This window comes from Pseudomonas sp. AL03 (assembly GCF_029960815.1).
GTDB lineage: Bacteria > Pseudomonadota > Gammaproteobacteria > Pseudomonadales > Pseudomonadaceae > Aquipseudomonas.
Map to the genome: position 1 here is coordinate 1 of NZ_JASBRE010000012.1, position 111811 is coordinate 111811.

Consider the following 111811-nt stretch of genomic DNA (forward strand, 5'->3'; position numbering starts at 1 on the left):
GAAAACCCGGTTTCCAGTAGACCGTAAGGCTGCTCCGCTTAAGTGAACAGCATTAGGCTTGTAAGGCCGGGCTTTTCGTTGAGTACCGCGGTAAAGCTACTCATTCATGCAGCGCGGTTTTCGATCAGACGATCCGAACCACCTTCAGCCACACGATGAAGGTGACTATCGACGCCCGCAATGGAGGTGCCTCACGCCCAGGTTTGCCCGAGCGTCGCCAGATCGGCCTTTTGCAGATCCTGCGCGCTCAGCACAATACGGAACTTGCAGTTGGCGTTGAAGTTGAGAAAAAAGGGCTCTGCAAAAGCGGGTATGTCGGATGGGTCTTTTACGTCGACCAGAAAGATCCCGCCGCGCATGCCATCCTGCTCAGTAAAGTACGCCGCCTCCGGCTTGATGCTGACCAGAATGCGCTCAATGACCTCGCCCACTTTTCCGGCTTTGACAAGGGAATTGAAGGGTTCATTAGGGCACTCGACCATCAGTAACATCTTCATCATTCAATCCTCTGCTCAACTTGCAACCCTGTAGCCAGACCTTTGCGTCTGGCGCTCATGCCGCAGGCCATTCATTCAACAGTCCTCGCGGTTTGTGTCATCAAGAATAGCGAAGCGTGAGCCAGCCCTCGTGCACGGGTTACGGGCGGTCATGAAGCCTTATTTCAAGGATTGAGAAAGTCCTGATAGTTGCGGATGCGGTAGTCGGTCATGGCTTGGCAGGGGACATCGAGGGGGGGCTTGGGTGTTGATGGGAAGAAATGGAACCAACATCGTCAATAGCGTCTAAATTTCATTGAGATATCCCTCCACGCTGAAGGAACGACTCATGCTCAGATCTCGCTCGTTGATTGCAGCTGTTACATGCCTTGCGCTGGTCTGCGGCTCAGCAACTGCGTTAGCCGATCCCGGTAATGGAAAGGGTCAAGGAAACGCCAAGGGAAATCCGCAAAACAGCCAAGTTCATGGCAGTCAGGGTGGACAGGGAAGCAAAGGCAAAAATTCCGGGGGCGGCGATTGGGATAATGGCCCAATCATCAGTCGCGCAAGCGTACTTGGGATTGTTGGTGGGTATCGAGACTACTGGAGCCCCGGACCTGCATTGCCACCCGGCATTCAAAAGAACCTCGCGCGAGGTAAGCCGCTTCCACCAGGGATTGCCAAAAAACTGGACGGTCGGTTAATCGGCAGGCTGCCTCATTATGATGGATATGAATGGCAGCAAGCTGGCACCGACTTGATATTGGTTGCGCTGGCAACCGGGCTCATCTACGAAGTGCTCAACGGTGCTTTTGATTAATGCTTGAGTGGCGCGGGCAATGGGCATGATCCGTATGCCCATTTGAAGGGTGTTCTGAGGCGGTTGCCTATGACATTGCCGTTACCTTGCTACGCTATTCGTCCACGCTGATGCCCGATCCCCCTAATTCGTTGGGGACATCCTTTAGCTTGGGCAATCCATCCTTGATGCGCAGCACAGTCTCCTGATAGTGCACGTGAACGCCTGGCGAGTATGCGAGATCCGGGATGACCGCGGCATACACGTCGATGAGCCCCATCCCCGGGTGTTCAGTAAAGATGTGTCCGCCGCACGTCTTGCACCACTTGCGGTAACTGCGCGGTGTCTTGTTGTAGGTGCCGATGTTGTCAGCACCCCGAGTCACTTGCACCGCCTCGGGTTTCCACAGCGTGAAGGCATTGACCGGTCCTGCTGACCAATGCCGACACGACTCGCAATGGCAATAGCCCATTCCGACCGGCTCGCCGCTGACTGTGAACTCGACTGCGCCGCAAAAACAATTGCCCTTGTAAGACCGTTCAATGCTCATGGCATGACTCCTTGATTAATTGCCAGGCGATACCGCCGGACATGGCATGGACCGCCTGAACGTTGCCTGCCTTCACCCGTCGATGTAGCGCACCGCTGTGGCCGGCGTGCGCCGCACCTGCAGTTCGAAAATGTCAGGGCGCGCGTAATGCCCGGTGACGTCGAGCGCCCGCCGCGCTGGCGCCACGAGTGAGACGTCGATGTCCGCATACAAAATGCCTGCCTCTCGGTGTAATGGACCGGCCACGATCCGGCCTTGAGGGTTGACCACCACCGAGTCGCCGTCGTTGATCCATTCGTCCGGATCGGGAAACAGTTGCGTACGCGCCGGGAAGTCATCGGGGATATCGCTGCCGCGCAGCGCGGTGCCACTGCCGAGCACCCAGCAGCGGCCTTCAAGTGCAATGTGACGCATCGTGCTGATCCAGCCCTCGCCAGTGTCGTACGTGGGGGCGACGTAGATTTCCACCCCTTGGGCATACAGTGAATAGCGTGCCAGCGGCATGTAGTTTTCCCAGCAGATGAGCGCACCCACGCGGCCGACCGGTGTATCGACCGTGCGCAACCCGGAGGCATCACCGAAGCCATGCACCATACGCTCGGGATTGGTTGGCATCAGCTTGCGGTGTCGGTTGAGCACTGCGCCGTTCGCGCCGATAACGACTACGCTGTTATAGAGCGTGCCGCCACCATTGCTCCGGTCGCATTCATTGATGCCGCACACGATCGTCACGGCGTGAACCCTGGCGGCCTCGCACAATTGGCTCAGGTCACCGTTAGTAATATCGACGGCGTTGGCCAGCAGCCGCGTGTGCAACTGACCGATTACAGCCCCGTCCTTTCCCGCCGCCAGCCGCCAGATCCACGACGGGTAACCGGGAATGAACGATTCGGGCAAAACGATCAGCGAGGCTCCCGCCGTCGCGGCCTCAGCGACCGATTGCACGGCCCGGGCGATCGTCGCGCTGCGATCGAGCAGCACGGGCGGGCGCTGAATGATGGCTACCTTGGTCATGGCGTTCTCCTTTGGCTCTTGGCTTTCGAAGGCTTGAGCGTGCGCGTAACGAAGTGGCGGGGCTAGTTCAAAATCTGAAGCGTTGCAGTTGCGGAGTCCAGGCGATGGAAGAGAGCTACGGTCAGTTCTGCACGGTCGCACGCGGTGCTGAAGCACTGTGCGAGCGCTGGACACCTTTGGTCGTGCGCGAGCTGCTGTGCGGCAGTAAGCGCTTCAATGAACTGCACCGCGGCGTACCACGGATGTCCACCAACCTGCTGACACAGCGGCTGCGCCATCTGGAAGAAATCGGCGTCGTGCACCGCACGGCCGCAGGCAAAGTCTGGGAGTACAGCCTGACCGAGGCGGGCGAGGAATTGCGCCCCATCATCATGGCGTTGGGACATTGGGGCGCGCGCTGGATCGGCAGTCGCCTTCGCGATGACGACCTCGACGCGGGCTTGCTGATGTGGGACGTGCGCCGGTTCGTGCGCATCGAAACGTTCCCGTCCCGACCGGTGGTCATCCAGTTCACGTTCCGCGACGCGCGGCCCGGCGAGCAAGCGTGGTGGCTCGTGGTCGAACAGGGCGTGGCAGACCTGTGCCGCGCAGTCGCGAGAGCTGCGTGTGGCTGGCGCGGTGAAGGATGCGGAAAGCTTGTGGCGCTGGCTTGGCACGAGTGCGTTTGCGAGTACCCGGAGCGCGGCACGCTAGCGCTGGCAGCATCCGTCGGTCGCAGGACTTTGAACTGTCTGGGGCTTACAGCGTCATAAGATTCGCGATATCAACCTATGGAAGCCATCATGCTTTTAAAGAATAAGAGTCTCGTTGCTGTAATGTCCTGCGCCCTGATGCTGGCGGCCGCCCCATTACTCCCTGCTGACCTGTCCCTCATGAACTCCGCCTATGCGAAAGACGGTGGTGGTGGTGGTGGTGGTGGTGGTGGTGGTGGCGGTAACGGTGGTGGTAATGGGGGCGGCAACGGAGGTGGTAATGGCGGTGGCCACGGCGGCGGTACAGGCGGCGGTCACAGCGGTTCAGGTCACTCCGGCAACTCTGACAGCAACGGCCGCGGTAATGGGCTGTCCAGCGATCATGCCGGCAAGGCTGTTCGCGACCGTGGCGAAAGCGGAAACCACTACGGCAGTGTTCGCAATAGTGATAGCGGTCATGGCCAAACGACTTCAGGCATCGCCAACTCCAAAGATACTCGCGGCTTGGACAAAGCCAGAGCAGTCTCGACCACGACACCAGGCGATCACAACACGAAAGGGTTGAGCAAAGCCGGGACTTCGGTATCGAAAAAATCGCACTGATCAGCCATAAGGGTTGATGGGAAAGTCCAACAGACTCAACTGCAAAGTCTGCCGCACGCTTGAGCTCAATTGGACTTCTTCGGTGGGTAGTTACCGCGCAATCCCCCGGACTGGGTGCCTGTTTTGCAGGGCAGGGCAGGCACTACCGGGCGAGATCTGGGCTGGGGGTTGGAGCGGCTCCGGGGTTGAGGTTGTTTGCTCATTGTTTGCCTCCTGACTTTTCAGGGTTTCGCGAAGGCCTCCTGATAAAGCTTAGCTGCTTGCTGCGATGAGTTGCATCGTTCGGCAGTGGGTGAATAGGCTGCAAGTGACCAAAACCCGCAGCACGCAACCCTAAACAAAGCGGGCGCCCGACAAGGCGCCCGTTTTCGATTGTTCCGCTGCTTGAGTCCGTAAGCGTCGACCGATCACATCCTCTCTAGCGCAGCAGATGCACCGCCAAGCCGACAATCGCGCAAGCCATCAGCACCTGAATGACACCCCGTTTGAAGCGGAACAAGGCAATTGCCGCCAAAATGGCGATCAGTGCAGAGGGCCAGTCGAGGTTGCCGCTGAAGCCTTGCGGCCACAGCACGTGATAGCCGAAAAAACATGCCAGATTGAGGATCACTCCAACCACCGCCGCTGTGATTGCGGTAAGCGGTGCAGTGAACTTGAGTTCGTTGTGGGTCGATTCCACCAGCGGGCCACCGGCGAGGATGAACAGGAACGAGGGCAGGAAGGTGAACCATGTCACCAGGGTGGCCGCGACAGCCCCGGCCAGAAACACCTGATCGGCGCCGAACACTTGTGAGACGTACGCTCCAACAAAGCCGACGAAGGCCACCACCATGATCAGCGGCCCCGGTGTGGTTTCCCCCAGTGCCAAACCGTCGATCATCTGAGTCGGGGTAAGCCAGCCGTAGTGACCGACCGCACCTTGATAGACATACGGGAGGACTGCATAGGCCCCGCCAAAAGTCAGCAACGCGGCCTTGGTAAAGAACCAGCCCATCTGGGTCAAGGTGCCTTCCCAGCCAAAGAGGGCGATCAAAATACCCATCGGCAAAGCCCACAGCGCTGCGCCGATGAGGGCCAGCAGCGCCAGTTTCATCCAGCTGAACCGGGCATGTTCCGGGGACGGGGTGTCGTCATCAATCAAGGCCGGGCCGAAGGATTTTTTGGCAGCGCTATGGCCCCCGGCTCTGAACTTCTCAGGCGCCAACCGCCCTCCGACATAGCCGATTAACGCTGCCCCCAATACGATCAACGGGAAAGGAACATTGAACGCGAAGATCGCGGTAAATGAAGCTGCTGCTATCGCCCACAGCCAATTATTCTTCAGCGCCCGAGTGCCAATCCTATGTGCCGCCTGCACCACGATGGCCGTCACGGCAGGCTTGATCCCATAGAAGAGGCCGGCCACCACAGGCACTTCGCCGAACGCGATGTACATCCACGACAAAGCGATGAGGATGAACAGTGAGGGCAGCACAAACAACACTCCGGCGATCACTCCGCCCCAGGTTCGATGCATCAGCCAGCCAATGTAAGTCGCCAATTGCTGAGCCTCTGGCCCAGGCAGCAACATGCAATAGTTGAGCGCATGGAGAAAGCGACGTTCGGAGATCCAGCGCCGACGTTCCACCAGTTCCTGGTGCATGATCGAAATCTGTCCTGCTGGCCCGCCAAAACTGATGAAGCCGAGCTTCAACCAGAACCAGAATGCCTCACACAAGCTGATCGCCTTCGGCCTCGATAGATCCTCTTCAGCCGTTGATGCCAACACCTTACTCATTGGGTTGTTCCTCTTTCACAAACTCGGCGAGCAGGCCGTCGAAGATGGCGCTGGCAGCAGCCAGCAAGTGGTCGTCATGGGTAATGGTTTTGCGCAGTCCTGCCAGCACGCGCTCGATACCGGCAGCCTCTAAAGGCTGAATACCGCCGATATCGAGGTAGTGCACCAAGGTCGCGATGCGGTTCAGGCCGGGCTCTTGAAGCTCAAAACTGGCTTGCAGGGTTTCGAAGGTCACGCGATTGCCGACATGACTGAAGGTCGCACCATCGAAGTCGAAGCCCAGCGCGTCTGCCGGACAGTCATGTGGAGTACTCAGCCAGAGGATCTGAGCTTGTGGATCAATGAAGCGCCGAATCAACCAGGCACAAGCCAGACGGTCAACCCACGGACGCTTACGTGTTGCCCAGACACGACTTTGATAGTCACCACGGTTGAGTGCCATTATGGGCTCGTCGCGGCTATGGGGTTCATCCGCGGACAACGCTCTGCTGGCAGCCGTCTCAAGCTCCTGCAAGGCTGAATCAATCTGCTCCTTGGGCTTACCTGGGAAATAATCGATGTGGGTGAGCTGATCGTAGTTTTTGCGCAGCTTGCGAATTTGTTTGGTGGTGGCCAATGCGTTTTCAGGATTGAGCTGCCCACGGCACTCTTCAATCTCTGCGCGTAGCTTGATGTAGTCATCGCTACGGTCGAACAACTCGACAAAGCGCTCACCCTTCGGATCGACCACGGGCAGGATGTAAACAGTGCCATTGATAGAAAGGATGTCGCGCTCGACAGACGCCAGAGCTTCACGACAGACACCGGTATCAGGCAACAGATACGCACCATCGCGCAGAACCGCCGCACCTGAGGCTTTCAGCGCACGCCAGGCTCGCATGCGCTCGGTGGAATTCGCGGTGGGTAAAGCGAGAATCAGTGTCAGCCAGTTGTTCATGTAGAGAACGCTATTTATTTTGTAGTTGTTATTACATTAACTGTGGTTTTGGCGTTTGGAAAGCCATCCTTAAAATCTGCATTAAATGGGGATTGATTTTGAGGTGAAGGCCGGCAGTCCGATGGATGCTGGCGCACCTCTTTGTTTGCGGACACAAAAAAACGGGCGCCTTCACGGCGCCCGTTTTTGTTTATTCCGCTGCTCGAGCCCGTAAGCGTCAGCCGATCATATCCATCAAGTCGCAACCGATCTCGGCGCGCAAGGCAATGTTTCCCGCACCTGCGCAAGGCCGTTGATTACTGGTCAGCAACGGGCTGCAATCGACCCAAAGTTGACGCGGGTGACAGGCAGAAAACGACACATAGCTGCCGTAGATGGCCGGATGCGTCCCCCGACGTCCCTAACGGTCGCGACTTTAACAATAGGCCGCCTTGCTTATGGCTCCAGGGTAGCTTTAATCAATGGTGACAGCCTTGGGCAACATTTGTTCCGCTCGAAAGGAGCAGGAAATGTACAGATTAAGAGTCTTTGTGGTGTGCGCGTTCACACTCGCCGCATTCCTGACGTTACCCGTGTCGAGCGCTGAGCAACCGATGGCGGGCCACATATCAGTTCTACCCTCCGATCTCAAATGGTCTGATGCGCCATCGGTCGCACCCGGCGCCCAAATCGTAGTTATTGAAGGCGACCTGAAAACTGTAGATCCGTTTACCTTTCGGCTCAAGCTACCTGCCAACTCTAAAATAGGTGTCCATACTCACCCGGTAGTGGAACGTGTCACCGTAATTTCCGGAACTTTTCACCTAGGAGTCGGCGACAAATTTGACCCCGCCAAAGCCAGGGCCTACACGCCGGGCGGTATCACGATCATGCCTGTTGGTATGCCGATGTATGTATTTACCCAAGAAGAAACTGTCGTGCAGATCCATGGGACCGGCCCGTGGGGTATCAATTTTCTAAATCCCGCGGATGACCCCAGGAAGAAGTGACCTTATCTACCTGGTATTCCGACCATCACGCAGGCGTATGGGCGAGCACACGCGTCTGCCCCTGCGACCAGTCCCTGATTGTGCGCATTGAATGAAATCAATGCTGCTTCTCTTGAGTTCGGTTGCAACACGAAACGATCGGAGCTCTTCGACCCAGACTGACTGTCGCTCCCGGAGCTTGGGCGGTGAGCAGACGTTCCCGGGTATACGCTAATGGCCGATAGCGGACACCCAAACGGCAGGCGAGAGTGAGCAAAATCGCGCCTCCCGCTCTTCCGCCAAGCCTGACCAGGTAGCAACCGGAGAAAATTGGCGCCGAAAGGACTAGCACCGGTGCCAACGTGTAACCGACTTACCCGTACATGTATAAAAGGCCGTCGATCCGTTCCAGTTCCTGTTGCGTGAATTGCACGTTGTTAAATCGCCTAATGTCTTCGAGCATGCCTCTGATGGGAACTTGCAGCGATGGATCCTGAACGATTTCGATCAGACGTTCGTAATCGGGATCTCTTCCCTTGAGGTATTTTTCGATTAGTTCTTTGAGTGATAAACGAGCCTGCTGGTCTGTTAGCACTTTTTATTTCTCCGGCAAAATAGTGACTTCATCCGCCGTAATGACAGAGGGATTGCCCGGTTTTTGGATGAGTTGTTGCGAGCCACCCGTTCCGTATTCAGGGTGCGCTTTGGTGTTTGCGATCACTCACTATAGGTGGTGTGGCGTGCGAAACAGGCCGGAACTGTCTGGGCTCAACGTCCATATTCAACGTAGGGGCCCAAGTAGAAACCTTGCGTATCCCAGTTGATTCGATAAATCACTTCTTTCCCTGGCTTGATGTTGGCCGCGACAGTTTTGATCGCAACACCAGCACATAATCCAGACTCGGCGAGCCCGGTACCGAGGTTCACTTCACCGGCAGGCAAAACGAAAGATGCCTTCTGACCGGGACCTATCTTGGCTGCGCGCTGACCATCAATGTAGAACATGAGGTCACATCCCGCACCGACAAACCCGTCATCACGGAGAATGGTCAGGCGTCCCGGATCTTTCGTACCCTGGCTTTTGAACGCGTACATCTCATTGGCCGGCACTGGCCGCGCGTCAGAAACCCGCATAGGTGATGTTGCGCAACCGCCCAAGGCCAGCAAGAGCGCCCCCGTTGCGATAATCCTTCGCATAATTTTTCCCTCCTGAAAAAGGGCAAATGTATCAGAGCTACATACTTCCAACGACCCAAGCGGGCAGCCGTTAGCGATAGAAGTTGGCCAAAAGCAGGCGCCTCTCGTGCGCACAGCGCGGGCTTGGGAGCCGTGCCGGTCAAACGGGGCAGGCTCCCTGCGGATACTCAGCCGAGCAGTATCCGGCCAGGCGGTTCGCCTTGCCCGAATTCATCGATTGCACTCACCCCCGCTCGGCCACCAACAGCAACGACTGCGGCACAGGACTTTACGGGTGCTGCGGCTCCTGCAGGCCGGCCAAGCGAAAGCTGGCCATGTCCAAAGCATTGCAGGGCGTTCATGGCAGCGAGCAGAGGGATGATGTCCTGGTGCAGCAGGATCGCCATCCACGCCTCGATCATTTCGTCCTCAAGGGCCCGCTCGACCAGCATCTTGGTGAGCTGATCTGAGCTGATAAAGGAAGTTTCGCAGAAGATGGAAAGTTGCCTGAACCTGTCGCGAGCCAGTGTGTCCTCGATCGAGAGCGCATGTGACAGCTTTGAAGGCATCCAGTTGTCGGTCAATAAAATCAGGGATCAGAACCTGCAGATATCGGCGGCGGCGGAAGAGCAGCACAGTGTGGCCGAAGAGATCAATCGGCATATCCAGCAGATCTACGACGAGGCGCGGCTGGTCGAAAGCCTGGCCGGCTCTGCGCAAGAAGACTCAGGCCGGCTTTCGCACCTCTCGAATGAACTGAACGGGCTGGTGGGGCGCTTCAAGTCGTAGAGGCGGCCCGATGCGCTCGGCTATCGGTACAGCAGAGGTGCCAGCAGTGCACACATGCCGCGCCAGTGCGAACCCTCCCAGTAAGACTCGCTGGCAGGCGTCGCAGCGCAGGAAGTGCGAATAGAGGGCGCCAACGAGTGGCGGCACCTGCGACCGGGCCAGTTCCGGGCTGATCTCGTGCAGCGGCAGGTTGCAATGAATGCACAGGCTGAATGGCCGCGCGCTACGCGCCAGGTCGAGGCGCTCGTACAACTCGCGCAGCTGCAGCGACGGTTTCAGGGCATGCACGTAACAGCCGTGGCTGATGATCCGTCGCTTGAGCAGTTCGCGGTCACGGGTTAGCACGATGCGTCCTTGCTGCGCAGCGATCTCGGCGATCTCGCCATCCTCGAAGCCATTGTCGTAGAGAGTGTCGAAGCCGCTCATGCGCAGCAGGTTGGCCAGCCCGCCAAGGTGCGCATCAGCGACGAAGCGCAGCACCCGTAAAGGTTGCGCACGAACCTTGAGCAGCGGGCTGATGTCCAGCGCTTCGAACTTGGGATACACCGCCAGTCGGTCACCGTCGAAAATCACCCGCTCGAAGCCCACCGACTCGCCGTTGAGCAGCACCAACTCGACCTCGGTGTGCGGTATCCCGAGCGCCTCGATCATGTGCTTGACCGTCGCCGCTCGCGCGCACTCGCAGGTGAAGGACTGCCGCCGCCGTTCGGCCGGCAGGAAATCGTTGAGCTCCTCGTAGAAGCGGAAGGTTGCACTGGTCATGTTGAACAGTATGGCAGGGCTGCAAGGATGAGCGAGTCTAGTCCGGACATCTTCTCCGGCAGGCACCAAGCTACGATTTGCCAACCGATTTTACTACCTGCACCCCGAACGTCTACGCTCCGTTTCTATCGGTGCACCACGTAACCTTGAGGCCTATGACATACGTGTTCAGCAAGACATTGTTCCCAACACTGCCCACGCCGGAATATCGGTCGTGCCCTACGTCCAGGATTTTCTATTGCAACTAGGCGATTGAATCAAAACGCCGTCGAGGCCACATGAATTTATGAGCACTAATTACCAGCAAACCTTTTATGAATCCACGGCCGACATCACCACGAAGTTGCGGGCGTGCTCTCCGGCGCGGCTGGGGCTGAAGTCGTAAACGACCGCCGCCAAGTCCGAGAACTGGCTGGTCGCATACGCCCAGACATAGGCGCGATGGGTTTTCTTCGCGCCCGGCATGAGCATCTGCACCGGTGTTTCATCGGCGTGGATTACGCCATGTTCGAGGCCAGCATCGCGCAAGGTATCGACCAGCGGGTGCAACTGCACACCACAGTTGCCGACCCATTGCGCCAAGGTTGAGCGGGCGATGGCCAACCCAGCTCGACCGAAAATCGATTCCTGGCGATAGAGCGGCAAATGGTCGGCAAACTTCGCGATCATGACATGGGTCAGCAGCCCTGCGGTCGGGATGACCTTGTCGATGACCTGAGCCGGAACCGGTGCCTGGATCAGGGTTTCGCACTGATCGCAGACCCGTTTGCCACGGGTGTGCCGTTCAACGGTGAACACGCCCGGCGTGTAGTCGAGTTTCTCGCTGACGTCCTCGCCGATACGCTTGAGAGCACAGCCGCACTGGCAGTGGCTGCTATCGGGTTCGTGGTGGATCAGAGTGCGCGGAAACTGCGGTGGCAAGGCGGTGCGTTTAGGTTTTTGCCGAACCTCAGTCGAAGCGGGAGCAAGTTTCAGCGCTTCAAGTTCAGCTTCGATGGCTGCAATGTCGGTGTCGATCAGGTCATCAAGAAGACTGGCTTGATCCGGACTTAATTGCTCACTGCGCTTGGCAAACTTGAAGCGCTTGAGCTGCGCAATCTCGTGGGTCAGCTTTTCGATAACCGTTTGGTCGCGGTGGATCTTCTTGCCCATTGTCTCGACTTTCTGATCGAGACTCTCGACACGCTGCATCAACTGCGCCGGCAGAGCGCGCAGTTGTTCAGGATTTAGTTGGTCGAGATTGGGCAGCGAAGTCATGCCGCCGATTTTGCCAGAGCCGGCGAAAACCGACGATAGGCTCATCGGACAATTGCACGGCCTGGGTGGTCATGGCAGGCGTTAAACGATGGAAATCGCGCTGCCAGGCCCGACTCTTTGCCATGGCAAACCCAGCACCAGGGCATGTAGTTGTTCGGCACCCAATTCCATCTGAGAGCCGTGTCGAGAACCCGGCCAGAAGACTTTGCCTTGGTGCAGGCGGCGCGCCGCCAGCCAGATACCCAACCCGTCGTGCACCAGCACTTTCATCCGATTGGCGCGGCGGTTGGCAAACAGATAAGCACAGTGCGGCTGCGCCGCACCGAACACCGCCACCACCCGCGCCATTGCTGTGTCGGTGCCGGCACGCATGTCCATGGGCTCGGTGGCGAGCCAGATGGCGTCGATGCGGATCATCGCAACAGGTCTCGAAGAAAGGTGGCGCAGGCAGCCGCGCTTTCGGTCGGCCAGTTCACTTTGACGGTGCCGCGCGGGTGTGGGATTTCGACGCAGATAGTCGATGACGCGGCTTGCGAATTTGCTCCGGCTAGCTGCAAGGGCAGCGGAATGAAAGCAGGTTGCAGCGCCATGGCTTTCTGCGTTTGCCCCCGAATCCATTTATGGACGAGGTTCGCGTTGAGGCTGTGGCTCAGCGCAACGCTGGCAATCGAGGCCCCGGGCTGGGCGCACTCTTGAATGACCTGGGCCTTGAAGGATTTGGAGTAGGAACGGCGTTGTGGATGCATGAAAGACCCGCTTAAAAGGCTAGAAATGGTGTCCACTAAAATTTAAGTGCACACCATGTCTTGGCTTTGCAGAACGGGCTAGATAACTTGGCCGGACGGATACAAATGACTGGGTTTTTTTGCGTTGCTTGGTAGCATGGCGCTAAGTGAATCGCCCACTTTTTGGTAGGTACTCTGACTGGCGGCTTTGGGGCGATACCCTCAGATTGGTCGAAGGAGTGGGGCCAGCTTGTCGAGTGAAGACAGGTTCTGTTAACAACACCTCTAACGCCCAAAAGTGAAAGGTCCAGGCAAGCAAACACTCATTGCGGCGCTCGGCTTGGTCATTGAAAATATGCCTAACCGTAGAAGCAGAAGGCGTTGCAGCAGATGGCAAGGATGATTCCGGATCACGGTCCTCACGAAACAGACAGCAGAGGCGAGCGAGATCTCTATTGGGTTTTGAAAACAACCCTACCTGACGATTACACCGTGATTCACAGCCTACCGTGGCTCTGTGCTGCTGTGAATGAAGTCGGCTTGAACGCCGCGCCTACCGGTGAGATTGATTTACTTGTGATTCATCCGGAAAACGGTGTGCTGGCTTTAGAGGTTAAGAGCGGCAAGTATCACATTGAGAATTCAAGATTTTTCCACGACAGCCGGAAATTCACCATCGACCCGGTCACCCAGGCGAGAAAAAATGTCCATGGCTTGGCACGCTGGCTAGGAAACAAGCCCTCGTTGCGCCTGAAAATTGGTTACGGATTTGTATTCCCCGACTCTGACTTCCGGGATCTGCCGGCTTCGCCAGGAATGTACGACACGTCCAGCAATCCACCACAGCCGATTTACATCGATTACCTCGGCATGCCAGATGTTGCCCAACACATCATCGCCCTGATGATGTATTGGAAAGGCGCACTACTAAACTTCAGGCTGGGAACAGCCCGAGTCCAGGAACTCATCGATTTTCTCACGCCAACCATCGACGGGCAGCCTCAATGGGGGAATCGGATACTTTACGACAACAAGGTGTGGCTTAAGCTTACCGACGAACAAAGCGCGGTGGTGCGCAACGTTTTAAGAAATGAAACGTCGCTGATCACAGGATGGCCAGGGACAGGCAAAACTCTGATCGCTATCGAGTCCGCCCGAAAGCTGGCGGTCGACGGTAGACGTATTCTTGTAATTTCTTTCAACATAAATCTAACCGATTTCATTCGTAACCAGCTCGCTGATTACAGTTCATGCACAGTACTGACGTGGCATGGTCTCTGTAGACAAGCCGCGAAAGTTCTCGGGCACGCCCATGACGCGGACGGATGGTATAAGACGACTTGCGTCGAGGACTTGAGCAAGGCGCTAAGCCAAGACCTAATGGGCAGTTACGATGCGCTAGTGGTGGACGAATCTCAGGCGCTTAGCCCAACGTGGTGCGAGACTCTGGCGACATGGTTCCGAGACAAGCCGAAAGCCTTCTTCTGCGATGAAACCCAAGTTTTCTCTTTCGAGCGGGAAAGCGTTTCGCTAGAGGTGCTGAGTGAAATATTGGGCGTAAAGCCGTTCCCCCTGACCATTATTCTAAGAATGCCCAAGGCGGTTACGGACATACTTGCGGAAGTCGTGCCCCCTAAGCTGCAACACTCCTCGCCTAGAATACTGGAGTTAGATACTGCGGTTGAAATTGTAACCCTCAACCCTTGCGAAGACTTGGTGAAAATAAAGCAGACTCTACTAGATGAGGGTGTTAATGATGACGATATTGTTGTATTGACAGGGTCAGTTATCGGGAAATTATATTATGACTTCTTGGCATCCTCTAAAGTTTCGAGCAAAAACATAGCAAAGTTTCGCGGAATGGAAGCCTCGATCATTCTCGTCCTTGGGGCCGAACAACTCAGCACTGCGGAATTATTTAGCGCATACTCGCGCGCCACATCCAAGTGCATCGTGATATATAATGCCCATAATCGTTATTGGAGAAGCAAACAAGGGTTTCAATCGCGACTTCAAAACAACCCAGAGACCTTTGCGATACTGAAGAAAGAGCAGATAGCACTCCGAATTAAGAACTTAATTTCAACCAGCACCTCTGCTACTTCACTTAACCTGAAAAGCCTTAATATTGCATGGGCTATCGACTGGAAAGCCTGGTTGATAGAGATCGACGCTCACGAGACTCAGGTAATGCTGTGGCTCGAACATCTCTGCAAAAAATTGGCACATCCAATTTTTTTCTGGCACAAAGATACACTCACCAAATTTTACCAAGCTGATGCCTACAAATTCGACGACCGCGAATCGGTTGCTCAGTACTCTGTTATCCTTGAGCACTGCAACGCCTGCAACCGCTTAACACCGCATACGGACAAAAGCGTGAGTGAATGCACCCTGTGTGCGGCCAGCGATAGCAAGGGTTTGTTACGCGATTTGGAAACCATTGAAGAGTTGCGACTACTTGATGCGATCATAACATCTCAACTGTCCAAGGATCGTACAATTGAGCTTCAGCCTACACTTCCGATTTGCATCGCAGCCGCTGCCGCACTCTTGCGAGCGAGTCGAAAGAATTTTCGGAACAATGTACTGCTAGTTCCATTGCCGTCAGGCCGAAGCCTATACCTAGCGGCTTTCGCATTTACACAATCTAGGATAGCTATGCATCCTCGCAATAGCACTATGTCCGTGAGCAGTCTGGCAGATGAAATTTACGGACGGTTTAAATCTCTAGATCACATAACCCTCCTTGAATGGAGAAAGATATTTGCGAATGCGATGGGCACCTTCTACCAGAAAGGTTATGTGACAAAAGCTGGGAAAGGCCTGTATAGGCCCGTTGAAGACGCCGAGGCACCGGTCCCAGAGCGTCCAACACAAATTGGCGGCAACCTCGACGAAGAAAGATTAGAGTTGGTTGCGGTTGACGACTCCGAGGCGATTTGATTCCAATTTGAACCGTCACCTCAACTGTACGTGTGTTTAGTCCTGAAACAGGTTTACACCCACCTCACCACACGCCCGATGTATTTCATCGGGCGTTTTGTATTTCATAGACAGCTGCGGACGCTCGCTATTCACTTCACTTGAACTGAGCAACCAGCCAATCCTTCAAACGCCCACACGCCGGATCCTCTGCCTTCTTCTCATTGATCATCAAATACTGAACCGCTTCCCTGAGCGTCAGCTCCTCCGTTACCGGCCGAACCAGGCGCCCCTGCTGTTGTACCAGATGTCTCACCAAATGATCCCAGCCCAAGGCGAGCCCTTGATCATCCAGCGCCATTTGCACGAGAAGGCTGTAGTCATTGCTGCTGAAGTAGTGCGGGCTTTCCGAGGCCGGGATCTGTAGATCATGGGACTGAAAAGCGAACCACACATTCCAGTCGACCTGTTCTGACAGCTGGGAACGGCCATAAGGGTTCAGGTCCAGCAGTACGCTGTTGCGCATGCCCTCCAGGGTGCTCCGTTCTGGGTGAGCCTCCAGATAACGAGGTGTGCACACGGGATAGACGACTTCATGGAACAAGGGTATTCGCAGATAGCCGGGGCGCAGATCACTGTTCTTGGTGATAAAAATATCCGGATTTATCCCGGGCTCCATCACCAGAAAATGCTGGGTGGTGATGACATTCAGGTCGACATCGGGATTGGCGCTGAAGAAGTCTTTCAGTCTGTGGGACAGCCAAAGCGCCGACAAGGCGGGTGAACAGCAAAGGGTCAGGGTGCGCTTATCACTTTTTTCCCGGCGGATTCTTTCAGTCGCTTGAAAGATGTTGAGCAGGGACAGCTGTGCAGCATCGAAGAGTGCGGTGCCTGACGCTGTCAGCCTGACTTCCCTCCCTGTACGGGTGAACAACTCCGTCCCCAAGTAGAGCTCAAGCTCGCGAATCTGACGGCTGATGGCCGCCTGGGTAACGCACAACGCCTCGGCGGCCCGGGTAAAGTTCCGATACTTGGCGGCGGCCACGAAAGATCTCATGGCCTTGAAGGACGGCATTGAGAGCGGGGCCTGATCAGGCTGGGAGCTTCTAGCCATAACAAAAACTACCTGTTTTCTCGAAAAAAAAGTCGGTTCTGCCCATCGGGCTCCGGGTCCACACTCTAACGCACGATGGGCTGAGGACCACGGTCAATCGAACCCGCGCCGCGAACACAAAAACAAGGAGACGACATGCCGTACCAATCAGGAAGGGAAGCGTTCATGCAAGGTGTCCGGGCGCTCATTCCAGTGAGTCCCGGTGTCATTCCTTTCGGCTTGTTGACGGGGGTCATGGCGATCAACATGGGCATGTCGCCCGGCACTACCATGGGCATGACGCTGCTGTTCTACTCTGGGTCCGCTCAGATGGTTGCACTGCAACTGCTCCATACGGGCGTTGTGCCGCTGGCGATCGTGGTGACCGCCCTGGTCATCAATTTGCGCTTCATCATGTACAGCGCGTCGCTGGCCCCCTATCTGCACCACTTGCTCCGACGCTGGACGTGGCCGCTGTCCTACATGCTTTCTGACCAGTCCTACGCGCTGTGCAGTCTCAAGCTTTCCTCTGGCGAGCTGGGTCAATTCGCACACCACTACTATGCCGGCACCGCCGCTGCCATGTGGCTGTCCTGGCAATTGTCGGTATTGGCGGGCATCTACCTGGGAGCAAGCATCCCCGAGACCTGGTCATTGAGCTTTGCCATACCGCTTTCGTTTCTGGCGCTTCTGGTTCCCGGCATACGCAGCGCGGCGAGCCTGGCCGCCGCCTCGGTCGGCGGGCTGATCGCCGTGTTGGCGGTCAATATGCCCTACAACCTTGGGCTAATAACCGCTTCCATCGGCGGTGTCATGGCGGGTCTGTTGATTGAGAGTGTTCGCAAGCGCCCATTGAGCGATGCGCTGACCCATGACGTCGAGAGGGAGACACCATGAGTGATTTAGCCTTGTGGGGGATGTTCCTGGCGGTCGGCCTGGGAACGTTCGCGATGCGTCTTACCTTTGTCGAACTGTATGGCCGGTTGCGCATCCCGTCAGTGCTGAGTCGGGCCTTGCTTTATGTACCGGCGAGTGTTCTGGCGGCCCTTGTGCTGCCCGCCGTGGTGTACCCCAATGGGCAGGGTGAATTCGTGTTGAATAACCCCCAGATACCCGCCGCCATAATTGCGGCCTGGGTCGCCTGGCAGACTCGCAATACGGTCCTGACGCTGGCGGTTGGTATGGGAGGGTTGTGGCTATTCAAGTTTTTCGGTTTGTAATGAATCGATGAGCAGCCGGGACGGCCTCAACAGCAGGGGGCCGTCAGCGACAAATTGTCTGCCAGGCTCCTGGCCTGCTGAGTCGCGTTCTCACGCGCGCGCAGATCAACGTCTTCCCCCAGGATGGTTTTCTCCACAATCACCGAATGCACATCCGTGACGCCGATAAATTTCAGCCAGGCTTCCACGTAGGGCTTCTGGAAGTCGAAGCGCTCCGCCGGTGTGATCGACTGCGCCGAAAAATCCAGGCCGCGGGCGTACATCACCACGGCGAGTTTGTTGTGCAGCATGCCTTCCAGACCGCGTTCCGGGTCAACGCTGAACAGGATGTCTTTCTGCGATACCAGGTCGATGAAGTGCTTGAGTTTGTACGGGATGCTGAAATTCCACAGCGGTACGGACATCACGAGTACATCCGCGCGGTGCAGGTGACTTGCCAACTCTTTTAACGTGTTCCACGCGTCTTGTTGTACGGCGGTCAACGGCGTGCCATTGAGCCCGGCGTATTTGGCCTCCATGGCCAGATCATCGAATTCCGGCAGCGTCATGTTCCAGAGGTCGAGGGTGATGATTTCGGTGTCCGGGGTGTTTGCTTGATAACGCGCAATGAAGCTGCGCGCGACTTCAAGGGAAGCCGAACGCTGCTTGCGTGGAGAACATTGAATATGGAGAAGAGTCGTCATGGCACACCTTGAATGATGGGAAGGCAGGGCAGGTGTGAGCATTGCAACATAGTTGTATTTGAAATATAAATCGTAAATTAGTACTCAATTGATCACGTATAAAACTATGTTCGATGCTCTGCTGCTCAAGACATTTGTCACTGTCGTCGATGAAGACGGCTTCAGCCGTGCAGCCCAGAAGCTGCACCTTACTCAGTCTGCGGTCAGTGGCCATGTGCGGCGATTGGAAGAACAGATTGGTAAACCCCTGTTGACGCGTACCACCCGTTCCCAGCAACTGACTGCCGATGGCGAGCGCCTGGTCTCTTATGCGCGCACGATCCTCGCGCTGAACCGTGATGCCTGGACAGACCTGACACGCACACCGTTTCACGGGCGGCTGCGGATCGGGGTGTCCGAAGATTTTGTCGAGTCTCGATTACTGCGCACTGTTCAGGATTTCGCAGCGCAGTACCCCGGCATGGAGATCGAGGTGCAGGTGAACATTCCGGGTACGTTACTGGCGCTGATGAAGCAAGGGCATCTGGAGGTGGTCATCGGTTCGCTGTGCGAAACCAGCGAAGCGGGGCTGTTGCTATGGCAAGAACCGTTGGTGTGGGCCTGGTCGGCGCAACCCGTCGCCCGGTTACCCACGCCGTTGCCGCTGGCCCTGTTCCCCGAGCCGTGCCCTTATCGCGAGGCCGCGCTGACGAGACTGGCGCAGGCGGGAATCGCCCAACGCACGGCGATGTTGTGCAGCAGCACTGCCGGGTTGCGGGCGGCGGCCCTGGCAGGCTTCGCGGTAGCGCCCATGCCACTCAGTCAGTTGGGGCAAGGATTGGCGGTTATTGGGGTAGAACAAGGGTTGCCGGATTTGCCAGATGCGCAATGTCGGCTGTTCACCTCGCCTGACGCGGATCAGGCGATTGTGGCGGCGGTCACTCAGCTGATTGTGGAGTATTGCTCTAAGCGGAGGGCTTGATTGTCATTTCAAGGGCTTGCTTGAGCGTCTCGGGTACGCGGTCTTTGCCTTCCTGAGGGAAGGTCAGCCGTCTGTTGGATGCTGGTGAGCCACGTTGATCATGGACACAAAAAAACGGGCGCCTTGATGGCGCCCGTTTTCATTTAATCCATCGCTCTAACCATGGCCGACCGCACATAGCGGCTTTTTACCGTATGAAAGTCTTCATATTTTATTTCACATACTGACTTGATGAGAAGCGCTAATTTACTGGCTTCCAGAGGTTCTGTAGGCTCTTAAGACAAGAATCATCTTCACATTTTATTTCACATATTTTTTGTGAAATGACTTCGGTCAATGGGCTCACGGAAGGCTCCGTCAGCCGCCGTTTATGCACATACCACAATTGCTGAAAACGGGCGCCCATTGAGGCGCCCGTTTTTACTTACTCCTTCGCCTGCGCTCGTAAGCGTCGACCGATCACGTCCATCAAGTCACAGCCATCGCGCAACGGGATGGCCAGTAGTTTGGAAAAGTCGGAAAGCACTACCGTGTCGCAACCGAGTTCTGCGCGGTAGGCGATGTTTTCCAAAACCTGTGTGACCGTGCGGATGCGGTGATCGGCCATGGCTTGCAGGACGTCGAGTGGGGCTTGGGTGTCGATAAGCAGGGACGCCGGGATCAGGTCGATTCCGGTGAGGGGCATGTATCTTTCCATAGGTGAGATCTCGTTCAGTTAGATGAGACCGCCAACAGATCGTCGCCAAACGAATAGGGTGGCAGTTGCGCGCAGGTTGGCGAACCGGGAACGAAAACCGGCAGACCCGAAGGTCTCCCGCGCGCAACCGCCATAGTACAGCGGTTTTGCAGTTGCGACGACGCCTGCAAATGAGCAGGCGGCCCTCGCATTCGTATCTCGGGTCGCCAAACCCGAATCGCCATTTTGGGCGACGAGATGAACTATAGGCCTCATCAGAACGGCGGGAAAGGTGAGGGATTCCGAGGTTTGTGTAGGAATTTTTATGCTGGTCCTAGGACCGTTACGCCCCTTCCGTGAGCGACTGCTATCGGCCAGAAGCGGTCGGTTGTGACCGTCTGCGGTGGGCTGTAGATTCAACCGGTCGCCATCGTCAGCTTTGGGTCGATCCAAGTCATTCAACCGCCAATCCTCCGCCCCGTGAAAGGCTTCGTTGGAAACCTTTTCTAATAGCGCTGAAGGGCGCACGTGTCAGTAAGACGCGTGCACGGGCTTTCCCTTATGGTTCTAACATGACGTCCGGGCGACCAGCGTCATATTCGTCGAAGATCAGCGCCATGGGCCGGCAGTGCCCAGGGCAGGATGCATTCCTAGAATTCACAAGTTCGGTATGTGCTGCGGGCAAGATAAGGGCTTAGTTAACCATCACCTCGTCCAGTGCCTGTTCGAGGGTGCTGACCGTGCGCTCGATATTGTGCAGCTTTTCGAGTCCGAACAGACCGATACGGAAGGTCTGGAAGTCGGCCGACTCGTCGCATTGCAACGGCACTCCAGCGGCGATCTGTAGGCCGTGGTCGACAAATTTCTTACCGCTCTTGATGTCGGCATCATCGGTGTAGCTCACCACTACGCCAGGGGCCTGAAAGCCGGCTGCGGCCACGCTTTTGATGCCTTTGCCGGTCAACATTGCGCGCACCCGATCGCCCAGAGCCTGTTGTTCGCCGCGGACCTTGTCGAAACCGTAGGCTTGCGTCTCTTTCATCACTTCGTTAAACCGCGCGAGGGAATCGCTGGGCATGGTCGCATGGTAGGCATGTCCGCCCTGTTCGTAGGCGTGCATGATCTGAAGCCACTTTTTCAGGTCGCAGGCGAAGCTGCTGCTATGCGTCTGCTCGATGCGCTCGAGGGCCAAAGAACTGAGCATCACCAGGGCGCAGCAAGGGGAGGCGCTCCAACCTTTCTGCGGTGCGCTGATCAGCAGGTCGACTGCGCATTTCTGCATATCAACCCAAAGCGTGCCTGAGGCGATGCAGTCCAGCACGAACAGGCCACCCACCGCATGCACGGCGTCGCCGACGGCCCGCAGGTACTCGTCGGGCAGGATAATCCCTGATGAGGTTTCAACGTGGGGGGCGAAGACAATCTGCGGCTTCTGCGCCTGAATGGCTGCCAGCACTTCGTCGAGAGGAGGTGGAGCGTAGGCAGCCTGGCGACCAGTGTCGACCGGTCGGGCTTTCAGCACCGTGGTGGCCGCCGGGATGTTGCCCATCTCAAGGATCTGGCTCCAGCGATAACTGAACCAGCCGTTGCGTATCACCAGACATTGCTGGTCGGTGGCAAACTGTCGCGCCACCGCTTCCATGCCGAATGTGCCGCTGCCCGGGACCACCGCAACAGCCTGGGCGTTGTAGACCTGTTTCAGGGTCCTGGAAATGTTCTTCATCACGGCTTGAAATGACTGCGACATGTGGTTGAGCGAGCGGTCGGTGTAGACCACTGAGTACTCGACCAGCCCCTCAGGATCGATACTGGGATATAGCTTTGACATGGGGTGACTCCTTTGGCAGAGATGTCAGTGGTATCGACCCTGCCCTAAGCCTTGGCAAATGACAAGATTGCTCGGGATTGAATTGCGACTTCTTCGGTCGATAACGACCCGTTACGAAGGGCAGCAGCCGACCCGAAGCAGCCATTCAGGACGGTCCTGCGCACATGAGTGATCGCCTGCGTTGAGGGACTATCCATTAGTCATTTGATATGTCGGTAAACCTTGGTTGTGCGCAACGAGAATCCTGCCCCCTCGTATAAACGATGGGAAGATTCACGATCTGGGTTGGATGTTAAATCCAGTGTTTTCGCGCCGAGGTCATGGCTTTTTTCTATTGCTACTTGTATGAGTGCTTTGCCGATCCCTTGTCCTCGAGCACTGGCATCTACTACGACGTCTTCGATCCAAGCACGAACGCCTGTCGGAATACGAAAATGAACTAGGGTTAGCGCCCCCAAAATGCTTCCTCCACTTGCTGCTCTCACGACTAATAAATGGGAGCACTCTGAATCCACGATTTGCTTCAAATCTTCCATTGTCATCGCTTGAGCGTTTTTGGAAAGCTGTGGGAGAAGGTCATTCAAAGAACTGAGCAGTATAGGATCGGACTCTTTAACCACCTCGACGAAAGCGGATTGGTTTGTCATTAGAAATCCTCATAGAAGGCGCTTGTAGTACTGAGACGAATTTTTCGAGTTTCCAGTGCTATCTGGGTGACAGGGGGTGAAGCTTCAATGGTTCAATTCGACCCGTTATCCCCAAAAGGGTCTGCGAGTGACCGCTTCTGGTCCAGGCTGTGTGAAAACTTTTTAGAGCAAGTTTGAAAGTCAACATCGGAACGAAAATCGCGTACCTTCGTAAATTTCAGGTCTGCTGAGTAACCAAACACTGACAGATTCTACGTAGCAACGCAGACTTCAAAACAGTGTCTGCGTTTTTACACAGCCTCGGCCGAAAGCGGACATTACTCATGCTACCCAAATCTGCGAAATCGAGAGGGGTGGTGCCCAGTCCCCTAGCGTAGAATTTCCAAAACACGAGCCCACACCCGAGACGGACCCTCAATGCAAACCCCCGCCACCCAACACCCCCTCTGGAAAACCTACCTCCTTTTCCTCGCCCCCATGGTCCTCTCCAATTTCCTCCAATCCATGTCGGGCACCATCAACAGCATCTACATCGGCCAAATGCTTGGCACCCAAGCCCTGGCTGCCGTCTCCGGCATGTTCCCCATCGTCTTCTTCTTCATCGCCCTGGTCATCGGCCTCGGCGCGGGTGCGGGTGTGCTGATCGGCCAAGCCTGGGGCGCGCGCGAGCCGCATCTGGTGAAAACCATCGCCGGTACAACCTTGCTGTTAGGCGCAATGATCGGCCTGACAGCAGCGGTACTCGGCAGCGTATTCGCAAGACCAGCGTTGCAGGGTTTGGGGACCCCGGCAGACGTACTCGACGACGCAGTGTCTTACGCGCACGTAATGATGTGGATCATGCCGTCGCTGTTGGTCTACGTGCTGTTCACCCAGCTGCTGCGCGGAGTGAGCGATACGGTGTCGCCGCTGGTGGCGTTGGTGGTGTCGACGTGTATCGGGTTGGCGCTGACGCCGGCGTTGATTCGCGGTTGGTTCGGGCTGCCGATGATGGGGATTCAGAGTGCGGCGTATGCGGGGTTGGCGGGTAATTTGTCGGCGATGGGGTGGCTGGCGTGGCGGTTGATTCGAAAGGGGCATCCGTTGGCGCCGGATCGGGAGATGTTTGCGGCGATGCGGTTGGACTTGGTGATTCTCGGCAAGGTGTTGCGCATCGGCTTGCCGACCGGGTTGCAGATGGTGGTGTTGTCGGTGTCGGAGCTGGTGATTCTGGCGCTGGTGAATCAGCACGGTTCGCAAGCGACGGCGGCGTACGGGGCGGTGACGCAGATCGTCAATTACGTGCAGTTTCCGGCGCTGTCGATTGCGATCACGGCGTCGATCCTCGGCGCTCAGGCGATCGGGGCAGGGCGCCTTGAGCGCATGGCGCCGATTCTGCGCACGGGGCTGTTGATCAATGTGTGCCTGACCGGTGGGTTGGTGGTGTTGGGTTATCTGTTGTCGCACTGGTTGCTGGGGTTGTTCCTCACGGATGATTCCACCCGGGCGATGGCGGAACACCTGTTGCACATCATGCTCTGGAGCCTGCTGGTGTTCGGCTTCCAGGCGATCGTCGGCGGCATCATGCGCGCCAGCGGCTCGGTGCTGGTGCCCATGGCAATTTCGATTGTTTGCGTGGTGCTGGTGCAATTGCCGGTGGCGTATGCGTTGGATGCGCGGTTTGGATTGCAAGGTGTGTGGATGGCGTTTCCGGTGGCGTACCTGGGGATGCTGGCGCTGCAGACGGCGTATTACAAAATGGTCTGGCAGCATCAGAAGATTGAGCGGTTGGTGTAGGCGGCCAGGAGGCGTGCTGAACATGCAGCAGTTCGCAAACCGGTAACAACACTTTGACTCGCGGGCGCCCTTTTTATGGAAGGTGCGCCAGCTAAACCACTGCGCCAAACAAGTGCCCCACCAGTGCCGTAATACCCATGGCCAGAGCCCCCCAGAATGTCACCCGCCAGGCGCCGGTGATGACCTTGGCGCCGCCGGCCCTGGCAGCAATGGCGCCGAGTGTCCCGAGAAACACCAATGACATGCCCGATATCCAGGGCACCGCGCTGTGCTCCGGTGCGACAAACGTCACCGCCAGAGGCAATGCGGCGCCCACCACAAAACTGGCGGCGGAGGCCAGGGCGGCCTGCAAGGGTTTGGCGGTGAGGGTGTCGCTGATGCCCAGTTCGTCCCTGGCATGGGAGCCCAGCGCGTCGTGGGCCATCAATTGGTCGGCCACCTGATGCGCCAGTTCCGGCGAGACGCCGCGATGCATGTAGATGTTGGCGAGTTCAAGGTGTTCGGCTTTCGGGTCGCTCGCCAATTCTGCCCGTTCCCGAGACAGGTCGGCCTGCTCGGTATCGGCCTGGGAGTGAACGGAAATGTACTCGCCTGCGGCCATGGACATGGCACCGGCCATCAGCCCTGCCATTCCGGTGACTAGCAACGTGGCGTGGCTGGCGTTGGCTGCCGCGACGCCGATCAGCAGACTGGCGGTGGAGACAATCCCGTCGTTGGCCCCCAGGACGGCGGCGCGGAGCCAGCCGATACGATCACTTCGGTGGGACTCGGTGTGCCTGCGCATGAATTTCATTGTTTAACGAGACTCACTGTCATTAGGTGTTTCAAATCGGACGGGTTCCGAGCGGCTCGGCAATCGGCGTCAGCGCGTTTCAATCTGCGCCTGCAACTGGCCGCCGACAATGGATATTTCTTTGAACTGTTCACCCTCGCGCAGCACGAATAACGCGTCCATCCCGCGCTCCTGAGCCAGACGTGGGCCTTCGGTTTCGCCCAATACCATCAGCGCCGTGGCCCAGGCATCGGCGAGCATGCACGAGGCCGCCACCACGGTGACGGCGGCGAGCGGGTTGCACAGCGGTGCGCCGGTAGCCGGGTTCATGGTATGGGCATAGGATTGACCGGCCACGTCGACCCAGTGTCGATAGTCCCCGGATGTCGCAATAGCGGCATCGCTGAGTTCCATCACGCCCATGACTTCACGCACGCCCCGGTTGGGCTTTTCCAGGGCCACGGCCCAGCACTGGCCGTCAGGTTTGACGCCCCGGGCGCGCATCTCGCCATCGATGCCGACCAGGTAGCAGGTAATGCCCAAACCCTCCAGGCAACGAGCCAGTTCATCAACGCCAAAACCTTTGGCGATGCCACTCAAATCAAGGTTCAACGGCACGCGCTTGCGCACCTGATTGCGTTGCGGGTCAACCACCAACGCTGCGCTGGCTAACAGCCGGGGGCGCGGCGGAATCGTGCCCGGCGTCTGCTCTGTGACCGTCTGTTCCCCGGGGCCGAACCCCCAGGCGTTAACCAGATCACCGACAGCGATGTCAAAGGCGCCGCCGGATTGCTGACTGACACGCAGCGCGACAGACAGCACCGTGGCCAGTTCCTTGGGCACTGACACCCATCCCTGTTCTGGGGCGGCGTTGAGACGGTTGAGGTCAGAGTCGGGTTTCCATGCGGACATTTGCTGGTCCACCCGGGCCACGGCGCGCGCCAGACGGTGGTCGATTTCGTCGGTGTCGATCCCGGTACCTGCATAGAACAGGGCGGTGTAGCGGGTGCCCATGGTTTCGCCGTTCAGGCTATAGCGCTGCAACTCAGTAGACGTCTTCACGGTAGCGTCCTTGTGCCTTGAGGGTCAGCACACTCAGGTTGAGAGGTGCCAACACTTCATCGAGGGCCTGCATCACCCCTTTGGCCATTTCGCGACTGCCACACACCAGCACCTGGGCACCTTTTTCAATCAGTCGGCGCAAGGCCAGGGCATCGCCGATCAGCCGGTCTTGCACGTAGCTGCGGTCCTGAACCTGAGAGAAGGCGGCGCGCAATGCCGTGAGGCGTCGGTCCGACAAGTACTGGTTGAGCTCCGGTTCATAGAGAAAATCCGAGGCCGGGTTGCGCCCGCCCCAATACAAGTGCATCGGGTGTCGGGCCTTGTTGTTGCGGATAAAACCGGCCAGAGGACCGATGCCGGTACCCGCGCCGATCAGGATCACCGGGTGCGAGCCCGATGCGGGACGAAATTGCGGGTTGGGCTGGATAAAAGCTTCGATCTGCGCACCGATATCCAGGCCATGAAGAAATTCCGAGCACATGCCACCTTTTTGTTTACGTACACAGATCTCCAGTACGCCGTCCTGCGAACCACTGGCCAGCGAGTAGAAACGTGGGATCGGGCTGCCCGGGGGCAGAATCCCGACTAGGTCACCGGCCAGAAAGCCCGGCAGTTCGCCGGGTGCTTTGAAGCGGAGTACGTGGGTCGGCGCGTTCACCTGTTCGCCATAGGCAATGCGCTCCGTCAGCTCCAATTGATGGGTCGGCGGCTGCTGCGGGGTGTGAACCAGCATCAGGTCATGCCCCAACACTTCACCCAAGGTGTGGCCCCAGCGCGCAAATTCCTGAGAGGACTGGCGGTTGACGGTTTCCAGCCCCAGTAACGGCGAGCCACCGGCTTGCAACATCGCATCCTGCACCTGTTGGGCGTACTGACAGAACTGCGCGAACTGGCGGTCGCCCAAGCCCAGCACGGCAAATGGCATGCCGGGGTTGAGGCCGGTTTTGGCCAGCCGTGCCAGGAACTGCGAAGCCGAGGCCGGCGCATCGCCGTCACCGTGGGTCGCGGTGAGGATGAACACGCGTTGGGCGCTGCCGTAGTCGTTGGCGTATTGATTCATCGCCGCGCTATGCACCCGGTGTCCGCCCTGGTGCAAGGCTTCATGCAAGGTGTTGGCAAAGCCCCAGGTGCTGTTGTTTTCACTGCCCACCAGAATCACGCTGTCGGCGGATTGAGCAGGGCTGTTGTGGCGAATGTTCGGGCCAGCCTTGCGGCGGCGCCACCACAACAGGATGCCGGTCACGCTCATCAACGGCACGCAGAGGGCGCAGAGCCCAAGCGGCAGGCCCAGCCACCAGAGGCCTTCGCCGGTGTGCATCTGATAGATCCATTCGTAGAGGTTGTGCATCGAGTCGTGGGCTTGATAGGACAACAAGGCGCCGCTGGCCTGATCCACGTAGCCGTCGCCCTGGACCGTGCGCAGGGAAAACACGTCTTGAGGGTTGCCGGGGCTCGGGTAGACCAGCTCGCGCAGGTCATTCAGGTCGGTGGCCTGCAAGGCTCGCAGGCTCGCCACCGGTAAGGCCGGGCCGACGCTGACGTGGGCGGGGAAGGCGGGTTCACTCTGACTGCCGTCGGCGATCAAACCGAAGGTGGTGGCGGACATGTAGAGCCCGCTCAATGCCGACAGCAGCAGCCCGAGCAATGCCAGTCGCCCGACTTCCGCATGCCAGCGCTGGCTGAAGCTGCCCCGCAGTGGCCGCAACAGGTTGCGCCAACCGCCCAGACGCCGGGCCAGCAACAGCGCGCCGGACACCGACAGCATCAGCATCAACAGCGCGCCAACCCCCGACACTCCGTGTCCAGGCGCGCCAAGGAACAGCGAGCGGTGCAGGTCTTTCACCCAACGTGAGAACGCGGATGGCTCGTAGGGTGCGAGGCCTTGGCCGGTCAGTGGGTCGATTTTTTCGGCGCCGGCCTGACCGTTCTGGTTGTAGTAGACGATAACTGTCCCGGACGCTGTGCGCTGGATCTGCTCCACGCCCGGGAAGTGGCTGGTAACACGCCCGGCCAGTTGGCCGACGCTGAGTTGTCCTGCAGTGGTGGACGTGCTGTGCAGGCGTTCCAGGGCCGGGTCGACAGACAGGATCGCGCCGCTGATGGCCAACAGCATGACCAATAGGGCGGCGATCAGGCCAGGTAGGGAATGGAACTGGCGAAGCATGTTCAGCCTCCAGAAATGGCAGGTGCTACAGATCGTAAGTAAAGGACTCGACGTAGGTACTGCCGGTCGCCGGCTTACCTGCGCCCTTGGACGTCAGGGGCACGCTGACATCGGCGCGGGCGTCACGTTTGTCCTCAACGGCGCTGTCGATGCGGATCTGATACCCGGCATCGATCAGGGTGTCTGCCAGTTCGACGCTGACTTTGAGCGTACGTCCACTGCCGACACTGGCGCCGCTGATTCCGTCAAACTCGCTCGGTTTCAGCCCGCTGCCACGGGCCCAGTCGCCCAGGTGCTTGTAGTACTTGGTCTTCTTGCCCGCCACCCAGAGGGTTTTCTGGTATTGGCCATTGGCGTCGGTGACGTAGATCGCCAGGTAGGCATCATTTGCGCTGTAGTCCTTGAGCTGGGTGGTCAAGGTCACTTCACGGGCCTGGGCCAGCCCTGGCAGGGCAATGGCGCCAGCGAGGCAGGTTGCTGCGATGATCTTTTTCATGGGGGTGTCCTTTTGATCGTTAGGTCGAGAGCCTGGACCTGCTGGCTGACAGCAACCTGAATGGCAGGAAAAACTCATCGACAGGTGAGGCGTCATTCGGTGAGCAGGCTGCCGAGGTATTCCCTGGCGTCGCCGTTGTCCCGGAAATGGATCTCCAGTGTGCGCAGGCGCAGCGATGCCGGTGAGTAACTGGCTTCAATGGTGTTGCCTTTGCGGTCCAACCCCTTGAGCTCGTAACAACCGTCGTCGACCTTGATGCGCTGCACGCTCCAGCCGTATTGCTGCTCTACCTGCTGACGCAAGGTTTCGCGCGGTTGCCAGTCGCTCACCGGGTCGCTGCAGTCGTCATCCGCCAGGGCGTAACCGCTAACCAGCAGGCTCAACAGCGCGGCATTGGCAAAAAAACCTGATTTCATGATCTGTCTCCTGCCGAGGGCGGCGTCTGTGGCATACCCTAAGGTGCATTCCTGACAACCAGCTGAATCTTCAGATTCACGTCAGGTAAGGCGATTAAGGTGCTGCACGAGAACCATCACAGGAGGTGCCAGATGCGGGTTTTATTGGTCGAAGATGCACCGGGGTTGGGGGAGGCGGTGCGCGAACAGATTGCCGATGACGGCCACGCCGTGGATTGGGTGCAGCGCCTGGACCATGCGCGCAACAGCGTGCGCACCACGCCTTACGACCTGATCCTGCTTGACCTGATGTTGCCGGACGGTCGCGGGCTGGATTTTTTGCGTCAGCAACGCTCGGCAGGGGAGGTGACCCCGGTGATTATCCTGACCGCCCAGGATCAGATTTCCGATCGTATCGCTGGCCTCAACGCCGGCGCAGACGACTACTTGGTCAAACCGTTCGATTTGTTTGAGCTATCGGCCCGTGTGGCGGCGGTGGCCCGGCGCTACAGCGGCAACCCCAATCCGCAGATCAAGCTCGGTGATTTGCAGGTCGACATGAGTGCCCGTACGGTGCTGCGGGCCGGAGCGACTGTGGACCTGACAGCGCGGGAGTGGGCGCTGTTCGAGGCGTTTGTGCAGCGCCCCAGCGCGCTGCTGTCCAAGTCGCAGCTTGAAGAACGGCTGTATGCCTTCGGCGCGGAAATTGAGAGCAATACCATCGAGGTCTATATCAGCCGTCTGCGTAAGAAACTTGGGCGTGACTTGATTGAAACCGTGCGGGGCATGGGGTACCGGTTGATGTCCGTATGAAGCCGTCGTCAAGCCTGCAAAAACGACTTGGCCTGGGGTTGACGTTGGGCACGACCTTACTTTGGCTGGCGGCGACCGTCGGCGCCTGGCTGGTGGTGCAACATGAGTTGAACGAGGCGTTCGACAGTGCGCTGGAAGAGACCGCGCAGCGCATCCTGCCCTTGGCCGTGTTGGAAATCAGCAACCGGGAAAACCCCCGTGGGGCACAGCACGTCGCCACCTTGAAAATGCACAAGGAATACCTGACGTATCTGGTGCGCGATACTAAGGGCGAAATCCTGATGCAGTCCCACGACGCCAACCCGAAGATCTTCAACCAACAACCTACCGAAGGCTTTTCAACCACGAAAAAATACCGTCTGTACGGCGCCAGTGCGCTGCGTGAGACGGTGTTCATCGAAATCGCCGAACCTCTGGAGCATCGCCGTGAAGCCGCGCGGGAAGCTTTGCTTGCCTTGTTGTTGCCGTTATTGGCGCTGATTCCCATCAGCCTGTTTGGCACCTGGATATTTGTGCGCATCAGCCTGCGCAGTGTATTGGCCTATCATCGTGCCGTAGAGGCCCGCGGCGTGGGTGATCTGTCGCCGATCAAAGTGGCGCGATTGCCGGCGGAAATCGCCCCGCTGGCCGAGGCGGTCAATCATCTGCTGGAGCGCTTGCGCAAGGCCTTGGAGGCCGAACGCAGCTTTACTGCCAACAGCGCCCATGAACTGCGCACGCCACTGGCCGCGACCCTGGCGCAGATCCAGCGTTTGCGTCACGAAGCGCCCGAAGGCCCGTTGCGGTTACGTGCGGCTAAAATCGAAAGCTCGTTACGCGAGCTGACGCGGCTCTCGGAAAAACTCATGCAGCTGGCCAAGGCCGAGGGCGGTGGGCTGTTGTCCGAAACGCCCCAGGACCTCATTCCGTTGCTGGCCCATGTAGTCGATGAGTGGAACCACAGCCGTGGGCACCGGATCGAGTTGCAACTGCCAACCCAAGCCAGCGTGTACTCGGCGATTGATCCGGACGCCTTCGCAATCCTGTTGCGCAACCTGGTCGAGAATGCGCTCAAGTATGGCGCCGCGGATCAACCGGTCGAAGTCAGCCTCACCGACCAGGCGCTGCTGCGGGTGGTCAATGGTGGCCCGGCGGTGCCCGAGCCGGTGTTGCAGCGCCTCACCGAGCGCTTTGTGCGGGGCAACAGTGAAACCAGCGGTTCAGGGTTGGGGTTGGCGATTGCCAAAACCATTGTGCAGGGAGTCAACGCGAGAATACGGCTGGTATCGCCGGCTACAGGTCGAACGGAAGGATTCGAAGTCTGCGTCTGGTTTCCGCTCGCGTCGACTGTCGAAGGCTGAGGGCTGTGCCAAATACTGACGTTGTCAACGTTAACGTGCTGTCCGTACGCTCGATAAAGTTAGTGTGTTTTTTAAAGTGAAAAGTATGACTATTATAGTGGGAACCACCGTTTGTCGGTAGTGTGATCAAAAAATGAACATTCCGGGATCGGGGGCCTCTGATCCCGCAGCGCGTCACCCAAGACCTGGAAAGTACCGTGGCGATAAATACAATTATGAGCCTGCTCGAAAATAAAGAGTTTATGGAGTTTTTTTGCGATTGGGCGTGATTTACGTTCATTTAGTGTCGTGTTGTGTGGCCATCGGCTTGGTATTGACCAGCGATATTGCGATGGTTAGAGATCTGTTAAAGCGAAAAGCATTCACTGAGCATGATAGTGCTCACATGGAAAGTCTTCAGACGTCTGTCATCGTTGCATTGATAGCGTTGTGGGTGACCGGTATCGCCGTTATCGGTATTGATTACCTGGATAAAGGTATGAATTACTTTATGAACCCAAAACTTCAAGCCAAAGTCATTATTGTCATGTTGTTGAGTTACAACGGCATCTTGTTGCATCGCCTGGTATTGCCCGCACTGCAAAAGGCGGGCGCCTTGCTCAACTCGGATTCAGCGCACGGATGCTGGCGCTGTTCTGCGGCTCGCTGTCAGCCGTGTCCTGGATGTATGCGGCCATGCTCGGGGTCGGGCGCCCGTTGGCCTGGAAATACTCCCTTTGCGAACTGTTGATGGCGTATCCGCTACTGATTGCACTGGGTTTCCTGACGATGCTGGCATTGACTCAGCCGATGGCGGAGCACCTGTTGCACATCATGCTCTGGAGTCTGCTGGTGTAGGCAACCAAACAATGGGCTGCCGTTAACACGGCGGCCCATTGGCTTTCTGGATTGAATCGATTTGCGATCAACCCGCGAGTTCTTCCGGCGACACCACCCAAACGCTGCAGGGCATTTTGTACAGCAGGTGTTCCACCGTGCTGCCGATCAGCCGCTCCAGGCCGTTATGACCGACCCGTCCCATGACAATCACGTCGACGTTATAGGCATCGGCATAACTGGCCAGAACCTTGGCCGGATTGCCCATGACCATGTGGCGTCGCTCCGGTGGGATGCCATTGCGCTCGGCCAACTCATTGAAGACTTCGCCCTGTGCATCGAACAGGGTCTTGGCGTTGCTCGAGGAAAAGAAGGCAGAAGCGTTGTCGAAGCCGAATTCATCGGCGCCGATAGAAGACAGGTCATAGGCGTAGAGGACGTCGATCTGGGCGTTGCACGCCGTGGCCAACTTCACCGCCTCATGCAGGATTCGGTCATTGAAGCCTTTGTATTGACCGTCGCGATGGAAGGGATCGACCGCCGCGACGATCCTGCGCGGCAAGGCATGCTGAACATGGCTGACAAAATGCAGCGGTACCGGGCATTCGCGCAGTAAGTGGATATCCAGGGGCGTAAACAGCATCCGCGACAGCAGCGACGGGTGTTCCAGCGCTTTGATCAGCAAGGCCATCGGCTGCTCTTTGAGGTGGATCAGGATTTCCTGCAAAGGTTTTTCAACCCAGACCACTTCCGTGGTGACAGTCACGCCGATTTTGCGCAAGGGGCGAGCCTGTTCTTCCAGCCATTGACGATGGCGCTCGACATACCCAAGGCGCATCTGTTCCAGGGCCTGTTCATTAACCATGCCGGCGGTCGCCAGGCCTTCCAGGTAATCGAAGGCCACGATGTGCAGCGCTGCACCTTCAGCCTTGGCCAGCGCGGCGGCGCGGTCGAAAGCTGGGCTGTTTTCCATCAGGGGCGAGGCGACCAGCATGAAACGTGATTGTTCGGACATGATAAATCTCCCTTAAATCATTGCGCAGACGCTGGCCCGAAATGGCCGCGGGTTAGTTGGATGGGCAACTGATGCCGATGCTGCCGCTGGCCGAGGTTTGGGGGTTGATCTGCATCAAACAGACGCGTGACGGAGCGGGCTGTCCGACGTGTGGTCACCCGGTATTGCTGAGATTGACGGTGTGGGCGGGCATCCTGATGCATTAAGTGTACGCGTGGTGTAGCTGACAAAGATCAAGTCGTCCGAACCTGAAACGCTCAATCTGCAGTTCTTACTCCAGGCAGATGGCCGCGTGCCGAGGTGCCCCATGTCGCAGACTCAACGTTTACTGTTAATTGCCCCGCCAGCCATGACCCGCACACCGGCGTTCGACCGTGCCGCCGCATTGGCACTCGCCATGCAAATGCCGTTGCACATCGTGGCGTTCGATTATTTGCAGGCGCTGGCGGTGGCCGGCCTGTTCGCCCCTGAACAAATCAACCTGGCCCGGGACGGTTATTTGCACACCCATCGGCATTGGCTCGCGGAGCAAGCCGGGTTAATGAGCAAACACGGTGTCGAGGTCACCAGCGAAGTGGTGTGGGTACAGCATCCTTACGAGGAGATCTTGCACTTCGTCAACGAGATGCCGCTGGCGCTGATCATCAAGGATGCCGAGGAAGAATCAGCGTTGAAACGGGTGTTTTTCACGCCGCTGGATTGGCAGCTGCTGCGCGATTGTCCGGTGCCGGTGCATCTGGTGACCAACGCCCTCAATCCACGACCACGCAACGTGCTGGCCATCGTCGATGTCTTGCGCAGCGAAGAGCAGGACCAAGTGTTCAACGACCAGATTATTGACGCCGCGGCGAAGTTGGCCGCGCTGTGTGATGCCCGGCTTGAGCTGCTGCATGCCTATGACTGGACGGCCGTGTATGCCCAGGACATGGGCTTTGGCGCACTGCCGCTGGCCACGGGGATTTTTGAAGTCTTGGGATCGGTTCAGCACGAGGCATTTGCCGCCCTGGCCGAACGCCATGGCGTGCCACCGGAATGTCGCCACTTCATCGAGGGCGTGCCGCTGTCGAGTATTTGTGAGTTTGCCGCAGACCACCGCACCGATGTCATTGTGATGGGGACGGTGCAGCACAAGGGGTTGAACACGTTATTGGGAACCACGGCCGAACAACTCTTGCATCGGGCGCCTTGCAGTGTGCTGGCGATCAAACCCGGCAGGATGCTGCAATCCTGAGTGCTGGATCGCCCCGCGATGAACCGTTGGCCGGAACATCGCGGGGAAATTTTTAAAGGTACAGACGATGGATGACCTGACGGCTGTCATCGGGATCATTGTGCGTCTCAAAACCCAGGGCTTTGGCCAGGTCGCGCATGGGGGCGTTGCTGGAGGCATCAACCGAATACATCTGACGAAAACCATTCTTGCGAGCAGCCTTGATCAAATGCTCCATCAGTAGCTGACCCAGGCCCAGATGCTTCCAGTCATCGGCGACGGTCACGGCGCATTCACATTCATGCTCGCCCGTGGCAGCGTAGCGGCTGACGCCGATCTCGATCAGTTGGCCGTTTTCATGGACCAGCGCGATGTAAGCCAGCCGCTGATTGTTATCGGTGTCCATCAACTGATTGAGCAAGGCGGTGCCGGGTTCGTTGATCTGCGCGAGAAAGCGCATATGCCGGGACTCGGCGGACAGACGCTTGATAAAGGCGTATTCACGCTCGCGGTCTTTTTCCGCCAGCGGCCGGATCAGTATATGGCGGCCATCCTTGAGCGCTTCAATCCAGTATTGTCCGGTGACTGTCGCATAGGCGGCCGCAACCCGATCATTGTGGTCTTTGACATTGAGCATGGGGTGATCCTCCATCCGGTTTGAAAGGCTGTCGCGCGGTGTCGAACCACGCGGTTCATTCCTTTTTACGCCGCTGGCGGCGCTTGAATCTGATCTGGATCAGAGAGTCGTGACAGAAGGTGTTCATGTACTCATGTTTGATGTAAATCAACCTGGGGGAGGGGGCAACGAGCGCAGTCTTAGACCTTGCCGGCGCTTGAGGGCCGGCGTCGAGCCGAGGTGTGTGATGGGTCAATATCAACGTTTGTTGCTGATCGCCGATCAAACCCTGCATCAGTCTCCAGCCTTGTTCCGGGCTGTCGCGCTGGCCAGGGCAGCATTCTGGCGGTCAGGCCGAACGTCAGGGGGTGAGCACGATCGCGCCGCTGAACTGACCTGCCCATTCGGCACCCAGTGATCGGGCATAGGCCTGGCCTTCGCTGTCATCCGGTCGGGTGAAGGCATACACCTGCTGCCCGCGGCCTCGCGCCGCTTGTATGGCCAAATGTGCTGCCGCACCGAAGCCATAGAGGCGCGCATGATGATTCTCCAGACGTGCGGTATTAGCGAAGGTGGCGATGACAGCCCACAACCAGCTGCTTGAGTCCTTCCATGTTGTGGATTTTGACGTTGCAGAAAAGCGGCCAGGCGCTCATCCGAGTTCATGTTGCCCAGCATCATCAGCATGTCGTGATCGCGCACGATTTCCCGACTCAGTACTTTGTTCAGGTTGTGCTGCAGCGACGGCAGTTCCCGGGTGAGTTTTTCCAGATGAGCAAAGTGGGGGGCAGACTTCGCTGTCCTCCAGAGCAAACGCATTGCAGGCATGCAGGTCCGTGCTGATGGCATCCAGGCCGAGCATCTCGCCAGGCATCTGGAAGCCGGTGACCTGCTCCCGACCATCGACCAAGAGCACACGGGTCTTGAACAAGCCGATACGGACTGCGTACAGGGAGCGCAACGGATCGCCTGCGCGGTAAAGTGCAACGCTTTTTTTTAACCTTGAAGCGTTGCACGATCAGGGTGTCCAGGCGCTCGACTTCCTGACCGGTCAGGCCAATTGGCAGGCACCACTCCAGTACGCTGCAGTTGGAGCAGGCAGCCTTTAGGTAATGAGCTTGAAGGGGGCGAACTTCAGGCATGTCAATGACGCCATTCCATGGACGTATCAAGCATAGAGGGTAGGCCGTTTCGGACACCCGGAATCGACGGATGTCTATGCTTCACACAGGGATCTGATATAGATCAACGGCAGGGGAGTGCTGGAGGAGGAATCTGGATTAACGCGGGTGCTCGATCCTGCGGGGACGCAACGGCTGGCCTCGGCAACGGTCGATGGACAGCGAGCGTCAAAGACCCACCTGACTGGAGGTAGATCATGAGCCAGTATCAACGGTTGTTACTGATAATCAACCCGGCCCTGCGCCATTCCCAGGCAATAAACCATGCTGCAGCGCTGAGCATGGCCAGCGGCGCGAGTTTGCATATCGCCGCCTTGATTCCATCATTGGATCTGTTGTCGCTGCTCGAAGAAGGTGACCGGGAAAAGGCTCGGGAGCGCTACCTGCAGGATCATTGCGACTGGCTAAAGGCTCAGGCAAAAAGTCTGCGAGGCAGGGGCATCGGCGTCACCACAGAGGTGGCATGGGCCGATGATATGCGCGAAGCAATCCTTGATCACGTCATGGAAATGCAGCCCGACCTGTTGATCAAGGAAGTTCAGCATGAATCAGCGCTTAAACGCGCTTTTTTCACGCCACTGGATTGGCACTTGCTGCGCCACTGTCCGATACCGCTTTATCTGGTGGGCGGGAGCGGCTACGTGTTACCACGCAAGGTCGTTGCAGCGGTGGAAGTGTCGGATGCCGCGTCTCCCGACAACGAGCTGAATGACCGGATCATCCAGCAAGCGTGCGGCCTCGCCATGCAGTGTGATGCCGAGTTGCATTTGCTGTACGCCTGCAATATTTCGGCCGCGTTCCTGGCGGACATGGGCGGTCTGACGCTGGCTGAACTCACTAAAGCGCTGCGCAGAGACCTGGAAAAATCATTCCTCAAGTTGGCCGGTCGGTTCGGTGTGCCCTCTGATCGTCGACATTTCATTGAGGGGCAACCCGTCACGGCGCTGAGCGAGTTCGCCAACGCGCATCAAGTGGATGTGATTGTGATGGGCAGAGTCCAGTCCCATGGGGTGGACAAGCTTCTGGGCAGCACGACCGAACATATTCTGTATCAGGTGTCTTGCAGCGTTCTGGCGGTCTAGAGGGCGTCGAGGCTGAACTTGATGTCAGCCACCGTCACACCGACAATCCTGGGTGGCCGTGTGATGCGAACCAACAGGCGTGATCGCCCGAGGAGGTTTTCAAATGAGTCCCTCATCGCCAACCATCCTGCAGGACCGGGCCGCGGCCGGTCGACGTCTGGTGGAGCCGTTACTCAAATACGCGCATCGACCCGATGTCATCGTCCTTGCCTTGCCCCGTGGTGGTGTGCCGGTCGCCTATGAAGTGGCCACTGCCCTGGAGGTTCGCCTCGACCTGATGCTGGTGCGCAAGCTCGGGGTTCCGTCCCATCAGGAGCTCGCCATGGGCGCCATCGCCAGCGGCGGCATCCAAGTCCTCAATGAACACGCGCTGCGGGCCCATCCGATTGATAAGGCCACGTTCGATACCGTGGTCGAACGGGAAACCCGGGAGCTGTTGCGCCGCGAGCAGGTTTACCGGGGAACGCGCGGGCCTGTGCAACTCAAGGATCAAGTGGTGATTCTGATCGACGACGGCCTGGCGACAGGCGCCTCGATGATGGCGGCGATACACGCGGTGCGTGTGCAGGCGCCGTCGCGTATCGTCGTTGCCGTGCCGGTGGCGCCGATTGAGACGGCGGAGGCGCTGCGCAGCGAGGTGGATGAGCTGATATGCCCGCTCATTCCCGACTGGCTCATGTCGATCGGCCGTTGGTACATGGACTTTACCCAGACCTCGGATGCCGAGGTCATCAAGCTGTTGCGGCGGGCCTGGCAGCGAGAGTCCAGCGCCGCTGATCATTATCGTCAATAGCGACTCAGAGGGATGCGAGGCCTCTAGCCAGTCTTCAAACCGGGTCGCTCCGACAATGGGCTTATCGCCTGGCGTGAGGGATTTGTCATCGATCGGCGCGCCGAAGTAAGGAACCGTGTCGTCCGAAACCGCCTCGCGCGGGTCCTTGGTGTGTTTCAGGTACTCGCTCACGAACTCGACAATCGGTCGGCGATCAGGCCCGGCTACTTCCACTGTCTGATTGATCGGCGCTTTTTGAGCGAGATCCGTCAGTGCGGCTGCGACATCGACCGAGGCCACCGGTTGCAACGCGGCAGACGTTAAATGGATGGTGTTACCGTCCTCGCGACCCGAGTAAGCAATGACACCAATGAACTCGAAGAATTGCGTGGCGCGCAGGATGGTGTAGGGAACGCCTGACGCTTTGATGAGTTTTTCCTGGGCCATCTTGGCCCGAAAATAACCACTGCCGAGCATACGTTCGGTGCCGACGACTGACAGGGCAACATGGTGTTTGGTGCCGGCTACCTTTTCGGCAGCGAACAGGAGAGCGCCAGGTGGAATAAACGGCGTTTCTTTGCTTTAGTCCACCTGTCGCTGGCTAACGTGTGCGGCGCCTCAGCTCATGACGGGAGCCCCGACCGGAGAACCCATGAAACATCGATTCCTGACCTGCGCGGCGCTGGTTGCCGCCCTCGCATTCGGCGTGTTGCCTTGCGTCCAGGCGGTCGAGTACACGCAGGTGAATGAAACCGCCAGCACGATCTCCTTCACGTATAAACAGTTCTCCTCGCGGGTATACGGCACGTTCGGCAAGTTCGAGGCCACGCTTGATTTCGACACGGCGAACCCGTCAGCAGCCCACACCGCGCTCACCATCCAGCTCGACAGCATCGATGCCGGAAGCAGCGACGCCAACAGCGAACTGCAAAAGCCAGCCTGGTTCGACTCGGCATCGTTTCCAGTGGCGACGTTTGAATCGACCGGCGTGAAGGTGTTGAGCGACAACCACTACTCGATCACCGGAAAACTCACGCTCAGGGGGATAACGCGTGAAGTGGATGTGCCGGTCCTCCTGAAGTCCGAGAACGCCATCGGGATTTTCGATGGCCAGTTAACGCTCAAACGCAGCGACTTCAAAGTCGGTGAAGGCGAATGGGCCGACGGTGTCGTCTCTGACAAGATCAATATCCGGTTTCGCATGGTTGCGCCGGAGCAGTAACGTGCGTCTGGTACTCCACGTTGTTTGCCCCTCGCCACAGGGACTTGTCCATACCGGCGAGTACTTTGTAAGCCGCGCTGCTCCAGCACGTTATGATAGGCACGCCCGCGAACACATTCTTCACGTCCGCCCCAGAGTCAGAGCCACGAATGCCCCAGATCACCCATTTCAAAACCCCGTGCCCCGAGCACATCAATAGCCAGATCCTGCAGATGGTGGTCGATTACCTGACCGACATCAGCATGATCGCTATCGCGCCGAGCAACCTGTTGTACAACGTGTACCAGTACGCGATCGGCTACGAGGTTCACCTCTATCTGGAGGCGTTGAACGGGGCGAAAGGGATTGCCGTGGAGTTGCTCGTCGCGACCGACGAAGACGACCCCGAGAAGGTTGTCGGCTTTCTGTTGTACCTGCCGGTCAAGGACGATCCCGATGCGTGCGGCGTGGCTTATATGGCGGTGCAGGCCAGCCATCGGCGTCAGGGTGTCGCCCGAAAGATGCTGCAGGAAATGGTTGCCCGTTACCCTCATGCTGAACTGACATGCGCTGTGACCAAGGTTCCGTATTTTGAGGCAATGGGCTTTCAGCTAGTGGGCGTGCGCGGTACTCAGGTGCTGATGAACACCCGTGACCATGGCACCGACGGCTTGATGGCCCTGCTGGACGTGGCGTCGATCTACAGCTCGTTGGAGGTGCGGCAGATTCATACCTATCTGCTGCAAAAACACGGCAAACGGGCGATGCTCGATGCGGAAAAGCAGCGTGACCGGCATCTGGACCAGATGACGCGCAAGGCGAATGAGTGTGTCCGCGAGCGACTGGGTGAAGGTGCCGTGCCAGCCCATTCCCCTCGACTGCGGTTGGTCTAAGTCACCTTCGACGCAATGCAAAAAAAGCCCTTGGTGCGGACAACGCGCCAAGGGCTTTCTGGTGTCTGGAATTCATGCAGATAAAAAAAGAGCCTCAAAGCTCTTTGATGGGGAGGAAGTAGAGCCCTCGAGGCTCAAGATGCGCATGAAACAAGTGGTGAGCTTGGTAGGGGTTCATTTCACCCACCACTTACGCAACGGCTTGAGCAAACAAGCGGCTGCGTAAAATCATCTTAGAAAGATGGGGGTTCGCACTCAAGTACCGCTAGTCGCATGCTGTTTCAGGCGTCACCCCGGCGATCTCTCCAGCGTCTCCACGCGCACTCCTTTCAACCATCCCCACGATGGTTTCAAACAATTCGTCCTGTGCCTGCACGGCAGTGACTTCTCCATTTGCCGCGGCGTGGGACAAGGCTTCCGCCGCACCGAGCATCGCCCGCAATCCCGCTGCCTTGATATCACCCGAGCCAGCAAAAGGGGCGAGGGCGGTCCGGCACTTGTTGAGGAAAATCGCTTCGTACTCGCGCTTGATCTTCTCCAGTTCCGGGGAGCTGGCCAATGCCGCGATGACGCCGGGGATTTCGTTGCCCTGAAGCAGCACGCAGTCGACGTACGACGAAGCGATCACCCTGGCGGTGCCGGGCAAAGTCGGTTCGTTGTCCTGAAGCGCAGCATCCATCAGTGCAGTCTGTCGGGCATCGAAGTCCTGGTAGAGCGCCGCCAACAACCCGGATCGCGTGGTGAAGTGATCGTAAACCACCGGTTTGGTCACCCCGGCTTGCTCGGCGAGCCGACCCAATGTCAGCGCGTCCGTGCCTTCTTCCCGAACGAGTTGCCAGGCAACGTCCAGCAACTGGCGTTGGCGGTCCCCCCGGGACATTCGTCGTCGCGGTGGCGGGGTGGAATCTTGCACGTCTGTTTCGGTGGTTGACATGACTATGTACCAAAAGTAATTTAATGATCATAACTTACCAAGAGTATATAAATTCCGCCTTGTGCTCTCAATCAGGAGTTTCCAGCATGCACGCGCTTATCGTTGTAGCTCATCACGATCCTCGTTCGTTGACGCAAAGCCTGGCTGCGCAAGTCGCTCAGGGCATCACCCTGGACGATCCCGGTCATACCATTGAAATCGCCGATCTCTCGGCCGAAGGGTTCGACCCGAGGTTCAGCGCCGCTGATCTGGCAGTGCATCACCGGGAGGCGCCGCCCCCTGCTGATGTGGTTGCCGAGCAAGCGCGGATAGACCGCGCCGATGCGCTGGTGCTGGTTTATCCCGTCTACTGGTGGTCGATGCCGGCGCTGCTCAAGGGCTGGATTGATCGGGTGTTTGCCAACGGCTGGGCGTTCGATTTCGGTGCAGATGCCAAGCTGGAGAAGAAGCTTGGTCATCTGCGGGTTCACCTGATCGGCGTGGGCGGTGCCGACGCTGCAACCTACGCCCGGCACGGTTATGCCGAGGCCATGAAGACGCAGATTGACCATGGAATTTTCGATTATTGCGGTGCGCAGGTGGTGACGTCCGAACGGCTGCTCGAATCGGAAATTCAGGATCCGGCGGTTCATTTGGCTGCCGCACGGGCCTTGGGGTGCGAGCTTTTTGCGGCATCCAGCCCCATCAACTCTGCTAGACCTGTTCGCCTGGCCAACCGGCCAGACGCAACGCGTTGAGCAGCGTTCCGGCATCCAGTCCCGGCACCGCATGGCCATTGCCTTCGGCAGTATCGGAGGCCAGCAAGGCGTTGATGATCGCTTCCTCCACCGCTTCGGTGGCGGCCAGGAACAACTCGCTGATGTGGTCGTTGTTGACCATGCTCAGGTTGTCGCAGGTCGGTGCGCCTTTGCCTTCATAAGCGGCGGGTGGCACGTGTTGGTTGCCGGTGGCGAAAGCGATGAAGATGTCACCGCTGTGGTCTTCATTGCCGCCGCCGGTGCGGGCGAGGCCGAGGCTGGCGCGCTGCGCGAGGCGCGTGCACTGGTGTGGCAGCAACGGCGCATCGGTGGCCAGGCAAACGACGATCGAACCCATGCCAGGATGCGGCAAGGACGCCTTGAGGAACGGCGAGTCGGCCTTTTCCATGTAGCGCCCGACCGGGTAACCGTCGACGCGCAATTCGTTGCGGATGCCGTGGTTGGCCTGGACGATAGCGCCGACGGTCCAGCCGCCCTGAGCACTGTTCAGACGTCGCGAAGCAGTGCCGATCCCGCCCTTGAATTCGTGACAGATCATGCCGCTGCCGCCGCCGACGGCGCCTTCACTGACTGGGCCATCCACCGCCGTGCGCAGGGCTTCGGCGACATGTTCCGGCTTCACGTGGAAACCGTTGATGTCGTTGAGCAGACCGTCGAAGGTCTCCAGCACCACGGGCATGTTCCAGTAGAGGCGCCCGTCATCGGGCTGGTTCTGGCGATCCAGCGTCACCAGCGCATCGCGCACCACACCCAGGCTGTGGGTGTTGGTGAAGGCGACCGGACTGGTTAACAGGCCTGCCTCGCGAATCCATTCAAGCCCCGTGGCATCACCGTTGCCGTTGAGCACATGGACGCCGGCAAAGCACGGTTGCTGGTTGGTGGAACCGGCACGCGGCTCGATCACGGTGACGCCGGTCAAGATGTCGCGGCCGTTTGCGGTGCGTCCTCGCACATTGCTGTGGCCGACCCGGACGCCGGGCACATCGGTAATGGCGTTGAGCGGGCCGGGTTGCAGTTGGCCGAAGTGGATGTTCAGGTCGCGGGCACGTGGTTTCATCGTTTCTCTCTTATTCAAAATAGTTATTGGCTAACGCAATCCCTGTAGCAGCTGGCGAAGCCTGCGTTCGGCTGCGAAGCAGTCGTGAATTCGGGGATTGCGGTGTTTCAGGTGGACCGAAATTTCAGGATTTACGACTGCTTCGTCCGAACGCGGCCCGAGCCGAACGCAGCCTCGCAAAGCTCGGCAGCTGCTACAGATTTCGCTATGGCTTAGGTTTATTGACCGTTCTTCACTTTGCTCCAGATCCGCGTGCGCACGCGCTCGGTGGCGGGCGGCAGAGGCTGAAGGGTGAATAACGTGGCCATGGCTTCGGCCGACGGATACACGGCCGGGTTGTTGCGGGTGGCTTCGGCCATCAGGGGTGTCGCGCTGCGGTTGCCATTGGGGTAGGAGAGGTGATCGCTGATGGGGGCGATGACTTCGGGGCGCATCAGATAGTCGATGAAAGCCAGGCCCTGTTCCGGATGCGGCGCGTCCTTGAGCAACACCAGCGTGTCGAACCACACCGGAGCGCCTTCCTTTGGCAAGCTGTAGGCGATCTTCACGCCGTTGTTCACCTGTTCGGCATTGGTCTTGGCTTCCAGCATCGCGCCGGACCAACCCACCGCCACGCAGATGTTGCCGTTGGCCAGGTCGCTGATGAACTTGGACGAGTTGAAGTAGGCAATGTGCGGACGCAGCTTGAGCAGAAGCGCTTCGGCCTTCTTGTAGTCCTCGGGGTTGGTACTGTTAGGTGGCAGACCGAGGTAGTGCAGGGCGACCGGCAACATCTCGGCCGGCGAGTCGAGCATGGCCACGCCGCACTGGCCGAGCCTGGCCAGGTTCTCTTCGTTGAACACCAGGTCCCAAGAGTCCACCGGCGCCTTGTCGCCCAGCGCAGCGCGGACCTTGTCGATGTTGTAGCCGATGCCGTTGGTGCCCCACAGATACGGCACGGCGTACTGGTTGCCCGGATCATTGTTGGCCAGCTTCGCCAACAGATCAGCGTCCATGTTTTTGAAATCAGGCATCTGAGCGTGCGGCAGCGGTGCAAGGGCACCGGCCTTGATCAGGGTCGGCAGACTGAAATTACTGGCCACCACCACGTCGTATCCACTGCGGCTGGTGAGCAATTTGCCCTCCAGGACTTCGGCGCTGTCGAAGGTGTCGTAGACCGGCGAAATTCCAGTGTCACGCTTGAAATCCTGCAGGGTCGTGGGACCAATGTAGTCATACCAGTTGTACACGTGAACCGTCGCGCCCTCGGCGGCAACCGCCGATAGCGAGACTGACAAACAGGCGCCCAGTCCAAGATTGATATACGCGCGGTGACGACTCATGATGCGGCACTCCTGGCCTGCTGCAGGCCGGTGATGATCAGGTGCCTGCAGCGTATCGGCCGGGAGTGGACTCACCCATTCCCATCATGGGTTACTCGAAAGGGGTAGTGCGTGGACGCGTTGTTGAAAGAATTACCGGTGCACCAAGGGCTGGCGCGGGTATTTGGTGCCGTGGGGCAGGACGGGTTCTGGCGTGCGCTGGTCGACACACTGCGCCTGCTGGTGCCGCTGGATAATGCGTTGGTCGCGGTGATGCGGGCCGGGCGGGTGCCGCGTCTGCTGATTGATTTCGACGCTAAAGGTGGCGCGGACGAGCATGAAGAACTGGCGGATTACAGCGCCGGCATGTACCTGCTCGATCCGTTTTATCAGGCCGCCTGCGCCGGCATTGCCGACGGCTTGCACAGCCTCGATTCGGTCGCTCCTGACCAGTTCCAGCAGAGCGAGTACTACCTGAGCTACTTCCGTACCGTGGTGGGCGGTGACGAGTTGCAGTTCATGGTCAACGTCGATGGCGCCGTGCTCGGTTTGTCCCTCGGCCGCTCGACGCGGTTCAGCCCTGAAGAGCAGGGCCGCCTGCTCTGCGTGCGTGATTGGGTGCTGGCGGCGATGCGCCGTCACCTGCAATTGATGCCGCCGGAAGGTCCAGCCGCCGAAGCGGTGGCCGGGGATCTGGCGACCTTGCTGGATCGCTTCGACGCGCGCCTGTCGGTGCGGGAAATCGAAACGGCGCGACTGATTCTCCAGGGCTTCTCAAGCAAGGCCATCGCCCAACAGATGGGCATTTCCCCGGAGACGGTGAAGGTGCACCGGCGCAACCTCTATCACAAGCTCAATGTGAATGGGCATGGTGAGTTGTTTGCGTTGGTGCTCAATCCTCCAGCCTGAACACCAACGCCTTCAACCCGCATTCAACATCGGCGTCCGCAAACTCCGGCGGATTGTCCAGCCGTTGCTCGAAACGCAGGCTCGGTGCTTCGCGGGTGACGCCGTCGATGAGGAACTCCGGACCGAACGCCGGATCGTTCATGCACGCCAGAACCGTGCCCTGGAGGCTGAGCAATTCCGGCAGCCGACGCAGCACACGCTGGTAGTCCTTGGTCAGCAGAAAACTGCCTTTCTGAAAGGACGGCGGGTCGATGATCACCAGGTCGTAAGGGCCCTTGCCGATCACCTTGCCCCAGGATTTGAACAGGTCATGACCGAGGAAAGTCACCTTGCTCAAGTCGTGGCCGTTGAGCCGGTGATTGTCGCGGCCACGGCTCAGGGCGGGGCTCGACATGTCCAGATTGACCACGTGTGTTGCACCACCCTCGATGGCCGCCACTGAGAATCCGCAGGTGTAGGCGAACAGGTTCAGCACGCGCTTGCCCTGGGTGTTGGCCCGCACCCAGTCGCGGCCGTAACGCATGTCGAGGAACAGGCCGGTGTTCTGTTTGCGGCCCAGGTCCACCCGGTAATGCAGACCGCCCTCGGTGATCGTCATCTCGTCGATCGCGTCCCCCAACAGCCACTCGGTCGTGCTTTGCAGCAGGTAGCGATGTTGCAGCAACAGCGTGTGCGCGCCGGATTGCGTCCACGCAGGCGATTGCGTGACGTCCATCAGCTTCTGTTTCAACGCGTCCAGTTGCAATGCTTCGGGTTCCTTGAACAGCGACACCAGCACCACACCCTGCAGCCAATCGACGGTCAGTTGCTCCAGCCCCGGCCAGCACCGGCCACGGCCGTGGAACAGCCGACGGGTTTCGGCGGGGGCCGCTGCCAGGGCCGTCAGTAAATGGTCGTGGAGGGTGGAGAGGGCGTCTGAGTTCATCGGGCAGCGTCGGCAATGAGAAGGGGCGGCATTTTAAACACAATTGAGCAAACTCGCTCCCACAGGTTATTGGGGGGTAGTTATCACGTTTAATTTAACTTTACGTGAGGATTTAGCGATCTATCGGCTCACATAATCGGCTCCAACGATCAACCGCCGGGAGCCCATCATGTCGCCGTTACCTGCTTCACCCACGGTCAGCACCCATCCCCGCTGGCTACGGCTGACCCATTGGCTGAACGCCCTGGCGGTGCTGGTCATGGTCACCAGCGGTTGGCGAATCTATAACGCTTCCCCGCTGTACGACTTCAGTTTCCCCAAAACGATCACCTTGGGTGGCTGGCTCGGCGGGGCGTTGCAATGGCATTTCGCGGCGATGTGGCTTCTGGCCGTCAACGGTCTTGTCTACCTGATCATCAACCTCGTCAGTGGTCGTCTGAAGCGGCGCTTTTTCCCGGTTTCGCCGAACGGTGTCCTGCATGACCTGTGGGCGGGGTTGCGAGGGCGGTTGGGGCATGCCGATCTGAGTCATTACAACCAGGTGCAACGGGTGGCGTACCTGTTCGTGATGGTCGACATCACACTGCTGGTGATTTCCGGGCTGGTGTTGTGGCAGTCCGTCCAGTTTCCGCTGTTGCGTGAACTGCTGGGCGGTTACGAAGGCGCACGGCACGTGCACTTCATCACGATGTCGCTGTTGGTGGCCTTTGTCGCGGTTCATCTGGTGATGGTCGCGCTGGTTCCAAAAACGTTGTGGGCGATGATTGTCGGTCGCAAGGAGCCCGTATGAAAAAGCGCATCGAAGGCTCAGGGCTGGACGAGTCGTCCATCCTGACAGACGCCAGAAAGATCCTTGCACCACAGATCGAAGACCGCTCACGACGCTCGTTCCTGATGCGCGGCCTGACCCTCGGCGGCGTGGCCATGTTGTCCGGTTGCAACCTCACCGACAACAAAAGCGTCGAAACCGCGTTGTCCTCCATGTCCCGATTCAACGACCGGGTGCAGGGCTGGTTGTTCAACCCCAATACACTGGCGCCGACCTATCCCGAGTCGATGATCACCCGGCCGTTTCCCTTCAATGCCTTTTACGGCATTGACGAGGCACCTGTCGTCGAGGAAACCGATTATCGACTGGAAGTGACCGGGCTGGTCGCGGACAAGCGCAGTTGGCGGCTCGAAGAGCTGCGAGCCATGGCGCAGACCGAACAGATTACCCGGCACATTTGCGTCGAAGGCTGGAGCGCGATCGGGCGTTGGGGCGGCGTACGGTTCAGCGACTTCCTGACGCGGGTCGGTGCCGACACGGATGCCAAATATATCGGCTTCAAATGCGCGGACGACTACTACACCAGCATCGACATGGCCACTGCACTGCATTCGCAAACCTTGTTGACGCTGACCTATGACGGCGCGGTGCTGCCTCGCCAGTATGGCTTCCCGATGAAGCTGCGCATGCCCACCAAGCTGGGCTACAAGAATCCCAAACACATTCAGGCGATGTTCGTCACCAACACCTATCCGGGTGGCTACTGGGAAGACCAGGGCTACAACTGGTTCGGTGGCAGCTGACGGTGCCTGGGTACTTCACCGCGCAGCGCTCGCTGCGCTCAGCCGCAACCTGTGCTTCAAGGAGTTTCATCATGAAAAAGTTAGCGACCACCGTACTGTCCATGTGCCTGGCATTTGGCGCTGCCAGCGTGTTTGCCGCCGATGCAACAACCCATAACGGCATGAGCAACGACAGCATGAGCAAGGATTCAATGTCTAAAGACGCCATGCAGAAAGACACGATGAAAAAGGACGCCATGCCCAAGGATTCCATGAGCAAGGACACGATGAAGAACGACACCCTGTCCAAGGACGGAGTGAAGAAGGACGCGATGTCCAAGGACACCATGAAAAAAGACGCTCCGTCGTACTGATCCGAACACCGTCAAATGGGGGTATGACTTGAAGTCATGCCCTCATGACTTTTAATGGTTACAGCCCCGCAAACCCCCAGTGTTAAAAAATCGCAAACACAGCTCATCAACAACAAAAAAGAGCGTTTGCACCCATGACTAATCCTCACTGCCACGCCCCGCGCTCTTCGAACCCCGACATTTGTCACGCGACCTCCACGGTTCGCGTGCACTTCTGATCAACCTAAATCCCTGAAGAGTAATGACTCATGAAAGAACTCGACCTGTACATCGGTGAAGGCTTCGAAGGCCCTGGCGTGAATGCCGCGCACATCAACATTCTGATCGGTCCGCGCAACGGCCCGGCAGGGCAGGCGTTTGCCAATAGCCTGGCATCGCCAAGCCAAGGGCATTGCCCGTTCATGGTGATCGCCCAGCCGAACATTCCGGTCAAGCCGATGACCCTTTACGTCAACAAAACCCCCATCAGCAGTGACCTGCACGGCAACGCCACGTGGGGCGCGTCGCAGGCCGGGATCGCCAAGGCTGTGCTTGAAGCGCTGCTGGACGGCACCTTGCCGCCGGAAGCCGAAGACGAGTGGGCCATCGTGACCGCGAACTGGGTCAACCCGGCCTGCGACGACCTGGATGCGGTCTACCTGAATAACTACAACGCCTGCCGCACGGCGATTCGTGCGGCGCTGACCGGCCAGCCGGAAACGGCGCAACTGGCGGATGTGGTCAATCACATCAGCAACCCTTTCTACACCCCAAAAGCCTGAGGTCCGCGCCATGCAATACATTCGTTTGGGTCACTCCGGCCTGCAAGTCTCTCGCCTGTGCCTGGGCACCATGAACATGGGCACCCCGGACTGGAAACCGTGGATCTTCGATGAGAAGAAAAGCGAGCCAATCGTCGCGCATGCGCTGGACAACGGTGTGAATTTCATCGACCTCGCGGACTTCTACTCCGCCGGTGTCGGCGAGGAAGTGGTGGGCCGCATCGTCAAGCGCCTGGCCTGTCGCGAAGACCTGGTGATCACCACCAAGGTCGGTTACGGCACTCGCACCGGGATCAACGCCAGCGGTCATTCGCGCAAGCACATCATGGACGGCATCGATGCGTCGCTGAAGCGTCTGAACATGGATTACGTCGATGTGTTCATGCTGCATTACTTCGACGTGAATACCCCGGTCGAAGAAACCATGAGCGCCATGAACGACATCGTGCGTTCCGGCAAGGCGCGATACATCGGCGTCTCGACCATGCTCACCGGGCAACTGGCGAAAATTCTCATGGCCTGCGAGCGCAATGGCTGGGTCAAACCGATCAACATGCAGCTGCAACTGAACTGCGCCTACCGCGAAGAAGAACGCGAGATGATCCCGTTCTGCCGTGATCAGGGTTTGGGCGTGTCGGTGTTCAGCCCGTTGGCTCGCGGGTTGTTGACCAGTGATGTGCAATCCACTCGCAACCAGACCGACTTTTTCACTCAGCAGATGTACAGCGACGAAGCTTCGTTCGAAATCGCCCATTCGGTGCAGCGTGTGGCCCGTGCTCGCGGCGTGTCCAACGCACAGATCGCGCAGGCCTGGGTCGCCAATCATCCGGGCGTGGATTGCATGCTCGTGGGCGCCGACACCACAGAGCAGTTCGACAGTGCCTTGGCAGCGCTGGAGACCAAACTCGACGCAGATGAGCGGTATGAACTGGAACGCAATTACACCCCGTGCGACGTGATCAACGATTACACCGCCGGCAAACGTATCTTGCGTTCGGCCCGTCCGGGTCTGGAGCGCTTCAACCTGACTGAGGCTGTGGCATGAGCGCGCTGATCCGCAACGGCAACTTCATCGACGGCCAATGGTTCAGCGGTGGTTCGACCTACTCGGTTTTCAATCCGGCCAATGGCGAGTTGATTACCGACGTACAAAAGGCCGGCTCTGAAGAAACCAACCGAGCCATCGACGCCGCCAACCGCGCTTTGCCGGCCTGGCGCAAGTTGACCGCCAAGGACCGCAGCCAGAAGCTCAAGCGCTGGAGCGAATTGATGCTGAGCAATCAAAAGGATCTGGCGACCCTGCTCAGCCGCGAACAAGGCAAACCGCTGGCCGAAGCCATGGGTGAAGTGGTCTATGCCGCGAGCTTTCTGGAGTGGTTCGCTGAAGAAGCCAAACGCGCTTACGGCGACGTGATTCCAAGCCACAAGGCCGATGCGCGGATCATCGTGGTCAAGGAAGCCATCGGTGTAGTCGCTGCGATTACCCCGTGGAACTTCCCGCTGGCCATGGTCACCCGCAAGGTTGGCCCGGCACTGGCGGCAGGTTGCACGATGATTCTCAAGCCGTCGGAAGAGACGCCTTTGTCGGCTTTCGCCTTGGCGGTATTGGCTGAACAGGCAGGCATTCCGGCCGGTGTGTTCAACATCGTTTCCGGCGACGCCGTGGCCATCGGTGGTGCACTGCAAGCCTCCAGCATCGTGCGCAAACTTTCGTTCACCGGTTCCACCCGCACTGGCAAATTGCTGATGCGTCAGGCCGCCGACACATTGAAAAAAGTCTCGCTGGAACTGGGCGGCAACGCGCCGTTCATTGTCTTCGACGATGCTGATCTGGAGGCTGCCGTGAAAGGCGCAATGGCCTCGAAATTCCGCAACACCGGGCAAACCTGCGTCTGCGTGAACCGCTTCTTCATTCAGGATGGCGTCTATGAAGCCTTCACCGGAAAACTCGCGCAAGCCGTTGCGGCGATGCGGGTGGGTAGCGCGCTGGAGGGTGAAACCGAGCAAGGTCCGCTGATCAACGCAGCGGCGCTGGCCAAGGTCGAGCTGCATGTGGGCGATGCGCTGGAGAAAGGCGCCAAGTTGCTATGCGGCGGTAGCCGTCACGCACTGGGCGGCACTTTTTATGAGCCGACCATCCTCACCGAAGCCAACAGCGACATGCTGATCGCTCAGGACGAAACGTTCGGTCCGGTGGCTGCGTGCTTCCGCTTCAAGGACGAGGCTGAGGTGCTGCAACGGGCCAACGACACGCCGTACGGTTTGTCGGCTTACTTCTATAGCCGCGACATCGGCCGGGTCTGGCGCATGGCCGATGGCCTGGAAGCCGGCATGGTCGGGATCAACGAAGGGATCATTTCCACAGAGGTGGCGCCATTCGGTGGCATCAAGGAATCGGGCCTCGGACGCGAGGGTTCGAGGTACGGTCTGGATGACTACCTGGAAATCAAATACCTGTTGATGGGCGGCCTGTAACGGCGCCAACACCCCCCCTGTGGGAGCGAGCCTGCTCGCTCCCACAGGAACAAAAGCTTTCAGTTTCATTTCTCCTTCAATAACAACAACTGGAGACGAACATGTCCGTTCAATCGATAAAAATCGACGACCTGCCCATCGGGCGCTTCCACATCAAAATCGCCGGCCTGACGTTTGGCGCGCATTTCACCGATGGCTACATTCTCGGTCTGATCGGTATCGCGTTTACGCTTCTGAGTCCGCAGATGCAGCTGGATGCGTTCTGGCAGGGATTGATTGGGGCTTCGGCGCTGATCGGTTTGTTTCTCGGCAGTCTGTTTTTTGGCTGGATTTCCGACAAAGTCGGTCGGCAGAAAATCTTCCTGGTCAGCTTCGTGTTGATCACCATTGCTTCGGTGATGCAGTTCTACGCTGAAACGGCCATGGGTCTGTTTTTCTGTCGGGTGCTGATCGGCATCGGGTTGGGGGGGGACTTCAGCGTCGGCCACGCCATGCTGGCCGAGTTTTCGCCGAAGAAACATCGCGGTGTGCTGCTCGGTTCGTTCAGTGTGATCTGGACGTTCGGTTACGTCGCCGCGACCTTCGTCGGCACCGCCATGCTCAGTCTCGGAGACGATGCCTGGCGCTGGATGCTGGCCTCGTCGGCGATTCCGGCGGCATTGATTCTGATCGCCCGTATCGGCACGCCGGAGTCGCCGCGCTGGCTGGTGAATCAGGGCCGGATTAGCGAGGCTCGGGCTATCGTGAAGAAACACTTGGGTGACAACGTCGAACTCGACGAAACACAGTCCACCGAAACCCGCTCCGGCTACGCGGTGCTGTTCAGCCGTGAATACCGCAAGCGCACAGCGTTCAATTGCCTGTTCTTCGTTTGCATCGTCATGCCGTACTTTGCGATCTACACCTTCCTGCCGTCGATTCTGCAGAAGATGGGCTTGGCGGAGGGCTTTGGCACCGAGTTGATGTTGAACATGCTGCTGATCCTCGGCGCATTGATCGGGATCTGGTGCACGATCAAATTCTCTCGCCGGGGTTTTTTGATCAACTCGTTCATCATTCTCGCAGTGGCGTTGTTCCTGCTGGCTGTGCTGCCGGGCAGTGCGGCGTTTTTAATGGTGTTGGTGTTTGGACTGTTCACGCTGGTGCTTTCAGCCGTGAGTAACCTGGTGGGCGTGTTCCCGGCGGAGAGCTTTCCGACTGAAGTGCGGGCCAGCGGGATTGGTCTGGCCACGGCGGTGAGTCGCTTGGGTTCGGCGGTCAGCACCTTCCTGTTGCCGGTGAGCGTGGCGGGGATTGGCTTGAGCCCGACCATGGGCATACTGGCGGCGATTCTGGCGTTGGGCGCGATCATTTCCTGGGCTTGGGCACCGGAGACTAAATCGCTGACGTTGAGCCAGGCGTGCAAGGCGCAGAGTCCGGTGGAGGGGAGTGCGCCGACTGCGGTAAAAGTCGCTGCACCGATCTAAAGTTCGCCAAGAATCCCTGTGGGAGCGGGCTTGCCCGCAATGGCGTCGGCACATTCAACATCAATGTGAATGAAAGACCGCGATCGCGGGCAAGCCCGCTCCCACAGGGTACGTTGGTGTTCTATGAATTACTGACCAACCCCAACCAATCCGTAAACAACCGCACCTTCGACAGTCCCTGTTTGTCATTCGCCACATCCAGCCAATAACCATAGGGCCCCACCACCTCAACCGGGGTGATCGGCAACAGGCTGCCATTCGCCAGTTCCTTTTCGATCATCTGCCGATCAATCACCGCCAATCCGCCACCGGCCAACGCCGTGTGAATCACCTGATCCAGGGTGCTGAATTCCAGCCCTTGACCGGCATCGATATCCTCACGGCCCATCGCCGCCAACCAGTTCTCCCACACCTTCAAACGCTTGCCGTCGTGCAGGATGTGCAGCAATGGAAACTGGCGCAGATCCGGCGGTTGGCCATTGATAAACAACTCCGGACTGGCCACCGCCATGTGCCGTTCCATCACCAGCAACTGACTGCTGCAGTGGCTGGCCGCTTCGAGGCCGAAACGAATGTGGCAGTCGATTTCCGCAAGGTTGTCGTGGCCGGTTTGGTTGGTCACGCTCAGGCTTATGTCAGGGTAGCGTTGGCAGAACGCGCGCAACTGCGCCGATAACCAACGCGTGGCCCAGGTCGGTGGCGCGACGATGCGCAGGCGTTGGCGCAGGTTGGGTACGCGCACCGCTTGCAGTGCGCGTTCGACGTGGTCGAAGGCATCGCTCAGTTGCGGGGAGAGGGCGAGACCGGTTTCGGTCAGCGACAGGCCCTGCGGCGTGCGGATGAACAGCGCCACACCGAGATAATCTTCGAGCTGCTTGATCTGACGGCTGACCGCGCCTTGGGTGACGTTTAACCCCAGGGCCGCCTGGCTGAAACTGCGATGCCGCGCAACTTCTTCAAAGACGCGCAGCATGTTGAGCGAGGGCAGTTGACGCATGAAAGGGTGACTCCGGACCTGACGCCGACGCCGGGAAACGTGGGCAGGTTTATTGTTTTTGGTGAATGTTCTGTAGGGCGTATCTGACTCCTCTGTGATGGGCTGATGCAAGTGTTGTTCTCCTACGGATTGGCGGTGGCGCCTCCACCGCATACCTGTAGGAGCAAGGCTTGCCCGCGAAGGCGCCCTCAAAGACGCCAAATAAACTGGATCAGAAGTAATACCCAATGTTCATGTACAACTGATTCTCCCACTGGTTACTACCCCCAGCCCCCAGACTCTGTGTATAGCTGCTGCCACCGATGTACGGATCATTCTTGCCATACAACCACTCAGTCGCGATCCACAGTTTGCTGAAGGAAAACGAGGTGCCCAGGATCAACCGCTGCGACGTCTTGAACTCATCGGCGGATTTGTCGAAGGCGCTGTAGTTGGCGTACAGCTTCACGCCGCTGATCTGGTCGAACAGGTACTTGCCGCCGACGTCGTAGCTCAGGTCTGCCACGTACAAATTGCCGCGACTGGCGACGTTGTAAGTGCCGTCGTAACCGCCGAGGGTGACCACTTCATCGGTGCCGGCGTTGCGCGGCGACATTTGTTGCCGCGCCGCTTGCAGTTGCACGCCCCACGGGCCGTTTTTGCCGAGGTAGTGCACGGCCACGGCGTTGCGGCGGCCGTCGTTGTCGGTGTCCTTGTTCTCCAGGGTCGAGGTCAGGCCGGAGATCCCGATTTCGGACTTCCACGGCCCCAGGTCCAGGGCCTTGGCCACCCGCAGCACCACGGTGTTGCGTTCCTGGTTGTCGCTGCCATCGCCAATGTAGCTGTCGGCCCCGGACACTACGCTTGAGTAAGTGACGCCTTTGCTGGTGCCTTTGCCTTGCCACGCCGGGCGCAAGTAGTAGCCGGCCTGGATATTCCAGTCGCCACTTTGCTGGATGTACTTGGCGCCGACCTGTTGCACATCTTCCAGGCCGATGACGTTGCCCAGGGTTTCGTAAAAGGTGCTGCCGAAGTACGGCTGCAAACCGAACGGCACCGTGTTCAGGCCGACCTGCACTTGCTGGTCGGGGTTGAACTTGTAGCCGGCCCACGCGAACTTGGCGAATTGGATATCGCCGTAGTTCTTGGTGTACTGGTAAGGGTAGGAGCGTCCGTAGAAACGGTACTGGGCCTCACCGATCCAGGTGTCGGAGTTGTACTTGGCGCTGAGGAACACCGTGTCCAGGCCAAACTTCTGGATGTCGCGGTCCGGGTCATAGTCCCAACGCGCCCGAATGGCGCCGCCAAGGTCGAGGTTGTCGGTGACCTGCACCGCCATGGCCGGTGCTGCGAAGGTGCAGAGCAGAGCGAGGTACGACGGACTAAGGCGCAGAGAAGCAGGGAAGCGCATCGGGTGGCTCTCGGTTTTTTTTATTAGAGATGCCGGCAAGTCTTGCTATGAGCGAGGTGATGAACAAACGATAAAAAATGCGAGTAAACCTTCGCCAGATGCATGTTACTGAGAAAATCCTGTAGGACAATGCACAGCGAGCGTGGGATGCTTTGCGTCTTGTCACTCATCCCGAGAGCCCTCCATGAAACGAAAAATGCCCGGCCTCAACGCGCTGAAAGCCTTTGAAGTCGCTGGTAGCACGGGCAGCTTCACCCGTGCCGCCGAGTTGCTGAACGTGACGCAAAGCGCCGTCAGCCGGCAGGTGCGTCAGCTGGAAGAACAGCTCGAAGAAACGCTGCTGGAGCGCCGACACCACCACCTCGAGCTGACCAGCGCCGGTCGGATTCTGCTGCGGGCATTGCATCAGTCCTTCGACAAGATCGAACTGACGGTGCGCAGCATTCAGCAGAAGACCCATTCCAATCGCCTGCACATCAACGCGCCGCCAACCTTCACCAGTCGCTGGTTGATGCCGCGCCTCGGACGGCTGCGGGAGAAGCACCCGGAGCTGGAACTGAGCATCACCACTCGCTTGCAGGACAGCCTGGCGCAAACCAGTACCCTGGACTGTGCGATCCGTTTTGGCGATGGCGAATGGGATGGGCTGGACAGCTCGCTGCTGATCCAGGAGCGGCATATCGCGGTGTGTGCGCCGTCGTTGTATGCCCGGGAATGGAGCGAGGGCGGCATTGACCTCAATTGCCTGACCCTGCTGCATGTGCTGGCCCGGGAAGACCAGCGCTACCTGACCTGGAAGCACTGGCTCGACGCGGCGAAAATCAGCGGCGTCGACACCCAGGGCGGTTATGAATTCGACCTGTTGGACCTGGCGATCCGCGCGGCCACCGACGGTTTGGGCATCACCATTGCCGACTGGCACATGGTCGCCCCGGAGCTGGCCAGCGGGCAGTTGACCCAGGTGCTGAACGTGCACGTGGAAGGGCATCAATCCTACTGGCTGGTGACCCGGCCGGAGCAGACGTTGATGCCGCAATTGCAGGTGTTCAGCCAGTGGTTGCAGGAGGAAATCTGGTTGGCACAACGCCAGCTCGAACCCTCCACCGCCGCCAGCTAATCCTCCCCAAACCCATGTGGGACAGGGAATTTGATGTCGTTCGCGGGTAACCTGCCTTTTTCGAATGTTCCCCCGCTCAATAAATCGTTTGTTCAACCCGCCCAGGATGCCAAGACTGGGGGAACTGGATAAAAACAACGATGGGCGATGCACATGCGACTCGAGCGAAACTTTGTAAACGGTCACTTCATTGAGCCAGCCAGCGATGCGCTGATTGCAGTCTACAACCCGGCGACCGAAGCCTTGGTCGGCCAGGTTTCAGCGGCCACCACCGCTGAAGCAGCCGCAGCTGTCGATGCCGCCGCTGCTGCCCAGAAGGTCTGGGGCAATCTGACAAGCATCGAACGCGCCGAACACCTGCGCTCATTCGCCGACGCCCTTGAAGCCTGCGCCGAAAATATCGGTGCAGCGCTGGCCGCCGAATCCGGCAAGAGCGCAAGCGACGCCAGCAACGAAGCCCGTTACGCCGCGCAGATCACCCGTTACCATGCCGAGTGGGCGCGCCGGATCGAAGGCGAGATCATTCCAAGCGACACCCCGAACGAAAACCTCTTCCTGCACCGCGAGCCGATTGGCGTGGTCGCCTGCCTGATTCCATTCAACTATCCGGTCTACACCTTGCTGCGCAAAATCGCCCCGGCGCTGATTGCCGGCAACACCGTGGTGGTGCGCCCGAGCAACAACACCCCGACCTCGGCATTTGAAATCGCCAAGGCTGTGCAGCAATCCGGTTTGCCGGCGGGTGTCGTGAATATCCTGACCATGGACCACGCCACGGCCGCAGCGGTTTGCACCCACAAGGCCGTCGGTTTGATCACCCTGACCGGCAGCGTCAACGCCGGGCGCATCGTGCTCGACTATTGCAAGGCCAACATCGCCAAGCCATCGCTGGAGCTGGGCGGTAAAACCCCGGCGATCATTGAAGCTGACGCCGACCTTGAAGCCGCCGCCAGCGCAATCGTGGCCTCCAAGACCACCCATTGCGGCCAGTTGTGCACGGCGGTGGAGCGGGTCTATGTGCAGGAAAGCGTCTACGAGCAATTCCTCGCGCTGCTTAAAGCCAAGATCAGCGCAGTGAAATTCGGCGACCGCGCCACCGACGACAGCCTGATGGGCCCGTTGGTCAACGTCAGTTCGCAGCAGAACATCCACGCCATGGTCGAGCGCGCCGTCGCCGACGGTGCTGTACTGGAAACAGGCGGTTTTATCCCGCAAGGCAACGGTCATTTTTACCCACCGACGCTGCTCAGCAACTGCCGCCAGGACATGGAAATCATCCAGGAAGAAATCTTCGGTCCGGTACTGCCGGTGCTCAAGTACCGCGATATCGACGAAGCGCTGGCCATGGCCAACGATCATCAGTTCGGTCTGTCGTCGGTGCTGTACACCGAGAATTACCGCACCACCATGAAAGTCGCCAACGCCATCGAGGCCGGCGAGTTGTACGTCAATCGCACCCCGGCCGACCCGTATCAGGGCTTTCACGCCGGCTGGAAACGTTCCGGTCTGGGCGGCGATGACGGCAAGCACGGCATGCTCGAATTTACCCAGACCCGTCTGGTCGTCATGAAGTATTGATCCACCCGCAACGCGCCTCACGCCACACCCATAAAAACAATTATTTGGGGCACCCGGACCACCGGGCTGCCCGAGGTCCCACAGATGTCCAAGCCTGCAACCACTGTTGCCGCTGTTCAGGGTTCGAACGCGGGTGCAAAAAGCCACAGTGACAAGGGAAGTCGCTATGTCCAGTTGATGTTATTGGTGCTGGCCGCCGGGGCGATCTACCCGATCCTGTACCTGCGTCAGGTCTACCAGACCACCATGCTCGAAGTGTTCCAGATCAACCACAGCGAGCTGGGTTATCTGTACTCGATGCTGGGGACGATTTTCCTGCTCAGCTACTTGCCGAGCGGCTGGCTGGCGGACCGGATTGCGCCACGGTTCCTGATTTTCTTCTCGCTGGTCGCCACCGGAGCCCTGGGGCTTTGGTATTCCACGGCGCCGTCGATGACCGGTTTGATGATCATCTTCGGTTGCTGGGGGCTGACCACTGGCCTGACGTTCTGGGCTTCGGTGCTCAAGCGGGTGAAGATGATTGCCCATCACACTGAACAGGGCCGGTTTTTCGGCATCCTCGACGGCGGTCGCGGCCTGGTGGAAGCCCTGCTGGCGACGGTTGCTCTCGGTCTTTTCGCCTTCGCCACCGAAACCCGTGGCGAGTCGGCCGCCGAAGGCTTCAAGCACGTGGTCTACCTGTATGCCTTCACCTGTATCGCCATCGGCTGCGTGCTGGTGCTGATCAAAGACCCGAAGTCGATGGAAGACACGGCGGCGGTGGAGAAGGGCAAATACAGCTTGCTCAGCGACCTGACTACGTTGGTGAAAATTCCTGAGCTGTGGCTGGTAACGGCCATCGTGTTCTGCGGCTATCACATCTTCTGGGCCACCTACAGCTTCTCCGATTACCTGCAAGGCGGCGGCATGACGGCGGTCATGGCCGGGACCATCACCACCATCAAATTGTGGATGCGCCCGATCGGCGGTATCGGCGGTGGCTGGCTGGGTGACAAGTTCTCGAACATTTCGGTGCTGATCGTGGCGCTGTTTTTGGCGACATTGGCGATGGTCGGCCTGATCGTGTTCCCTGCACTCAACAGCATGGGCCTGCTGATTGGCACGGTGATTTTCATCGGTTTGATGACCTACGCCATTCGCGGCTTGTACTGGGCGATCCTCGACACCTGCAATATTCCGCTGCGCATCACCGGCCTGGCCATCGGCATTGTCTCGGTAGTCGGGTACCTGCCGGATGCTTTCATTCCCTTGATCAACGGCTACCTCACCGAACATTTCCCCGGTGCCTTTGGTTACAAGCTGTATTTCGGCTACATCGCCTTCGTCGGCCTGCTCGGGACCCTCGCGGCCCTGATCTTGCGCGCGCGTATCAATCGTAAATCTATGAAGCAGACAGGTGCCTGAGATGAAAATCGTCGCCCTTGAAACCCATATCGTTGCCGTACCGCCACCGTACATCGGCGGCATGTACTGGCTGTTCGTCAAGCTCAAGACCGATTGCGGCATCGAAGGCGTGGGCGAAATCTACGCCGCAACCTTCGGCCCCAAAGCCATGCTGCCGATCATCGAAGACGTGTTTGAACGCTACCTGCTCAATCACGATCCTCACCACATCGAACGCTTCTTCCGTCAGGCCTATTCGAGCGGTTTCACCCAGCGTCCGGACCTGACCATGATGGGCGTGGTCAGTGGTCTGGAGATGGCGTGCTGGGACATCATTGGCAAAGCGGCGAACAAGCCGGTGTATGAACTGCTGGGCGGCAAGGTCAATGAACGCCTGCGTTCCTACACCTACCTGTACCCGGTCAACAGCAAAGGCGAGTACGACTACGACGACCCGGACCTGGCCGCCGAATGCGCCATCGAGAACATGAACAAAGGCTTCACCGCCGTGAAGTTTGACCCGGCGGGGCCCTACACCGCGTACTCCGGGCACCAGATCTCGCTGGAAGTGCTGGAGCGCTGCGAAACCTTCTGCCGCAAGATCCGCGAAGCGGTGGGCGACAAGTGCGATTTGCTGTTTGGCACCCACGGGCAAATGGTGCCGTCCTCGGCGATCCGCCTGGCCAAGCGCCTGGAGAAATACGATCCGCTGTGGTTCGAAGAACCGGTGCCGCCGGGTCAGGAAGAGGCCATGGCGCAAGTCGCGGCCAAAACCAGCATCCCGATTGCCACCGGCGAACGGCTGACCACCAAGTACGAGTTCTTCAAGCTGTTGCAGGCTGGCGGTGCGTCGATTTTGCAGATGAACGTGGCCCGCTGTGGCGGTCTGCTGGAAGCCAAGAAAATCGCCAGCATGGCCGAAGCCTATTACGCGCAGATCGCCCCGCACCTCTACAACGGGCCGATTGGCGCAGCGGCGAGTTTCCAATTGGCCACGTGTACGCCGAACTTCCTGATCCAGGAAAGCATCATGACCTGGGGCGGTTTCCATGCCGAAGTCCTGACCAAACCGTTGCAATGGGAGGACGGCTACATCATCCCGTCCACCGAGCCGGGCCTGGGGGTGGAGCTGAACATGGATGTGGTGCGCAGGCATTCGCCGTACACCGGTGAGCGTTTGCACCTGCAAATGGCGCCAACCCCGGCTGACGTCAAAGACACATCGCCAGCCAGAGGCTGACGGGATTTGCCGCTCCCACAGGGACTGCACTTGGCTGACGGGCATGACCTGGCGGTTTTTTTGTACAACGACTTACGCGGTAACCGTGCATGACTTACGACTACATCATCGCTGGCGCAGGCGCCGCAGGTTGCATCCTTGCCAATCGGCTCTCGGCATCGGGCAAACACTCGGTGCTGCTGCTGGAAGCGGGCGGCAAGGACAGTTCCTTGTGGTTCAAGATCCCGGTCGGCTTCGCCAAAATGTATTACAACCCGACTTTCAACTGGATGTACTACAGCCAGCCGCAAAAGCAGCTTAACAACCGCGAAATCTATGCCCCGAGGGGCAAGGTGCAGGGTGGTTCGGGCTCGATCAACGCGATGATCTACGTCCGTGGCCAGGCCCATGACTTCGACGACTGGGCGGCCAACGGCAACGACGGTTGGGGCTTCAAGGAGGTGCTGCCGTACTTCCGCAAACTGGAAAACCATCCGTTGGGCGACAGCGAGTACCACGGCGGCAGCGGCCCGATCAGCATCACGCCAATGAAGGGCCAGACCCATCCGATTTGTGACGTGTTCCTCAAGGGTTGCGATGAACTGGGTTATCCCCATAGCGACGACTTCAACGGCCCGAAATTTGAAGGCTCGGGCATTTACGACGTCAACACCCGCAACGGTCAGCGTTGCTCCAGCAGTTTTGCGCATCTGCATCCAGCACTGAGCCGGCCAAACCTGACGGTCGAGCATTACGCGCTGGTGGACCGGGTGTTGTTCGATAACGGTCGGGCGACCGGGATTTCCATCGCCCAGCACGGCGTAGTGCGCACCTTTACCGCCAACAAGGAAGTCATTCTTTGCGCCGGTGCCGTGGACACACCGAAGATCCTGCAATTGTCCGGTGTCGCGGATCAGGCGTTGCTGGCCAAACACAACATCCCGGTGGTCAAACACTTGCCGGCGGTGGGGCAGAACCTGCAAGACCACCTGTGCGCCAGTTACTACTACAAGGCCAACATCCCGACGCTCAACGATCAACTGAGCTCGCTGTTCGGTCAATTCAAACTGGGTTTGAAGTACCTGTTCACCCGCAAGGGCGCACTGGCGATGAGCGTCAATCAGGCCGGCGGATTCTTCCGTGGCAACGAACTGCAGGCTAATCCGAACCTGCAGTTGTACTTCAATCCGCTGTCGTACCAGATCCCGAAAAACAACAAGGCCAGCCTCAAGCCCGAACCTTATTCAGGCTTTCTGTTGTGCTTCAATCCCTGCCGCCCGACCAGTCGCGGGCACATCGAGATAGCCTCGAAAAATCCGCGGGATGCGGCGCTGATCGACCCGAATTACCTGAGCACGCAAAAGGACATCGACGAGGTGATCCAGGGCAGCCGCTTGATGCGCAAAATCATGCTGGCGCCTGCGCTCAAGGGCATCACCGTTGAGGAAGTATTGCCGGGGCCGGTCGTCGAAACGGATGAACAGATGCTGCAGTATTTCCGCGAAAACAGTGGTTCGATCTACCACCTGTGCGGCTCATGCGCCATGGGGGCGGACGAGCAGAAATCGGTAGTCGACAAACGCTTAAAAGTGCACGGTCTGGAAGGTCTGCGTATCGTCGACGCGTCGATTTTCCCCAACGTTACCTCAGGCAATACCCATGCCGCAGTGCTGATGGTGGCGGAGAAGGGCGCCGACCTGATTTTGCAGGACGCCTGATTTCATCGCTTGCCTGTATCAAAAATGAATTTTCCGCCGAGTCCGCTGCTCATACCTGATAGACAGCGGATTTGAGCCCGCGAAATCATTTAGGCAATCAGGGAGTGGCACAGTCATGAGTCCAGTATCGACGGCGGGCGAGCACCTTCCTGGCGGGTTGATTCTTGTGGTTGAGGACGACCCGCTGATCCTGGAGTTTCTCTGCGAAGTTCTTCAGGAGGAAGGCTTTTTGGTTCAACCGCAGGCCAGCGCAGACGCCGCATCGCAATACCTGGAACTGCATGCACAAAAGGTGAGCTTGTTGCTCACGGACATCACCATGCCGGGCAAACTCAATGGCGCAGACCTGGCCAATCTGTTTGGCGACCGCTGGCCGGACAAACCGATCATGATCATGTCTGGCTTCGAAACGCCGAAAAGCGCCGGGGTCAGGCATTCGGTTTCATTCATCCAGAAACCGTGGGCGCTTGGGCAGTTGCTGGATTGTGTGGACGGTGCCTTGAAGTCGAAACGTACCCTGTAGAACCTGCGGCAACTTCTACCTCGCCAATGCTACATTGCTCGGCGAACCCGCCTGCACTTGCGAGAGCAAGTCCCCCCTTGTCTGCTCACGATTCCGTCTTCAACACCCCGTACCGCGCTTTTCTGTTCGATATGGATGGCACCGTCCTCAACTCCATCGCCGCTGCCGAGCGGATCTGGGCAGCCTGGGCCTTGCGCCACGGCGTCGATGTCGACACCTTCCTGCCAACCATCCATGGCGTTCGCGCCATCGACACCATCAATCGTCTGGCGTTGGCCGGGGTGGATGCCGAGGCTGAAGCAGCGTTCATCACTGAGGCAGAAATCGAGGATGTCGAGGGGATCATTGAGGTGCCTGGCGCGGCAGACTTTCTGAAGTCGCTGCCCGCCAACCAATGGGCGATCGTCACCTCGGCGCCGAAGGCATTGGCGCTGCGCCGGATGGCCGCGGCGGGCATTGCGCAACCTTTGGTGATGGTCACTGCCGAAGACGTCAGTGCCGGCAAACCCGATCCCGCGGGCTATCGACTGGCGGCTGAGCGGTTGGGTGTTGAACCGGCCGATTGCCTGATTTTCGAAGACGCCACCGTGGGTATTCTCGCGGCCGAGGCGGCGGGCGCGGACCTGATCGTGGTGACCTCGACCCACGACCATCCGCTCCAGACCCCGCACGCCACACTCGCCAGCTATGAGGCAGTCGTCGCCCATGTGGATGACGGCGACCATATCCGCCTACACACAATCTAATGTGGATGGCTAATAAACCCCGGGAATCAACCGCCAACTGCGGGCGCAGTAAGCCTCGTATTCGCTGCCGAACTGCGCGAAAAACGCCAGGTTGGCCGAGATTTTCATCTTTATCTCCACACGTGGGCCCGACACGTTTCATCCTACGCCGAACGGGCATTGCGTCGAATCACCTGCGGCGGCTGCCCGAACGCTCGAAGGAAGGCTTCGCGCATGCGGCGACAGTCGCTGAAGCCCGACTCCTCGGCGATTTGATCGAGGGTCAGTCGCCCGCGCTCCAGCATTTGACGCGCCGTTTCCAGACGCAGGTTTTCGATGGCCTTGGCCGGCGATTGACCGGTTTCCGCCCGGAAGGCCCGGCTGAATTGCCGAGGGCTGAGGCGCGCGACGTCCGCCAGTTGCTCCACCGACAACGTCTCGGTGAGGTGTTCTCGCGCATAGCCGAGGGCGGTTTGAATGCGGTCGGATTTCGCTTCCAGTTCCAGCAGCGCCGAGTGCTGCGACTGGCCTCCCGCGCGGCGGTGGTACATCACCAGTTTCTGCGCCACGGAACGGGCCAGTGCGGCGCCGTGATCCTTTTCAACCATGGCCAGCGCCAGGTCGATGCCGGCGGTCATCCCGGCGGAAGTCCAGATCGAACCGTCAACGACGTAGATGCGGTCTTCTTCCACTTTGATCGATGGAAACCGCGCTTGCAGCTCCCGTGCATAAGCCCAATGGGTGGTGGCCCGCCGTCCGTCGAGCAAACCCGCCTGGGCCAGGACGAACGCTCCGGAGCAGATCGACGCCGTTCGTCGTGCGGATTTAACGTTTGCACGCAGGTAAGTCAGCACACCCTCGGGGGCCTGCTCGAGGATCGCATCGCCGCCAACCACGATCACCGTGTCGAACACCTGCTCACCAAAGGCCTGCGTGCCGACACTCAAACCGCCGGAGGCACGCAACGTGCGGCCGTCTTCGGACACCACGCTCACTTCATAGAGCGTCTCGCCAGCGCTGAAGTTGGCGTACTCGAACACTGGCATGGCCGCCAGCGCCATGGACTGGAACCCTTCAAACACTACAAACGCTACGGAAGTCATTGGGGTGTCCTCAAATCCTATGTCCTAAAAACGTACTTTAAACGTCATTTGAGACGAGCGTGAGTCAATCTATAACGGTTCACACCGGCGAAGATATCGCCTCACTGTGAAGGAAATCGACATGGCCCTCTCATCCAAAGGCACCGCACTGATCACTGGCGCCTCTTCGGGCATCGGCGCGGTGTATGCCGACCGACTCGCCCGACAGGGTTACGACCTGATTCTGGTCGCCCGCAGCCAGGCGAAACTGAACGCCTTGGCCAACCATCTGAGTAACGAAACCGGCCGCGTCGTGGAAGTGGTCGCCGCCGACTTAAAAGACAAGGCCGACGTGCTGCGGGTCGAAGCGATTCTGCGCTCCGACGCCCGTATCACCCTGTTGGTCAACAATGCCGGGGTCGGCGCTGTCATGCCGCTGCTCGCCAGCCCCGTGGACGACATGGAAGGCATTCGCATCCAGGCCGTTTTGCCAGGCGCCACCGCCACTGACTTCTGGAGTGAGGCCGGCAACCCGGTGGAAAACCTGCCGCAAGAGATCGTAATGTCTGCCGAGGACATGGTCGATGCCGCACTCGTGGGCTTGGCGAGTGGCGAAGTGGTGACCCTTCCGGGCCTGCACGATGGCGATCAGTGGGACGCCTACGAAGTCCAGCGCCAGGCGCTTTCAGGCTTGTTCGGTAATTCCACGGCGGCACCGCGTTATCGCTGAGACGGTCACCGCCGGGGCAGGGTGAACTAAGCTTGGATTAGGGCCGTTCACCCTTAAGGAATTCCACCATGCTTCACATCAGAACACCGTTGATTCTGCACCCGGGCCTGTCGACGCCGGCCCGGCGGATCTGGCTCAAACTGGAAAACCTGCAACCCAGCGGCTCGTTCAAATTGCGCGGCATGGGCCTTTTGTGCAGTCAGGCAAAGGCGCAGGGCAAACGCAAAGTCGTCTGTCCTTCCGGCGGCAATGCCGGGTTTGCTACCGCAGTGGCTGCCGCCAGCCTGGGGTTGAAAGCCTGCATTGTGGTGCCGCACACCACACCGGAAACCACCCGCGCACGGATCAGGAAAACCGGTGCCGAGGTGATTGTCCACGGCAAGCTCTGGGACGACGCGAATCAACGGGCGAAGGAACTCTCACAGCACGCGGACACCGAATACGTGCCGGCCTTCGATCACCCGGTGTTGTGGGAAGGGCACAGCACGATAGTCGATGAAATCCTCGAAGACTGCCCTCAGGTCGATGCCGTGGTGACGTCGGTAGGGGGCGGTGGTTTGCTGGCGGGCATCCTCACCGGGCTGATTCGCCATGACCGCATGGATTGCCGGATCATTGCTTGCGAAACCCGGGGGGCGGCCTCTTTTGCGACCGCGGTTGCTGCCGGGCATCCGGTCAGACTGCCGCGGATCGACACCGTTGCCACTTCGCTTGGTGCTGCTCAGGTAGCCGCCTGGCCGGTGCAGCACATCCTCGACTTCCCCCACGAGTGCGTGGTGCTCAGCGATGACGAGGCGATCATGGGCGTGGTCCGTTACGCCAACGACTTGCGTCAGTTGGTCGAGCCTGCATGTGGTGTTTCGTTGGCGATTGGATACCTGGACCATCCGGCAATTGCCGATGCCCATGATGCAGTGATTGTGGTGTGCGGCGGCGTGAGCATCAGCGCGCAATTGGTGGCGGGGTGGGCGCGTTTATTCACAGGCGCTGAAGCAAGGTAGGGCTGCAAACGCTATCCGTTGCGAGCCCCACCCCTATTTTTTCAGCCTTCATTGACCCGCAGCAATGCCATCCTGGACGAGAATCGCTCTGGCCAGGTCTTCGTCGCTGGCGTTGAGACCGGGATTGTCCTGACGAATCTGTTTTAAGACCGACTCCAGATAAACCCCACGAATCGCACCGCCACTGGCAACGAAGCTGGAGGCGTCATCTCGGGCAGGAATCATGAGTTTGTCGTCCTTGAACGTCGAGTACAACGATGCGGAAACCCCGGCTGACGTGGCGACATCGCCTGTATCCACTTTGGCCATAGCGGAGCCGAAGGGTAAACACAGCAGAAGGGAAGAAGTAATTATCAGACGGCGCATGACGGTGTCCTCTAAAAACGTGAAGCAAAAAAGGAAGTACCTCATCTATTAGGATGCGTGGCAGTCGTCAGGAGTTCCCTGTCGATGCGTGATCAGTCCAAAGACTGCCTCTGAAAAAGCTCAGCCCTTCTGCAGTTGCCGAGCCTGCGAGGCTGCGTTCGGGGATTGTGTGAGGCTTTAGGTCTGTGGAATCAGGCTCTGCTGGCAATCGAGCACCAATCGCGCACCGCCGAGTTCACTGCTGCCCGCCTCAAGCGCAAACCCATGCAAGCTCACAATCGCCGCAACGATCGACAACCCCAACCCAAACCCGCTTTTCTGATCACCACCCTCTGCACGATAAAAGCGTCGAAACACCGCCTCTCGCTCAGCCACCGGAATCCCAGGCCCCGAGTCGAGCACTTCGATCCGCGTATGCCCACCGTCATTGATCCCCCGCAAAATCACCTCACCACCCGGCGGTGTGAATTTGATCGAGTTGCTCAGCAGGTTTGCCACCGCCTCAAACAACAACGCTCGATCACCGTTCAGTGCAGGCAACGACTCCGGCAATTGCAGCTGGAAAACCAGCTCACCTTCCTCCGCCAAGGGTAGGTAAAAGTCGTGCAACTCTTGCAGCAACGGCACCGGATCCAGCTGTACAAAACCCGAACGGCGCTGGCGATCTTCCAGTTCGGAAACCCGCAGCAACCCGCGAAAACGCGCCATCAAGGTATCCGCCTCGCCGAGCACTGAATCCAGTTGCACGGCCAGCGTCGAACCGTCGTCAGCCTGCTGCTGAATCCGGTACAGCTGCGCCCGCAGGCGGGTCAGCGGCGTGCGTAAGTCATGGGCGATGTTGTCGCAGACGCCCTTGACCTCGTTCATCAAGCGCTCGATACGTTCGAGCATGGCGTTGACGATAGCGGCGAGCATGTCCAGCTCATCGCGGCGATTGGACAGTGGCAGTCGCCGGGTCAGGTCGCCGGCAACGATGGCCTCGGCGCTGGCCTGAATTGCGCGTATTCGCCGCAGTGGCCGGCGGCGCAACAAGTGCCAACCGGCGATGCCCGGAAGGATCGTCAACGTCACGCCCCAGAGCAACGCATGAAGGATGATCCGGGTGACGGCGAACAACGAACCGTTGTCCCGCACCAGCACCAGCCAGCGTCCGTCCTTTGTCTGGGTCGCCACCGCGTCGCAGCTGTCGGCGGGCAGGGTCGGGTCGTCGGAATCGGCGCAGTCGCTGAGCATGTGAATCTTGCCGTCCAGTGGCAGCCCTTCGGGAATGTGCTGCAGAGCGCCGCTGAGGTAGCGATGCTGGTCATCGAACAGGCCATAGGCGTCGATGCCGCGAATGTCGAAGGTCATGCTGACGGCGAGGGCTTCTACCAGTTGTTCGCCCGAAAAGCGTGAAAACAAGTGCTGACGTTGCATCAGCGAGTGTTTGGCCAGGTTGTCCAGGTAATCGGAAACCTCGTAGTACATGACCCCCATGAGGATCCCGCTCCAGAGCACGAACAGCGAACTGTAGAGCGCCAGCAAACGGCTGCTGGAAGAGCGCCAGCCGTTAGAGGGGTTCAGCAATGACATAACCCGAGCCTCGCACGGTTCGAATCAGTTGGACATTGCCTGGCGGGTCGATTTTCTTGCGCAGCCGGCCGATGTGCACGTCGATCAGGTTGGTGCCGGGGTCGAAGTGGTAACCCCAGACCTCTTCGAAAATCATCATCCGCGACAGAATCTGCCCGGTGTTACGCATCAGGAATTCCAGCAATTTGTACTCGGTGGGCAACAGCGTCAGCAGCTGACCGTCGCGACTGGCTTCATGGCTGATCAGGTTCAGCTCCAGATCCGCCACCCGCAACGTGGTGGCCTGGGCGGTCACGGTGTTCTGTCGGCGCAGCAGGACTTCGACCCGGGCGGCCATTTCATCAGTGGCGAACGGTTTGGTCAGGTAATCGTCACCACCAGCGCGCAAGCCGCGCACACGCTCATCGACGTCGGAGAGGGCGCTGATCATCAGGATCGGCGTGGCCACGCCCATGGTCCGCAACGTGGTGACAATCGCCAGACCATCGAGCTCGGGCAGCATGCGATCAAGGGTGATCAAATCGTAGTGGCCGCTGACCGCCCGCGCGAGACCCTCGCGGCCGTTGTCGACCCAATCCACGTCGAGACCGTGGCTGCTCAATTCGGTGACGATTTCCCGGGCAGTCACGGCGTCGTCTTCGATGGTCAAGATGCGGGTCATAGGGCGGGCCTGATTAAGAGTTCACAACGTTGCGCGGCATTTTGCCAAGAAATGAGCGCAGGCTTTCTAAATAAAACTTCATGCAGGCACCTATTTGGTCAATGCATAAAACCCGCTGCAATTGGCAGTTCCTTGCAAATTGCATGGTCATGGGAAGTAAAAAATTTTATAACTTATTGAAATACTGCGATTTATTGAAAGTTGGCAACTGGCACGGTGACTGCATTTCTTCCATTGAAGAGTTGTAACACCATCTTTCCTGCCTGGAGCGATATAACAATGAATAGATCCTCTGATGGTTTCTCTCCTGCCTTCGAAGAAGCGAGCACGCTTTCTGGCGTGTCCTGGGGGGCGATATTCGCAGGGGCCGCGGCGGCGGCGGCGTTGTCGCTGATCCTTCTGTTGCTCGGCTTTGGCTTGGGTTTTTCGGCGGTATCGCCTTGGGCCCATGAAGGCGTGAGCGCCAAGGGCCTGGGGATTTCAACGATCGTCTGGCTGGCCGCGACCCAAATCGCGGCGTCCGGGCTTGGCGGTTATATCGCCGGTCGACTGCGGGTGAAGTGGGCGAACATGCATGGTGATGAGGTTTATTTCCGTGACACGGCCCATGGTTTTCTGGCCTGGTGCGTGGCGACGTTGGTGACCGCGACATTGGTCGTTGGCTCGGTCAGCAGTATTGTCAGCGGTGGTGTGCAGGCTGGGGCAAGTGTCGTCGGTGGTGCGGCGAATGCGGCGACTCAGGCTGCTGGCACCGCGGTCGGCAAAACCGACAGTGACCAATATGGTTACTTTATCGACAGCCTGTTCCGCGATGATCGTCCGACTGCGGTCAGTGATGACGCCGTTTATGGCACCGTGACGCGCATCTTCGTGCGCAGCCTGAGCAGCGATGGTCAGCTGGCTGCCGAAGATCGCACCTACCTGGCGCAACTGGTCGCCCAACGGACCAACCTCACTCAAGCGGACGCTGAACGTCGCGTCGATGAAGTGTATGCCCGCACCCAGAAGGCCGTAGCCGACGCCAAACTGGCTGCCCAACAAGCTGCTGATAAGGCTGCGAAGGTGGCTGCAATGACCTCGCTGTGGATGTTCATTGCACTGCTCATTGGCGCGTTTTTCGCCAGCCTTGCTGCAACTTTCGGTGGTCGTCGTCGGGATGCGGTCGAGTACCTCGAAACCGACGCTTATGTATCCACCACTTCCGTACCTGTTCGTTAACCCAGGAGAACGCTCATGCGCTCACTACTGCTGTTCTTTCTTGGCATACCCATCCCGATCATCATCCTGATCGCTCTATTTACCTGATACGCCATATCGCGAGCGAGTTCGCTTCCACAGGGGAGCGCGGTCAACTGTGGGTGCGACGGTGCGACGATTCGACTTGCTCGCGATGGGGCCAGATCAGGCACAACAAATCGATCTACTCGATCGGCGTACTCACAAACACCTCAAGCCCCTCGGCATACGCGGTAAACGCGCTGATCAGCGGAAACTGCGCAGCCTCCACCTGATCCGGCACCACCAGATTGGTAAAACTCCAGGCCACCGCCAAGGTAATTCCGTCCTGAGCAATCGAACCGTCAGTCTTAAGCGGCTGCTTTTCCAGCTCCCGCTCCAGCGCCGAATACGCCGCCGACAATTGCCCTTCCACCCGTTCCACCCACGGTTCAAATTGAATGTGCGCCGGACGCAGGCTGCGTTCGTAATAAATCTGCACGGACTTCTCGCACGCCGCCAACCCCAGGCCAATCAGGCGCAATGCGCGCAGTCGTTGATCGAGATCAGCCGGCATCAAACGCTTGCCGGGACTGGCCAGCGCTTCCAGGTAATCGATGATCAGCGTCGAGTCCATCAACACTTCACCGTCATCCAGCACCAGGGTAGGGGCCTTGACCACCGGGTTGATCTGCTGGAATTGCTCGAAGTGCCGAAACACCGAAACCGATTGATGTTCCAGCGAGATGCCAAGGCGTTTGGCAGAGATGGCGACGCGCCGCACGTAGGGCGAATCCAGCATGCCGATTAACTTCATTGAACCGCTCCTTCAGATGTCCATTCGGGATGGACTACCTTAGCTGAGGTTCCGCGCGCTGCAACCGGCGACGCGCTAATCCTCGAAGCCCACCTGTTCGTGAATCTCATCGACCTTCAATTCCAGCCGATAGGCCACGGCGATAAACAGCGCCTGGCACAGGCACAGCGTCGCACTCAACGAACGGAAGGCAAACGAACTGCCTTCATTGACCAGCAGCACGGTGTCGGCGCGCTTGGCCAGGGGCGAGAGGTTGCTGTCGGTGATGATCAGGGTTTTTGCCTGATTATGCTGGGCGATGCGCAGGCAATGCTGGGTTTCCTTGCCGTAGGGCGTGAAGCTGATGGCGATCACCAGGTCATTGGCGCGCACGCTGCGCATCTGCTCGCGGTAGCTGCCGCCGAGGCCGGAGACCAAATGAATGCGCTTGTTGGTGTGCTGCAGGTTGTAGACCAGGTAGTCGGCCACTGCGAACGAGCGCCGCACCCCGACCACGTAGATATTGTCGGCATTCACCACCAGGTCGACAGCTTTGGCGAAGGCCTGGTCATCCAGTTCCAGTCCCAGTCGTTCGATGCCCGAGAGGGTCGCATTGATGCACTCGCGCGCCAGGTCGCCGCCGCTGGCCTTCTGCGACTTGTTGGCGATCATGCTGCGAATGCGCTGTTGGTAGTTCTGAACCGGCGTGGTCTTGTGGGTATAGGCCTCGCGGAACAACGCCTGCATTTCGCTGAAGCCGCTGAACCCGAAGCGCTGGGAAAACCGCACGATCGCCGAGGGGTGCACTTCGCACTCACGGGCGATGTCGCTGATGCGGTCAACCATGATCCGGTCGCTCTGCTGGCTCATGTAACTGGCGATGCGCTTGAGCTGGCGCGGCAGGCTTTCGTATTCGTGGGTGATCAGCTGCAGCAGACGCTCGGCATTGATCGGGGGGCTGGCGAGATCGCTGTCGGGCGTGCTCTCGCTCGTCGCCGGCTGATCGGTGCGGGTCATAAGGAATCCTTCTGGCTTGTTCTTATAGGGACGACAGAGCGCGTCATCCCGTGACAATAGGTTGGCTGTGCGCAGTCTACAGGGTAGGCCGGAATAAAATCTTGAGCGTGCAGTCAGTACGCGGTGTGCTGAAACGATGCACTGCCTCGGGAACGCTTGCACTAAAGCTTATTGGAAAAAATATTCCATGTAAAAAGTATTTGGAATAATTATTGATTGTTCGGTCCCGAACGTTTTAGTCTGCATCCACCCAGCGTGTTCGGCGCAGCCATCGCCCCGAACGCAGGCTGATAAAAATAACAGGAGCCAACATGGGCCAGACTCGTTTTGCCAGTGGGCGTCAATTGGATCTGATTTGCCTGGGGCGCCTTGGCGTCGACCTCTATGCGCAGCAAGTCGGAGCGCGGTTGGAAGATGTTTCAAGTTTCGCCAAATACCTCGGTGGATCGTCCGCCAACATCGCTTTCGGCACGGCTCGACTGGGTCTGAAATCGGCGATGCTGAGCCGGGTAGGGGACGACCACATGGGCCGCTTCCTCGTTGAATCCCTGGCCCGCGAAGGTTGCGAGGTCAGCGGCATCAAGGTCGATCCGGAACGCCTGACCGCCATGGTCCTGTTGGGCCTCAAGGATCGCGAAACCTTTCCTTTGGTCTTCTACCGCGAAAACTGCGCCGACATGGCGCTGCGGGCCGAAGACATCAGCGAAGCCTTCATGGCTTCCAGCAAAGCCTTGCTGACCACCGGCACCCATTTCTCCACCGACGGCGTCTACAAGGCGAGCATCCAGGCGCTGGATTACGCCGAGAAGCACAACGTCAAACGCGTACTGGATATCGACTATCGCCCGGTGCTCTGGGGCCTGGCCGGCAAGGCGGACGGTGAAACCCGCTTTGTCGCCGACCAGAACGTCAGCCAGCATGTGCAGAAAATTCTCCCGCGTTTCGACCTGATCGTCGGCACCGAGGAAGAGTTTCTGATTGCCGGCGGTTCCGAGGATTTGCTCACTGCGCTGCGTAATGTGCGGCGCCTGAGCGCGGCGACCCTGGTGGTCAAGCTCGGCCCGCAAGGCTGCACGGTGATTCACGGAGTGATCCCGGTGCGTCTCGAAGACGGCGCAATTTATCCTGGAGTTCGGGTAGAAGTGCTCAACGTATTGGGTGCCGGCGATGCCTTTATGTCGGGCTTCCTCGCGGGTTGGCTGGAAGACGCCAGCGACGAGCGCTGCTGCCAGTTGGCCAATGCCTGCGGTGGTCTGGTGGTGTCGCGTCACGCCTGCGCCCCGGCCATGCCGACCCGCGCCGAACTCGACTATCTGTTCAACAGCCCGGTGCCGATTACCCGGCCGGATCAGGACGCCACGCTGCAACGTCTGCATCAGGTCAGCGTGCCGCGCAAACAGTGGAAACAGCTGTTCATTTTTGCCTTCGACCATCGCGGGCAACTGGTGGAACTGGCCCAAAAGGGCGGTCGCGACCTGAACGCTATCGGCGAACTCAAGCAGCTTTTTATCAAGGCTGTGGAACGGGTCGAAGCCGATTTGCGCGAGCAGGGCATCGAGGCCGATGTCGGGCTGCTGGCCGATCAACGCTTCGGTCAGGACGCGTTGAACGCCGCCACCGGTCGCGGCTGGTGGGTGGCGCGGCCGGTGGAAGTGCAGGGTTCGCGGCCATTGGCGTTCGAACATGGGCGCTCCATCGGCAGCAACTTGATCGCCTGGCCGCAGGAACAAATCATCAAGTGCCTGGTGCAATTCCACCCCGACGACGAGCCGCTGCTGCGACTTGAACAGGAAGCGCAGATCAAGGGTTTGTATCAGGCCTCCCAGGTCAGCGGTCACGAGCTGCTGCTGGAAATCATCCCGCCCAAGGATCACCCGTCGCCGCATCCGGACGTGCTGTATCGCGCCCTGAAACGCCTCTACAACCTGGGCATTTACCCAGCGTGGTGGAAGATCGAAGCGCAGAGCGCCGAGGAGTGGAAACAACTCGACGAACTGATTCAGGCGCGTGACCCGTACTGCCGTGGCGTGGTGTTGCTGGGGCTGAATGCACCGGCAGCGGCACTGGCCGAAGGGTTTCAACAGGCCAGCCAGAGCCAGACCTGCCGTGGTTTCGCCGTGGGCCGGACGATTTTCCAGGAGCCGAGCCGAGCGTGGCTGGCCGGTGAAATCGATGACGAAGCGCTGATCCGTCAGGTGCAGGGCACGTTCGTCGAACTGATCGATGCCTGGCGCACGGCGCGGGCCTGACGCGACACCGCGTTATCGTTCTTCGCGGGCAAGTCGGATCGCCGCACCGCTCGCTCCTACAGATCACCGCAGCTTCCCGTAGGAGCGAGGCTTGCCCGCGAAGGCGGCCTTAGACTCAACGGAAATTTAGAAAACAATAAAAGGTGCAGCCATGCCCGCTATTCGAATTGGCATCAACCCGATCTCCTGGAGCAACGACGACCTGCCGTCCCTCGGTGGGGAGACGCCGCTGAGCACCGCCCTGAGCGAAGGCAAGGACATCGGCTACGAAGGTTTCGAACTCAATGGCAAATTCCCCAAGGACGCGAAGGGCGTCGGTGATGTGCTACGGCCTTATGACCTGGCGCTGGTGTCCGGCTGGTATTCCAGCCGTCTGGCCCGCCGCTCGGTGGCCGAAGAAATTGACGCCATCAGCCACCATGTCGAGCTGTTGGCGAAGAACGGCGCCAAGGTGCTGGTGTACGGCGAAGTCGCCGACTCCATTCAAGGCCAGCGCATTCCGCTGGTTGAACGCCCGCGTTTCCACACCGAACACGCTTGGCAGGAATATGCCGACAAGCTCACTGAGCTGGCACGCTTCACCTTGTCCCAAGGCGTGCGCCTGGCGTATCACCACCATATGGGTGCCTACGTCGAATCCCCGGCGGACATCGACACGTTGATGGCGTTGACCGGCAGTGAAGTCGGCCTGTTGTTCGATTCGGGCCATTGCTATATGGGTGGCGGCGAACCGTTGCAGGTGCTGCGCAAACACATAGAACGCGTCTGCCACGTGCATTTCAAGGACGTGCGCAAACCGGTGGTGCAACTCGCACGCAACAACCTGTGGAGCTTCCCGGACTGCATCATCAACGGCACGTTCACCGTGCCCGGCGACGGCGATATCGACTTCGGCGCCTTGCTCGACGAGCTGCTGGCGGCCGATTACCTCGGCTGGCTGGTGGTCGAAGCCGAGCAGGACCCGGCGGTGGCGCCGAGTTACGTCTATGCCAAAAAAGGCTACGACACCCTGCGCACGCTGCTCGATGAGAGGACTAAGTGATGAACCTGCTGGTCAAAAGCAATGCCCATGGCCGGACCATGGTCGAGCTGGGTAAAGGTGAGCTTGAGTACGTCGGCTTCGCCGCTTACCGCTTGAGCCTGGGCGAAACCCTGCCGGTGTCGGCCGGTGATAAAGAACTGTGCCTGGTGCTGCTCTGCGGTCGGGTCAGCCTCAAGGGCGAAGCGCCGGGGCAGGGCGCGTTCGACTGGGACAACATCGGTGATCGCCAGTCGGTGTTCGAAGACAAATCACCCTTCGCTGCCTACCTGCCGCCTGGCAGTCAGGCTCAAGTGGTGGCGCTCAGCGACGTGCAGATCGCTGTGTGCGCCGCACCTGGTTCGACGAGCAACGGCCTCGGCCCACGGCTGATCAAACCCGACACCATGAAACGCAGCGTGCGCGGCAAGGGCGCCAACACCCGTTACGTCTGCGACATTCTGCCGGACACCGAACCGGCCCATTCGCTGCTGGTGGTGGAAGTGCGCACGCCATCGGGTCACTCGTCGAGCTACCCGCCGCACAAACACGACACCGACGATTTGCCGCACCAGAGCTTTCTTGAAGAGACCTATTACCACCAGATCAACCCGCCCCAGGGCTTCGTGTTCCAGCGGGTGTACACCGACGATCGCAGCATCGATCAGGCCATGGCCGTGGAAAACAGCGACCTCGTGGTTGTGCCCAAGGGCTACCACCCGGTCAGCGTGCCGTACGGTTACGAGTCGTATTACTTGAACGTGATGGCCGGCCCGAAACGTGTCTGGCAGTTCCACAACGATCCGCAGCACAGCTGGCTGATGGATCTCTGAATTACAACGTCTGCACGGAGAACAACAATAATGAGCACACCCCTGCGTTTCGCCCTGAACCGTATGGTCGCCCCACGGTTGTCCCTGCCCGCGTTCATCGAGCTGGCGGTGACCCTCAAGGCCGACGCGATCGAAATTCGTAACGACCTTAAAGGCGTCGAGATCGAAGACGGCACCGCGCCCGAGCGCGTCCGTGAGTTGTGTGCGGCCAACGGCATTACCGTGCTGTCGATTAACGCGCTGTATCCGTTTGATGTGTGGAATGACGAGCGCCGCGCACACGCCTTGAAACTCGCCGCTTATGCCCGTGATTGCGGCGCTCAAGGGTTGGTCATGTGTCCGCTCAACGACCGTGCCGACCCGCGTAGCGAGGCCGAACGTGCTTCAGGTCTGCGCACGGCGTTGAGTGAACTGGCGCCGATCCTGCGCGAACACGGCATTCTCGGTTTCATCGAGCTGCTGGGTTTTGAAGAGTGTTCGCTGCGCCGTAAACGCACGGCGGTGGAGGCGATCAAGGCCATCGGCGGGCTGGATGTGTTCCGTCTGGTTCACGACACCTTTCACCATCACCTGGCCTGCGAGCATGAGTTCTTCCCCGAGCTGACCGGGTTGGTGCACATCTCCGGTGTCGAGGATGCCGAGGCACCGTTGGCGACCCTACGCGACGGCCATCGGGTGCTGGTGGGCGAGGGCGACATCCTCGGCAACGCGGCGCAAATCGACACCTTGCTCAGCAGCGGTTACAGCGGCTATCTGTCGTTCGAACCGTTTGCCGACAGTGTCCACGGCCTGGCGGATATCCAGCAGGCGATCGGCGCGAGCATGGATCACCTGAAGAACTCTTTGGCCTGAAAGGTGCGGTTATGACCACAACAAGACTGACCATGGCCCAGGCCCTGGTGAAATTCCTCGATAACCAGTACATCGAGGTCGATGGGGTTCAAAGCAAATTCGTCGCCGGGATCTTTACCATTTTCGGTCACGGCAACGTGCTGGGCCTGGGCCAGGCACTGGAGCAGGACAGTGGCGACCTGATCGTCCATCAGGGCCGCAACGAGCAAGGCATGGCCCATGCGGCCATCGGTTTCGCCAAGCAACACCTGCGGCGCAAGATCTACGCCTGCTCTTCATCGGTCGGGCCGGGCGCGGCGAACATGCTGACCGCCGCCGCGACGGCGACCGCCAACCGCATTCCCTTGCTGCTGTTGCCTGGCGACGTTTACGCCTGCCGCCAGCCGGACCCGGTGTTGCAACAGATCGAGCAGTTCCACGACCTGAGCATCAGCACCAACGATGCGTTCAAGGCCGTGAGCAAATACTGGGACCGCATCAACCGTCCCGAGCAACTCATGACGGCGGCGATCCACGCCATGCGTGTGCTCACCGACCCTGCAGAAACCGGCGCGGTGACCCTGGCCTTGCCACAAGATGTGCAAGCCGAGGCCTACGACTACCCCGATTATTTCCTGCAAAAACGCGTGCACCGCATCGAGCGTCGTCCGGCTACCGAAGCGATGCTCGGCGATGCCTTGGCGCTGTTCAAAGGCAAGCGCAAACCGCTGATCATTTGCGGTGGCGGGGTCAAATACTCCGGCGCCAATGCCGCCTTGCAGGCGTTCGCCGAGCGCTTCGATATTCCCTTCGCCGAAACCCAGGCCGGCAAGAGCGCGGTGGTGTCCAGTCACCCATTGAATGTTGGCGGGATTGGTGAAACCGGCTGTCTGGCGGCGAATCTGTTGGCCAAGGATGCGGACCTGATCATCGGTGTCGGCACCCGCTACAGCGATTTCACCACCGCGTCGAAATCCCTGTTTCAGCATCCTGAGGTGCAATTTCTCAACCTGAACATCAGCCCCTGCGATGCCCTGAAGCTCGACGGCGTGCAACTGCTGGCGGACGCCAACGTCGGGTTACAAGCCTTGGCTGATGCCTTGGGCGAGTACCGTTCTGCGTGGGGCGATCAACCGCGTCAGGCCAAGGCGCAACTGGACGAGGAAGTCGACCGCCTCTATCAGGTCGACTACCAGAGCAAAGACTTCATCCCGGAAATCAACGACCCCATGGACCCGGCGGTGCTGCGCGAATTCATTGAGCTGACCGGTTCTTGCCTGACCCAGAGCCGAGTGCTCGGTGTGCTCAATGAAGTTCTCGCCGATGACGCAGTGATCGTCGCCGCCGCCGGCAGCCTGCCCGGTGACTTGCAGCGCAGCTGGCGCAGCAAGGGGGTGAACACCTATCACGTCGAGTACGGCTATTCCTGCATGGGTTACGAGGTGAACGCCGCGTTGGGTGTGAAGCTCGCCGAGCCTGAGCGCGAGGTCTATGCGCTGGTCGGTGACGGCTCTTACATGATGCTGCATTCCGAGCTGGCGACCTCGATTCAGGAGCGACGCAAAATCAACGTGGTGTTGCTGGACAATATGACGTTCGGTTGCATCAACAACTTGCAGATGGAACACGGGATGGACAGCTTCGGCACCGAGTTCCGTTTTCGCAACCCGGAAACCGGCAAGCTGGACGGCGGTTTCGTGCCAGTGGATTTCGCCATGAGCGCGGCGGCCTATGGCTGCAAAACCTACACAGTGAACACGGTCGAAGAACTGAAAGCGGCATTGGCCGATGCGCTATTGCAGACGGTATCGACGCTGATCGACATCAAGGTCCTGCCCAAAACCATGATTCACAAATACTTGTCGTGGTGGCGGGTTGGCGTGGCGCAAGTCTCCACCAGCGCCCGCACCGATGCGGTGGCCAAGACCCTGAATGAGCGACTGGCCAAGGCCCGTCAGTACTGATTGCTCTGAAACGAACAACAATAAGTCTTCACAGGAGAGTCTTCATGTCTTTGCTTTCGAATCCATTGCGGCTGGGCGTCATCGGCACCGGGGCCATCGGCCAGGATCACATCCGTCGTTGCAGCCAGACCTTGCTCAACAGCCAGGTGGTCGCTGTCACTGACATCAACTTGCAACAAGCAGCGAAGGTGGTTTCTGACCTGAAGCTGACCGCCGAGGTCTATCCCGACGGCCATGCGCTGATCAAGGCGCCGGAAGTCGACGCCATTTTGGTCACCTCCTGGGGGCCTAGCCACGAAGCGTTCGTGCTGGCTGCGATTGCTGCCGGCAAATCGGTGTTTTGCGAGAAGCCGCTGGCGGTCACCGCTGAAGGTTGCCGCAAGATCGTCGAAGCCGAAGTGGCCCACGGCAAGCGCCTGGTGCAGGTCGGCTTCATGCGTCCGTATGACGAAGGTTATCGGGCACTTAAAGCCGTGATCGACAGCGGTCAGATTGGTGAGCCGTTGATGTTGCACTGCGCGCACCGCAACCCGACCGTCGGTGAAAACTACAAGACCGACATGGCGATCACCGACACGCTGATCCATGAACTGGACGTGTTGCGCTGGTTGCTCGACGACGATTACGTGTCGGTGCAAGTGGTGTTCCCGCGCAAGAGCAGCAAGGCGCTCGCGCATTTGAAAGACCCGCAGATCGTGCTGCTGGAAACCGCCAAGGGCACGCGCATCGACGTCGAAGTGTTCGTTAACTGCCAATACGGCTACGACATCCAGTGCGAAGTCGTGGGGGAGACCGGCATTGCCAAACTGCCTGAGCCGTCGCAGGTTCAATTGCGCAGCGGGGCGAAATTGTCCAACGCGATTCTGATGGACTGGAAGGATCGGTTTATTGCCGCGTACGACGTCGAGTTGCAGGCGTTTATCGATGGTGTGCGGGCAGGGCAGGTGGGTGGGCCTTCGGCATGGGATGGGTTCGCTGCCGCCGTCGCCGCAGACGCATGCATCGAAGCCCAAAACAACGGCCAGATCGTCAAAGTCGGCCTGCCAGAACGCCCACACTTCTACGGCTAACCCCCCGTAATGATCGTTCCCACGCTCCGCGTGGGAATGCAGCCCGGGACGCTCCGCGTCCCAAAAGCGGACGCAGAGCGTCCATTGATGCGTTACCACGCAGAGCGTGGGAACGATCGGCGTCAGGTGATGGAGAACAAAAACATGCGCATCGCACTAGACCCCTACATGTACCGCACCCTGTCCCTGGGCAAGATGGTCGATAAGGTCGCCGAGCTCGGTTACGAACACATCGAACTCTCGCCCCGGGAAGATTTCCTGCCGTTCTACAAAGCCCCGCGAGTCGACAAGGCGCGGATCAAGGAATTTCGCAAAGCCCTGAGCGACACCGCGGTCAAGCTCTCTTCCTTATTACCGATGTACCACTGGGCCGCTGCCGACGAAGGCCTGCGAGTGGCCGCCGTACGCAACTGGAAGCGGGCGATCCAGATTGCCGTGGAGATGGACTGCAAGCTGGTCAACACCGAATTCACCGGCCAGTCGGACAACCCGCTGGTCTGCGAGAACCAGTTCATGCGCTCGATGGACGAGCTGATCCCGGAGTTCGAGCGCGAAGGCATCAAGCTTGATATCCAGGCCCACCCTTACGACTTCTGCGAGCGTAACAACGAGTCGGTGGACATCATTCGCGGTCTGGATCGCGAGTGGATCAACTACCTCTACGCGGCGCCGCACACCTTCTTCTATGACGATGGCAAAGGCGATATCGCTTCGATGCTCAAGTACGCTGGCTCCAAACTGAGCCACCTGATCATCGCCGATACCTACAACCACAAGGCGTCTTCAGGGTTGCGCTACATCGTCAACCCGCCGGGTGTAGTCGCCACCGTGCACCAGCATCTGGACATCGGTCAGGGCGAAGTCGATTGGGACGCGTTTTTCGGCACCTTGCGCGAGATCCAGTTCGACGGTATTGCGACAGTGTCGGTGTTTGCCTGGGAAGACCGGCCGGATGAGTCCAGCCGGATGATGCTTGAGCGCGTGACCCGCGAACTGTGCCAATAACCTCGAAACCGATCGTTCCCACGTCGAGGCGTCGAACCGTCCGCGTGGGAATGCATCCCGTGACGCTCCGCGTCACATAACGGCGGACGCAGAGCGTCCATGGCGGCATTCCCACGCAGAGCGTGGGAACGATCATCAGGAGAACAACATGCGTATCGGACTTGTCGGTTACGGCCATGGCGGCCGGTTTTTCCATGCTCCGCTGATCAGCAGTTTGCCGGCGGCGACGTTCGTGGGTGTGGTCACTCGTTCACCTGAGCGCCGACAGTTGCTGGCGGCCGAGCATCCAGGGGTGCCCGCGTTTGACAGCATCGGCCAGTTGGTGGAAGCCGGGATCGATGTGCTGGTGGTGTCCACTCCGCTGAAGGGCCGTCCGGCGCTGGTGCTCGACGGCATCGAGCACGGTGTGGCGGTGGTCAGCGACAAACCGTTCGCCGCTGACGCGCAGCAGGCGCAAACCCTGATCACCATGGCCGAGCGCCAGGGCGTACGGCTCAGCGTCTACCAGAACCGTCGCTGGGACTCGGATTTCCTTACCGTGCGCAAACTCATCGAATCCGGTGCGCTGGGCCAGGTCACCCGTTTCGAATCGCGGATCGAGCGTTACTCACCGCAAGCGGTGAACAACGGCAGTGGCGGTGGCTTCCTGCGTGATCTCGGTAGTCATCTGGTGGATCAGGCGTTGCTTTTATTCGGTCCGGTGACACGGGTCTACGCCGAACTGGATTACCTGGAAAAAGACCAGGTCTTCGATAACGGCTTCTTTATGGCCCTGACCCATGCCAGTGGCGTCACCTCCCACCTGGGCGGCAGTTGCCTGCAAAACACCCCCGGCCCGCGCTTTCGGGTGACCGGCACCCAAGGCTGTTACAGCGTCGATGGCCTGGACGGGCAGGAAGCATTGGCGCTCGCCGGGCTCTCGCCCAAATCCGAAGGTGAACGCTGGGGCGTTGAAGAGCATCGCCGATGGGGCTGGTTCGAACAGGGCGAAGTGCGCGAGCGGGTGCCCTCCGAGCGCGGTTGCTGGAATCAGTTCTATTTACAGCTGCAAGCCGCGTTGCAGAGCGGTGGCCCACTGCCCGTCGATGCCCGTGACGCACTGGCGACCACCCGCGTGCTAGACGCTGCGCGACTGAGTTTCGAGCGCCATCAAGTGGAGGAGTTGAACCCGTTCGGCAGTCATGGAATATAGCCAGAATAAAATTCTAAAATGAGTTGATATAGAAATTATATTCCAATAGAGTCATTTCCAGCGACCTGCCTCGCGACTCGTTTTCACTCTTTTCTCGCTGACTGAAATCGTCACGCCTCATCCATAAAACCAACAAGAATGTGGAGAAAGACTTTTCATGAAGACCAAGATCCGTTTCGCCTCACTTGCCTTGTCCCTGATGTTCGCCAGCGGCGCTGCACTCGCCGAAATGAAGATCGGCGTCAGCATGTCGCAGTTTGATGACACCTGGCTGACCTACCTGCGCGAATCCATGGACCAGAAAGCCAAGTCCTATCCCGATGGCGTCCAGCTGCAATTCGAAGACGCTCGCAGCGACGTGGTCAAGCAGTTGAGCCAGGTCGAAAACTTCATCAGCCAGAAAGTCGATGCCATCGTGGTCAACCCGGTGGATACCGCCGCCACCAAAAAAATCACCGAAGCCGCCGTCAAGGCCGGCATCCCGCTGGTCTATGTCAACCGCCGCCCCGATGACCTGAAGTTGCCCAAAGGCGTGGTCACAGTAGCCTCCAACGATCTGGAGGCCGGTGAAATGCAGATGCAGTACCTGGCCGACAAAATGGGCGGCAAGGGCGATATCGTGATTCTGCTGGGCGACCTCGCGAACAACTCCACCACCAACCGCACCAAGGGCGTCAAAGACGTGCTGGCCAAATATCCGAACATCAAGATCGAGCAAGAGCAGACCGGCACCTGGTTGCGGGACAAGGGCATGACCCTGGTCAACGACTGGCTGACCCAGGGCCGCAAGTTCGACGCGATCGTAGCCAACAACGATGAAATGGCTATTGGTGCTGCGATGGCCCTGCAACAGGCCGGCGTCGAGAAGGGCAGTGTGCTGATCGCGGGTGTCGACGGTACGCCGGACGGCTTGAACGCGATCAAGAAAGGCAACATGACGGTGTCGGTGTTCCAGGACGCCAAGGGTCAGGCGGACGGTTCGATCGACACGGCAGTGAAGATGGCCAAAAACGAGCCGGTTGAACAGGCCGTGTGGGTGCCATACCGCTTGATCACCCCGCAAAACGTCGACACGTTCAAATAGCCCGTCCGTTCAAATAACAACAATAAATACGCAAGGTGGCGACCGCGACCTTGCTGATGGAGTACCTGATCATGTTCGCTTCAGCGACTGCTTCGAGCACCCCGTTGGTGGGTATCCAGCCAACTGCAACACCTGTCGATGAGCCGTACCTGCTGGAGATCATCAACGTCAGCAAGGGATTTCCCGGTGTGGTGGCCTTGTCCGATGTGCAGCTTCGGGTACGCCCCGGTTCCGTGCTGGCCCTGATGGGCGAAAACGGCGCCGGCAAATCCACCCTGATGAAAATCATTGCCGGCATCTATCAGCCGGACGCCGGTGAACTGCGCCTGCGGGGCAAGCCGGTGGTCTTCGAAACGCCACTGGCAGCGCTCCAGGCCGGGATCGCGATGATCCACCAGGAACTCAACCTGATGCCGCACATGAGCATCGCCGAGAACATCTGGATCGGCCGTGAGCAGCTCAATGGCCTGCACATGATCGATCACCGCGAAATGCACCGTTGCACGGCGCAACTGCTGGAACGCCTGCGGATCAACCTCGATCCGGAGGAGCAGGTCGGCAACCTGAGCATCGCCGAACGGCAGATGGTCGAGATAGCCAAAGCGGTGTCCTACGACTCCGACATCCTGATCATGGACGAACCGACCTCGGCCATTACCGACAAGGAAGTCGCGCATCTGTTCTCGATCATTGCCGACCTCAAGCGTCAGGGCAAAGGCATCATCTACATCACGCACAAAATGAACGAGGTGTTCAGCATCGCCGATGAAGTGGCGGTGTTCCGTGACGGTGCCTACATCGGCCTGCAGCGGGCCGACAGCATGGACGGCGACAGCCTGATTTCGATGATGGTCGGCCGCGAGCTGAGCCAGTTGTTCCCTGTGCGTGAAAAGCCGATCGGCGATCTGCTGCTGTCGGTGCGCGACCTTAAACTGGACGGCATTTTCAAGGATGTTTCCTTTGACCTGCACGCCGGCGAAATCCTCGGCATTGCCGGGTTGATGGGCTCGGGACGGACCAACGTTGCCGAAGCGATTTTCGGCATCACGCCGAGCGACGGTGGCGAGATTCGTCTCGACGGCGAAGTGGTGCGCATCAGCGATCCGCACATGGCGATCGACAAGGGCTTCGCGTTGCTGACCGAGGATCGCAAGCTCAGCGGCCTGTTCCCGTGCCTGTCGGTGCTGGAGAACATGGAAATGGCGGTGTTGCCGCATTACGCCGGTCACGGTTTCATCCAGCAAAAAGCCCTGCGCACCTTGTGCGAGGACATGTGCAAGAAGCTGCGGGTCAAAACCCCGTCGCTGGAGCAGTGCATCGATACCTTGTCCGGCGGTAATCAGCAAAAGGCGTTGTTGGCGCGCTGGCTGATGACCAATCCACGGATCCTGATTCTCGACGAGCCGACTCGCGGTATCGACGTCGGCGCCAAGGCCGAGATCTACCGGCTCATTTCCTACCTCGCCAGCGAAGGCATGGCGGTGATCATGATTTCCTCGGAACTGCCGGAAGTGCTCGGCATGAGCGACCGGGTGATGGTCATGCACGAGGGCGACCTGATGGGCACCCTCGACCGCAGCGAAGCGACCCAGGAACGAGTGATGCAATTGGCTTCGGGCATGTCCGCGGTTCACTAATCGGCGACGCGATAGAAGGGTGAGTGTTTATGAACGCGATACTGGAAAACAAGCCAGCAACGGCACCGGTCAAGAGTCGCCGGCGCTTTCCGACCGAGTTGAGTATTTTCCTGGTGCTGATTGGCATCGGCCTGGTCTTTGAAGTGTTTGGCTGGATCGTGCGCGACCAGAGCTTCCTGATGAACTCCCAGCGTCTGGTGCTGATGATCCTGCAGGTGTCGATCATCGGCCTGCTGGCCATCGGCGTGACCCAGGTCATCATCACCACGGGTATCGACCTGTCTTCCGGCTCGGTGCTGGCGCTGTCGGCGATGATCGCTGCCAGTCTGGCCCAGACGTCGGACTTCGCCCGGGCGGTGTTCCCGTCGCTGACTGACTTGCCGGTATGGATTCCGGTGATTACCGGGCTTGGGGTGGGACTGCTGGCGGGGGCCATCAACGGCAGCATCATTGCTATAACCGGTATCCCACCGTTCATTGCCACCCTCGGCATGATGGTCTCGGCGCGTGGCCTCGCGCGTTACTACACCGAAGGCCAGCCGGTGAGCATGCTCTCGGATTCCTACACGGCTATCGGACACGGCGCGATGCCGGTGATCATTTTCCTGGTGGTCGCGGTGATCTTTCACATCGCCCTGCGTTACACCAAGTACGGCAAGTACACCTACGCCATCGGCGGCAACATGCAGGCGGCGCGTACCTCGGGGATCAACGTCAAGCGGCATCTGGTGATCGTCTACAGCATCGCCGGGTTGCTGGCAGGCCTGGCGGGTGTGGTGGCTTCGGCACGGGCCGCGACCGGGCAGGCCGGGATGGGCATGTCTTATGAACTGGACGCGATTGCCGCGGCAGTGATCGGCGGCACCAGCCTGGCCGGTGGCGTAGGACGCATTACCGGCACGGTCATCGGCGCACTGATCCTCGGGGTCATGGCCAGCGGTTTCACCTTTGTTGGCGTCGATGCTTACATTCAGGACATCATCAAAGGCCTGATCATCGTGGTGGCAGTGGTCATCGATCAGTACCGCAACAAGCGCAAACTCAAGCGCTGAGCCACCGATAAAACAGCCAATGCGCCACGCCTGACCCGCGTGGCGCAGCCGTTTATCTTCTATATACAGCCGCTCGATTGAATTTCTTGCTATAAACGCACTCCGATAATCATCGCAAAGGTTGCCATAGAGCACTTTCTGGGCTTTGTCGGACAAATTCGCTGTCTTTTCAGTTGCTGAGGCCTCAAGTCGGCCTTAGACTGCCGCCCCTCGTAAATTGAGTGCCGGGTGGCGCTTGGAATTAGACGGCGCCTTTCCGATGACCAACGCAGGTCCGCCGGAACGCTCCCTTATTCGCCTTAATGCACGTTTTTTTATAGAGATATCAATGACAAAGGACAAGTTGCTGGCCATGCCGGCAGATGACTACATGAATGCCGAGCAACATGCTTTTTTCTCTGAGCTGTTGCAGAACATGAAAGTCGAAACCCATGAGCGCATCGAACAGAACCGCATCGCCATCGAAAGCCTGGACACCCCGGCCGATCCGGCTGACGCTGCTTCTGTTGAAGAAGAGCGCACCTGGCTGGTGAACGCGATCGATCGCGACCAGCGCATGTTGCCTCAGTTGGAACAGGCTCTGGAACGTATCAAGGAAGACAGCTTTGGCTGGTGCGACGACAGCGGCGAGGCCATTGGCCTGAAGCGCCTGCTGATCAGCCCGACCACCAAGTACTGCATCGAAGCTCAAGAGCGTCACGAACAGATCGACAAGCACCAGCGTCAGGCCTGATTTCGTAACGCCCGCATCGCGGGCAAGCCTCACTCCTGTAGGAGCAAGGCTTGCGAGCGATGCTTTTTCTCGTCTGCAGAAAACTCCCGCACTTCTATTGATCTGCTGCAACGCCCACTACTAATGGACCATAGATAATGGCCTTGTAGTGGCGTTTAATGCCGATACAACAATTAGAATGATGGGTGGGGTGACGAAGATGACGCGAGACGGATCGCTGGTTGCGGCAGTGCCTGCACCCGTGCCTTTGCCAAAAAACCTTTGGCTGACGCCGACCCTGCAAAGCATCGCCCTGATGCTTTTGTTGTGCGGTATGACGCTGGGCGGCTGGTCGCTTTACCTTGGCCTGCCATTGGCCGTGCTGGTGATCTGGCTACCTCGCTTGCGCTCGCGCGCCATCCCGCAGGCATTCCCCGCCGACAGCGCCAGCGCGATTGCCGAGTTGACTCGCGATCTTTCCTATACAACCAGTCATAACGCTTTGTCTGCCGCCGGTGTGGCCTTTTCGGTCAAGCAACTGGCCGACAAACTGCAATCACAGCTCGGTGCCGCGGCGCAGATCGTCAACAACGCCGAAGTGATGATCGCCACCGAACAAGCCACCTCGACACTCAGCCGGGAAGCCCTCAGTGCGGCCAGCGAGGCTCATCAAAGCAGCGCGGCAGGGCGTACGGAGTTGATCGAGTCCATCGCTCGTATGCATCAACTCAGTCAGCGCGCCAGTAACAGCCGTGAACTGATCGAAGCCCTGAGCCTGCGCAGTGACGATATCCAACGGGTCACCCTGGTCATCCAGTCCATCGCCAGCCAGACCAATCTGCTGGCATTGAACGCTGCTATCGAGGCGGCGCGGGCCGGGGAGCATGGTCGCGGATTTGCAGTGGTGGCCGATGAGGTTCGCGGTCTGGCCGCGCGTACGGCGACGGCTACCGGCGAAGTGGGGGAAATGGTCGCTGATATTCAGCAACGCACCGCGCAGGTGGTGGAGCAGATCCGTCAACTGTCCGGCGACCTCGATACCGGTGTCAAGCAGGTCGAACACACCGGTCAGCACCTGGAGAACATTGCACGTCTAGCCGCTGGCGTCGAAAGACAGGTCGGGGAAATCGCCAGGGGCGCTGACACCAACCGCGAACAACTCGATAGCCTGTTTCACGCCATCGAGCAGATGCGCAGCGACCTGGCAATCAGTGATCAACAGACCCAGCGCCTGGCCCAGGCCGCGGTGCAAATGGAAGGTCAGGCCGAAACCATCAGCGAACGCCTCGCGGAAGTCGGACTGGATGACTATCACCAGCGGGTTTATGACCTGGCCCGCGAAGGCGCGAGTCAGATCGCGGCGCGCTTTGAAGCGGATATCGACGAGGGCCGCGTCAGCCTCGATGACCTGTTTGATCGCAATTACCAGGCCATTCCCAACACCAACCCGGCCAAGTACCAGACTCGCTTTGATCGCTACGCCGATCAGGTCTTGCCGGCGATCCAGGAACCGTTGTTGCCGCGCCATGAAGGCCTGGTGTTCGCCATCGCCTGCACGCAGCAGGGCTATGTGCCGACCCACAACAAAGTCTTCAGCCAACCTCTGACCGGTGATGCGCAAGTTGATACCTTGCAAAACCGTACCAAACGCAAATTCGCCGACCGCACCGGGATCCGCTGTGGCAGCCATCAGCAGGCCGTACTGCTGCAAACCTACACCCGCGACACCGGTGAGCTGATGCACGACCTCTCGGTGCCGATCATGCTTAAGGGCCGGCATTGGGGGGGGTTGCGATTGGGTTACAAGCCGGAAAATCCTCATTGAGAGGACGGGATTCTCAAGTCACGATGAGGCGCAGGAGTGCAGGGCTGCCTGGTTGGCGCAACTGAACGCCGAAATACCCGACAGCCTGCCTTTAATTACAGGCTAGTGGACCTGATGCATACGCAGGTTCAGGTCGTCGACCACCCGTGCCCAATCGGCGTCTTCGCGCAATTGTTCTTTCAGGAAGCCGGCTTGCTGCGGGGTCCAGAACTCGGCATCGATGAGTTTCTTGTCGTCGGCCAGCGGGGAATGACGGGCAATAAAATCGTCGATGGCCTTCTCGCTGGAGTCCAGACCGAGTTGGTCGAACAAGCCTTTCAAGTCGTGTGTCGGTGAATCCATGTTCATCTCCTTGCGGGGCGCGTCGAGTGCGAGTTCTGAGGGGCAGCTTCAATACATCTGAGGGAGCCGCGCTTCAGGAGTTCGATGGCGATGTTCGAAAGCAGAAGTGAGCATAGACTGCAAACCGACTATCAGGCTTTCAATGCCCCTTCATCGACCGCAACCTTCAGCGCCTTGGCGGCTTCCTGGGCGGCAATGGCGGCGACGTCCGAGGTCTTGAACCAGCGATCCTTCTCGACCTGGTGATACGTCACGGTGGTCAGCGGTGGTTTGGCGCGCATGACAATGACTGCCTGGAATTCGCCTTCGACCTCTCTGACTTCGCCCCGGATAAAAAATTCGCCGATATCAAATTCCGTCACGTTGCAGCCTTCCCTTGGAAATATTCTGTTGTTTTGAACGCCGCCCGCCCTGGGGACGGGTTTCATTGGTCGGGCAGTATGGCAGTAGTTGCAGGCCGGCGGCTGAGATAAGTCTGCGGGATGACGAAGCGTCTATAGAAATGAATGCGGCGGGGCCGTCAACTGCGTAACTCAAGAGAGCGGGCAAGGGCGCAGGCTTCGTTATGATTGCTGCGGAAACCTCTGACACGGCCGGTGGAAATTTCCTTGATATGGAAGAAGGCATTGCCGGCCAAAACCACCTGAAAGCGTGGCCAGGCAAGCTCTTCAGGGTGGTATTCATGCGGTTGAAATATCACCGAGTGCAGGGTCGGCGAGCTGTTTGTGTAAGGTGTCGGGGGGTGAGCGAAGTGTGTCAGCGTGCACATAGGAAGTCCTTTTCGTTGTTTTACCGACGTGTGTTCGTCGTTTTGGGTAGTCTCGGTGAGCATCGCTGCTCTAGAATCACCACCACTGGTTGGCGATTGATGCTCATCTAAAGCAATTTTCTGCGGGCGATATGTAGGAAAAGTGCTTTTATTAAAGAGTTTGTTCCCTAAGGTTGGTAGTCCGGTTTTATCTGGCCGTTAGAAGGGCGTTTTCCTTCAACCTCTGACGAATGCCAGGTAAGACGACGTGAGTGACGTTCCAGTAGTCTTCATAAACCTCGCGATGAATGAGCGCTCTGCTCGTTTCAGGATTTCAACCCGGGTCATTTGGCTACACCTTCGGCATTGCCGCTTTTTTCTGCTGTGCGCTATTTTCCTGCGTGCAGCATCATTTTCAGATGTGGGGATGTTTCCTTGGCAGTAAGTAATCTCGATATGCATGCTTTGTTCGTGCTGGGTGATTTGCGCGCAAAGCTGGTTAAACAGTTCCAGTCCCGTTTTGTTTACATCACCGAACAGAACGCTGAAGGCATTTATATTGCCGAAATCGACACCGAAGAGGCGCTGGTGGTTGATGACAAACCTGGGCTTAAACTCAAGGTCGGCGATCATTTCAGCGCCTCTGTATTGCCCAGCCGCGAAGGCGGCAAGCTGGACATCAAGTTCCGCGACATCAAACTCACGGTTTACGGCCTGGGTGATTACGCGTTCGTCACCACCGCTGATGGCCACGGGATCGTGTTCAAGGAAGGTCATAGCGTGGTGATGGTGTTCGCTGCTCACCAACAGTTGCAGGAGGGCCTGACCAAAACCCTCAAAGCCGTTACCGCCAAGGCTGCCAAGTGGCGCAAAGGTGAACTGGTCACCTTCAAGGCCAGCGAGTAATGACCCCGACCCGCGCCGATTTCCACGTACAGAACCAGGCCAGTGCGCAAGTCGAGGCCCAGCGATTGTTCGACCAGAAGGCTGTTTTGCAAGGTGCATGGCTGGGTTGGGTGGCGTCACAGATCTATACGTTGCGTCCGGCGGAGTACGCCAGCATGGTACGAAGAGAGCTGGCGCGCTTGCAGGAAACTTCCGAAAATTAGTTGACACCCCTCGAAAGCAGGAACCTCTACTACAGTCAGTTGACTGAGTATTCAGAGGCTTCGCGGTCTTCTGCCAGGCCACCCTGCTATTGCTGTGAACAGCACGAGGTGCAAAAGCATGAACGGATTTCGACGGTTGCTGGCCGCTACCCTGGCCACTTTCGGTTTGCTGGCTTCACCCGTTCCGGTGTTCGCTGCCCAGGCGCCGATCCACTTCGCCGACCTGAACTGGGAAAGCGGCAGTCTGATCACCGATATCCTGCGGATCATCGTCGAGAAGGGCTACGGGCTGCCGACCGATACCTTGCCGGGGACGACCATCACCCTGGAGACCGCACTGGCCAACAATGACATTCAGGTGATTGGCGAAGAGTGGGCCGGTCGCAGTCCGGTCTGGGTCAAGGCTGAGGCCGAAGGCAAAGTCGTGAGCCTCGGCGATACGGTCAAGGGCGCGACCGAAGGCTGGTGGGTGCCCGAATATGTGATCAAGGGTGATCCGGCGAAAGGCATCAAGCCGCTGGCACCGGACCTGCGCAGTGTCAGCGACCTGCCGCGCTACAAGGATGTATTCAGCGATCCGGAAACCCCGGGCAAGGGGCGCTTCCTCAACAGCCCGATCGGCTGGACGTCGGAAGTGGTCAATAAACAGAAGCTCAAGGCGTATGGGCTGGACGACAGCTATGTGAACTTTCGCAGTGGTTCGGGGGCGGCACTGGATGCGGAGATCAGTTCTTCGATTCGTCGCGGCAAACCGGTGTTGTTCTATTACTGGTCGCCTACGCCATTGCTCGGACGCTTCAAACTGATTCAGCTCGAAGAACCGCCGTTCGACGCCGAAGCCTGGAAAACCTTGACCGACGCCGACAACCCGAATCCGAAACCGACGCGCTCACTGGCCTCGAAGCTGTCCATCGGCGTGTCCACGCCATTCCAGAAACAGTATCCGCAGATTGCCGAGTTCTTCAGCAAGGTCGACTTGCCAATCGGTCCGCTGAACAAGGCGCTGGCCGAGATGAGCGAAAAACACACCCCGCCACGGCAGGCGGCAGAGGCGTTCATGAAGGCGCACCCGGACGTGTGGCAGGCCTGGGTGCCCAAGGATGTGGCGGATAAGGTGTCTGCCGAGTTGAAATGATGCGGTGAGTTTGATGGCCCCTTCGCGAGCAAGTCGGATCGCCGCACCGCCGCGTGCGATCAGTTCGGGCGAGCTTCATGGGGTGGCACTTTATCGTTGCCGATGACGAATACCCTTACAAAATCGTTCAAGGAAGTTCATCCTGCTGCGACATTTCACGCTGGAAGTCTGAACATGAGCCTATTGATCGCGCAATGGATGGCTGCCATCTTCCTGTTGATCAGCCTGATCCACCTGTACTGGGCGGCGGGTGGCAAGTTGGGGCGCGAGGCGGCGGTCCCGCGAATATCCGCGGAGGGCGGCGGGGAATCCAGACCGGCCTTCAAACCTTCAGGCTTTGCCACGTTATTGGTGGCGGTCGGGTTGCTGCTGATTGCGATGCTGGTGTGCTTGCGGGTCGGCCTGTATTTGCCGACGGTGCATCACTCGTCGCTGCAATGGGTCATCAGCGCCATTGCGATGCTGATGTTCGCCAGGGCAATCGGCGATTCGAATCTGATTGGGTTCTTCAAACAGGTGAAGGATTCGAAGTTTGCGCGGCTCGACACCTGGGCGTATTCGCCGTTGTGTGTGGTGCTGGGGGCGGGGTTGTTGGCCGTTGCCTGGATTTGATCTGAGGTAATGCAAGATCAAAAGCTCGCAGCCTCGTTTCACTCGACAGCTCCTACAGCGGAATGCAAAGCCCATGTAGCAGCTGTCGAGTGAAACGAGGCTGCGAGCTTTTGGCGTCTAACGCCCGCTCTCGGTGCGCCGACTACTCACTTCAGCCGGCACATCATCCCCCGCCATGCGCTTGCGAAACAGCGCCGCCCGCGCCAGCAACAGCGTGGTCACGGGCACCGTAATCGACAACAGGATCGGAATCAGCCAGGCATGCAACACCGGCCCGGACTTGAGCGCCGAAAAGTAAACGATCGAGGCCAGTGCCACGCACCAGGCACCCAATGTCGACGCCAGCGCCGGCGGGTGCATGCGCTGGAAGTAATCTTTCATCCGCACCAGGCCAACGGCGCCGATCAGTGTAAACAGACTGCTGAGCACCAGCAGGACCGCCACCGGAATTTCCACCCACAGAGACAGTTCAGCGCTCATTCGATCACCTCGCCACGTAACAGGAATTTCGCCAGGGCAAACGAGCCGACGAAACCGAACAGCGCAATCAGCAGCGCTGCCTCGAAGTAAGTGTCGCTGGAGTAACGAATGCCCAGCGCCAGCATCATCAGCATCGCGATGATGTACAGGTAATCCAGCGCCAGAACCCGGTCCTGGGCCGACGGCCCCTTGAACAGCCGGATCAGGGTCAGAATCATCGCCAGCGAAAAGATGAACAGGCTCAGCAGGATTGCGTTCGACAGCAAGGCGCTCATTCGAAGATCTCCATCAAGGGGCGCTCATAGGTCGCCTTGAAGTGCTGGATGAACAGCGCTTCGTCCTCCAGATCGAAGACGTGCAGCAACAGAATGCTGCGGTCCAGCGCCAGTTCCGACCACACGGTGCCGGGAATCACCGTGCAGATCATCGACAGTGCCGCGAGGCCGTTGGCATCACGCAGGTCCAGCGGCACTTTGATGAAGCGCGAGCGCGGCGGGCGGCGACCGGCGTTGAGCACGCCCCAGGCCACGGCGAGGTTAGACACCACCACATCGCGGCCGACCAGAAAGAACAAACGCACCATCACGCCCGGCCGATGAATGCGGATCGGCAGCGGTCGCAGCTTGCGCATCATCAACGGCGCGCAGAACCCCAGCACCGCGCCCAGCAGCAGATTGCCGGGGCTCATCGACAGGTTCAGCACCAGCCACAACAACCACAGCGCCAGCGACAACCACGGTGCAGGAAACAGACGCTTCATAGCTGCACCTCCGCCACGGCAGCTTTGGCTTCCGGACTCGGCACCGCGCGCGTGCCGAGCACCGCCATCACGTATTGCTGCGGGTTGTTCAAGGCTTGGGCGGCCGCCTGGGTGTAGAGCAGCAGCGGTTCAGCCTTGAAGGTCAGCGCAATGCTCAAGCCCAGCAGCGCGATGATCGGCACGCATTCGAAACGTCGCAGCAATGGCGACGGCCGCTCCTCGGGTGTCCAGAAGCGCTGGATGCCCAAGCGCGAGAAGGCGATCAACGACGCCAGCCCGGAGAGGATCAACAACGCGAGCAAGCCCCACGCCGCGTTCGAAACTGGCTCATCGCTGCCATTGCCCAGACCCAACGGATTGAGCAGGGCGCTGAGCAGGCCGAGTTTGCCAATGAATCCCGAGAGCGGCGGCATGCCGATGATCAGCAGCGCGCAGGCAATGAAGCTCAACCCGAGGAACGCCATGGTCCAGGGAATCACTTGGCCGACCACGGCTTTCTGCTCGTCATCGAGGTTGATGCCTTTGGGCGGCTGCAAGGATTCCATCGGTCGAGGAAGCAGATCGCCGTCATCGAACAATGGTATTTCATTGGCCGAACGCGAACGCTCGATCAGCTCGGCCAACAGGAACAACGCGCTCAACGCCAGGGTCGAGCTGACCAGATAGAACAATGCCGCGCCGATCAGGTTCGGCTGGGCGAAACCGATGGCCGACAGCAGAATCCCGGCCGACACCAGAATGCTCAGACTGGCCAGACGCTCCAGTCGTTGTGCGGCGAGAATCGCCACGGCGGCGCAGACGATGGTCGCCATGCCGCCGTAGATCAGCCAGTCGCCGCCAAAATACGCCGAGGCGCCGGCCTGGCCGGAGAACAGCAGGGTCCACAAGCGCAGCAAGGTGTAGACGCCGACCTTGGTCATGATCGCGAACATCGCCGCCACCGGCGCGCTCGCCGCGGAATACGCCGGCACCAGCCAGAAGTTCAGCGGCCACATCCCGGCCTTGGCCAGGAACGCCACGGCCAGAATTCCCGCGCCGGCATGCAGCAGGCCGCGATCGGCCTCCGGCACCAGCGGGATCTTCAGCGCCAGATCGGCCATGTTCAGGGTGCCGGTGACGCCGTAGATCAGCGCCGCGCCGATCAAGAACAGTGACGAGGCCAGCAGGTTGATCGAGATGTAATGCAGCCCCGACGACACCCGCGACCGACCCGACCCGTGAAGCATCAGGCCGTAAGAGGCTGCCAGCAGCACTTCAAAAAAAACGAACAGGTTGAACAGGTCCGCCGTCAGGAACGCGCCGTAAAGCCCCATCATCTGGATCTGGAACAGCGCGTGGAAACTTGATCCGGCGCCGTCCCAACGGGCCATGGCGAACAGCAGGGCGCAGACGCCGATGATCCCGGTCAGCACCAGCATCAGCGCCGACAGGCGATCGACCACCAGCACGATGCCGAACGGCACCTGCCAGTTGCCTGGCAGGTACACGCCGATGGAGCCGGGGACGCCAGTCTCCTGAGTCCATTGCAGCAACAGCACGGCAATGCCCAAGCCCACCAGGCTGGAGAGCAGGTTGATCCTGGCTTTTAACGGCCGGTGTTTCTCGCCCAGCATCAGCATCACGGCGGCGGTCAGCAGCGGCAGTAGAATCGGTGCAGCGATCAGGTGCGGCATCAGATTCATTCTTTAGGCTCCCGGCCATCCACATGGTCGGTACCGGTCAGGCCCCGGGAGGCCAGCAGCACCACCAGAAACAGCGCGGTCATGGCAAAGCTGATGACGATCGCGGTCAACACCAGCGCTTGCGGTAGCGGATCGGTGTAGTGCAACAGGTCTTGCGGCACGCCGTCCTTGATGATCGGCTCCTTGCCGATAAACAGGCTGCCCATGCTGAAGATGAACAGGTTGACGCCGTAGGACAGCAGGCACAGGCCCATCACCACCTGAAACGTCCGTGGCCGCAGGATCAGCCAGACCCCGGACGCCGCCAATACGCCGATGGCGATTGCGATGACTTCTTCCATCAGACGGCTCCTTTGGTGGCGACGGATCTAGGCAGGGCAGCGGTCTTGTGACCGCGTACCGATTGGTGAGCGAGGGCGGTGAGGATCAACAGAGTCGAACCGACCACCACGGCGTACACGCCGATGTCGAAGAACAGCGCACTGGCGATGTGAATATCGCCCAACACCGGCAGGTCCAGATGCCAGGTATGGGTGGTCAGGAACGGATAACCAACCGCCATCGCCCCAAGCCCGGTGACTGTGGCGAACAGCAACCCGGTGCCCATCCAGCGCAGTGGCCGCAGGCTCATTTGCGCCTCGACCCATTGGGTGCCGGCGACCATGTATTGCAGGATGAACGCCACCGACATCACCAACCCTGCGACAAAGCCGCCGCCCGGTTGATTGTGGCCGCGCATGAACAGGTAGACCGATACCACAAACGCAATCGGCAACAGCAGGCGCACCAGCACTGCGGGCACCATCATGAAGCCGAGTGCGGTGTCGCTGGCCTGCCGCGGGTTGACCAGATCGGTGACCACGTCGGGCGCCAGCAGACGTTGCTGGGCGGGCAATTGCAGGCTTTCTTTCGGCGGGCGGAAGCGTCGGAGCAGGGCGAATACGGTCAGGGCCACAGCCACCAGCACGGTAATTTCACCGAGGGTGTCGAAGCCGCGGAAGTCCACCAGCATCACGTTGACCACGTTGCTGCCGCCGCCTTCGGGCAGGGCACGGCTGAGGTAGAACGAAGAAATGTGGTTCGGTGTCTGGCGCGTCAGCATCGCGTAGGCCAGCAACGCCATGCCGCCGCCGACCACGGTCGACAACAGCAAGTCGCGGATACGACGGATACGTGCCTTGCGCAGGGTGCTCGGCAGCGGCGACACCTCTTCAATCCGGCGCGGCAACCAGCGCAGACCGAGGAGGATCAGCACCGTGGTCACCACTTCGACCGCCAGTTGCGTCAGCGCAAGATCGGGCGCCGAGAACCAGACGAAGGTCACGCACGTCATCAGGCCGCAGACGCTGACCATGGTCAGGGCCGCGAGCCGGTGATACTTGGCCTGCCACGCCGCGCCGAGGGCACAGGCAATCGCCAGCAGCCAGAGGGTCACGAACACGATCGAGCCGGGAATCTTCGGCCGGTCGCCCCAGCTCAGGCTGCTGTGGAGCATCGGGATCAACCCGGCCAGCACCGCCGCCAGTACCACCAGGAACAATTGGGTTTGCAGGTGCTTGGTGCTGATCCGCCGCTCGAGACGACGGGCCAGGCGCATCATGATTACCAGGCAGCGTTCGAACAGGCGCTTGCCGTTGAACCGGCCAATGATCGGCGGGTACTTGAAACGCCCGCGCTTGAGTTGATTCCGTAGCAGCAGATAAAGCACGATGCCGCAGGACATGGCGATCAGGCTCATGATCATCGGTGCGCTCCAGCCGTGCCAGATCGCCAGGCTGTATTCAGGCAAGGTTCCGCCCACCACCGGCAGGGCAGCAGCGGCCAGCAACGGGCCGACCACCTGCGCCGGGAAAATCCCCACGACCAGGCAGACGAACACCAGCAGTTCCACCGGTGCGCGCATCCAGCGTGGCGGTTCGTGCGGGGTGTGCGGCAGGTCGGTGGCGGTCGGGCCGAAGAACACGTCGACGGTAAAGCGCAGCGAGTAGGCGACGCTGAAAGTCCCGGCGATGGTCGCGACGATCGGCAGGGTCATCTCGATCCACGCTGTCGCGTTGATGAACACCGTTTCGGCGAAGAACATCTCTTTCGACAGGAAGCCATTGAGCAGCGGCACACCGGCCATCGAGGCGCTGGCGACCATGGCCAGGGTGGCGGTGAACGGGATCAGCTTGATCAGGCCGCTGAGCTTGCGGATGTCTCGGGTGCCGCTTTCGTGGTCGATGATCCCGGCGGCCATGAACAGCGAGGCCTTGAAGGTCGCGTGGTTGAGAATGTGGAACACCGCGGCCACGGCGGCCAGCGGACTGTTTAGGCCCAACAGTAGAGTGATCAGGCCCAGGTGACTGATGGTCGAGTAGGCCAGCAGACCCTTGAGGTCATTCTGGAACATTGCGCAGTACGCGCCAAGCAACAGGGTGCAGGCGCCGGCGCCGCTGACAATGTAGAACCATTCTTCACTGCCGGACAGCGACGGCCACAGTCGTGCGAGTAGAAACACTCCGGCCTTGACCATGGTCGCCGAGTGCAGATAGGCCGAAACCGGTGTTGGCGCCGCCATCGCGTGGGGCAGCCAGAAGTGGAAGGGGAATTGTGCGCTTTTGCTCAGGGCGCCGATCAGGATCAGGGGGAGCAGAATAGGGTAGAGGGCGTGCGCGCGAATCAGATCGCCGGCGGCCAGGACCTTGTCCAGATCATAGCTGCCGACCACATGGCCGAGCAGCATGACCCCCGCCAGCAGACACAAACCGCCTGCGCCGGTGACCATCAGCGCCATATAAGCACCGCGTCGCGCATCAGCGCGGTGGTGCCAGTAGCCGATCAGCAGGAACGAGAAGAGGCTGGTCAGCTCCCAGAAAAACACGACCTGAATCAGGTTGCCGGAGATCACCAGCCCGAGCATGGCGCCCATGAACGCCAGGAAAAACGCAAAGAACCGCGGTACTGGATCGTCCGGTGACATGTAGTAGCGGGCGTACAATGAAACCAGCGTGCCGATGCCCAGCACCAGCATCGAGAACAGCCAGGCGAACCCGTCCATGCGCAGGACGAAGTTCAAGCCCAGGCTGGGCAACCAGAAAAATTCTTCGCGGATCACGCCGCCATGGGCGATTTGCGGGTACAAGAGGGCGACCTGAACGGTCCCAATCAAGGCAACCAGGCCAGCCAGCAGAGATTCGGTATTACGCGCGTGGTGCGGCAGCAAGGCTGCCAGACAGCTGCCGATAAAAGGCAGAAGCAGTAGAACTATCAGGGACATAGGCTTCTAATCTGCGGAAGTTTGTGAAGCATCATACGTGCCAGCTCCCGGATCGCAAAACGCCAAGCTGTCGCAGAATCCTACACGGTAGACAGAAAAAACCTGATTCACATTGTTTCCAGGGACCGGTTTCAACCGTTCCGGCCCCTTCGCGAGCAGGCTCGCTCCCACAGGGGTAACGCGTTCCAACGGTGGGAGCGCTATCTATCAAGCGCCGCAATCACTGCGGCTTAACCTTGTGTCTCCCGTTCCAACTCATCTGCAGGCGCAACAGCCTTACCCTTGGTCTTCAACTCACTGACGATCACCGCCGCCACAATCAACCCCGCGCCGACCAGCGCAATGGCCGGCAACCGCTCCCCGGCGATCCGCCCGACAATCCCGGCCCACACTGGCTCACCGGCATAGATCAACGTCGCCCGGGTCGGCGAAACGCTCTTTTGCGCCCAGTTCATCGCCACTTGAATCGCGGCACTGGCCGCGCCCAGGCCCAGGGCGCTGCACAACAACAGCCACGAGAAGTCGGGAATCACTTCCTGAGTCGGCACCACCATCAAAAATGCCAGCGCCGAAGTGACCGCCAATTGCACCACCGTCACCCGTCGCACATCGACCTGGCCGGCATAGGTGCTGATCAGAATGATCTCCGCCGCAATCGCCACCGCGCTGATCAGCGTGGCGATTTCACCGGGGCTGAAATTGAACGAAGCGCCGGCCGGTCCCGACAGCAACATCAACCCGGTAAACGCCAGCATGATCCCGATGCTCGGCATCAGCCCCGGACGCCGACCCAGCACCAGCCATTGCAGCAACGGCACGAAGGGTACGTACAACGCGGTAATAAACGCCGACTGACTGCTGGGAATGCTCTGTAACCCGACGGTCTGCAAACCATAACCGAGCATGATCGCCACACCGATAAAGGCCCCGGCCTTCAATTCGAACAACGTCAGTTCACGCAGGTGACGCCAGGAGAACAGCGCAACAATGAGCGCCGCCGCGGCAAAACGCAGGCCGACGAAAAACATCGGCCCGCTGACGGTCATCGCGTGCTGCACTAGCAAGAAGGTGCCGCCCCAGACCATGGTGATCAGCACCAGCACGCACTCGGCCTTGCTGAATCGCGAGAAGCGGGGGGAAGTGTGAGAGGAATTCACCGACGTCATGACCTTGCGCGCTACCTGAGGGGGACGCACAATGCGCCGAATGTTGCGCAGTATACTGCCCAATCCCACCCAGTGAGCAATATAGTGCACAAAGATTCCACGCAGCGGGCTTCGGTCCTCCAGCACGTCAGTCAGAACGTTCGACGCTTGCGCCACGCCGCCGACATGAGCCAAACCGCGCTGGCCGAAAAGTCCGGGGTCAGCCGTCGGATGCTGGTGGCCATCGAGGCCGGCGAGAAGAACGTCAGCCTCACCACCCTCGACCGTGTGGCCGAAGCGCTGGACGTGGCGTTCAGCGACCTGATCCAGGCGCCGGATGCCCGCGATCCAAGCCGTATCAACGAACTGGCGTGGGCCGGGACGATTCCTGGCAGCAAAGCCGTTTTATTGTCCAAAGCCACCGCCACCCGTGAGGTTGAACAATGGGAGTGGTGCCTGCAGCCGGGGGAAATTTACCCGTCGCAACCGGACGCCGAGGGCTGGAGTGAACAAATCTACGTCTTTGAAGGCTGCCTGACGTTGATGCTGGGCGACACGCCGCAGGACATTGGCGCCGGCGAGTTCTACATGTTTGCGAGCAGTCAGCCGCATTGCTATCGCAACGATGGGCCGGTGGCGGCGCGGTTTGTGCGAAATGTGGTGATCTAAGTGTTGGCCGATCAACACTGGATAGACACTTTGCTGTTTTGAAGCTGCGAGTCTTTCTCGGATATTTCTTTAACCTATTGAAAATAAAGTTATTTCATCAGGTTTATCTGAAACTTCCTGATAGCCTTGCAAAACATTAATGTGGACGATCTGCACGCCTTCTATTTAGGTAAACACTGATCAGTGAGAACGGCATGAGTGAAATCCAAAGCGGCCAGGCGACCGACGGCCTCCGCCACGCAGACATCCTGATCGTCGGCGGTGGCCTCAGCGGCGCAATGCTGGCGGCGCAGTTGCTACGCCTGCCGGGCAAACGCCAGGTGCTGGTGATCGAACCCCGCGCCGAACTGGGACGGGGCGAGGCGTACAGCGCGGTCGAGTTGGGTCACACGCTCAACGGCAATGCGGCGCGGATGAGCGTCGACCCGGACAACGCCGACGACCTGACCCAATGGCTGACCGAGTACATCGCGGCCGGCGGCTGGCCGGAGTCTGACGAGCAACAGGTGCCGGTCAGCGAATTGTTCCCGCCCCGGGGGATGTTCGGTCTGTACGTGCAGCAGCGCCTGTCTGAAGCGCAAGCGGTGGGCGCCGTGAACAAGTCAACCGTCGAGCATGTCCGGGCCGAGGTGGTTGACCTGCAAACCCGGGACGATTCGGTGCTGCTGACGTTGAGTGACGGGCAACGCTTGCAGGGCGTTTATGCGGTGTTGGCGACCGGGATGTTCCCCGCTGCGCGCACGCCACAGACCGAGTCCAGCGGCTTGAACGGCGCTGCGCTTGATCCGTGGGATGTCGCCGCCATGCAACAACTCGATCCGCAGTCGACCGTGCTGATCATCGGATCGGGCCTGACCATGGTCGATGCCGTGGTGTCGCTGGAACAGGCCGGGCATTGCGGGCCAATCGACGTGTTTTCCCGTCATGGCTTGCTGCCCCACGTGCGTCGACAGCCACCGGCCTGGGCAGATTTTCTCGCCGAGGATCAGAGCATTCGTACGCCGCGTCAACTGATGCGCGAACTGCGTCGGCATTGCCGGGACGCCATCGCTCAAGGCATCGACTGGCAGGCGCCGCTCGACACCGTGCGGGCGCACATCGGCCGCTTGTGGAATCAGGCGACGGACGTGCAGCGTCGGCAGTTTGTGCGGCATGTGCGGCCCTGGTGGGAAAGTCACCACCACCGTTCGCCGCCATTGAGTGCAGAGTTGGTGGAACGCTTGCGCAAGGAAGGGCGGTTGCGGATTCAAGCGGCGTCGTTCAAAGGGCTGGCGCCTTCAGTGGACGGAGCAGTGAGCCTGCGCATTCGGCGTCGTGGTGAATCAGAAACCACCGTTGTCAGCGGCGCGGCGTTGATCAATTCCAGCGGCATCGAATATGACTGGCGGCGAGTGGCTCGACCGCTGCCACAACAACTGCTGGCGCGCGGACTTGTACGGCCGGGGCCGTTAGCGCTGGGGATTGCAGCGGCGTCGGATGGCGCGGTGTTGGGCGCCGATGAACACGTCGCTAGCCGTCTGTTTGCCATGGGTCCACCGCTACGCGGCATGTGGTGGGAAAGCACCGCAGTGACCGACGTGGCGAGCCAGGCAAAAGCCCTCGCAGCGCGACTGGCAACAACGCCGCCCCTGTAGATACCGTCTTGAACCTCACCGGGCAAGCGCAAGTTTCGGGTCATAGGGTTGACCCGACTTGAGCACGCCGTAAACAAAGTGCAGCAGCTTGCGCATCGCTGCGCAGTTGTACTGTCGCGGGTGCTTATACAGAGGGACACAAAACCCTATGAAAAACGCTCCTCAGGTACTGCTGGGGAAAGCTTCATGATTCTGCGCCGAGCAATTCCACTGGGTAGGAGAACACGTAGCCTTCGTTGCGCACGGTTTTGATGTAAGTGGATTCCCGCGAGTCATCCATCAATCGTTGGCGCAGACGACTGACCAGCAAGTCGATGGAGCGGTCGAACAGGTCGGCGTCGCGGCCTTGGGTCAGATTGAGCAACTGGTCACGGCTGAGCACCCGTCGCGGGTGATCAAGGAACACGCGCAGTAAACGGTACTCGGCACCACTGAGGGCAACCATCGTACCGTCTTCGTCGAGTAAATGGCGGGCGGTGGTGTCCAGGCGCCAGCGACCGAAACCCAGCAATCGGCCGCTTTCGGTGATCAGCAGGTTGGGTGGCAGCATCCGCGTACGGCGCAATACGGCGTTGATCCGCGCCAGCAACTCGCGGGCGGCGAAGGGTTTGGTCAGGTAGTCGTCGGCGCCCATTTCCAGGCCGAGGATGCGATCGGTTTCGTCATTGCGTGCGGTGAGCATCAGGATCGGCGTGGCTTTGTGCTTGCCCGAACGCAGTTCGCGGCACAGCAGCAGGCCGTCATCGCCGGGCATCATGATGTCCAGCACGATCAGGTCCACCTGATTGGTTTCCAGAGAACTGCGCATCTGCCGGCCATCGGCGACCACAGTGGTGCGCAGCCCGTTCTTTTTCAGGTAATTGCCGACCAGCTCGCGAATCTCCCGGTCGTCGTCGACGATGAGGATGTGGTTCACATGTTTACGCTGAAGTCGGCCCCGGTCATTACGGTGCCGACCATCAGGATGGAAGGAGACGCCAACGGGGCGCCGCATCCGGCTGCCGAGGATTATGCCAAGCGCTTCACCGGCAAATATGAGTACCGACTCATCAATGGCGGCATCGGCCACAACTTGCCGCAGGAAGATACGCAGGCCTTTGCCAGGGCAGTGATCGATGCGGATCACCTCTTAGCATTAGTGCCGCGAGCTTGAGGCATTAATTTGCTGATCGTTCCCACGCGGGAGCGTGGGAATGATCTTTCGCCGAGCTACGCAACCACCTGATAACACGGCACATACGCCGCGCCACCGGGCAGTTTCATTCGGTGCTGGGCGACGAAGGCTTTGAGCAGTTGATCCAGCGGTTGCATGACCGCCGCATCGCCACGGATCTGGTACGGCCCATGCTCTTCGATCAGGCGGATGCCCTTGTCCTTGACGTTGCCGGCGACGATGCCGGAGAACGCACGGCGCAGGTTGGCGGCCAGTTCGTGGGCCGGCAGGTTGCGGCTCAGTTTCAGGTTGGCCATGTTTTCGTGGGTCGGATCGAACGGGCGCTGGAAGCCTTCGTCGATCTTCAGCAGCCAGTTGAAATGGAATGCGTCGTTGCGCTCGCGGCGGAACTGTTTGACCGCTTTGAGGCCTTGAGTCATTTGACGCGCGACTTCAACCGGGTCGTCGATGATGATCTCGTAATGTTGTTTTGCCGCTTCACCCAACGTGGCGCCGACAAACGCGTCCAGTTGCTCCAGATACGGCGCGGCATGTTTCGGTCCGGTGAGGACCACGGGGAAGGGCACGCCTGCATTGTCCGGGTGCATCAGGATGCCGAGCAGGTACAGGAACTCTTCGGCCGTGCCGGCGCCGCCCGGGAAAATGATGATGCCATGGCCGACGCGGACGAAGGCTTCCAGACGTTTTTCGATGTCCGGCAGGATCACCAGTTCGTTGACGATCGGGTTTGGCGCTTCGGCGGCGATGATGCCTGGCTCGGTCAAGCCGAGGTAGCGGCCGCCGTGGATACGCTGCTTGGCGTGGGCGATGGTCGCGCCTTTCATCGGGCCTTTCATCACGCCAGGACCGCAACCGGTGCAGATGTCGAGGCTGCGCAGGCCCAGTTCGTGGCCGACTTTCTTGGTGTATTTGTATTCTTCGGTGTTGATCGAGTGGCCGCCCCAGCACACCACGATCTTCGGCTCGACGCCGGGGCGCAGGGTGCGGGCATTGCGCAGCAGGTGAAACACGTAGTCGCTGATGCCCTGGGAGGTGCTCAGGTCGATGCGTTGGGCGTCGAGTTCGTTTTCGGTGTAGACGATGTCGCGCAGGGCGCTGAAGAGCATTTCGCGGGTGCTGGCGATCATTTCGCCATCGACGAAGGCGTCGGCCGGGGCGTTCAGCAGTTCGAGACGTACGCCGCGGTCCTGCTGGTGAATGCGGATTTCGAAATCTTTGTAGGCTTCGAGGATGGTTTTGGCGTTATCAACATGGGCGCCGGTATTGAGGATGGCCAGGGCGCACTGGCGAAATAAGGTGTAAGTGCTGCCGGATCCGGCTTCGCTCAGTTGCTGTACTTCACGTTGAGAGAGGGTTTCCAGGCTGCCTTTAGGGCTGACCGAGGCGTTGATTACTTGTCGTTGGGTCATTCAATGATCCTTAAAACGATGCCATTCATACAGGCAACTGGCATCCGAATGGTATGTATCCATGAAAGAAGATGGCACGAACTGCGCTGTATCGCCATTTCCCCGTTTGACGATGAAAAGTTGAAAAGGAGCCTCAGCATAGCTAAATCCCCTGCAGAGGCGATAATGCCCCGCAGTCTTTTTACCCATGCCCTCAAGGAAACCCGTCGCGATGTTCGAAATACAGCCGCAGAACCCCGAACACTATCGAAGCCAGACGCGACGCAGCACAGTGATCATAGCCCTGATTTTCCTGGCCCTGGCGATGGTGCTCTCCACCGTGGCGGTGGCGCTGTTCGGTGAGCCCGACGGCGACAATCTGCGATTTAACGTCGGTGGCGTGTTTGTGGCGGTACTGCTGATGGCAGCGTTGATGCGTGGCACGTTCTGGACCCGGCAATGGATGGCCCCGGCAGTTTACGGCTGGCAGCTCAAGCGCAGTTTGATGAGCATCACCAACGTCATGCATCAGGTGACGGCGGCGGTGGAGAAGGAGGATCCGAGCGCCATGAAGCTGCTGCGTTTCTATCATCTGGGGTTGAGCCAGATGCACGAGTTGGACGGCAACTCCAGTGATCACAGCCAATTGACCCGAGAGATGGATCAGCACAAGGCACGGATGGAAGCGCTGGGTATCGAGACGGATCAAACGCAATTGAATCCGGCCTGGATCGAGGCCGTCAAGCAGGTGCCTCGGTAGGACCTCTGGTGTGGGCAGAAACCGCTCAGTTAGGTCTAATGCCAATCAGCTAAGTCATTTCAGCTGCTACGGATCGCGGTTAAACTGACTGGCATTACGCACCCTATCGGGTGTTTGATGATGCATAGTCGCCTTGCACCAGGCGGCTCATACCCGCCAGGGGTCATAAAAAGGCCGAACGGGAAGTTTCGCCATGGGGTCAGAATTCAAGGAGCGTCATGGGTCATCCGTCCGTTAAAGATCGAATTGAACAAGCCCGTCACGGCATTCCCTTGATAGCCGAGCAGGTCGGGGTAACGCTCAAGGTTCGCTCTGCAGTGTTTCTGCTGGTCGCGGTGTGCCTGTCCATGACGGCTATCGTGATGTGGGAAGCCTGGAACTCGCGCCAGTACCATCTGCATGACAAGGCAGTGGCGATGTCCAACCTTGCGCAGACCCTGGCCTCGCAGGCGCAGGCGTCGATCAAGCAAGCCGATACGCTGCTGTTTACCCTGGTGGATCGCCTCGAAAACGACGGTTTCGACCAGGCCAGGATGCCCGGGCTGGAGCGATTGCTCAGGGCCCAGCGCAGCGAGTTGGGCCAGCTCCATGGCTTGTTCGTGTATGACGAAAAAGGTCGCTGGGTTGTCAATTCCAATGGTGCCGTCGTGCCCGATGCGAACAATGCCGACCGTGAATACTTCATCTTCCATCGTGATCATCCTGATCGAGGGCCCCACATTGGCCCGTCGATCAAGAGCCGTTCGAGCGGTGAATGGATCATGACGGTTTCCCGCCGGATCAATCATCCGGATGGCAGCTTTGCCGGCGTGGCGCTGGCAAGCCTCTATCTCAGCCACTTCCTTGCGCTCTACAACAGCATCGACATGGGCGGTAACGGCGTGATCAACCTGATCGCCGATGACGCCACCATCGTTGTTCGCCGGCCGTTCAAAGAAGCTGAAATCGGCACCAGCGTCGCCAAGGGGCTGCTGTTTACGCAACTGTTGCCCAAGGGCGATTCGGGCACGGCAACGGTTCCGTCCTATGTGGATGGGGTCGAGCGTGTGGTCGGGTTTCGCAGGGTCGCCGGTTATCCGCTGATCATCTTTGCAGCGTTGAATAAAGAAGAAGTCCTGGCAGCCTGGCGTAAGGAGGTACTGCTGAGTGCCGGGATCGTCTCGTTGTTCCTGGGATTTCTGGGTGTACTCGGTTATCGCCTCATACGCCTCATGACGCAGCAGAATCACGTGCAGAGCGTATTGCTGGATGCGCAGGAAAAGCTGATCGAGGTCAACCGCAGTCTTGAGTTGCTAGCCCTGGAGGATGCACTGACCGGGCTTTCCAACCGGCGTCAGTTCGATCATTTCATCCTTGCTGAAATGGGCCGCGCCAGGCGCAACCAGACCCATCTTGCGCTGCTGATGATCGATGTCGATCACTTCAAGAGCTTTAATGATCTTTACGGCCATGTGGCCGGCGATGAGTGTTTGCGCAACATCAGCACGATCATCAGGGACAACATGAAGCGCCCCGGCGACCTGGCTGCGCGCTATGGCGGCGAAGAGTTTGCGGTAGTTCTGCCCGGGACCGATTACGTGGGGGCGTTTATGATGGCGGAAAAAATCCGGCGCGCGGTTCAGCAGGCAGGCATCGAGCACAGTGCAGGTGCTGAAGGCACGGTGACGGTCAGCCTCGGCGTCGCCGCTTACGATCCGACGTCCCAGGCCCAGCCAGATGACTTGGTGGGTGCCGCCGACAAGGCGCTTTACGTGGCCAAGGCCAGCGGCCGGAACATGAGCGTTATTGCCAACTGAATTCAAACAAACCGGTCACAGGGGAATCCTTGAGCGGAAAAGATCAAAAGATTGTCCGACCGCGGCGGCAGCTACGCGCCCGTTGGGCGCTGCCACAGCCTGATCACCCGAAGATAGACCAGCACGTTGATCGCCAGCACCACGCTGCCCAGTCCCAGCTGAATCGCTGGCGTCAGGCCCGCCGGGTAAATGACCGGCCACACGTAATGTTCGATGAAACCGCCGCCATAGCCGGTTTGCCCGGCCGCGTGACGCATGAGATTTTCCCACTCGGTCAGCGGGCAGGCCAGGTGGAAGACTTCCACCGATACGCCCCACGCAGCCACGGGCAGGTGCCACCAGATCAGGGGGCGCCATTTGAGCACCAGCAGCCCGCCGAACAGCACGAACAGAATGAACAACAGATGAAACAGCACCAGCCCGTCGGCCGCGATTCGGTACAGCATGTCGACTCCCTGACGCGTTATGGGAATCGCTCCATGGTACTCGGGCGGGTTGCTCGTGCTCTATCGATTGTTTGCGGCTCCGCAGCACGCATCCTTGCGGTGAGCTTGGCGAATCAAGCGTGCAGTCGATGAATGGCACAAGTTCGCAGCAGTGCGCAAGATTGTTCAAGCCATCGGCCGCAACTGCTGGCACAGTCTGAGGTCTTTCCCTGGTTGAAGAGCGTTATGTCCAATTCACTCATGCCGCGCAGTGCCTTTCTTCGCGGCGCTGCGGCGATCATGCCGTTGTCCCTGGCGACCGCGCCCTGGGGACTGCTGGCCGGCTCCATGGCCATCGAGGCCAATCTCACGCCCCTGCAAGGCCAGGGTTTGTCGAGCATCGTGTTTGCCGGGGCTGCGCAACTTGTGGCTATTGGCATGCTCAAGGGCGGTGCCGGGATCTTTTCGATTCTGTTGACCACGTTGTTGCTGACCTCCCAGCATTTGCTGTACGGCATGAGTATGCGTCCGGTGATTTCGCCGTTGCCGGGTCGCTGGCGTGTGGGGTTGGGCTTTTTGCTCACCGACGAGCTGTTCGCCCTGACCAGTCAGCATGACAAACAGCAGTTCAACCGTTGGTACGCCCTTGGCGTGGGCCTGACGTTTTACATCGCCTGGAACCTCTTTACCCTGGCCGGCATCGTGCTGGGCAGCAGCATTCCGGGGCTGGAACATCTGGGGCTGGACTTCTCCATCGCGGCGACTTTTATCGCCTTGATCACCCCGGTGGTGCGAAGCGTGCCGACCGTGGTGTGCGTGGCGGTGTCGCTGTTGTGTTCGGTGCTGTTCAGCTACTGGCAGTGGGGTTCGGCGCTGGTGGTGTCAGGGTTGGCGGGCATGACCGCCGGCTTTATCTGCAACAAATTCTACGGTGGACGCACATGATGGTCTGGGCGGTTATTGTCGGTATGGGGATACTGGTTTTCCTGAACCGCTATGTGTTTCTGGAGCCTCGGCTGCCCGTGCGCTTGAGCAGTAATGCGCGACAGTTCCTGGGTTTTGCGGTACCGGGCATGCTGACCGCGATCTGCGGGCCGATCGTGTTCATGCCGGACAAGCAGCTGAATTTACAGTGGGACAACCCGTATCTGATCAGTTCGCTGGTGGCAGTGGGGCTGGTGCTGTACACCCGCAATACCTTGCTCAGCATGGTGTTGAGCATGGGGTTTTTCTTTTTGCTGCGCTGGTGGCTCTAAATCGTTCCCGTCGAAACTGTTCTACGCTTAAAGGAGATCCCTTCAGGAAGAGAGGTGAGCATGGCAAATGATCCAAAGCGTCCGAACCCGGATGAAGAGCTGGATGAACCCACGGAAGAGGAGCTCAAGCGACAGCGGCGTTCGACGCCGGACTGGAAGCACCCCGACGACGGTAAAGAGCTGTCAGATCGCGACCAGGAGCGTCCGCTGAAGCCTTGACCGATTTGCACATACAACAAGCCCCGCGCTATCAAACGGGGCTTTTCTTTCGACGATTATTTAATTCAGATCGCTTCGTTCCAGCGAATGTGTGTAATGCCCAATTGCTGCGCTTCGATACGCGCGGTTACGGGGATGGACCAGTTGCGCCGCCAGCTCCTGACGAATGCTGCTGGGGCGATTGTCCATTACCAGCCCCGATCACTGAGGTACAGCGCTTCATCCACGTCGTGGGTCACCAACAGCCGCGCTGAAGGGTTCGTCGAGCAACAGCACTGGCGGTCGCGAGTCGATCCTCACCGCCAAGAACCTGATGCCCGGCGTGAGCGCCATCGCCGCGTCGACGCCTTCGATCGACAGCAAGCGCGAAGCCCTTGCCGACTTTCTGGTGCGCCTGAAAAAGGCCCGGGCCTGGGTCGACGACCACACCGACGAGTACGCCGATCTCTGGGCGAAGAAAGCCAACCTTGACCCGAACGTTTCGCGCCATTGGTTGCGCCAGGCCCACATGACTGTCGGTCCGGTGGATGCGTAGGCAGCAAAGGATCTGCAAAGCACCGCGGACTTCCTGTTCAAGGTAAAAGCGCTGCCGGCTGCGCCGACGACGGCGCCGATTATCGACAGCTCGTTTCAGCAGGCGTTTACCCAGTCACCCACGATGCCGGGCAGCACTGGAACCAAACACTGTGTACCCTGATCGAACCTACGCCCGCAGAGATGTGCGGGCTCAACGGTCCGGCCAAGGCAAAACATGAAACAGCTGTTCAAGGTTCTCTCTGCACTCATCATCGCCACAGGGTTGGTTGGGTGCATCGCTTCTCCCATCGAAATGACACCGCAGACCGAACAGCGTCTGAGTGGGCAACCACCGATCCGTTTTCTGCTGACCTTTGACGACGGTCCCAGCGCATCGAGTTTCTGGAATCCGACGATGACGGTGCTCGACAGTCTGGCCACTAACCCGGTGCAGCCGAACCTCAAAGCGGTGTTTTTCGTGCAGACCCGCGCCTCACGAGCCGGCGGCAGTGAAACAGGGCGCCAGGTCATGCACCGCGAACAGGCCGAAGGTCAGATCCTGGGCTTTCACACGGCCACGCCCGGGCACACCAACCATCGCTCGCTGGACCCGCAAGCACTGGAGCAGTCCCTCACCCACGGCAGCGCCGACATCGCCGCGATCACCGGCGCGCCGCCGACGCTGGTGCGTCCGCCATTCTGGAGCTACGACAAACGCACCTTCGCGGCCTATCAGCAACATGGGATGCATGTGCTGCTGACCGATTTAAGCGCCAATGACGGCAAGATCTGGGGTTTCAACGCCAGCCCCCGGCGGCGCGCCCACATGCTGCGCTCCATGTCCGAAGTGCGCGAGCGCATCGCCCTTGGAGAGTTACCGGTGGTGGATGGGGTGATTCCGGTAGTGGTGACCTTCCACGACCTCAATCGATACACCGCCCGGCACACGCGGGAGTACCTGCAAATCCTCCTCGACAGCGCACAGGCTACCGGTGTGAAAACCGCAGAAAAGCCGTTTTACGACGACACGGCAGCGCTGCAACGGGCCGCCATGGCGCGTACTGTTCGCGACAGTTCACAGCCGGTTAAATTGCCGGGGTTCTGGAGCTGGATCTGGGGTGGGGATTCTCACTGAAAAGGCTTCAAAGTGAGAAACAGCTAACACTTATTTTGATCAATGGCGGGCGCAGGATGGGAAATGTGCATCTATGCTGAGTAAGTTGGATCCGATTAACTGCCACGGAGGCGCCAGTCATGGTTACAGTTCCTGAACTTTGCCGCATTGTTGAGTCCGGTTTTCAACCGCTGTCCTGTGCTTGCACGGTGAATCCCGACGCAACGTTACGGATAAAGGTCTACGAACCCGCCACCGGGCGAACTGATCTGTTGATTACCGGTGTATCACCCGAACGGCTGACCAGCATTCGCGATATCTCCAATCTGATTGGCGAGTTGCGCATCGAGATGCGCGCCGGTCGTCGGGCGTTTGCCGGCTAGTCCCGCGGCAGCAGCTCATCAATCATCTGCAAGCAATGATTCAACCCCGGCGATACGTCGCCCACGCGCCGGCTGAGAATAATCGGCGAGGTCGCGTTGTCTTCCAGCAGCGGCGTGAAACCAATGTCGTCGCGGTGCAGCAATTGCACCGAGGCCGGCACCAGCGTGACGCCAATTCCCGCGCCTACCAGGCCGATGGCTGTTTGCAGCTCGTTGGTCCATTGCGCCACATGGATGCTCACGCCATAGGATTCGAACAACGCGATCACATGGTCGGCGTAGCTGGGGCGCGGGTTGCCGGGGTACAGCACAAAAGGTTCTTTCGCCAGGTCGCGAAGGCTGATCGGCCCGGCCAGTAATGGGTGACCAGCGGGCAGGGCGGCGACCAGCCGATCTTCGGTCAACACCGTCTGGATGATGGCCGGGTCGTCGATGCGGATCCGGCCGAAACCGATATCGATACGCCCGGCCTTGAGCGCCTGAACTTGCTGCAACGTGGTCATTTCCGAGAGCCCCAGTTCAAGTTCCAGGGGCTCGCCGCTGCGCAAACGGCGAATCAGTTCCGGTAGCACGCCGTAAAGCGTCGACGGTGCAAAGCCGATGCCCAGCCAGGTCTTTTCTCCCAGACCGATCCGTCGCGTGTTGTCGCACACCTTGCTCAGTTGCTCGAGCAGCGCGGTGGAGTGTTCATGAAAAAACCGACCGGCGTCAGTCAGCTTCAGCGGTCGCCCGCGTTCCAGCAACAACACCCCGAGTTCATCCTCCAGTTGCTGCATCTGCCGGCTCAGGGGTGGTTGAGCAATGTGCAGGAGCTCGGCGGCACGGGTGAAATTGAGGGTTTGAGCCAACACCTGAAAATAACGCAGGTGACGCAGTTCCATGGAACCTCCAGACACAAGTCGGTTGCATACCTTAAAGGTATCAAGTCAGACCAATTCTATATTGGCTTCACGAAAAAAGACGCACCAGA

General features: G+C 59.1%; 107 protein-coding genes and 12 pseudogenes. 66 read left to right on the forward strand and 53 right to left on the reverse strand.

The features are described from left to right. Nucleotides 1–191: 191 nt before the first annotated feature. Nucleotides 192–497 (reverse strand): panthothenate synthetase, encoded by a 306-nt coding sequence (locus QK293_RS13495; protein ID WP_282377758.1) that lies wholly within the window; start codon nucleotides 495–497, stop codon nucleotides 192–194. A 328-nt stretch (nucleotides 498–825) separates the two neighbouring features. Here QK293_RS13495 and QK293_RS13500 point away from each other — a divergent pair, with 328 nt between their 5' ends. Further along, the gene (locus QK293_RS13500; protein WP_282377759.1) at nucleotides 826–1296 is read left to right on the forward strand and encodes an anti-virulence regulator CigR family protein; all 471 of its coding nucleotides are present in this window, start codon (nucleotides 826–828) and stop codon (nucleotides 1294–1296) included. Between the two features lie 94 nt (nucleotides 1297–1390). Here the strand turns inward: QK293_RS13500 and QK293_RS13505 are convergent, their stop codons facing one another. Further along, nucleotides 1391–1825 carry a GFA family protein gene (locus QK293_RS13505; protein ID WP_282377760.1) on the reverse strand — a complete coding sequence of 145 codons (435 nt, stop codon included), beginning with the start codon at nucleotides 1823–1825 and terminating at the stop codon, nucleotides 1391–1393. Nucleotides 1826–1897: 72 nt separating this feature from the next. Continuing rightward, complete coding sequence (locus QK293_RS13510; RefSeq protein ID WP_282377761.1) at nucleotides 1898–2839, reverse strand: carbon-nitrogen hydrolase family protein; 942 nt, start codon at nucleotides 2837–2839, stop codon at nucleotides 1898–1900. Nucleotides 2840–2943: 104 nt separating this feature from the next. Here QK293_RS13510 and QK293_RS13515 point away from each other — a divergent pair. Together QK293_RS13515 and QK293_RS13520 are read left to right on the forward strand one after the other, a co-directional pair. Continuing rightward, a pseudogene (locus QK293_RS13515) lies at nucleotides 2944–3532 on the forward strand (helix-turn-helix domain-containing protein). An 89-nt stretch (nucleotides 3533–3621) separates the two neighbouring features. Further along, nucleotides 3622–4134, forward strand: coding sequence for a hypothetical protein (locus QK293_RS13520; protein ID WP_282377910.1), 513 nt, complete (start codon nucleotides 3622–3624; stop codon nucleotides 4132–4134). A gap of 418 nt (nucleotides 4135–4552) precedes the next feature. Here QK293_RS13520 and chrA read toward each other — a convergent pair whose 3' ends face one another. Next, complete coding sequence (gene chrA, locus QK293_RS13525; RefSeq protein WP_282377762.1) at nucleotides 4553–5911, reverse strand: chromate efflux transporter; 1359 nt, start codon at nucleotides 5909–5911, stop codon at nucleotides 4553–4555. Further along, on the reverse strand, nucleotides 5904–6848 hold the full coding sequence (locus QK293_RS13530) for a chromate resistance protein ChrB domain-containing protein (RefSeq protein WP_282377763.1): 945 nt from the start codon (nucleotides 6846–6848) through the stop codon (nucleotides 5904–5906). Before QK293_RS13530 ends, chrA begins: the two co-directional genes overlap by 8 nt. Nucleotides 6849–7357: 509 nt before the next feature. Here QK293_RS13530 and QK293_RS13535 point away from each other — a divergent pair. Further along, nucleotides 7358–7837 (forward strand): cupin domain-containing protein, encoded by a 480-nt coding sequence (locus QK293_RS13535; protein WP_282377764.1) that lies wholly within the window; start codon nucleotides 7358–7360, stop codon nucleotides 7835–7837. 747 nt (nucleotides 7838–8584) lie between these two features. On the opposite strand, the gene QK293_RS13540 is transcribed toward QK293_RS13535, so the two are convergent. Further along, entirely contained in the window at nucleotides 8585–9013 is a 429-nt protein-coding gene (locus QK293_RS13540) for a hypothetical protein (protein WP_282377765.1), read from the reverse strand. 200 nt (nucleotides 9014–9213) lie between these two features. Between QK293_RS13540 and QK293_RS13545 the strand changes: the two genes are divergently transcribed. Continuing rightward, on the forward strand, nucleotides 9214–9462 hold the full coding sequence (locus QK293_RS13545) for a hypothetical protein (protein WP_282377915.1): 249 nt from the start codon (nucleotides 9214–9216) through the stop codon (nucleotides 9460–9462). 7 nt (nucleotides 9463–9469) lie between these two features. Further along, a pseudogene (locus QK293_RS13550) lies at nucleotides 9470–9781 on the forward strand (methyl-accepting chemotaxis protein); the annotation flags it as partial. 20 nt (nucleotides 9782–9801) lie between these two features. Here QK293_RS13550 and QK293_RS13555 read toward each other — a convergent pair. The 4 genes and pseudogenes from QK293_RS13555 to QK293_RS13570 all read right to left on the reverse strand — a co-directional run bounded on the left by QK293_RS13555 (nucleotide 9802) and on the right by QK293_RS13570 (nucleotide 12546). Then, nucleotides 9802–10543 (reverse strand): annotated as a pseudogene (locus QK293_RS13555) (Mut7-C RNAse domain-containing protein). 336 nt (nucleotides 10544–10879) lie between these two features. Continuing rightward, nucleotides 10880–11800 (reverse strand): annotated as a pseudogene (locus QK293_RS13560) (IS66 family transposase); the annotation flags it as partial. Between the two features lie 81 nt (nucleotides 11801–11881). Further along, the gene (gene tnpB / locus QK293_RS13565; RefSeq protein ID WP_282377766.1) at nucleotides 11882–12217 is read right to left on the reverse strand and encodes an IS66 family insertion sequence element accessory protein TnpB; all 336 of its coding nucleotides are present in this window, start codon (nucleotides 12215–12217) and stop codon (nucleotides 11882–11884) included. Further along, on the reverse strand, nucleotides 12214–12546 hold the full coding sequence (locus QK293_RS13570; protein WP_282377767.1) for a transposase: 333 nt from the start codon (nucleotides 12544–12546) through the stop codon (nucleotides 12214–12216). The genes tnpB and QK293_RS13570 overlap by 4 nt, the downstream gene beginning before the upstream one ends. Nucleotides 12547–12915: 369 nt before the next feature. On the opposite strand from QK293_RS13570, the gene QK293_RS13575 reads away from it, so the two are divergent. Then, complete coding sequence (locus tag QK293_RS13575; protein ID WP_282377768.1) at nucleotides 12916–15471, forward strand: NERD domain-containing protein; 2556 nt, start codon at nucleotides 12916–12918, stop codon at nucleotides 15469–15471. Nucleotides 15472–15607: 136 nt separating this feature from the next. On the opposite strand, the gene QK293_RS13580 is transcribed toward QK293_RS13575, so the two are convergent. After that, nucleotides 15608–16564, reverse strand: coding sequence for a LysR family transcriptional regulator (locus tag QK293_RS13580; protein ID WP_282377769.1), 957 nt, complete (start codon nucleotides 16562–16564; stop codon nucleotides 15608–15610). A 135-nt stretch (nucleotides 16565–16699) separates the two neighbouring features. On the opposite strand from QK293_RS13580, the gene QK293_RS13585 reads away from it, so the two are divergent. Continuing rightward, nucleotides 16700–17440 (forward strand): AzlC family ABC transporter permease, encoded by a 741-nt coding sequence (locus QK293_RS13585; protein ID WP_282377770.1) that lies wholly within the window; start codon nucleotides 16700–16702, stop codon nucleotides 17438–17440. Continuing rightward, nucleotides 17437–17763: an AzlD domain-containing protein gene (locus tag QK293_RS13590; protein ID WP_282377771.1), complete on the forward strand. Its 327-nt coding sequence runs from the start codon at nucleotides 17437–17439 to the stop codon at nucleotides 17761–17763. Before QK293_RS13585 ends, QK293_RS13590 begins: the two co-directional genes overlap by 4 nt. Before the next feature lie 26 nt (nucleotides 17764–17789). Here the strand turns inward: QK293_RS13590 and QK293_RS13595 are convergent, their stop codons facing one another. Further along, entirely contained in the window at nucleotides 17790–18446 is a 657-nt protein-coding gene (locus tag QK293_RS13595) for an NAD(P)H-dependent oxidoreductase (RefSeq protein WP_282377772.1), read from the reverse strand. Between the two features lie 106 nt (nucleotides 18447–18552). On the opposite strand from QK293_RS13595, the gene QK293_RS13600 reads away from it, so the two are divergent. After that, nucleotides 18553–19407 (forward strand): LysR substrate-binding domain-containing protein, encoded by an 855-nt coding sequence (locus tag QK293_RS13600; RefSeq protein ID WP_282377773.1) that lies wholly within the window; start codon nucleotides 18553–18555, stop codon nucleotides 19405–19407. A 424-nt stretch (nucleotides 19408–19831) separates the two neighbouring features. Here QK293_RS13600 and QK293_RS13605 read toward each other — a convergent pair whose 3' ends face one another. The 3 genes from QK293_RS13605 to QK293_RS13615 form a co-directional block, all read right to left on the reverse strand. After that, on the reverse strand, nucleotides 19832–20104 hold the full coding sequence (locus tag QK293_RS13605; RefSeq protein ID WP_282377774.1) for a hypothetical protein: 273 nt from the start codon (nucleotides 20102–20104) through the stop codon (nucleotides 19832–19834). A gap of 673 nt (nucleotides 20105–20777) precedes the next feature. After that, the gene (locus QK293_RS13610) at nucleotides 20778–21911 is read right to left on the reverse strand and encodes an aminotransferase class V-fold PLP-dependent enzyme (protein ID WP_282377775.1); all 1134 of its coding nucleotides are present in this window, start codon (nucleotides 21909–21911) and stop codon (nucleotides 20778–20780) included. Nucleotides 21912–22111: 200 nt separating this feature from the next. Next, a complete protein-coding gene (locus QK293_RS13615) occupies nucleotides 22112–22558 on the reverse strand; it encodes a GNAT family N-acetyltransferase (RefSeq protein ID WP_282377776.1) in 447 nt (148 codons plus the stop codon). Between the two features lie 417 nt (nucleotides 22559–22975). On the opposite strand from QK293_RS13615, the gene QK293_RS13620 reads away from it, so the two are divergent. Further along, nucleotides 22976–24334 carry an MATE family efflux transporter gene (locus tag QK293_RS13620; RefSeq protein WP_282377777.1) on the forward strand — a complete coding sequence of 453 codons (1359 nt, stop codon included), beginning with the start codon at nucleotides 22976–22978 and terminating at the stop codon, nucleotides 24332–24334. Between the two features lie 91 nt (nucleotides 24335–24425). On the opposite strand, the gene QK293_RS13625 is transcribed toward QK293_RS13620, so the two are convergent. The 5 genes from QK293_RS13625 to QK293_RS13645 all read right to left on the reverse strand — a co-directional run bounded on the left by QK293_RS13625 (nucleotide 24426) and on the right by QK293_RS13645 (nucleotide 29244). Further along, a complete protein-coding gene (locus QK293_RS13625) occupies nucleotides 24426–25127 on the reverse strand; it encodes a VIT family protein (RefSeq protein WP_282377778.1) in 702 nt (233 codons plus the stop codon). A gap of 69 nt (nucleotides 25128–25196) precedes the next feature. Next, nucleotides 25197–26168 (reverse strand): FAD:protein FMN transferase, encoded by a 972-nt coding sequence (locus QK293_RS13630; RefSeq protein WP_282377779.1) that lies wholly within the window; start codon nucleotides 26166–26168, stop codon nucleotides 25197–25199. Next, nucleotides 26152–28332: a PepSY domain-containing protein gene (locus QK293_RS13635; protein WP_282377780.1), complete on the reverse strand. Its 2181-nt coding sequence runs from the start codon at nucleotides 28330–28332 to the stop codon at nucleotides 26152–26154. The genes QK293_RS13630 and QK293_RS13635 overlap by 17 nt, the downstream gene beginning before the upstream one ends. Before the next feature lie 25 nt (nucleotides 28333–28357). Further along, on the reverse strand, nucleotides 28358–28828 hold the full coding sequence (locus tag QK293_RS13640; RefSeq protein ID WP_282377781.1) for a DUF2271 domain-containing protein: 471 nt from the start codon (nucleotides 28826–28828) through the stop codon (nucleotides 28358–28360). Between the two features lie 92 nt (nucleotides 28829–28920). Continuing rightward, nucleotides 28921–29244: a PepSY domain-containing protein gene (locus QK293_RS13645; protein ID WP_282377782.1), complete on the reverse strand. Its 324-nt coding sequence runs from the start codon at nucleotides 29242–29244 to the stop codon at nucleotides 28921–28923. Between the two features lie 132 nt (nucleotides 29245–29376). Between QK293_RS13645 and QK293_RS13650 the strand changes: the two genes are divergently transcribed. The 3 genes and pseudogenes from QK293_RS13650 to QK293_RS13660 all read left to right on the forward strand — a co-directional run bounded on the left by QK293_RS13650 (nucleotide 29377) and on the right by QK293_RS13660 (nucleotide 32213). After that, nucleotides 29377–30036, forward strand: coding sequence for a response regulator transcription factor (locus QK293_RS13650; RefSeq protein WP_282377783.1), 660 nt, complete (start codon nucleotides 29377–29379; stop codon nucleotides 30034–30036). Next, the gene (locus QK293_RS13655) at nucleotides 30033–31376 is read left to right on the forward strand and encodes a HAMP domain-containing sensor histidine kinase (RefSeq protein WP_282377784.1); all 1344 of its coding nucleotides are present in this window, start codon (nucleotides 30033–30035) and stop codon (nucleotides 31374–31376) included. The genes QK293_RS13650 and QK293_RS13655 overlap by 4 nt, the downstream gene beginning before the upstream one ends. A 197-nt stretch (nucleotides 31377–31573) precedes the next feature. Continuing rightward, a pseudogene (locus QK293_RS13660) lies at nucleotides 31574–32213 on the forward strand (hypothetical protein). Nucleotides 32214–32280: 67 nt separating this feature from the next. On the opposite strand, the gene QK293_RS13665 reads toward QK293_RS13660, so the two are convergent. Then, complete coding sequence (locus QK293_RS13665; protein ID WP_282377785.1) at nucleotides 32281–33207, reverse strand: universal stress protein; 927 nt, start codon at nucleotides 33205–33207, stop codon at nucleotides 32281–32283. A 307-nt stretch (nucleotides 33208–33514) separates the two neighbouring features. Here QK293_RS13665 and QK293_RS13670 point away from each other — a divergent pair, with 307 nt between their 5' ends. After that, entirely contained in the window at nucleotides 33515–34438 is a 924-nt protein-coding gene (locus tag QK293_RS13670) for a universal stress protein (RefSeq protein ID WP_282377786.1), read from the forward strand. A gap of 52 nt (nucleotides 34439–34490) precedes the next feature. On the opposite strand, the gene QK293_RS13675 is transcribed toward QK293_RS13670, so the two are convergent. The 3 genes and pseudogenes from QK293_RS13675 to QK293_RS13685 all read right to left on the reverse strand — a co-directional run bounded on the left by QK293_RS13675 (nucleotide 34491) and on the right by QK293_RS13685 (nucleotide 36175). Beyond that, nucleotides 34491–35054, reverse strand: a complete 564-nt coding sequence (locus QK293_RS13675) for a GNAT family N-acetyltransferase (RefSeq protein ID WP_282377787.1) — start codon at nucleotides 35052–35054, stop codon at nucleotides 34491–34493. A gap of 373 nt (nucleotides 35055–35427) precedes the next feature. Further along, nucleotides 35428–35565: pseudogene (locus QK293_RS13680) on the reverse strand (alcohol dehydrogenase); the annotation flags it as partial. A 31-nt stretch (nucleotides 35566–35596) separates the two neighbouring features. Further along, nucleotides 35597–36175, reverse strand: a pseudogene (locus QK293_RS13685) (cyclic nucleotide-binding domain-containing protein). 236 nt (nucleotides 36176–36411) lie between these two features. On the opposite strand from QK293_RS13685, the gene QK293_RS13690 reads away from it, so the two are divergent. Next, nucleotides 36412–37296 carry a universal stress protein gene (locus tag QK293_RS13690; protein ID WP_282377788.1) on the forward strand — a complete coding sequence of 295 codons (885 nt, stop codon included), beginning with the start codon at nucleotides 36412–36414 and terminating at the stop codon, nucleotides 37294–37296. A gap of 103 nt (nucleotides 37297–37399) precedes the next feature. Next, the gene (locus QK293_RS13695) at nucleotides 37400–38089 is read left to right on the forward strand and encodes a phosphoribosyltransferase (RefSeq protein ID WP_282377789.1); all 690 of its coding nucleotides are present in this window, start codon (nucleotides 37400–37402) and stop codon (nucleotides 38087–38089) included. Nucleotides 38090–38104: 15 nt separating this feature from the next. On the opposite strand, the pseudogene QK293_RS13700 reads toward QK293_RS13695, so the two are convergent. Beyond that, nucleotides 38105–38608 (reverse strand): annotated as a pseudogene (locus tag QK293_RS13700) (NmrA family transcriptional regulator); the annotation flags it as partial. A gap of 112 nt (nucleotides 38609–38720) precedes the next feature. Here QK293_RS13700 and QK293_RS13705 point away from each other — a divergent pair. Then, the gene (locus QK293_RS13705; RefSeq protein WP_282377790.1) at nucleotides 38721–39290 is read left to right on the forward strand and encodes a YceI family protein; all 570 of its coding nucleotides are present in this window, start codon (nucleotides 38721–38723) and stop codon (nucleotides 39288–39290) included. A 149-nt stretch (nucleotides 39291–39439) separates the two neighbouring features. Continuing rightward, the gene (locus tag QK293_RS13710) at nucleotides 39440–40162 is read left to right on the forward strand and encodes a GNAT family N-acetyltransferase (protein ID WP_282377791.1); all 723 of its coding nucleotides are present in this window, start codon (nucleotides 39440–39442) and stop codon (nucleotides 40160–40162) included. Nucleotides 40163–40427: 265 nt separating this feature from the next. On the opposite strand, the gene QK293_RS13715 is transcribed toward QK293_RS13710, so the two are convergent. Continuing rightward, nucleotides 40428–41096 (reverse strand): TetR/AcrR family transcriptional regulator, encoded by a 669-nt coding sequence (locus QK293_RS13715; protein WP_282377792.1) that lies wholly within the window; start codon nucleotides 41094–41096, stop codon nucleotides 40428–40430. Between the two features lie 86 nt (nucleotides 41097–41182). Here QK293_RS13715 and QK293_RS13720 point away from each other — a divergent pair, with 86 nt between their 5' ends. Then, the gene (locus tag QK293_RS13720) at nucleotides 41183–41833 is read left to right on the forward strand and encodes an NAD(P)H-dependent oxidoreductase (protein WP_282377793.1); all 651 of its coding nucleotides are present in this window, start codon (nucleotides 41183–41185) and stop codon (nucleotides 41831–41833) included. Here the strand turns inward: QK293_RS13720 and QK293_RS13725 are convergent. Both QK293_RS13725 and QK293_RS13730 read right to left on the reverse strand, forming a co-directional pair. Further along, a complete protein-coding gene (locus QK293_RS13725) occupies nucleotides 41790–42911 on the reverse strand; it encodes a P1 family peptidase (RefSeq protein WP_282377794.1) in 1122 nt (373 codons plus the stop codon). The two genes, QK293_RS13720 and QK293_RS13725, sit on opposite strands and share 44 nt — an antisense overlap. Nucleotides 42912–43129: 218 nt before the next feature. Continuing rightward, nucleotides 43130–44233, reverse strand: a complete 1104-nt coding sequence (locus tag QK293_RS13730; protein WP_282377795.1) for a polyamine ABC transporter substrate-binding protein — start codon at nucleotides 44231–44233, stop codon at nucleotides 43130–43132. A gap of 111 nt (nucleotides 44234–44344) precedes the next feature. Between QK293_RS13730 and QK293_RS13735 the strand changes: the two genes are divergently transcribed. After that, the gene (locus QK293_RS13735) at nucleotides 44345–45121 is read left to right on the forward strand and encodes a helix-turn-helix transcriptional regulator (protein ID WP_282377796.1); all 777 of its coding nucleotides are present in this window, start codon (nucleotides 44345–44347) and stop codon (nucleotides 45119–45121) included. Here the strand turns inward: QK293_RS13735 and QK293_RS13740 are convergent. After that, on the reverse strand, nucleotides 45105–46046 hold the full coding sequence (locus QK293_RS13740; protein ID WP_282377797.1) for a class I SAM-dependent methyltransferase: 942 nt from the start codon (nucleotides 46044–46046) through the stop codon (nucleotides 45105–45107). The two genes, QK293_RS13735 and QK293_RS13740, sit on opposite strands and share 17 nt — an antisense overlap. A gap of 169 nt (nucleotides 46047–46215) precedes the next feature. Between QK293_RS13740 and QK293_RS13745 the strand changes: the two genes are divergently transcribed. The 7 genes from QK293_RS13745 (at nucleotide 46216) to QK293_RS13775 (ending at nucleotide 52673) form a co-directional block, all read left to right on the forward strand. Continuing rightward, nucleotides 46216–46836 carry a cytochrome b/b6 domain-containing protein gene (locus QK293_RS13745; protein ID WP_282377798.1) on the forward strand — a complete coding sequence of 207 codons (621 nt, stop codon included), beginning with the start codon at nucleotides 46216–46218 and terminating at the stop codon, nucleotides 46834–46836. Then, a complete protein-coding gene (locus QK293_RS13750; protein WP_282377799.1) occupies nucleotides 46833–47618 on the forward strand; it encodes a molybdopterin-dependent oxidoreductase in 786 nt (261 codons plus the stop codon). Before QK293_RS13745 ends, QK293_RS13750 begins: the two co-directional genes overlap by 4 nt. 71 nt (nucleotides 47619–47689) lie before the next feature. Beyond that, the gene (locus QK293_RS13755; RefSeq protein ID WP_282377800.1) at nucleotides 47690–47971 is read left to right on the forward strand and encodes a pentapeptide MXKDX repeat protein; all 282 of its coding nucleotides are present in this window, start codon (nucleotides 47690–47692) and stop codon (nucleotides 47969–47971) included. Nucleotides 47972–48219: 248 nt separating this feature from the next. After that, nucleotides 48220–48732, forward strand: a complete 513-nt coding sequence (fae, locus tag QK293_RS13760; protein ID WP_282377801.1) for a formaldehyde-activating enzyme — start codon at nucleotides 48220–48222, stop codon at nucleotides 48730–48732. Between the two features lie 10 nt (nucleotides 48733–48742). After that, on the forward strand, nucleotides 48743–49777 hold the full coding sequence (locus QK293_RS13765) for an aldo/keto reductase (RefSeq protein WP_282377802.1): 1035 nt from the start codon (nucleotides 48743–48745) through the stop codon (nucleotides 49775–49777). Continuing rightward, on the forward strand, nucleotides 49774–51207 hold the full coding sequence (locus QK293_RS13770) for an NAD-dependent succinate-semialdehyde dehydrogenase (protein ID WP_282377803.1): 1434 nt from the start codon (nucleotides 49774–49776) through the stop codon (nucleotides 51205–51207). Before QK293_RS13765 ends, QK293_RS13770 begins: the two co-directional genes overlap by 4 nt. 101 nt (nucleotides 51208–51308) lie before the next feature. After that, nucleotides 51309–52673, forward strand: coding sequence for an MFS transporter (locus QK293_RS13775; protein WP_282377804.1), 1365 nt, complete (start codon nucleotides 51309–51311; stop codon nucleotides 52671–52673). Nucleotides 52674–52794: 121 nt separating this feature from the next. Here the strand turns inward: QK293_RS13775 and QK293_RS13780 are convergent, their stop codons facing one another. Both QK293_RS13780 and QK293_RS13785 read right to left on the reverse strand, forming a co-directional pair. Beyond that, entirely contained in the window at nucleotides 52795–53670 is an 876-nt protein-coding gene (locus QK293_RS13780; RefSeq protein ID WP_282377805.1) for a LysR substrate-binding domain-containing protein, read from the reverse strand. A gap of 211 nt (nucleotides 53671–53881) precedes the next feature. Then, nucleotides 53882–55060 carry a hypothetical protein gene (locus tag QK293_RS13785; RefSeq protein ID WP_282377806.1) on the reverse strand — a complete coding sequence of 393 codons (1179 nt, stop codon included), beginning with the start codon at nucleotides 55058–55060 and terminating at the stop codon, nucleotides 53882–53884. 184 nt (nucleotides 55061–55244) lie between these two features. Here QK293_RS13785 and QK293_RS13790 point away from each other — a divergent pair, with 184 nt between their 5' ends. From QK293_RS13790 to QK293_RS13820, 7 genes are all read left to right on the forward strand, one after another. Continuing rightward, complete coding sequence (locus QK293_RS13790; protein ID WP_282377807.1) at nucleotides 55245–56177, forward strand: LysR substrate-binding domain-containing protein; 933 nt, start codon at nucleotides 55245–55247, stop codon at nucleotides 56175–56177. A 153-nt stretch (nucleotides 56178–56330) separates the two neighbouring features. Beyond that, nucleotides 56331–57755 (forward strand): aldehyde dehydrogenase, encoded by a 1425-nt coding sequence (gene aldA, locus QK293_RS13795; protein WP_282377808.1) that lies wholly within the window; start codon nucleotides 56331–56333, stop codon nucleotides 57753–57755. An 84-nt stretch (nucleotides 57756–57839) separates the two neighbouring features. Further along, on the forward strand, nucleotides 57840–59159 hold the full coding sequence (locus QK293_RS13800; protein WP_282377809.1) for an MFS transporter: 1320 nt from the start codon (nucleotides 57840–57842) through the stop codon (nucleotides 59157–59159). Nucleotide 59160: 1 nt separating this feature from the next. After that, on the forward strand, nucleotides 59161–60378 hold the full coding sequence (locus tag QK293_RS13805; RefSeq protein WP_282377811.1) for a mandelate racemase/muconate lactonizing enzyme family protein: 1218 nt from the start codon (nucleotides 59161–59163) through the stop codon (nucleotides 60376–60378). Nucleotides 60379–60467: 89 nt separating this feature from the next. Then, nucleotides 60468–62075: a GMC family oxidoreductase N-terminal domain-containing protein gene (locus QK293_RS13810; protein WP_282377812.1), complete on the forward strand. Its 1608-nt coding sequence runs from the start codon at nucleotides 60468–60470 to the stop codon at nucleotides 62073–62075. A gap of 115 nt (nucleotides 62076–62190) precedes the next feature. Next, complete coding sequence (locus tag QK293_RS13815; RefSeq protein WP_282377813.1) at nucleotides 62191–62598, forward strand: response regulator; 408 nt, start codon at nucleotides 62191–62193, stop codon at nucleotides 62596–62598. A 77-nt stretch (nucleotides 62599–62675) separates the two neighbouring features. Further along, nucleotides 62676–63344, forward strand: a complete 669-nt coding sequence (locus QK293_RS13820) for an HAD-IA family hydrolase (protein WP_282377814.1) — start codon at nucleotides 62676–62678, stop codon at nucleotides 63342–63344. Nucleotides 63345–63353: 9 nt separating this feature from the next. Here QK293_RS13820 and QK293_RS13825 read toward each other — a convergent pair. Both QK293_RS13825 and QK293_RS13830 read right to left on the reverse strand, forming a co-directional pair. Continuing rightward, a pseudogene (locus tag QK293_RS13825) lies at nucleotides 63354–63422 on the reverse strand (isoprenylcysteine carboxylmethyltransferase family protein); the annotation flags it as partial. Nucleotides 63423–63487: 65 nt separating this feature from the next. Further along, nucleotides 63488–64426 carry a GlxA family transcriptional regulator gene (locus tag QK293_RS13830; RefSeq protein ID WP_282377815.1) on the reverse strand — a complete coding sequence of 313 codons (939 nt, stop codon included), beginning with the start codon at nucleotides 64424–64426 and terminating at the stop codon, nucleotides 63488–63490. A 121-nt stretch (nucleotides 64427–64547) separates the two neighbouring features. Between QK293_RS13830 and QK293_RS13835 the strand changes: the two genes are divergently transcribed. Continuing rightward, a complete protein-coding gene (locus QK293_RS13835; protein WP_282377816.1) occupies nucleotides 64548–65135 on the forward strand; it encodes an SDR family NAD(P)-dependent oxidoreductase in 588 nt (195 codons plus the stop codon). 68 nt (nucleotides 65136–65203) lie between these two features. After that, nucleotides 65204–66136 carry a pyridoxal-phosphate dependent enzyme gene (locus QK293_RS13840; protein ID WP_282377817.1) on the forward strand — a complete coding sequence of 311 codons (933 nt, stop codon included), beginning with the start codon at nucleotides 65204–65206 and terminating at the stop codon, nucleotides 66134–66136. A gap of 48 nt (nucleotides 66137–66184) precedes the next feature. Here QK293_RS13840 and QK293_RS13845 read toward each other — a convergent pair whose 3' ends face one another. The 3 genes from QK293_RS13845 to QK293_RS13855 form a co-directional block, all read right to left on the reverse strand. Then, entirely contained in the window at nucleotides 66185–66502 is a 318-nt protein-coding gene (locus QK293_RS13845; protein WP_282377819.1) for a DUF2388 domain-containing protein, read from the reverse strand. 177 nt (nucleotides 66503–66679) lie between these two features. Beyond that, the gene (locus QK293_RS13850; protein ID WP_282377820.1) at nucleotides 66680–68074 is read right to left on the reverse strand and encodes a HAMP domain-containing sensor histidine kinase; all 1395 of its coding nucleotides are present in this window, start codon (nucleotides 68072–68074) and stop codon (nucleotides 66680–66682) included. After that, entirely contained in the window at nucleotides 68052–68735 is a 684-nt protein-coding gene (locus QK293_RS13855; protein WP_282377821.1) for a response regulator transcription factor, read from the reverse strand. The genes QK293_RS13850 and QK293_RS13855 overlap by 23 nt, the downstream gene beginning before the upstream one ends. 279 nt (nucleotides 68736–69014) lie before the next feature. Here QK293_RS13855 and QK293_RS13860 point away from each other — a divergent pair, with 279 nt between their 5' ends. Continuing rightward, nucleotides 69015–69953 carry a hypothetical protein gene (locus tag QK293_RS13860; RefSeq protein WP_282377822.1) on the forward strand — a complete coding sequence of 313 codons (939 nt, stop codon included), beginning with the start codon at nucleotides 69015–69017 and terminating at the stop codon, nucleotides 69951–69953. A 202-nt stretch (nucleotides 69954–70155) separates the two neighbouring features. Here QK293_RS13860 and QK293_RS13865 read toward each other — a convergent pair whose 3' ends face one another. Both QK293_RS13865 and QK293_RS13870 read right to left on the reverse strand, forming a co-directional pair. Then, a complete protein-coding gene (locus tag QK293_RS13865) occupies nucleotides 70156–70767 on the reverse strand; it encodes a glutathione S-transferase (protein WP_282377823.1) in 612 nt (203 codons plus the stop codon). 75 nt (nucleotides 70768–70842) lie between these two features. Further along, nucleotides 70843–71763, reverse strand: a complete 921-nt coding sequence (locus QK293_RS13870) for a MurR/RpiR family transcriptional regulator (RefSeq protein ID WP_282377824.1) — start codon at nucleotides 71761–71763, stop codon at nucleotides 70843–70845. Nucleotides 71764–72074: 311 nt separating this feature from the next. Here QK293_RS13870 and iolC point away from each other — a divergent pair, with 311 nt between their 5' ends. The 13 genes from iolC to QK293_RS13935 all read left to right on the forward strand — a co-directional run bounded on the left by iolC (nucleotide 72075) and on the right by QK293_RS13935 (nucleotide 88235). Beyond that, nucleotides 72075–74012, forward strand: coding sequence for a 5-dehydro-2-deoxygluconokinase (iolC, locus tag QK293_RS13875; RefSeq protein WP_282377825.1), 1938 nt, complete (start codon nucleotides 72075–72077; stop codon nucleotides 74010–74012). Between the two features lie 151 nt (nucleotides 74013–74163). Continuing rightward, on the forward strand, nucleotides 74164–75054 hold the full coding sequence (gene iolE, locus QK293_RS13880; RefSeq protein WP_282377826.1) for a myo-inosose-2 dehydratase: 891 nt from the start codon (nucleotides 74164–74166) through the stop codon (nucleotides 75052–75054). Beyond that, complete coding sequence (iolB, locus tag QK293_RS13885; protein ID WP_282377827.1) at nucleotides 75054–75863, forward strand: 5-deoxy-glucuronate isomerase; 810 nt, start codon at nucleotides 75054–75056, stop codon at nucleotides 75861–75863. The genes iolE and iolB overlap by 1 nt, the downstream gene beginning before the upstream one ends. A gap of 30 nt (nucleotides 75864–75893) precedes the next feature. Continuing rightward, nucleotides 75894–76715 (forward strand): TIM barrel protein, encoded by an 822-nt coding sequence (locus QK293_RS13890; RefSeq protein WP_282377828.1) that lies wholly within the window; start codon nucleotides 75894–75896, stop codon nucleotides 76713–76715. Nucleotides 76716–76726: 11 nt separating this feature from the next. After that, the gene (gene iolD / locus QK293_RS13895; protein WP_282377829.1) at nucleotides 76727–78658 is read left to right on the forward strand and encodes a 3D-(3,5/4)-trihydroxycyclohexane-1,2-dione acylhydrolase (decyclizing); all 1932 of its coding nucleotides are present in this window, start codon (nucleotides 76727–76729) and stop codon (nucleotides 78656–78658) included. 44 nt (nucleotides 78659–78702) lie between these two features. Continuing rightward, nucleotides 78703–79728 (forward strand): Gfo/Idh/MocA family oxidoreductase, encoded by a 1026-nt coding sequence (locus tag QK293_RS13900; RefSeq protein WP_282377830.1) that lies wholly within the window; start codon nucleotides 78703–78705, stop codon nucleotides 79726–79728. A gap of 144 nt (nucleotides 79729–79872) precedes the next feature. After that, nucleotides 79873–80733 (forward strand): sugar phosphate isomerase/epimerase, encoded by an 861-nt coding sequence (locus tag QK293_RS13905; RefSeq protein WP_282377831.1) that lies wholly within the window; start codon nucleotides 79873–79875, stop codon nucleotides 80731–80733. Nucleotides 80734–80881: 148 nt separating this feature from the next. Continuing rightward, a complete protein-coding gene (locus QK293_RS13910; RefSeq protein WP_282377832.1) occupies nucleotides 80882–81925 on the forward strand; it encodes a Gfo/Idh/MocA family oxidoreductase in 1044 nt (347 codons plus the stop codon). Between the two features lie 157 nt (nucleotides 81926–82082). Then, nucleotides 82083–83009, forward strand: coding sequence for a sugar ABC transporter substrate-binding protein (locus QK293_RS13915; protein WP_282377833.1), 927 nt, complete (start codon nucleotides 82083–82085; stop codon nucleotides 83007–83009). Between the two features lie 71 nt (nucleotides 83010–83080). After that, on the forward strand, nucleotides 83081–84646 hold the full coding sequence (locus QK293_RS13920) for a sugar ABC transporter ATP-binding protein (RefSeq protein WP_282377834.1): 1566 nt from the start codon (nucleotides 83081–83083) through the stop codon (nucleotides 84644–84646). Between the two features lie 29 nt (nucleotides 84647–84675). Further along, a complete protein-coding gene (locus QK293_RS13925) occupies nucleotides 84676–85698 on the forward strand; it encodes an ABC transporter permease (protein WP_282377835.1) in 1023 nt (340 codons plus the stop codon). A 328-nt stretch (nucleotides 85699–86026) separates the two neighbouring features. Further along, nucleotides 86027–86431: a TraR/DksA family transcriptional regulator gene (locus QK293_RS13930; protein WP_007907888.1), complete on the forward strand. Its 405-nt coding sequence runs from the start codon at nucleotides 86027–86029 to the stop codon at nucleotides 86429–86431. A 199-nt stretch (nucleotides 86432–86630) separates the two neighbouring features. Further along, nucleotides 86631–88235: a methyl-accepting chemotaxis protein gene (locus tag QK293_RS13935; RefSeq protein WP_282377836.1), complete on the forward strand. Its 1605-nt coding sequence runs from the start codon at nucleotides 86631–86633 to the stop codon at nucleotides 88233–88235. Between the two features lie 102 nt (nucleotides 88236–88337). On the opposite strand, the gene QK293_RS13940 is transcribed toward QK293_RS13935, so the two are convergent. The 3 genes from QK293_RS13940 to QK293_RS13950 all read right to left on the reverse strand — a co-directional run bounded on the left by QK293_RS13940 (nucleotide 88338) and on the right by QK293_RS13950 (nucleotide 89346). Next, nucleotides 88338–88577 carry a DUF2789 domain-containing protein gene (locus tag QK293_RS13940; protein ID WP_282377837.1) on the reverse strand — a complete coding sequence of 80 codons (240 nt, stop codon included), beginning with the start codon at nucleotides 88575–88577 and terminating at the stop codon, nucleotides 88338–88340. A 131-nt stretch (nucleotides 88578–88708) separates the two neighbouring features. Beyond that, nucleotides 88709–88939, reverse strand: a complete 231-nt coding sequence (locus QK293_RS13945) for a hypothetical protein (RefSeq protein WP_282377838.1) — start codon at nucleotides 88937–88939, stop codon at nucleotides 88709–88711. 158 nt (nucleotides 88940–89097) lie between these two features. Next, complete coding sequence (locus QK293_RS13950) at nucleotides 89098–89346, reverse strand: hypothetical protein (protein ID WP_282377911.1); 249 nt, start codon at nucleotides 89344–89346, stop codon at nucleotides 89098–89100. Nucleotides 89347–89760: 414 nt separating this feature from the next. On the opposite strand from QK293_RS13950, the gene QK293_RS13955 reads away from it, so the two are divergent. The 4 genes from QK293_RS13955 to QK293_RS13970 all read left to right on the forward strand — a co-directional run bounded on the left by QK293_RS13955 (nucleotide 89761) and on the right by QK293_RS13970 (nucleotide 92181). Beyond that, the gene (locus QK293_RS13955; protein ID WP_282377839.1) at nucleotides 89761–90231 is read left to right on the forward strand and encodes a hypothetical protein; all 471 of its coding nucleotides are present in this window, start codon (nucleotides 89761–89763) and stop codon (nucleotides 90229–90231) included. Further along, nucleotides 90231–90434 (forward strand): hypothetical protein, encoded by a 204-nt coding sequence (locus QK293_RS13960; protein WP_282377840.1) that lies wholly within the window; start codon nucleotides 90231–90233, stop codon nucleotides 90432–90434. Before QK293_RS13955 ends, QK293_RS13960 begins: the two co-directional genes overlap by 1 nt. A 118-nt stretch (nucleotides 90435–90552) precedes the next feature. Continuing rightward, a complete protein-coding gene (locus QK293_RS13965; RefSeq protein ID WP_282377841.1) occupies nucleotides 90553–91569 on the forward strand; it encodes an ABC transporter substrate-binding protein in 1017 nt (338 codons plus the stop codon). A 174-nt stretch (nucleotides 91570–91743) separates the two neighbouring features. Further along, nucleotides 91744–92181 carry a DUF3995 domain-containing protein gene (locus tag QK293_RS13970; protein ID WP_282377842.1) on the forward strand — a complete coding sequence of 146 codons (438 nt, stop codon included), beginning with the start codon at nucleotides 91744–91746 and terminating at the stop codon, nucleotides 92179–92181. A gap of 117 nt (nucleotides 92182–92298) precedes the next feature. Here the strand turns inward: QK293_RS13970 and QK293_RS13975 are convergent, their stop codons facing one another. The 7 genes from QK293_RS13975 to QK293_RS14005 form a co-directional block, all read right to left on the reverse strand. Next, a complete protein-coding gene (locus tag QK293_RS13975; protein WP_282377843.1) occupies nucleotides 92299–92661 on the reverse strand; it encodes a Na+/H+ antiporter subunit G in 363 nt (120 codons plus the stop codon). Continuing rightward, nucleotides 92658–92936 carry a K+/H+ antiporter subunit F gene (locus QK293_RS13980; RefSeq protein WP_282377844.1) on the reverse strand — a complete coding sequence of 93 codons (279 nt, stop codon included), beginning with the start codon at nucleotides 92934–92936 and terminating at the stop codon, nucleotides 92658–92660. Before QK293_RS13980 ends, QK293_RS13975 begins: the two co-directional genes overlap by 4 nt. Beyond that, nucleotides 92933–93421 (reverse strand): Na+/H+ antiporter subunit E, encoded by a 489-nt coding sequence (locus QK293_RS13985; RefSeq protein WP_282377846.1) that lies wholly within the window; start codon nucleotides 93419–93421, stop codon nucleotides 92933–92935. Before QK293_RS13985 ends, QK293_RS13980 begins: the two co-directional genes overlap by 4 nt. Further along, on the reverse strand, nucleotides 93418–95103 hold the full coding sequence (locus QK293_RS13990) for a monovalent cation/H+ antiporter subunit D (RefSeq protein WP_282377847.1): 1686 nt from the start codon (nucleotides 95101–95103) through the stop codon (nucleotides 93418–93420). The genes QK293_RS13985 and QK293_RS13990 overlap by 4 nt, the downstream gene beginning before the upstream one ends. Next, nucleotides 95100–95444 (reverse strand): Na+/H+ antiporter subunit C, encoded by a 345-nt coding sequence (locus QK293_RS13995; RefSeq protein ID WP_007986256.1) that lies wholly within the window; start codon nucleotides 95442–95444, stop codon nucleotides 95100–95102. Before QK293_RS13995 ends, QK293_RS13990 begins: the two co-directional genes overlap by 4 nt. Continuing rightward, a complete protein-coding gene (locus tag QK293_RS14000; RefSeq protein ID WP_282377848.1) occupies nucleotides 95444–98362 on the reverse strand; it encodes a monovalent cation/H+ antiporter subunit A in 2919 nt (972 codons plus the stop codon). The genes QK293_RS13995 and QK293_RS14000 overlap by 1 nt, the downstream gene beginning before the upstream one ends. Before the next feature lie 230 nt (nucleotides 98363–98592). Continuing rightward, the gene (locus QK293_RS14005) at nucleotides 98593–99618 is read right to left on the reverse strand and encodes a DMT family transporter (protein WP_282377849.1); all 1026 of its coding nucleotides are present in this window, start codon (nucleotides 99616–99618) and stop codon (nucleotides 98593–98595) included. Here QK293_RS14005 and QK293_RS14010 point away from each other — a divergent pair. Further along, nucleotides 99613–100176, forward strand: a complete 564-nt coding sequence (locus QK293_RS14010) for an XRE family transcriptional regulator (RefSeq protein ID WP_282377850.1) — start codon at nucleotides 99613–99615, stop codon at nucleotides 100174–100176. The two genes, QK293_RS14005 and QK293_RS14010, sit on opposite strands and share 6 nt — an antisense overlap. A 194-nt stretch (nucleotides 100177–100370) precedes the next feature. After that, the gene (locus tag QK293_RS14015; RefSeq protein ID WP_282377851.1) at nucleotides 100371–101810 is read left to right on the forward strand and encodes an FAD/NAD(P)-binding protein; all 1440 of its coding nucleotides are present in this window, start codon (nucleotides 100371–100373) and stop codon (nucleotides 101808–101810) included. Between the two features lie 184 nt (nucleotides 101811–101994). Here the strand turns inward: QK293_RS14015 and QK293_RS14020 are convergent, their stop codons facing one another. Then, on the reverse strand, nucleotides 101995–102726 hold the full coding sequence (locus QK293_RS14020) for a response regulator (RefSeq protein WP_282377852.1): 732 nt from the start codon (nucleotides 102724–102726) through the stop codon (nucleotides 101995–101997). Nucleotides 102727–102741: 15 nt separating this feature from the next. On the opposite strand from QK293_RS14020, the pseudogene QK293_RS14025 reads away from it, so the two are divergent. Beyond that, nucleotides 102742–102963: pseudogene (locus tag QK293_RS14025) on the forward strand (alpha/beta hydrolase); the annotation flags it as partial. Nucleotides 102964–103019: 56 nt separating this feature from the next. Here the strand turns inward: QK293_RS14025 and ppnN are convergent. Beyond that, nucleotides 103020–104393 carry a nucleotide 5'-monophosphate nucleosidase PpnN gene (gene ppnN / locus QK293_RS14030; protein WP_282377853.1) on the reverse strand — a complete coding sequence of 458 codons (1374 nt, stop codon included), beginning with the start codon at nucleotides 104391–104393 and terminating at the stop codon, nucleotides 103020–103022. 211 nt (nucleotides 104394–104604) lie between these two features. Here ppnN and QK293_RS14035 point away from each other — a divergent pair, with 211 nt between their 5' ends. Beyond that, the gene (locus QK293_RS14035; protein WP_282377854.1) at nucleotides 104605–105132 is read left to right on the forward strand and encodes a DUF3087 domain-containing protein; all 528 of its coding nucleotides are present in this window, start codon (nucleotides 104605–104607) and stop codon (nucleotides 105130–105132) included. A gap of 218 nt (nucleotides 105133–105350) precedes the next feature. Then, nucleotides 105351–106928 (forward strand): sensor domain-containing diguanylate cyclase, encoded by a 1578-nt coding sequence (locus QK293_RS14040; RefSeq protein ID WP_282377855.1) that lies wholly within the window; start codon nucleotides 105351–105353, stop codon nucleotides 106926–106928. Nucleotides 106929–106999: 71 nt separating this feature from the next. On the opposite strand, the gene QK293_RS14045 is transcribed toward QK293_RS14040, so the two are convergent. Next, a complete protein-coding gene (locus QK293_RS14045) occupies nucleotides 107000–107374 on the reverse strand; it encodes a DUF2784 domain-containing protein (protein ID WP_282377856.1) in 375 nt (124 codons plus the stop codon). Nucleotides 107375–107599: 225 nt separating this feature from the next. On the opposite strand from QK293_RS14045, the gene QK293_RS14050 reads away from it, so the two are divergent. From QK293_RS14050 to QK293_RS14060, 3 genes are read left to right on the forward strand one after another with little or no spacing between them, the layout of a single operon-like run. Next, on the forward strand, nucleotides 107600–108298 hold the full coding sequence (locus QK293_RS14050) for an AzlC family ABC transporter permease (RefSeq protein ID WP_282377857.1): 699 nt from the start codon (nucleotides 107600–107602) through the stop codon (nucleotides 108296–108298). Then, nucleotides 108298–108609, forward strand: a complete 312-nt coding sequence (locus QK293_RS14055; protein WP_282377912.1) for an AzlD domain-containing protein — start codon at nucleotides 108298–108300, stop codon at nucleotides 108607–108609. Before QK293_RS14050 ends, QK293_RS14055 begins: the two co-directional genes overlap by 1 nt. A 60-nt stretch (nucleotides 108610–108669) precedes the next feature. Continuing rightward, complete coding sequence (locus tag QK293_RS14060) at nucleotides 108670–108828, forward strand: hypothetical protein (protein ID WP_282377858.1); 159 nt, start codon at nucleotides 108670–108672, stop codon at nucleotides 108826–108828. Between the two features lie 123 nt (nucleotides 108829–108951). On the opposite strand, the pseudogene QK293_RS14065 reads toward QK293_RS14060, so the two are convergent. Then, nucleotides 108952–109134, reverse strand: a pseudogene (locus QK293_RS14065) (ABC transporter ATP-binding protein); the annotation flags it as partial. Between QK293_RS14065 and QK293_RS14070 the strand changes: the two are divergent. The 3 genes and pseudogenes from QK293_RS14070 to QK293_RS14080 form a co-directional block, all read left to right on the forward strand. After that, nucleotides 109121–109525: pseudogene (locus QK293_RS14070) on the forward strand (hypothetical protein); the annotation flags it as partial. The pseudogenes QK293_RS14065 and QK293_RS14070 sit on opposite strands and share 14 nt — an antisense overlap. Before the next feature lie 54 nt (nucleotides 109526–109579). Then, nucleotides 109580–110479, forward strand: coding sequence for a polysaccharide deacetylase family protein (locus QK293_RS14075; protein ID WP_282377859.1), 900 nt, complete (start codon nucleotides 109580–109582; stop codon nucleotides 110477–110479). A 119-nt stretch (nucleotides 110480–110598) separates the two neighbouring features. Then, the gene (locus QK293_RS14080) at nucleotides 110599–110841 is read left to right on the forward strand and encodes a DUF1652 domain-containing protein (RefSeq protein ID WP_282377860.1); all 243 of its coding nucleotides are present in this window, start codon (nucleotides 110599–110601) and stop codon (nucleotides 110839–110841) included. Here the strand turns inward: QK293_RS14080 and QK293_RS14085 are convergent. Continuing rightward, nucleotides 110838–111722 carry a LysR family transcriptional regulator gene (locus tag QK293_RS14085; RefSeq protein WP_282377862.1) on the reverse strand — a complete coding sequence of 295 codons (885 nt, stop codon included), beginning with the start codon at nucleotides 111720–111722 and terminating at the stop codon, nucleotides 110838–110840. The genes QK293_RS14080 and QK293_RS14085 overlap by 4 nt on opposite strands. Nucleotides 111723–111811 lie beyond the last annotated feature (89 nt).

Bases quoted from the DNA above. Each gene is read 5' to 3' on its own strand.
- QK293_RS13650 (WP_282377783.1), top strand. From the start codon at position 29,377: ATGCGGGTTTTATTGGTCGAAGATGCACCGGGGTTGGGGGAGGCGGTG.
- QK293_RS13745 (WP_282377798.1), top strand. From the start codon at position 46,216: ATGTCGCCGTTACCTGCTTCACCCACGGTCAGCACCCATCCCCGCTGG.
- QK293_RS14085 (WP_282377862.1), bottom strand. From the start codon at position 111,722: ATGGAACTGCGTCACCTGCGTTATTTTCAGGTGTTGGCTCAAACCCTC.
- chrA (WP_282377762.1), bottom strand. From the start codon at position 5,911: ATGAGTAAGGTGTTGGCATCAACGGCTGAAGAGGATCTATCGAGGCCG.
- QK293_RS13500 (WP_282377759.1), top strand. From the start codon at position 826: ATGCTCAGATCTCGCTCGTTGATTGCAGCTGTTACATGCCTTGCGCTG.
- QK293_RS13905 (WP_282377831.1), top strand. From the start codon at position 79,873: ATGCGCATCGCACTAGACCCCTACATGTACCGCACCCTGTCCCTGGGC.
- QK293_RS13910 (WP_282377832.1), top strand. From the start codon at position 80,882: ATGCGTATCGGACTTGTCGGTTACGGCCATGGCGGCCGGTTTTTCCAT.
- QK293_RS13860 (WP_282377822.1), top strand. From the start codon at position 69,015: ATGAATAGATCCTCTGATGGTTTCTCTCCTGCCTTCGAAGAAGCGAGC.
- QK293_RS13645 (WP_282377782.1), bottom strand. From the start codon at position 29,244: ATGAAATCAGGTTTTTTTGCCAATGCCGCGCTGTTGAGCCTGCTGGTT.
- iolE (WP_282377826.1), top strand. From the start codon at position 74,164: ATGCCCGCTATTCGAATTGGCATCAACCCGATCTCCTGGAGCAACGAC.
- iolB (WP_282377827.1), top strand. From the start codon at position 75,054: ATGAACCTGCTGGTCAAAAGCAATGCCCATGGCCGGACCATGGTCGAG.
- aldA (WP_282377808.1), top strand. From the start codon at position 56,331: ATGCGACTCGAGCGAAACTTTGTAAACGGTCACTTCATTGAGCCAGCC.
- QK293_RS13855 (WP_282377821.1), bottom strand. From the start codon at position 68,735: ATGACCCGCATCTTGACCATCGAAGACGACGCCGTGACTGCCCGGGAA.
- ppnN (WP_282377853.1), bottom strand. From the start codon at position 104,393: ATGACCCAACGACAAGTAATCAACGCCTCGGTCAGCCCTAAAGGCAGC.
- QK293_RS13505 (WP_282377760.1), bottom strand. From the start codon at position 1,825: ATGAGCATTGAACGGTCTTACAAGGGCAATTGTTTTTGCGGCGCAGTC.
- QK293_RS14075 (WP_282377859.1), top strand. From the start codon at position 109,580: ATGAAACAGCTGTTCAAGGTTCTCTCTGCACTCATCATCGCCACAGGG.
- QK293_RS13990 (WP_282377847.1), bottom strand. From the start codon at position 95,103: ATGAATCTGATGCCGCACCTGATCGCTGCACCGATTCTACTGCCGCTG.
- QK293_RS13950 (WP_282377911.1), bottom strand. From the start codon at position 89,346: ATGTGCACGCTGACACACTTCGCTCACCCCCCGACACCTTACACAAAC.
- QK293_RS13845 (WP_282377819.1), bottom strand. From the start codon at position 66,502: ATGCGCCGTCTGATAATTACTTCTTCCCTTCTGCTGTGTTTACCCTTC.
- QK293_RS13675 (WP_282377787.1), bottom strand. From the start codon at position 35,054: ATGCTCAATGTCAAAGACCACAATGATCGGGTTGCGGCCGCCTATGCG.
- QK293_RS13620 (WP_282377777.1), top strand. From the start codon at position 22,976: ATGCAAACCCCCGCCACCCAACACCCCCTCTGGAAAACCTACCTCCTT.
- QK293_RS13775 (WP_282377804.1), top strand. From the start codon at position 51,309: ATGTCCGTTCAATCGATAAAAATCGACGACCTGCCCATCGGGCGCTTC.
- QK293_RS13815 (WP_282377813.1), top strand. From the start codon at position 62,191: ATGAGTCCAGTATCGACGGCGGGCGAGCACCTTCCTGGCGGGTTGATT.
- QK293_RS13570 (WP_282377767.1), bottom strand. From the start codon at position 12,546: ATGCATCCACAACGCCGTTCCTACTCCAAATCCTTCAAGGCCCAGGTC.
- QK293_RS13605 (WP_282377774.1), bottom strand. From the start codon at position 20,104: ATGGAAAGATACATGCCCCTCACCGGAATCGACCTGATCCCGGCGTCC.
- QK293_RS13835 (WP_282377816.1), top strand. From the start codon at position 64,548: ATGGCCCTCTCATCCAAAGGCACCGCACTGATCACTGGCGCCTCTTCG.
- QK293_RS13695 (WP_282377789.1), top strand. From the start codon at position 37,400: ATGAGTCCCTCATCGCCAACCATCCTGCAGGACCGGGCCGCGGCCGGT.
- QK293_RS13655 (WP_282377784.1), top strand. From the start codon at position 30,033: ATGAAGCCGTCGTCAAGCCTGCAAAAACGACTTGGCCTGGGGTTGACG.
- QK293_RS13585 (WP_282377770.1), top strand. From the start codon at position 16,700: ATGCCGTACCAATCAGGAAGGGAAGCGTTCATGCAAGGTGTCCGGGCG.
- QK293_RS13755 (WP_282377800.1), top strand. From the start codon at position 47,690: ATGAAAAAGTTAGCGACCACCGTACTGTCCATGTGCCTGGCATTTGGC.
- QK293_RS13580 (WP_282377769.1), bottom strand. From the start codon at position 16,564: ATGGCTAGAAGCTCCCAGCCTGATCAGGCCCCGCTCTCAATGCCGTCC.
- QK293_RS14035 (WP_282377854.1), top strand. From the start codon at position 104,605: ATGTTCGAAATACAGCCGCAGAACCCCGAACACTATCGAAGCCAGACG.
- QK293_RS14040 (WP_282377855.1), top strand. From the start codon at position 105,351: ATGGGTCATCCGTCCGTTAAAGATCGAATTGAACAAGCCCGTCACGGC.
- QK293_RS13940 (WP_282377837.1), bottom strand. From the start codon at position 88,577: ATGGATTCACCGACACACGACTTGAAAGGCTTGTTCGACCAACTCGGT.
- QK293_RS13670 (WP_282377786.1), top strand. From the start codon at position 33,515: ATGTCGCAGACTCAACGTTTACTGTTAATTGCCCCGCCAGCCATGACC.
- QK293_RS13595 (WP_282377772.1), bottom strand. From the start codon at position 18,446: ATGACGACTCTTCTCCATATTCAATGTTCTCCACGCAAGCAGCGTTCG.
- QK293_RS13810 (WP_282377812.1), top strand. From the start codon at position 60,468: ATGACTTACGACTACATCATCGCTGGCGCAGGCGCCGCAGGTTGCATC.
- iolC (WP_282377825.1), top strand. From the start codon at position 72,075: ATGGGCCAGACTCGTTTTGCCAGTGGGCGTCAATTGGATCTGATTTGC.
- QK293_RS14015 (WP_282377851.1), top strand. From the start codon at position 100,371: ATGAGTGAAATCCAAAGCGGCCAGGCGACCGACGGCCTCCGCCACGCA.
- tnpB (WP_282377766.1), bottom strand. From the start codon at position 12,217: ATGATCCGCATCGACGCCATCTGGCTCGCCACCGAGCCCATGGACATG.
- QK293_RS13640 (WP_282377781.1), bottom strand. From the start codon at position 28,828: ATGAAAAAGATCATCGCAGCAACCTGCCTCGCTGGCGCCATTGCCCTG.
- QK293_RS13590 (WP_282377771.1), top strand. From the start codon at position 17,437: ATGAGTGATTTAGCCTTGTGGGGGATGTTCCTGGCGGTCGGCCTGGGA.
- QK293_RS13635 (WP_282377780.1), bottom strand. From the start codon at position 28,332: ATGCTTCGCCAGTTCCATTCCCTACCTGGCCTGATCGCCGCCCTATTG.
- QK293_RS13535 (WP_282377764.1), top strand. From the start codon at position 7,358: ATGTACAGATTAAGAGTCTTTGTGGTGTGCGCGTTCACACTCGCCGCA.
- QK293_RS13720 (WP_282377793.1), top strand. From the start codon at position 41,183: ATGCACGCGCTTATCGTTGTAGCTCATCACGATCCTCGTTCGTTGACG.
- iolD (WP_282377829.1), top strand. From the start codon at position 76,727: ATGACCACAACAAGACTGACCATGGCCCAGGCCCTGGTGAAATTCCTC.
- QK293_RS13975 (WP_282377843.1), bottom strand. From the start codon at position 92,661: ATGAGCGCTGAACTGTCTCTGTGGGTGGAAATTCCGGTGGCGGTCCTG.
- QK293_RS13625 (WP_282377778.1), bottom strand. From the start codon at position 25,127: ATGAAATTCATGCGCAGGCACACCGAGTCCCACCGAAGTGATCGTATC.
- QK293_RS13925 (WP_282377835.1), top strand. From the start codon at position 84,676: ATGAACGCGATACTGGAAAACAAGCCAGCAACGGCACCGGTCAAGAGT.
- QK293_RS13870 (WP_282377824.1), bottom strand. From the start codon at position 71,763: ATGACCCGCACCGATCAGCCGGCGACGAGCGAGAGCACGCCCGACAGC.
- QK293_RS13785 (WP_282377806.1), bottom strand. From the start codon at position 55,060: ATGCGCTTCCCTGCTTCTCTGCGCCTTAGTCCGTCGTACCTCGCTCTG.
- QK293_RS13935 (WP_282377836.1), top strand. From the start codon at position 86,631: ATGACGCGAGACGGATCGCTGGTTGCGGCAGTGCCTGCACCCGTGCCT.
- QK293_RS13540 (WP_282377765.1), bottom strand. From the start codon at position 9,013: ATGCGAAGGATTATCGCAACGGGGGCGCTCTTGCTGGCCTTGGGCGGT.
- QK293_RS13865 (WP_282377823.1), bottom strand. From the start codon at position 70,767: ATGAAGTTAATCGGCATGCTGGATTCGCCCTACGTGCGGCGCGTCGCC.
- fae (WP_282377801.1), top strand. From the start codon at position 48,220: ATGAAAGAACTCGACCTGTACATCGGTGAAGGCTTCGAAGGCCCTGGC.
- QK293_RS13615 (WP_282377776.1), bottom strand. From the start codon at position 22,558: ATGACAAACCAATCCGCTTTCGTCGAGGTGGTTAAAGAGTCCGATCCT.
- QK293_RS13960 (WP_282377840.1), top strand. From the start codon at position 90,231: ATGACCCCGACCCGCGCCGATTTCCACGTACAGAACCAGGCCAGTGCG.
- QK293_RS13575 (WP_282377768.1), top strand. From the start codon at position 12,916: ATGGCAAGGATGATTCCGGATCACGGTCCTCACGAAACAGACAGCAGA.
- QK293_RS13765 (WP_282377802.1), top strand. From the start codon at position 48,743: ATGCAATACATTCGTTTGGGTCACTCCGGCCTGCAAGTCTCTCGCCTG.
- QK293_RS13520 (WP_282377910.1), top strand. From the start codon at position 3,622: ATGCTTTTAAAGAATAAGAGTCTCGTTGCTGTAATGTCCTGCGCCCTG.
- QK293_RS13510 (WP_282377761.1), bottom strand. From the start codon at position 2,839: ATGACCAAGGTAGCCATCATTCAGCGCCCGCCCGTGCTGCTCGATCGC.
- QK293_RS13710 (WP_282377791.1), top strand. From the start codon at position 39,440: ATGCCCCAGATCACCCATTTCAAAACCCCGTGCCCCGAGCACATCAAT.
- QK293_RS13965 (WP_282377841.1), top strand. From the start codon at position 90,553: ATGAACGGATTTCGACGGTTGCTGGCCGCTACCCTGGCCACTTTCGGT.
- QK293_RS13730 (WP_282377795.1), bottom strand. From the start codon at position 44,233: ATGAGTCGTCACCGCGCGTATATCAATCTTGGACTGGGCGCCTGTTTG.
- QK293_RS13830 (WP_282377815.1), bottom strand. From the start codon at position 64,426: ATGACTTCCGTAGCGTTTGTAGTGTTTGAAGGGTTCCAGTCCATGGCG.
- QK293_RS14060 (WP_282377858.1), top strand. From the start codon at position 108,670: ATGGCAAATGATCCAAAGCGTCCGAACCCGGATGAAGAGCTGGATGAA.
- QK293_RS13715 (WP_282377792.1), bottom strand. From the start codon at position 41,096: ATGTCAACCACCGAAACAGACGTGCAAGATTCCACCCCGCCACCGCGA.
- QK293_RS13690 (WP_282377788.1), top strand. From the start codon at position 36,412: ATGAGCCAGTATCAACGGTTGTTACTGATAATCAACCCGGCCCTGCGC.
- QK293_RS13995 (WP_007986256.1), bottom strand. From the start codon at position 95,444: ATGGAAGAAGTCATCGCAATCGCCATCGGCGTATTGGCGGCGTCCGGG.
- QK293_RS13800 (WP_282377809.1), top strand. From the start codon at position 57,840: ATGTCCAAGCCTGCAACCACTGTTGCCGCTGTTCAGGGTTCGAACGCG.
- QK293_RS14000 (WP_282377848.1), bottom strand. From the start codon at position 98,362: ATGTCCCTGATAGTTCTACTGCTTCTGCCTTTTATCGGCAGCTGTCTG.
- QK293_RS13840 (WP_282377817.1), top strand. From the start codon at position 65,204: ATGCTTCACATCAGAACACCGTTGATTCTGCACCCGGGCCTGTCGACG.
- QK293_RS14055 (WP_282377912.1), top strand. From the start codon at position 108,298: ATGGTCTGGGCGGTTATTGTCGGTATGGGGATACTGGTTTTCCTGAAC.
- QK293_RS13890 (WP_282377828.1), top strand. From the start codon at position 75,894: ATGAGCACACCCCTGCGTTTCGCCCTGAACCGTATGGTCGCCCCACGG.
- QK293_RS13980 (WP_282377844.1), bottom strand. From the start codon at position 92,936: ATGAGCGCCTTGCTGTCGAACGCAATCCTGCTGAGCCTGTTCATCTTT.
- QK293_RS13665 (WP_282377785.1), bottom strand. From the start codon at position 33,207: ATGTCCGAACAATCACGTTTCATGCTGGTCGCCTCGCCCCTGATGGAA.
- QK293_RS13750 (WP_282377799.1), top strand. From the start codon at position 46,833: ATGAAAAAGCGCATCGAAGGCTCAGGGCTGGACGAGTCGTCCATCCTG.
- QK293_RS13850 (WP_282377820.1), bottom strand. From the start codon at position 68,074: ATGTCATTGCTGAACCCCTCTAACGGCTGGCGCTCTTCCAGCAGCCGT.
- QK293_RS13600 (WP_282377773.1), top strand. From the start codon at position 18,553: ATGTTCGATGCTCTGCTGCTCAAGACATTTGTCACTGTCGTCGATGAA.
- QK293_RS13930 (WP_007907888.1), top strand. From the start codon at position 86,027: ATGACAAAGGACAAGTTGCTGGCCATGCCGGCAGATGACTACATGAAT.
- QK293_RS13915 (WP_282377833.1), top strand. From the start codon at position 82,083: ATGAAGACCAAGATCCGTTTCGCCTCACTTGCCTTGTCCCTGATGTTC.
- QK293_RS13900 (WP_282377830.1), top strand. From the start codon at position 78,703: ATGTCTTTGCTTTCGAATCCATTGCGGCTGGGCGTCATCGGCACCGGG.
- QK293_RS13770 (WP_282377803.1), top strand. From the start codon at position 49,774: ATGAGCGCGCTGATCCGCAACGGCAACTTCATCGACGGCCAATGGTTC.
- QK293_RS13495 (WP_282377758.1), bottom strand. From the start codon at position 497: ATGAAGATGTTACTGATGGTCGAGTGCCCTAATGAACCCTTCAATTCC.
- QK293_RS13970 (WP_282377842.1), top strand. From the start codon at position 91,744: ATGAGCCTATTGATCGCGCAATGGATGGCTGCCATCTTCCTGTTGATC.
- QK293_RS13725 (WP_282377794.1), bottom strand. From the start codon at position 42,911: ATGAAACCACGTGCCCGCGACCTGAACATCCACTTCGGCCAACTGCAA.
- QK293_RS13790 (WP_282377807.1), top strand. From the start codon at position 55,245: ATGAAACGAAAAATGCCCGGCCTCAACGCGCTGAAAGCCTTTGAAGTC.
- QK293_RS13610 (WP_282377775.1), bottom strand. From the start codon at position 21,911: ATGTCAAAGCTATATCCCAGTATCGATCCTGAGGGGCTGGTCGAGTAC.
- QK293_RS14080 (WP_282377860.1), top strand. From the start codon at position 110,599: ATGGTTACAGTTCCTGAACTTTGCCGCATTGTTGAGTCCGGTTTTCAA.
- QK293_RS13530 (WP_282377763.1), bottom strand. From the start codon at position 6,848: ATGAACAACTGGCTGACACTGATTCTCGCTTTACCCACCGCGAATTCC.
- QK293_RS14050 (WP_282377857.1), top strand. From the start codon at position 107,600: ATGTCCAATTCACTCATGCCGCGCAGTGCCTTTCTTCGCGGCGCTGCG.
- QK293_RS14045 (WP_282377856.1), bottom strand. From the start codon at position 107,374: ATGCTGTACCGAATCGCGGCCGACGGGCTGGTGCTGTTTCATCTGTTG.
- QK293_RS13920 (WP_282377834.1), top strand. From the start codon at position 83,081: ATGTTCGCTTCAGCGACTGCTTCGAGCACCCCGTTGGTGGGTATCCAG.
- QK293_RS13740 (WP_282377797.1), bottom strand. From the start codon at position 46,046: ATGAACTCAGACGCCCTCTCCACCCTCCACGACCATTTACTGACGGCC.
- QK293_RS13985 (WP_282377846.1), bottom strand. From the start codon at position 93,421: ATGAAGCGTCTGTTTCCTGCACCGTGGTTGTCGCTGGCGCTGTGGTTG.
- QK293_RS13805 (WP_282377811.1), top strand. From the start codon at position 59,161: ATGAAAATCGTCGCCCTTGAAACCCATATCGTTGCCGTACCGCCACCG.
- QK293_RS13780 (WP_282377805.1), bottom strand. From the start codon at position 53,670: ATGCGTCAACTGCCCTCGCTCAACATGCTGCGCGTCTTTGAAGAAGTT.
- QK293_RS13705 (WP_282377790.1), top strand. From the start codon at position 38,721: ATGAAACATCGATTCCTGACCTGCGCGGCGCTGGTTGCCGCCCTCGCA.